This window comes from Herbidospora galbida, from assembly GCF_005233835.1.
GTDB lineage: Bacteria > Actinomycetota > Actinomycetes > Streptosporangiales > Streptosporangiaceae > Herbidospora > Herbidospora galbida.
This window is the reverse complement of sequence record NZ_SZQA01000006.1, coordinates 1-111,522: the sequence shown is the minus strand read 5'-3', so window position 1 is coordinate 111,522 and position 111,522 is coordinate 1. Positions and strand designations below refer to the sequence as shown.

Sequence of the window (111,522 nt, the reverse complement as noted above, 5' to 3'; positions counted from 1 at the left end):
GGCACCTCCGCACTCCGGGTCCCCGCCGCCGATCCGCCCGAGCTCCCGGCGATCGTCGACGGGCACCAGCCGCCCTCGCCGTCACTCGATCCGACTCTGGTCGTCCGCCGTTACGGCCTGACTCCGCTGCCCTATCGCGAGCGGGAATGGGGCGACGGCAGCCATCCGCCGCTCTACGTCCCCGAGACGGTGCGGGTGAACGACGCCCTCGGCGAAGAGGTCAACCGCCGCCTGGTCGCGTGGGCCGAGAGCGTCGGCCTCCACGAGGGCCGCATCGAGACCTTCCGCGACACCGGGTTCGGCCGGCTCGCCACTCTGGCCCACGCCGACACCGACGAACCCGACCTGATCCTGATCGCCGCCCAGATGAACGCCGCCTGGTGGGCCGCCGACGACTACTACGCCGACGAGACCGATCTGGGCGCCACCCCGACCGAACTGCCGCCCAGGCTGGCCCTGGTCACCTCGGCGATGGACCCGCCGCCCCCGGCCGGCGCCTACACCGTCCAGCTCGAAGAGGCGATCGCCGCCGACCCGGTGCTGCGCGCGCTGCGCTCGGCCACCGCCCACCTGAGCCGCCACGCCACCCCGTCGCAGGTGATGCGGGCGTGCAACATCACCTCGCAGATGTTCGTGAGCTGGACCGCCTACGCCGCCTGGCGCTACTTCGAGGCGCCGCCGCCGGTGTGGCGCTACCTGGCCGCCCGGCAGCACGACAGCTTCTACACCTCGATGGTCCTCATCGACGTCGTGGGCGAATATGCCCTCCCCGCCGACCTCTTCGCCGACCGGCGGTTTCACACGGCGCTCATGCAGGCCGGGACCGCCAGCGTCATCGTCAACGACCTCTACTCGGCGGAGAAGGAGGCCGCCGACGAACTGCCCGACTCCAACGTGGTGCTGCTCATCGCCGCCGAGGAGAAATGCTCCATCCGCGAGGCCACCGAACGCGCCGTTGCCCTCCACAACGACTTCGTCCGGGGTTTCGAAGCCAGCCAGAAATCATTGGCCGCCGTTCCCTCCACGGAACTCCAGCGTTTCCTGCGCGGCGCCCAGGCGTGGATGGCCGGCTGTCTCGAATGGCACGGATCCAGCGACAGGTACAGATAGCGAAAGGAAATTCCTTCGGTGACCATCACCCAAAGCGATTACCAGCGCTCCGTGGCTGATTATTGGAACACCGAGAAGAACCCAGTGAATCTCCGCCTGGGTGAGGTCGACGGCATCTACCACCACCACTACGGCATCGGCGACGTCGACTGGTCGGTCTTGGAGGGACCGAAGGAGACCCGCGAAGAGCGCATGACCAGGGAGCTCCACCGCCTGGAGTCGGCCCAGTCCGACTTCCTGCTGAGCCACCTCGGCGACGTCAAACCCCACCACCGCCTCCTTGACGCCGGCTCGGGCCGCGGCGGCTCGTCGCTGGTCGCCAATCTGCGCTACGGCTCCCACGTCGACGGCATCTCCATCTCCGAGTCCCAGGTCGAGTTCGCCAACGAACAGGCGAAACTGCGCGGCGTCGACGACCGGGTGCGCTTCCACCTGCGCAACATGCTCGACACCGGCTTCGAGACGGGGTCGTACCAGGCGATCTGGAACAACGAGAGCACCATGTACGTCGAACTCGCCCTCCTGTTCAAGGAGCACTCGCGCCTGCTGGCGCGCGGGGGGCGCTACGTGACCATCACCGGCTGCTACAACGACGCCTACGGCCTTCCGTCGAAGGCGATCAGCCAGATCAACGCCCACTACATCTGCGACATCCATCCGCGCAGCAACTACTTCAGGGAGATGGCCAACAACCGGCTGGTCCCCGTGAGCGTCGTCGACCTGACGGCGGCCACCATCCCCTACTGGGAGCTGCGGGCCAAGTCGCACCTGGTGACGGGGATCGAGGAGGCGTTCCTGAACGCGTACAAGAACGGCAGCTTCCAATACCTGCTGATCGCCGCCGACCGCGTCTGACCTGACGACCGAGGGCTCCGGATCCCCCTGCCGGAGCCCTTAGTGTTGCCCGGATGAACTCCTGGCGCGAGGTCCGCCGCCACCTCAACGCGAACCGCCACGCCCTCGCCCGGCGGGCCGACCTGCTCTACCCCGATCAGCCCCGGGTGGGCTCCACCCGCCTGTTGACCCGCCTCGCCTGGTCGCTGCCCGAGCCTCTCGACCTGCACGAGGTCGTGCTGCGCTGGACCGACGAGACGCCGCCGGTGCCGGCGCCGAGCGGGATGACCTACGCGGAGGCCATGGAGACCTTCGACAAGCCGAAGCTCTTCGAGAACCGCACCTGCTACCGCCTCCTCGACGTGACCTGGCCGGAACTCACCTTCACCCGGGGGATGTACTTCGACGCGGTCAACGTGGGCGAAGCCATCGCCCACGAGTTCGCCGCCGCATCCCTGAGTCCGGGCGAGATGCCGTTGCGGCGGATGGTTCCCGATCCGACCGATCTGCGGGCCCGGCCCGCGCATCCCGCGATCTCGATGCTGACCCTGCGGCACGACCGCGAGACCGGCGAGGTCACCTTCGTGCTGCACTGGCGGGACCCGGCGCTGGTCGCCCACGGGGGAGGGCTGTTCCAGGTCATGCCCGTCGGGGTGTTCCAGCCGTCGGAGGAGAGCCCGCGGGCCGAGCGGGCCGACTTCGACCTGTGGAAGTGCGTGGTCCGCGAATACGCCGAGGAGTTCCTCGGGCGGTCGGAGCACTACGGCCCGGAGTTCGACTACGAGACCTGGCCGCTCTACCGGCGGCTGACCGACGCCCGTGAGAGCGGCGACCTGCGTTCGCTGGTGCTCGGCGTCGGCGTGGATCCGCTCACCTTCGCCACCGACATCCTCGCCGTCACCGTCATCGAGGCGCGCACCTTCGACGCCCTCTTCGGCGCGATGACCGGCGCGAACGACGAGGGGCGCGCGACGAAGGGGGTCCCGTTCGACGCGGAGTCGGTCGGCCGCCACGTCACCCGCGAGCCCATGCAGGCGGCCGGTGCGGCCGTCCTCGAACTCGCCTGGAATCATCTCCGAGGCAGCGTAGGAGATTAACAGGCATTCCCATTGACATCCAGTCCTTGCGTGAATCCGTCACACTGTTACGTTCATCACGTCAGTAGTTTTCGGCATCACGCCAAGAAAGGGACAATCTTGCTGCGCAAGCGCATCGCCGCCGCGATGGGGGCGGTCGCGGCGGCCGCCGCCATCCCGCTCATCCTTTTCGCCGGGCCGGCTCAGGCGAACCCGACCACCCCCTACATGTGTCCGTGGACGATCGTCGACGACACCAACACCACCCGCTGGATCCACTCGTGGGTCCAGGGCTACGGCCAGATCATCTGCCACTACAACGCCACCGCGACCATCAGCTGCCGCTGGAACGCCTACAACGGCGACCAGTGGTGGGGCTGGACCAACCCGTCGTTCTGCCCGCCCCGCGCCATCCCGACCACGCCGTAGCAACCGCACCTGAGTGACGCTCCGGACCGAGAGCGTCCCCGCCGCAATGCCGGCGGCCGGTCCGGACCCGGCGGTATCACGGCCCCCGCATGATGATTGTCATATCCGGCTGGTGTTACTTGTTTCTGGTCGTAAAAGGCTGATCCGGCGAATCTGAATACATGACGAACGGCAGCGAGCAGTCCAGATGCCCGCTGCCACTCCCGCCGAATCTCCGAAAAGGAGAAGTGCCCCCATGGCTGAAAGCATTTACGTTCTCGGTGACGAAGACCGCCAGAAGTTCGCCCGCCTGATCGCTGCCGCCTGGTCCGACGAGGACGTCAAGACCCGCTTCGAGGCCGAGCCCCGCGCGGTGCTCGCCGAGTACGGCGTCGTCATTCCCGAGGGCATCCCGACCCCGCCGCTGCCCGCCCGCCCCGAGGGCGAGTTCAGCGTCGAGGAGCTGGAGATGGCGGCCGGTGCGCAGGCCGAGGGCACGGCCGGCACCGCAGGCACGCTGGGCACCATCGGCGGCTGCTTCGGCACCGCCGGGACCTACGGCTCGGCCGCCGCCGCGATGTAGTCACGCCGACCTGATCTGCCCCGGAGGCGCGGTTTCCGCGCGCCTCCGGGGCATTTTTCATTTCGTGTCATCGAATTCATATGACGCTCATCACATGCGGAAAGTGTTAATCGTTTCTGGCGGCGCCGGCCCGTTCTTGCGAATCTGGACACATGACAGAAGCGCAGCGAGCAGTCCAGATGCCCGCTGCCACTCCCGTCGAATCTCGGCGCGTGCCGAGGCGAATAAGGAGAGTGCCCCGATGGCCGAAAGCATCTACATTCTCGGTGACGAGGACCGCGCGAAGTTCGCCCGCCTGATCGCCGCCGCGTGGGCGGACGAGGACGTCAAGGCCCGCTTCGAGGCCGAGCCCCGCGAGCTGCTCGCCGAGTACGGCGTCGTGATCCCCGAGGGCGTGCCCACCCCGCTGCTGCCCGCCCGCCCGGAGGGCGAGTTCAGCGTCGAAGACCTGCAGGTGGCGGCCGGCGCCCAGGTCGAGGGCTGTGTCGGCACCGCCGGCACGCTCGGCACCATCGGCGGCTGCGCCGGCACCGCCGGCACCTACGGCTGCGCCTGACCCCTTCGATGTGATCGTCCCGGCGGCGCGGTTCCGCCTGCGCGCCCCGGGACGTTCACCGACTGACCCGTTGCCTAAGTGGCAGCGGAGGGTCATGATCCGGTTGTGAGCAGACCGGGAGATTCCGGGCAGCGGACGTCCGTTCGCGCACCCCTTGAGGTGCGGGTCGGGCGGGCCGCCGTTGTCGCGTTCGCACTGTTCCTCATCAGCCAGACCTTCGCCCACTACATCCAGAACGACCCCGGCCGGGCCGTCCCCGCCGTGATCCTGGGCGCCGCCGTGGTCGCCCTCTACGCCTGGGCCGCCATGGGCGCGCGCGGCCGTAGACGCTGGTGGATCGCCGGGGCGATGTCCGTGCTCGTCTACGCGCCGCTGCCGCTGCTGGGCGAGTGGTGGGCCATCTCGGGCGTCTTCCTCGCCGCGACGGCGCTGGGGTTCCTCTCGCGCAGGTGGGCCCTGCCCGCGTTCGCGCTGGTGCTCGTCGTGGAGCTGCCCAAGTCGCTGGCCCTCGGCGACACCCCCGCGATGGCCATGTCGTGGATTCTGATCGTCGCGGTGGCGTCGATCCTGCTCGCGGCGCTCACCCGGTTCGCGGAGACGGCGCGGGTCCTCTACGAGACCAGGGCCGAACTCGTCGCCGCCGAGGTGGCCGCGCAGCGGGTGCGGGCCATGGGGGAGCTGGAGGGCATCCTCGGCAGCCGGCTCGACACCATCGCCCGGCAGGGCTTCGCGGTGCTCGGCAACGCCGACGGCGACGCCGAGACGGTCCGGAAGCAGCTGCGCGGCATGCTCGACGTGGCGCTGGAGGCCCAGCGCGAGATGCGCGAGTTCGCGCACCGGGGTCAGCACCTCACGTAGCGCGCCCCGTACATGATGAATATCACTTGATGTCCGTGATGGTCGTTTCTGGTTCGTGCCCAGGCCGATAGCAAAACTGATGGCACAGGCGGTCCCCTTCCCCACCTCCGGAGAAAGCGCGAAGCGCCGGAACCGGAGCCGCCGAATGAGGTGACATCAATGCCGGAAGACTCGACGCTGCCCCCCGAACTCCGCACCCGGTTCGCAAGGTTCTCCGCCCGCGCCTGGTCAGACGAGGCGCTCAGGGAGGACTTCGAACGGGACCCCCGCGCCGCACTCGCGGCGGCGGGCATCGACTGGCCGGGCGACCTCGCCGTGCCCCCGTTGCCCGAACGGCCCGAGCACGCCATCGACCTGGAGAGCCTGGAGGCGTCGGCCGGCGCCGCCCTCAGCACGATCGGCACCGTGAGCTGCCCCACCGGGTGTTTCTCCCGCCAGAACAGCTGAACCACCAGTCATTCCGGCGCTGGGTGGTGGGCAGTCCAGATGCCCACCACCCCGCCATTGAAGCATCTCATACCACGCTGAGGGGAGACCTGTGATGACCCTAGACACCAACGGCCTGGACACCGCCCAGCGCAGAGTGTTCGGCGAGCTGACCGCGCACGCATGGTCCGACGCCGGCCTCCGGCTCCGCTACGAACGCGAGCCCGCCGCGGTCCTGGCCGAATACGACATCCACCTCGCCGAGGGGATCGTCGCGCCGGCGCTGCCTCCCCGGCCGCTCGCCGAGGTCGTCGTCGAGACCCTCAGCGCCCCGGTGGCCGTCGTGCCGCCCTGCCTGGACTTCTGCTTCTGCTTCCTGCAGGTCTCCCGATGACGACCACCGCCGTCGAGACGTCCGGGGGCGAGCGGATCGAGCAGCTCGTCTCCACGGTGCGGACCAAGGCGTGGCTGGCCGCGGTCGCGCTCGTCGTGGTGGCCGGCAGCGGAGCCGGCTGGGCCTGGCTCGGGCAGGTGCGCGACGTCGTCCTCGCCTCCGGCGTGCTGGTGACGGGCAGCGGTCCGGCTCCGGTCGCGGCCCCCGTCGCGGGCAGCCTGGCCGAGGTGTTCGTCCGGGCCGGGCAGGAGGTGACGCCGGGCACGCCGCTGGCCGTGCTCGCCGACGCCGACGGCAGCCGGCGCGTCGTCACGGGCACGTCGGCCGGCCGGGTGATCCGCACCGCCGTGCCGGGCACGGCCCTGGCGGCCGGCGCCCCCGTCGTGGTCGTCGATCCCGCCACCGGGCCGCTGAAGGCCGTGCTCCTGGTCGGCCACGACCGGATCGGTGCGCTCACCGCAGGTCAGAGCGTCGCCGTCAGCGGCGCGGGCCTCGGCAGGGTCAGCGCCGTCGACCCCTACCCCGCCTCGAACGACCAGCTGCGCCCCGTCTACGGCGACGCGCTCAAGGCCGACGGCCGCTACCTGGTGACCGTCGACCTCGACCGCCCGGCCTGGCCGGGGGCCACGCTGACCCCCGTCGCCGGGGAGATCACGGTCGCCACCGTCCGTCCCGTCGACGCGCTGTTCCACGGGGGTCCCCGTGGCTAGGACCGCGACGCGGCCGGTCCGCACCGAGCGCCGCCCGCAGATGGAGGACGCCGACTGCGGGCCCGCCTGCCTCAGCATGGTCTTCGCCTACCACGGCCTGCGCGTCCCCCTCCACGAGATCAGGGAGCGGTCGGGCGTCGGGCGCGACGGCCTGTCGGGGGCGGGGCTCAAGAAGGCGGCCGAGGAGTACGGCTTCGACATCACCGGCTTCCGCCTCGACGCCGACGAGCTGGCGGACTACCCCGTCCCCTCGATGATCTTCGTCGACCAGCGCCACTTCGTGGTGCTGGAGGGGATGCGGAAGAAGTGGGCGTACATCAACGACCCCGCAGTCGGCCGGATCAGGCTCACCCGGCCGGACTTCCGCAAGCGGTTCAGCGGGATCGTTTTGGTGCCGCGTCCCGGCGAGGGCTTCAAGGCCGGGGGGAAGCGCTTCCCGCTGGTCCGCTCCGCGCTGACGAAGGTGCGGCCCTACCTCTCCACCCTGCTCGCCATCGCCGTGATGGCCTTCATGCTCGCGCTGCCCGCCGTGGCGACCGCGCTGCTCACCCGGCTGCTGCTGGGCGAGGTGCTCATCGCCGGGGAGACCACGTGGTCGGCGCCCGTGCTGCTCGGGCTGCTGGCCTGCGCCGCCTTCACCCTGGTCGGGACCTGGCTGCAGCAGCGGCTGCTCGGCGCGGTGCAGACCGCGATGTCGGCCGACCTGTCGGGCCGGTACATGTGGCGACTGCTCCGGCTGCCGGGCGACTTCTTCCACCGGCGGATGACCGGCGGCCTGGTCATGAAGACCTCCTTCGGCGCGGGCCTGGCCATCCTGCTGTCCGACCGGGCCGCCGCCGCGGTGGCGGCGATCCTGACGATGCTGCTGCACTCGGCGATCCTGTACGCCTTCCACCCGGCCTTCGCCCTGGTCGCCGGCGCCCTGGCGGCGATCAACCTGCTGGCGATGCGCGCGGTCAGCCGCGCCGCCGCCCCGCACCAGCAGAAGCTGCTCTTCGACGAGCACCGCCGCGACGGCATGGCCTTCAACGGCATCTCGATGGCCGAGTCGCTGAAGGCCGACGGCGCCGAGGGCTGGTTCTTCCAGAAGTGGGCCGGCCTGTCGGCCAAGGCGCTGGCGACCACCCAGGACCTCATGCGGACCACCCAGGCGCTCCTGGCGGTCCCCGCCGCGCTCGGCTCGCTCGCCGGCGCGACCATGGTGATCACCGGCGCGGTGCTGATGGCCAACGGCGAGGTCACCCTGGCCACGGTCATCGCCGCCCAGCTCCTCGTCGGCGCCTTCCTGGTGCCGGTCACCGCCCTGGTCGGCATCGGCGCCGAGGCCCAGATCGCGGTCGCCCAGACCAGCATGTACGACGACGCGATCAGCGCCGAACCCGACCCCCAGTACGCCGCCCTCCCCGGCGCCCCCGAGACCGACGGCGGCCTGCGCGGCGCGGTCGAGTTCCACGACGTCAGCTTCGGCTACGACCGCCAGCGCGGCCCGGTCATCAGCGGCCTGTCGTTCCGCGTCGAACCCGGTCAGCGGGTCTCCGTCGTGGGGCGTACCGGCAGCGGGAAGTCGACCGTGGCCCGGCTGCTCACCGGCGCGGTCAAGCCGTGGTCGGGCCAGATCCTCCTCGACGGCATCCCCCGGGAGCACTGGCCCCGCGAGACGCTCACCACGTCGATCGGCTACGTCGAGCAGAACCTCCAGGTCTTCGAGGGCACCGTGGCCGACAACCTGACGCTCTGGGACCCGACGATCCCGCAGTACCGGCTGCACCGGGCGCTGTCGGACGCCGGCCTCGCCGACGTCGTCGCCCGCCGCGGCGGCCTGTCGGGCGGCTGGATCCAGGAGCGGGGCCGCAACCTGTCGGGCGGCGAGCGGCAGCGGCTGGAGATCGCGCGGGCGCTCGTGCTGTCGCCCTCGGTGCTGGTGCTCGACGAGGCGACCAGCGCCCTCGACGCCGAGACCGAGGCGTTCGTGGACGCCAACGTGAAGTCACGCGGCTGCACCAGCGTGGTGATCGCCCACCGGCTCAGCACCGTGCGCGAGAGCGACCTGATCCTCGTGCTCGACCGGGGCAAGGTCGTCCAGCGCGGCACCCACGCCGAGCTCATCGCCGTCCCCGGCCACTACCGCACGCTCGTCGAGGAAGCGTCATGAGCGGATACCCCGTCAGCGAGATCGAGCTGATCGATCCCTACGCCTGCTGGACCGTCGTCAGCGGTTCCGTCGACGTGATGCTGTCGCCCGTCGACGGCTCGGGCCCCCGCCACCGCGTGGTCCGGGTGGAGAGCGGCGAGCTCATGCACGGGTTCGCGGCCACCGACCTGCCCGGCGGCTACACCGTCGTGGCCTCGCCCGCCGAGGGCGCCTCGGTCCGCCGCGTCCGGCGCGACGCCGACGCCGTCTCCTCGTGGGTACGCCGCCTCAACGGCCCCACCGCCGCCGACGCCCAGCCCAGCCTGCGCGACCTCCACCGGGGCACCCTCACACGGGTGCTCATGCTGGCCGAGGCGGAGGAGGCCGACCGCGACCACTGGCGGGCGGCCCGTGCCCAGGCCTCCGACGACATGCTGCGCCGGTCGTTCGCCGACATCGCGGCCGCCGCCGGGGTCGCGCCGGTGCCCGGAAGCCCGCGTACGGCCGCCGACCGGGCCGTGGAGGTCGTCAAGGCGCTCGGCGACCACTGCGGGTTCGCCACGCACCCCATCGACCCCGCCTCCACCGACCCGCTCGGCGCGGCGCTGGACCTGGCCAGGGCCCGGCACCGGAAGGTGCTCCTGGACGACGGCTGGTGGCGCGAGGCGACCGTCCCGCTGGTCGGCTTCCTCAAGGCCGGCGGCCGGCCGGTCGCGCTGTTGCCGCACAAGGGCGGCTACCTGATCTCCGACCCCTCGGAGGAGCGGCGCCGGGTCACCGACGAGGTGGCCGCCACCCTCGACGGGCACGCCTGGCAGATCTACCCGCCGCTCGACGAGGGCATCACCTCGCCGCTCGCCCTGCTCAAGTACGGCCTGCGCGGCGCGGGCCGCGAACTGGCCGGGCTGCTGGCGGCCGGCGCCGGGGCGGCGCTGCTCGCGCTCGGCGTGCCGATGCTCACCTTCGTCCTGCTGACCGCCGCGCAGAACCCGGCCGACCAACCGGCCATGATCTGGATCGCGGTCGTCATCGCGGGCGCGGTGGCCGCGAGCACCCTGCTCCTGGCCGTGCGCAACGCGGTGCTCGTGCGGGTGCAGGGCCGTCTCCAGGAACGGCTCGAACCGGCCATCTGGAGCCATCTCGTCTCGCTCGACCTGCCGTTCTACTCCCAATACAGCACCGGCAACCTGGTCCACCGGGCCAACGCCGTGGCCGACATGCGCAAGGCGCTCGGCGAGGCGGCGGTCAACTCGCTGCTCGGCGGCGTGTTCTCGCTGCTCGGCCTGCTGATCCTGGTGACCGTCGACTGGCGGCTGGCGCTGGTCGTGCTCGGCGGGGTGCTGGTGCTGCTGGCCGTCCTGGCCGTGCTCGCCGTACGCCAGCAGAAGCACGAGCTGGTCATGCACGAGGAGTACGGCCGGATCTACTCGCTCCTGTACGCGTGCCTCAGCGCCATCGACAAGATCCACGTCGCCGGCCGGGAGGCGCAGGTCTTCGGCCTGTGGTCGCGGGCGTTCTCCGCGCAGCAGGGCGCCGCTTCGGCGGCCCGGCGGGAACGGGCGGTGTCGGCGGCGATCGGCGCGGCGGCCCAGCCGCTGCTGCTGCTCCTGCTCGCCTTCACGGGGTTGTCGCTGGGTGTGCCGGCGGCCTCGTTCGTGGTCGCGGCCGTGGCGCTGGGCCAGTTCGTGCTGGCGCTCGGCCAGGTCAGCCGGGCGGTGGAGGCGGCCTTCGCGCTGCTGCCCCGGTTCGAGCGGCTGAAGCCGCTGCTGGAGCGGGCGCCGGAGACGCCGCCGGGGGCCAAGGACCCGGGCGAGCTGGTCGGGCTGGTCCGGCTGCACGACGTGTCGTTCGCCTACCCGGGCACCGCCAAGCAGATCCTCGAAGAGGTCTCCATGGTGTTCCGGCCCGGCGAGTTCGTCGCCGTCACCGGCCACTCCGGCGCGGGCAAGTCGACGCTCGTGCGCCTGCTGCTGGGCTTCGAGCCGCCGCGTACCGGACAGGTCCTCTACGACGGCGGTGACCTGCGCGACCTCGACCTGCGGCGGGTCCGCACCCAGGTGGGCGTGGTGATGCAGCAGGCCCGGGTGCTGCGCGGCTCGGTGCTGGAGAACATCATCGGCGACGTGCCCGGCGCCCGCGAGGAGGACGCCTGGCGGGCGGCCCGGCTCGCCGACCTCGACGGCGACATCGCCCGGCTGCCCATGGGGATGCACACCATCATCAGCGAGGACAACGCCTCCTTCTCCGGCGGCGAGCTGCAACGGCTGCTCATCGCCAGGGCGCTGGTCAAGCGGCCCCGGGTGCTCATCCTCGACGAGGCGACCAGCGCCCTCGACAACGTCACGCAGGCGCTGGTCAGCCGCCGGATCGCCGAACTCGACATCACCCGGATCGTGATCGCGCACCGGCTGAGCACCATCAGATCGGCCGATCGGATCTACGTACTCGACCAGGGCAGGGTCGTCGCCAACGGCACCTTCGAGGAGCTGATGGAGGACAACGAGCTGTTCGCCCGGATGGTCCGCCGACAGGAGGTCTGAAATGCCGGTCACGATCCCGCAGCACGAGGGACTGCTCTCGGTACCCGGCGGGGACGCCCGGCTGATGGCGGTGATCGCCTCGGCCGCGCCGTTCCACGAGCGGGTGGCGGGCGACCATTTCGTCCCGGTCGTGGGGCGGTCACGACGGCAGGCCTCCGAGCGGACCCAGCGCTGGCTCAAGGCGGCGGTCGGCGACGACGAGGACGCCAAGCGCGCGGTGCTGCACCACCGCAACCGGTCGGGCCGCGACCTCGGCGCCGGGCTCGTCGACGTCCAGCTCGCCGACCCCCGACGGCTGCCCGACTGGGGATACGCCCTGGTGGACTTCCTGCTCGCGCAGCCCCCCACGGCCGCGGCCGACCCGGCGACCGGACGCCCCGGGGCCCCGTTCGTGGCGTTTCGGCGCGCCATGAACCGGCTCGTGGACGTCAAGGACGGGTCGGTCCGCGGCGTCCCCGTCACGGCGGAGGCCCGGGAGGACATCGCGGGCCAGCTCATCGAGCGGCTGACGCAGGCGTGCTGGGCCGGGTTCGCGTTCGAGGCCCAGCTCGCCGGGACTTCGAACGACCTGTCGTCGTGGCTGCAGAGCCCCGGCCTGGACGTCAGCCAGTCGGGCTGGCTCGACCGGCTGGAGACGCTGCCCGGTCTCGCCTACGTCATGGGCATGACGTGCCTCCAGTGGCGGCGGGTCGTCCACGAGCTGTTCGACCGGCTCCGCGCCGACCTGCCCCGGCTGCGCCGGACCCTGTGGGGCTGGGCCGCGCCCGGCCCGGTGACCGGCTACTCCGGCGACTCGGGCGACCTGCACAACCACGGCCGGGTGGTCACCCTGCTCACCTTCGCCTCGGGGGAGCGGGTGGTCTACAAGCCGAAGGACCTGCGTTCGGTCGCCGGGCTGATGGACGTCTGCACCCTGCTCAACAACCACGGCCTGCCGCTGGCCCTCCATACCCGCGAGGTCGTGCTGCGCGACGGCTACGGCTGGGAGGAGTACGTCGTCGCCGAGCCCGGCACCGACGAGGAGAGCGTGCGCCGGTTCTACACCCGGCTCGGCATGTTCGCCCGGCTCGCCCAGTTCCTCGAATGCCGCGACCTGTGGGCCGACAACCTCGTCGCGATCGGCGAGACCCCGGCCTTCATCGACCTGGAGAACGTCCTGCAGGGACGCATCAGCCAGCCGGCCGTCATCGGCGAGCGGATCGAGGCGCTGTGGGGGAAGGTCGAGGACACGGTGGTCAAGACCGCCGTGGTCTCCTTCCCCCGGCCGATCGCGGGGGGCGTGCAGGCGCAGGACGTCGGCTGCCTGGCCGCGCTGCGGGAGCAGATCGCGGAGAACTCCGCCGGGTTCCCGGCCGGGTGGGAGGAGCCGCCCTACCGGCCGACCTGGGGTGACGGCGAGCTGGCCGACCCGCGCCACTACGCCGACGAGGTGGCCGAGGGCTACCGGCAGATGCAGGCGTGCCTGGAGCGCAACCAGGAGCTGCTCGCCGACGACTACGGCCCCCTGGCCCTGCTGGAGGAGGCGCCGGTCCGCTACATCTGGCGCAGCACCTTCGACTGCGGCGACATGCTGCGCATGAGCGTCAGCCCCGGGGCGCTGGTCGACGGCGTGGCCAGGGAGGTGTGCCTGGCCCACCTGTTCCGCAGCGCCATGGGGACGCTCCGGGTGGACCCGGGCCGCACCGACATCCTGGAGATCATCGAGCAGGAGATCGACGCGTTCCGCCGCATGGACATCCCGCTCTTCCTGTCCAAACCCGCCTCCGACTCGGCCTTCACGCCCGACGGCGTCGAGATCCCCGGCCACTTCAGCGGCACCGCCTGGCAGCGGCTCCAGGACCGGGTCGCCGACCTCGCGGGGTTCCCGCTGGAGGAGCACCTCGGGGTGCTGCAGACCTGCCTCGACATCACCGGCGCCGCCGAGGTGCCCGTGTCGTTCCCGGTCGCGGCCCCCCGGCCCCGCACGATCCGCGAGATCGGCCTGCACGCCTACGAGCAGTCGGCCAGGGGCGACGAGCCGCCGGTCGAGGAACTGCTCGCCCGCGCGGGCGACCTCGCGAACGAGATCCTGGCGGCCGCCGTCCCGGTCGGGGGCGACCGGTCGGCCTGGCTCGGCGTGGTCAGCTACCCCGCCCACGGCCTCGACCAGGTCGAACCCCTGCACGGCGACCTGCTGACCGGCACCGCCGGCCTGGCCGTCTTCCTCTCCGAGCTGTACGCCAACACCGGCGCCCCCGGCCACTGGACCGCCGCCCAGGAGGCCCTCGACGCCTCGGTCGAGTTCGCCACGCTGTCGGCGCAGTCGGCCGTCTACCGCCGGATGTGCGGCGGCCTGGCACCGGTCGGCGCCTTCGTCGGCATCGGCTCGGCCGTCTACGCGCTGAGCCGCTGCGGCGACGCGCTGGGCGACACCCGGCTGGTCGAGCGGGCAGCCGAGCTGCTTCCGCTGGCCGAGGCGCAACTCGACGGGACGACGTCGGCCGAACCCGTGCTCGGGCGGGCCGGCCTGCTGCTGGCCGTCCACCGACTGCGGGAGGCGTCGGCCACGGCGGTGCCGGCGGCCGACGCGCTGGCCGAGCGGCTGCATCGGGACCTGCTGGCCGGGAACACGGCCCGGCTGCCCTACCCGCCCCGCGTGCCCGCCCTCGCCGGGCTGCCCACCGGCGCCGACGGGCTCGCGTGGGCGCTCGCCAGCAGCACCGCCGCGCTCGGCGAGACCCCCGCCGAGTCGCTGACGGCGCACCGGTTCGCCCTCGACACCCCCGGCTCGCTGCTCGCCGCGGTCGCCACCGCCCACGCCCTCACCGGCGAGGTCCCGGCCGACCTGCGCGACCACGTCGCACGTCACTGCGCCCCCACCCCCGCCCGCTCCTGCGCCGCCCTCGTGGTGGACGCGGAGATGGCCATACACACCGCCCGCCTGACCGGAGACCAGGGGCTCGCGCGCACCGCCCGGGACCTGGCCGCCGAACTGCTCCTCCGCCGCGACCACACCGGCCGCTGGTTCGCCGACCGGCGGCGGGCCGACCGGCTCTCCCTGTCGGCCGTCAACGGCCTGGCCGCCGCGGGGCTCACCCTTCTCCGGCTGGCCGACGACGAGGTCGCCTCCCTCCGGCTCGTGCGCTGACTCGTGCACTGAAAGGAACACCATGGACGCCAGGCCTGGATTTCGCCGGCACTTCCGCGTGGAGGTCATCGAGGGCGAAGGGGTCTTCCTCGTATCCGAGCGTGACCTGCACCTGCTCACCGGACGCTCCATCGAGGCGGTGGCGGGCCTGCTCGACGGCAAGCACACCGTCTCCGACATCCTGACCGCCGTCGAGGCCGACATCCCGCCGGAGCACGTCTTCTTCGCGCTCCACCAGCTGAAGGAGCGCCGCCTCCTGGTCGACGTCACCCAGGACCTCGACCGGGCGACCGCCGCCTACTGGGAGATGGCCGGGCTGCAGGGCGAGAAGGCGGCCGAGGGCGTGCGGACCGGGCGGGCCGAAGTGGTCACCGTGGGCGACGTCTCGGGCGAGGAGCTCACGGGCCTGCTGGCCGCCGAGGGCGTCCACCCCGGCGAGGGCGCGCTGACCGTCGTGCTGACCGACGACTACCTGCGCGAGGAGCTCGCCGAGATCAACCGGGCGCACCTGAAGGAGGGCCGGCCCTGGCTGCTGGCCCGGCCGGTCGGGCCGGTGCTCTGGGTCGGGCCCGTCTTCCAGCCCGGCGAGGGCGGCTGCTGGCGCTGCCTGACGCAGCGGCTCGAAGGGCACCGGCAGTCGGTCTCCTACCTGGAGAACCGGCTGCGCAGCAACCGGCCGCTGGCCATGCCCACCGCCGACCTGCCGCTCACCCGCGACGCGGGCCTGCGCCTGGTCGCCGCCGAAGTGGTGAAGTGGCTGGCCGGGGCGCGCTCCCCGCAGCAGGGCGACGTGATCACCCTCGACACCCAGCGGCTCGGCACCGACCGCCACAAGCTCCGCGCCCGCCCGCAGTGCCCCGAGTGCGGCGATCCCGGGATGATGGCCGCCCAGGCCGAGCGGCCGCTGGCGCTGGAGTCGCGGCCCAAGTCGTTCACCGCCGACGGCGGCCACCGCTCCCGCCACCCGGAGGACACCTTCGAGCGGTACGGCCACCTCATCAGCCCCGTCACCGGCGTCGTCAAGGAGCTCACCAAGATCGAGACGGGCACCCCGTTCGTCAAGACCTACGCCGCCGGGCACAACTTCTCCCGGCAGATCCGCGACCTGAGCGGCCTGCGGGCCGGGCTGCGCAGCCAGAGCGCCGGGAAGGGCACGACCGACCTGCAGGCCAAGGTCAGCGCCATGTGCGAGGCGATGGAGCGCTACTCGGGCATGTTCCAGGGCGACGAGTCGCGTCGCGCGGCGAGCCTGCGCGAACTCGGCGCCGACGCCCTGCACCCGAACGCCTGCTCGCTCTACAGCGACGAGCAGTACCGCGTGCGGAAGGAACGGAAGGCCGTGGCCGGCTACGACTTCGTCAACGACCCTCTCGACGAGGACGCCGTGATCGACTGGACCCCGGTCTGGTCGCTCACCGAGCAGCGGCACAAGTACCTGCCGACCGGCTACCTGTACTACTACCACCAGGAGAAGGACCCCTCCGGGCCGAACTACGCCTGGGCCGACTCCAACGGCAACGCCGCGGGCTCCTCGCTGGAGGACGCCGTCGTCCAGGGCTTCATGGAGCTCGTCGAACGCGACGCGGTGGCCGTGTGGTGGTACAACCGCCTCCGGCGGCCCGCCTTCGACCTCGACAGCTTCAACGACCCGTGGATGAGCGAGTTCCAGGAGGTGTACGCAAGCCTCGGCCGCGACATCCAGGTCCTCGACCTCACCAACGACCTGGGCGTGCCGGTCGCCGTCTCGGTCAGCCGCCGCCTCAACGGGCCGACGGAGGACATCGTGATGGCCTTCGGCGCCCACTTCGACGCGCGCATCGCCGTCCAGCGGGCCCTCACCGAGATGAACCAGTTCATCCCCGCCGTCATCGACGTCGGCGCCGACGGCCGCACCCGCTACCGCTTCCATGAGGGCGACCAGATCAACTGGTGGAAGAACGCGCGGATCGCCGACCACCCCTACCTCGCTCCGTCCGGTACGCCCGTCGCCGCCTCGGCGTACGACCGGCCGGCCACCGGCGACCTGCTCGACGACGTCGCCTCGGCCCGCGCCCTGGTCGAGGAGCGCGGGATGGAGATGCTCGTCCTCGACCAGACCCGGCCCGACATCGGGCTGCCCGTGGTCAAGGTCGTGGTGCCGGGGATGCGGCACTTCTGGCGGCGGCTGGCGCCCGGCCGCCTCTACGACGTGCCCGTCCAGCTCGGCTGGCTGTCCGAACCGACCCCGGAGGACCAGATGAACCCCATCACGATGTTCCTGTGATCGGCCTGCGCCCGGACGCCGTCGTCACCTGGCAGTACGGCGTGCTGACCATCTCCCACACCTTCGGCACGCAGGCCGCGCGCGGCCTGACCCCGCGCATCGCGGCGCTGCTCGGCGAGCTCCCCGGCGCCCTCGTCCACGAGGACGACCTCGCCGAACGCCTGCTGACGGCGGGCGGGACGAGCGAGGAGGTGGCGCTGCTCTACCTGGTGCTCGACCGGCTGCACCAGGTGCTCGTGCGCACGGTCGAGCCGGTGCTGCGGGTCACCCCGATCGCCCGCGACGCGACGTTCCGGCTGCCGCGCCTGGCGCCCGACGACACCGTGCGGCTGTCGCGGTTCGCGCTGGTCCGCCGGTCGGACGACGGCCTGATCCTGGAGTCGCCGCTGTCGCGGCACCGGGTCACCCTGACCGAGGAGGCCATGCCCCTGATCGCGGCGCTGGCCCGGGGCGTCATGGTGAAGGAGGCGCCCGAGGCGCTGGCCCACCTGGTCGCGACGGGGATGGCGGGCGACGACCTGGTCGAGGACGACCACCCCGCGCTGCGCGCCTGGGAGTTCCACGACCTGCTCTTCCACAACAGGTCCCGGGTGGGCAGGCACGACCAGCCCGTCGGGGCCACCTTCCGCTTCCGCGACGAGACGCCGCCGGAACCGGCGCTCAAACCGCTGCCGGAGGGCCCGATCACCGAACTGTTCCGGCCCTCGCTCGACGAGCCCGGCCCGGCGTTCACGACGGTGCTCGAAGGCCGCCGGTCCGTCCGCTCCTACGCCTCGGTCCTCACGGCCCGCCAGCTCGGCGAGCTGCTCTACCGGACCGCCCGGGTCAGGGCCGTCTTCGGCCCGACCGAAGGGGCGCCGTACGAGACCAGCAGCCGCCCCTACCCCGGCGGCGGCGCCTGCCACGAACTGGAGCTCTACCTGACCGTCCGGGAGTGCGAAGGGCTGGCGGGCGGCGTCTACTACTACGACCCGCTCGGCCACCGCCTCGTCGGGCTGGCGGCCAGGGACGAGGACCAGCGGGCGATGCTGGCCGTCGCGAGCATGTCGACCGGTTACATGGCGCAGCCCGACGTCCTGATCACCATCACCTCGCGCTTCCAGCGCATGTCGTGGAAGTACGCCGGCCTGGCCTACGCCGCGTCGCTGAAGAACGTCGGCGTGCTCTACCAGACCTTCTATCTCGTGGCCACCGCGATGGGCCTGTCTCCCTGCGGCCTCGGCGCGGGCGACGCCGAGCTGGCGGCCCGCACCTTCGGGCTCGACTGGGCCACCGAGTCGTCGGTCGGCGAGTTCCTCATCGGCGGTACGCCCGGCTTGTGATGTCCGTCATGGGAGACAAATGTCGTCTGCATCTGCCGACCGCCCCCCGAATTCCGGATCGTTGCAGGTGAGAGAGCCACGTACCGACAGAATGAGGAGCGTCCGATGGCCGAGAGCATGTACGTGCTCGGAGAAGACGACCGCAAGAAGCTGGCCCGCCTGATCGCCGCGGCGTGGTCCGACGGCGACCTGCAGGCGCGCTACGCGTCCGAGCCCCGGGTCGTCCTGCGTGAGTTCGGCATCGTCTACCCGGCCGGTGTGCCCACCCCGCCCCTGCCCGCCAAACCCGAGGGCGAGTTCGAGATCGCCGACCTGGAGAGCGCGGCCGGGGCCGCCGGCCTCACGACCGGCACCGTGGGCGAGCCGTGCGCGTCGTGCTACTCACAGGGCGCGACCTGGATCACCGGTAACCACTGACCGGTTTGTGATGTCCGTCATGGGCGGCCGGTGTCGTCTGCATCTGCCCTCCGCCGCCCGAATTCCGGATCGTTGCACGTATCGAAGGAATGAGAGTGCCCGATGGCCGAGTACCTGTACATCTTCGGAGATGAGGACCGCAAGAAGTTCGCCCGGTTGATCGCGGTCTCCTGGTCGGACGGCGAGCTCCTGGCCCGCTACGAGGCCGAACCCCGGGTCGTGCTCGGCGAGTACGGCATCACCTACCCCGAGGGCCTGGCCACGCCGCCGCTGCCCGCCCGGCCGCGTGGTGAGTTCGACATCGCCGAGATGGAGTTCGCGGCCGGCGCCGAGAACGGCGCGCTCGCCACCATCAGCACGGTCGGCTGCATCGCGCTGTGCCACTCGGATCCGCGATGACCGACCCGGTGATCGAGGTCGTCGACCTCAGGAAACGGTACGGCGACTTCACCGCGGTCGACGGGATCTCCTTCGAGGTCCGCCAGGGCGAGGTGTTCGCCCTGCTCGGCACCAACGGAGCCGGCAAGACCACCACGATCGAGATCCTGGAGGGCTACCTCAGGCCCTCCGGCGGCACCGCCCGGGTCTTCGGCCACGACCCCGCCGAACGCGGCCCGTTCCGGTCGAGGATCGGGCTGGTCCTCCAGGAGTCCGGCCTGTTCGGCGACCTGTCGGTGGCCGAGACCGTGACCGCCTGGCGCCGGTTCACCACGAACTCCAGGTCACTCGACGAGGCCCTCGACCTGGTCGGCCTCTCGGGCCAGGCCGGCACGCGGGTCAAGCAGCTGTCCGGCGGCGAGCGGCGCAAACTCGACCTCGCCCTGGCCACGCTCGGCCGTCCGGACCTGCTGTTCCTCGACGAGCCGACGACGGGCCTGGACCCCGAGGCCCGCCGCCGGATCCGCGACCTGGTCGCGGACCTGTCCGGTCACGGCACGACGGTGCTGCTCACCACCCACTACCTGGAGGAGGCCCAGGAACTCGCCTCCCGGGTGGCCATCATGGACAAGGGCCGCGTCGTGGTGCACGGCACGATGGCCGAGGTGCTCGGCCGGGGCGCCGGACGGGTCGCTTTCGACCTGCCCGAGGGCGCGACCGTCGACGGGCTGGAGGTCGCCGCCTCGGACGTGCTGACCGTGACGGGCCGCAGCTGCCTGATCGTCACGCCCGAGCCCGAGTCGGCCGCGCACGCGGTCCTCGGCTGGTCGGTCCGGCGCGGGGTGCGGATCAGCGGCCTCGACGTCCGCCAGGCCACGCTCGAAGAGATCTTCCTGGACGTCGCCCAGACGGGCGCGCGGGAGGTGCGGGCGTGACGGCCTACACGATCGCGCACTTCCGGCTGACCCAGCGGCTCTTCTGGCGCACCCCCGTGTCGATCTGGGTCGCTCTCGGCTTCCCCGTGCTGTTCGCCTGGCTGCTGCCGCTGGCGGTGCCCAACCCCGAGCGGCTGATCGTCGGCATCATCGTGATGGGGGCCGGGCTGCTGGGGTTCGCGACGCTGCTGGAGTCGTTCGTCGTGAAGCGCCAGCAGCTGATCCTCAAGCGGCTGCGCGGCACCGAGCTGCCCGAGATGGCGATCTTCGGCGGCGAGATCCTGACCGTGGTCTCGATCGGGCTGGTCCAGCTCGTGGCCATCGTCGCCGTGGCGAACGGCGTCCACGGGCTCGCCCTGCCGGCCAACCCGGCGCTGCTGCTGGTGACCACGCTGCTCGCCCTCGCGGTGTTCGGCGCGATGGGCGTCGCGGTCAGCGGCCGGGTGCCCTCGACGGGGGCCATCATCGCGGTGAGCCTGCCGTTCCACCTGCTCACGCTCGGCCTGTCGGGGTTCGCCGTCCCGTTCTCGGCGTTCCCCGCGTGGGCCCTGACCGTCAACGGCTTCCTGCCCTTCGGGCGGGTGGCCGAGGGCGTCACCCTGGCCTACTTCGACCCCGATGCCGGACTCCCGGCCCTGGGGGCGGGGTGGCTCGTCCTGATCGGCTGGCTGGTCCTGTCGCTGTTGGCGGCGAGGAGGTGGTTCAGGTGGGAACCGCGCAGAGGCTGACCGGCGTCGGCCCCGGCACGGTGCGGCTCGCCCGCATCGCGGCGGCGGTCTTCACCGTGGGCATGGCGATCTTCGCCGTGCTCCCGCTCGCGGAGGTCCTCGGGAGGTTCCCCGGCGTCCGGGGCGCTCTCGCGGTGCTGCTCCTCACGGGTCTGACCGCGGGCTACCTGTGGCTCGGGGTGCGGGCCGTGCTCGGCCGGGGAGGCCGGCCCGACCTGGTGGTGCTGGGCGCGATGACGGCGGTGGCCGTGGCGCTGCCGTTCGCCGCCGGGCCGTCCTGGCTGAGCCTCGGGTTCATGCTCCCGTACGCCTATGCGGTGACCCTGCGCGGCAGGGCGGCGTGGGCGGGGTTCTTCGCCGCGCTGATCCTGGAGCTCGTCCTGTCGGCCGGCCAGAACCTCAGCTGGGTGCTGTTCAGCGGGCTGCAGAGCATGCTCACCGCGGCCGCGCTCGCCGGCCTGACCATCTTCGCGACGCTGCTGAGCGAACTTCAGCGCACCAGGGAGGAACTGGCCCGGCTCGCCATCACCGAGGAGCGGCTGCGGTTCGCCCGCGAGCTCCACGACGTGCTCGGGCACAACCTGTCGGTGATCGCGATGCGAACCGAACTGTCCATGCGCATCCCCGCCGACCAGCGGCCCAAGCTGAACCGCGAACTGACGGAGATCCACGACATCGCCCGGCGCTCCCTCCACGACGTGCGCGCCGTGGTCAAGGGCTACCGGGAGATGTCACTGGAGAAGGAGCTGAGCGGGGTCCGGAAGGTCCTGGAGAGCGCCGGGGTCAAGTGCGACTTCGCCGCGCTGCCGGTCACGCTGTCGGCGGAGGTCCGGGTGGCGCTGGCGTGGGCGGTCCGCGAGGCCGCCACCAACCTGCTGCGGCACAGCGACGCCACCGTCTGCCTGCTCGACGTCGAGGAGGAGGGCGACCGGATCAGGGTCACCGTCTCCAACGACGGTGTACGCCCGTCGGCGCCCCCGGCCGCCGACGCCGCCGACGCCGCCGTGGGCGGGAGCGGCCTGGCCGGGCTCGACGAACGACTCGCGCAGGTCGGCGGGAACTGCGACCGGCACCTCGAAGACGGCTGGTTCACGCTGTCGCTGGACGTTCCCGGCCGCCCGACGGCGGCGGCCGCTCTCACCTCTGCCACAGGAGACCGGAAATGATCAAAGTTCTGATCGCCGAGGACCACGATCTCATCAGAGGAGCCCTGATCGCCCTGCTGTCGGAGGAGCGGGACATCCGGGTCATCGAGGAGGTCTCCCGGGGCGACGAGATCCTGCCCGCCGTCGTCGACAGCAAGCCCGACGTCGCCCTCCTGGACATCGGTCTCCCCGGCATCGACGGCCTGGAGGCGGCCGGCCTGATCAAGGAGCTGGAGCAGCCCCCGCCGGTGCTGATCCTCACCAGCGTCGGGTCGCCGGGCAACTTCGACCGGGCGATGGCCGCAGGCGTGCGGGGCTTCCTCGTCAAGGACGCGCCCGCCCACCGGCTCACCGACGCGATCCGCGCGGTGGCCAGGGGCGAGCGCTACATCGATCTCGACCTGGCCGACGACGACGGCGGCGGCCGGGAGCCGGAGATCACCACCAACCCGCTGACCGCGCGGGAGATCACCGTCCTGTCGGCCCTGGCCGCCGGTGGGCGCAGCAGCGACCTGCGCGGCAGCCTCGGCCTGTCGGCCCACACGATCCGCAACTACCTCGCCGCCGCCCGCCTGAAGACCGGCGCGCGCAGCGACGAGGAGGCCGTCCGCATCGCTCGTGCTAACGGGTGGTTAAACGACAATGCCGACTGTTGATCGCGAACCTCTTAAGCGTCACGATCAGTAGGAAACTTGACGCCTCGGACACGTAGCGGAGACCACTTGTGGCGCAGCAGAGCGAAGCGCAGGTCAGGGGGCTGTCAATAGGCGTCGTCGTGCCGACGGGCGCGCTCGGGGGTCTCACCCCCATCGCGTTCGTGGTCAGCGGCGACCCGGTCCGGGCAGTGCTGTCGAGCGTCCTGCTCGCCGGCCTCCTCGTCGTGTACTGGAAGATCGTCGTCGGCCACATCGCCGGCACGGGCCCCGGGCCCCGCGCGGGCCGGACCTTCGCCCTGTTCGCCGTCGTCGTCTACGGCTCGTTCCCGCTGCTGGGCCTGGCCTGGGCGTACACGCCCCTCATCGTCGGCGCCGCGGCCCTGCTGCTGCTCCGCTTCCGCCTCGCCGTGGCCGTCCTGACGGTGGTGGCCGTCGCCGAGGTCCCGCTGACGCTGGCCCTGGGCGAACCCTCCCGCGCCGCCGCCCTGCAGGCCGGCGCCGCCGTCCTGGTCGCCTCCGTGGTCGCCGCCGGGATCGTCCACTACGCCAGGTTCATCAGGGAACTGCGCGAACTGCGGGCCGTCCTGGCCGAGATGGCCGTGGACGAGGACCGCGTCCGGATGGCCGGCGAACTCCACGACCTGCTCGGCCAGACCTTGGCGTCCATCCGACTGAAGACCGAGGTCGCTCTGGCGCTGTTCGACCGCGACCCCGTCCGCGCCATGGACGAGATCGAGGCCACCATCCTCATCGCCAGCGAGGCCCGCGAGGAGATCGGCGACGTCGTCGCCGCCCGCCGCTCCCTCGATCTGGGCGCCGAACTGTCGGCCGCCGTGGCCTTGATCGAACTGACCGGCGCCCGCTGCGACCTGCGCCTGGGCATCACCGAGATCGACGAGGTCACCGGCGACGCCCTCGCCTGGATCGTCAGAGAGGCCGCCACGAACGTCGTCAGGCACAGCACCGCCCGCACCTGCGTGATCGAACTCGACGACAAGGACGGCCAGATCCACCTGCTGATCGCCAACGACGGCGCCCGCCGCGTGAACAGGGGCGACGGCTCGGGCCTCATCAGCCTCACCCAGCGCGTCGACCGGCTGGGCGGAGACCTGCGAGCGGAAGAGACAGGCACGGACGGGTTCGAACTGCGGGTGTGGCTGCCCGCCGTACACGATCAGGAGAGAGTGATCACCGTTGATTCGCGTTCTGCTGGCTGAAGACCACGGTGTCGTACGGGGCGCCCTCACCGTCCTGCTGAACCTGACGGGCGACATCGAGGTCGTCGCGGAGACCGACCGGGGCGACAAGGTCGTCGCCCAGGCCCTCGCCGCCCGCCCCGACGTGGCCGTGGTGGACATCGAGATGCCCGGGGCGGACGGAATCGAGGCGACCTGCCGCCTGCGCCAGGCACTGCCGACGTGCCGGGTGCTCATCCTGACGGCCCTGGCCCAGACGACCCTGCTGAAGCGGGCCATGGACGCGGGGGCCAGCGGCTTCCTCCTGAAAGACGCCCCGACCGAGAGACTGGCCGAGAGCATCCGGCGGATCGCGGCCGGGGAACGGGTCATCGACGCCTCTCTGGCGGTGGCGGCGATGACCGCGTCCGCGTCCCTGCTGACGGAGCGGGAGGCGGACGTGCTGCGGCTGGTGGGGCTGGGGGCGACGACGGGGGAGATCGCGGCCGAACTGCACCTGTCGGCGGCGACGGTGCGGAACTACATCTCCAACATCATCACCAAGACGGGGGCCCGGAACCGGACGGACGCGGTGCGGATCGCGGTGGACTCGGGCTGGATCGAACGACCCCGGCCGAACGCGGCGGCCCCGGCGGCCCGCCGCTGATCAGCGCGTTCGGGGTTCAGTTGCCGTGGACGACGATGTCGCCGTACGAGGTGACCGCGCGGATGTCGACGGTGAGGTCGCCGTCGAACTTCTTGCGGAGGTCGCGCAGGGTGCCGTGACCGGTGGTCGCCTGCAGGCCCGCCGAGACCCCCGCCGCGACCCCGACCTCGATCGAGCCGGCGCTGGTCTTCAGGTCGAGCAGGCCGCTGACGGCCTCGGCGACGCGGATGTCGCCCTGGGCGGTGTCGGCGATGACCGGTCCGTCGACGGTGCCGAGGGAGATGTCGCCCTTGGCGGTCTGGACGCGGCTGCCGCCGAAGCGGCCTTCGGTCGTGAAGCCGGTGGCCATGCCGCTGCCCTCGATCGCCGAGCCGGCGGGCAGTTCGACGGTCACCTCGATCGAGCCGCTCTTGCCGAAGCGGGGGCTCTCGGGAGCCTTGACGTCCAGGACGCCGCCGGCGAACTCGACGGTGGTCTGCTCGGCCGCCTTGACGTCGACCGCGCCGCCGGGGTTGCTCGGCCGGACGGAGACGACGGTGTCCGCGCGGTCGCCGGCGACGATCCGGACGAGGCCCATCGGGACGGAGATCTTGGCGGTGATGGCCTGGGGGGTGTCGAACTTCTGCATGGGGTGCTCCGTGGCGTTCGCTGTGTTTCTGACATTCGAAAGGCTATGTTGCGTTCGCGAATCCTTCAACTATCTCGTTGCTTAGAAAGTGCGTCACTGCAGCTCATAGCCATGAAATCATTGCAATGGATCTGAGAGCGAATGCAATGCGATAGTGACCTGTGTTGCAATGGACTGAGGGTGAAGGCCATAATCGGCAACGTCGAGGCAGTCGAGGGAAGGGGCACGGCCCGATGCCGGGAGGAAGACTCAGCCAGCAGGAGCGCCAGCAGATCGCCGCGGGGCTGGCCGACGGGCTCGCCTACGCCGAGATCGCCCGTGGGCTGGGCCGGCCCACGTCGACCGTCACCCGTGAGGTCATGCGCAACGGCGGGCCGACCGCCTACCGCGCCGAGATGGCCCACCGGGCCACCGAACGCCGGGCCCATCGCCGCAAGCGCTCACCGGCGGGGGCTCCGGCGGCGACGCCCGACGCCTACGGGCGCGACCCCGAAGCGGTCCGCGAGTTCGAGGAGTCGTTCACGACCTCGTTCATCGAGTCGGGGCTGCCGCGCACGATGTCGCGGATCCTGGCCTGCCTCTACGTCAGCGACAGCGGCGGGATGACCGCCGCCGAGCTCGTGCGGCGGCTGCAGGTCAGTCCGGCGTCCGTGTCCAAGTCCATCGCGTTCCTCGAAAGCCGGGCTCTGGTCCGGCGTGAACGCCAGGACAACCGCAGGGAGCGGTACGTCGTCGACCTCGACCTCTGGTATCAGTCGATGCTGGCCAGCGCCCGCGCCAACGACCGCGTCGTCGCGGTCGCGCGGGAGGGCGTCGAGGTGATGGGGGTGGACACCCCGGCGGGGCAGCGGCTGGAATCGGTGGCCCGGTTCATGGACCACGTGACCCACGACCTCATCCGGTCGACGCTGCAGTGGCGGTCCGTCCTGTTCCTGACGGAGCCGGAGTCCTGACAGCAGAGCCCCAAGTTCGGCCCCCTGCCCACCACCCCGTGCCTTGACGGATGTTGGGCTACAGGCGCTTCCGGAAGGGGCTCGAACGTGAGGACGTCAACGACCGATGAGATTCTCGATGAAACGCCGCGACGGCGCGGTGTCCAGAGCGCGGGCCCTGACCTGCTCGAACGCCGCCAGATAGCGGCCGACTTCGCCGGCGTTCTCGATCACGTGTCCACGTTCGAGCATCTCGATGTAGACCACCCTCGGATCTTCACCCTCGAACTCGAAGATGCTGAAGGGAAAGCCCATCGCCTGATGCGGGCCGGCGCTGAAGGGCAGCACGAGCAGGGTGATGTCGTCGCGGTCGGCATCCGACAAGAGTCGCCGGACCTGCTCGTCCATGACGTCGGGGCCTCCGACGGTCCGGCGCAGCGCGGCCTCGTCGAGGACGACGGTCAGTTGAGGGCCGGTCGGATCGTCGAGGATGCGTTGCCGCTCCATCCGCAGGTCGACATACCGCTGAACGATTTCCAGCGTCGCGTCGGTCCGGGTCAACAGGCAGTGGCGGGCGTAGCCGGGTGTCTGCAGCAGCGGGGTCACCAGGCTGTTCTCGTAGATGAGGACTCGGGCCGCCTCTTCCTCCAGGCTGAGCCTGGTCTCGGCCCCTTCCTCGAGAAGATCGGAGTAGCGGGACCACCACCCCTTCTTCCGGGCCTCGCGGACGACCTCCAGCAGTTCTTCGCGCCGAGAGCCTTGGACTCCGTAGAGATCGAGCAGTTCCCTGGCGTCCTGGATGCGGACGGCGACCTGGTTGTTCTCAATCCGGCTGATCTTCGCCGATGAGCATTCGAGATGCTCGGCCACCTCTTCGATGGTCCGGTGGGAGGCAGTACGGAGCCGGTGCAGTTCCGCGGCGAGCCGACGGCGTTGCGTCACCGGACTCCTACCTCTGGCCATCGTCATCTCCCGCTCTCAAGATTCCGCGTGGTGCCCATCCATACATAATGCAACTTGCATTCGGCAAGCTCTGCAGCACATGCAAGATCTACTCAGAGTAATGGAGAGCCATGCCTGCCCTGCAACGCCCGCCGTCCTGGGACTCCGACCAGATCATGGAACGCTTGTTCGCATTGAGTGCGGGCCTCTGCCTCGCGTTGGGGTGGCCGGCGGGGGCGGTTCTCTGCTCAGTCGCCGCACTGGCCAGCGTCGTCGTTGCGGCGATCGGTCGATCCCGCCGACGCGGTCCTACTTCGGGACAGCTCCGGAGTCAGGATGACGAAGGGGGTGGAGAGCAGGAAAGCCCCTAAACAGCTGCATGTCAGACATTCCCCGAACCGGTTGCAAGTTGCTGTTTGCAAACCACATACTGCAACTCTCTTACGGCAACAAGGGACGGCGATGAGGCAGACCCCGGACAGTCGGCATCACCACCGCGTCACGATCGGAGGGACCCTCCGAAGGCACCGCATCGCGGCCGCCGTCTCGGTCGCGGAAGCGGCCGAGTCTCTGGGCCGCTCGCCGAGATGGGTCGGCCAGATGGAGGAGGGCCGGGCGTTCGTCAGGACCCAGGAGGTCAAGGTCCTCCTCGAGGTCTACGGCGCCGCCGATCGGCACCTGCTCGAGCTGGTGGACCGTACCGGCTCCTGGTGGGGAGAGCACTCCGACCTCGTGAACGAGGAGATGGAGTCGCTGCTCCTGCTCGAGGACGGGGCGACGCGGGTGCGCGTCTGCCAGATCAGTCTCGTTCCCGGGCTGCTCCAGACCGAGTCGTACGCACGGGAGCTCATGACCACGGTGAGCGACCGCCCTTTGGAGGTGATCGAGCGCCAAGCGGGCCTCCGTACCGCCAGACGAACGGTGCTCGACCGTGAGCAACCCCTCGAACTCGATGTCGTACTCGACGAGGCCGTGCTGCGGCGGTCAGTGGGCGGCCCGGTGGTCATGCGCGAGCAGTTCCAGCGGCTCGTCGAGGCCGCCGATCTGCCGAACGTCCGGATACGGGTCCGTCTGTTCGCGGCGGGGCCGCACCTCGCCGTGGACTCCACGTTTCACGTCTTCAGCTTCGACAACGGAGATCCACCTGTGGTGCTGCTGGAATGGCTGGATCGGATGGTCCGTGTCGAGCAGACCTCTGAGGTGGACCGGTACCAGCGCGCCTTCGACCTCGCGGTGGAAGGGGCGCTCGACCCGGAGCCGTCCCGTGCCTTCTTGGCCGAGCTCGCACGTGGCTGACGGCGCCGGGCCCAGGGCCACGGCGCCGTCTCGACCGGCATCAGCTCAGGTCGAACTCACCCGCCTTCACACCCGCCACGAACGCCGCCCACTCGTCCCGGGTGTACCGGAGGACCGCCCCGAGCCTGTCTTTGGAGTCCCTGACGAGGACTCCGTCACAGATGAAAGCCACCTCCACGCAGTTGGGGTTGGCCGCACCGGAGTACGTGCTCTTCCCGAAAACCGCACCGTTCATCTCGCCCATCTCCCTGAACTCGGGGGCGCCAGCGCCCTGTCACAAGCAGGCTGCGGGGAGCCGGTGGGGGAACCGCGGGGGCGGGATCGGGGGGAGCGACTGGGGTCTCAACGAACAAGGAGAAGAGATGGACGAGAACACCCTCCCCGCCCTTCCGACGCCGGACGTGTCCTTCCGCTTGTTCGGGCCCGTCGAGGTGATCGCCGACGGGAGGCGAGTGGACGACCTCGGTGAGCGAAAGGAGCGGGCACTGCTGGCCGCTCTGCTCCTGGCAAGGTCGAAGCGGCAACGGCAGGACCAGCTCATGGGGTGGCTCTGGGACGAGCCATTCCCGGAGAGCGCGCACGAGGAGTTCTACAGGGCGGTCAGCAGGACCAGGAAGAGGCTCGGCAATCTCGGCTTCGACCTGCGTCGCGACGGAAAGTCCTACGAACTCCAAGTCTCGGACGAGCGCGTGGACGTGCACGTGTTCTCGGCGCTGGTGAAGCAGGCTCAAGATCTTCTTAACAACGACGACAGACAGGCCGTCGCTGTGTTCCGGAAAGCCTTCGACCTGACAAGCGAAGTGCTTCTGGCCGACCTCGATGGACACCGGGTCGACGGGTTGCGCCAGCAGTGGGCAGCGACCCGGCGGCAGGCCATGCTCCAGATGACCCAGGCGTCTCTCAGGCTGGGCCGGCACCACGAACTGATCGCGGGATTGATCGTTGAGCACCTTGACAATCCCTACGACCAGGCGGTCCTCGAACTGCTGATGATCGCGTCGTACCGGGCAGGTCAGCAGGTGCAGGCGCAGCAGCTCTACCTGGACCTGAAAGCCCGTCTGGCGGACATCTACACGATCGACACCAGGCGTCTGGACGATCTGTACACGCGGATGATGAATCAGGACCCCAGCCTCGATTCCCCGGCTGAGGAGACGCCCACCACCGAGGCCGACCCCGGCCCTGAGAAGCGGCCCGAGAACGAGGCCTCCGCCGCTGCGGGAACGCACTTCGAGTTCCACGGGAAGGTCGTGGCACCCCGTGCGGTCTTCGGTGTGTCGAACACCTTCCGGAGTAGGTGAGCCGGTGACCGAGGAGCAGAACAGAGGGCCCATCCCTCAAGAGGACCTCGTGGACGGGGATCCGGAGCCGGCGCCCGTTCAGCAGGTCAACAACTTCATCGCTGCGATGAAGTACTCCTTCAAGGATCTGGACGCCCGCGACGCGGTGTTCGGCGTGTCCAGCACCGCCGACGGCCCCCGTCAGCCACCGAAGGCTCTCACCGGGGCGCTCTCCGCAGCCGAGATCGCAGCGAGCACCGCCTGCTACGTCCAGCCGTCCCCCTTTTCGCTCGCCAAGTCGCGGCTGAGGGCCGAAGGCCTGGTCATCCTGGTCAGCGAAGCCGGTACGGGAAAGTACAGCGGGGCCGTCAACCTTCTCCGTGATTTCGTCGGCGGAGGAGGACTGTACGTCCTCACCCCGTACAGCGGCCCGGACAAGCTGGCCAGCCGGAAATACAACAAGGGCTGTGGATACATCGTCGAGGGCGCCAAGGAGGACCTGGACAAGAAGCAGGCCGATTTCGAGTGGCGGCGCGTTCGGGCCAGGGTCGCGGAATGCAACGCGTACCTCGTCGTGACGGTCAACGCGTCACCGGCCGAGGAGTCTGGGCGGACCGACTCGGTGGCGCGGGTTCCTTGGAGCCGGCCCGATCTGGTGGAACTGGTGGCGACCCGCATCACCGGCGGAGAGACGGATCACCGCCTGGCCGGCGCCATGGTGGCCGTACCGAGAGAACCGTCGCTCGACAGCGTCGTCCGGGTCGCGGACCTCATAAACGGCGGCACGGCGCCCGAAAGCGCGGTGCAACAGGCCTTCGGCCTGGCCGCCCAAGAAGAGCTGCGGAAATGGTTCGACCAGGGCTACTCCTACACGGATTGGGCCGAAGTGATGGTCCTCGCGTTGACTCCGGGTATCAGCGAACCGGCCTATGAGAGGATCTTGGGTCGGTTCGAGGGCCTGCTGCATGAGCGGTTTCCCCGCGAGATTCCCACCCCCACCGAAGGAAGCGAGTCCCTCTCACCGGTGCCCGGCCTCAGGCCTCGACGGGCCGAACGCGGCCGGGGGCTCATCACCGTCGAAACGCAGACGGTCAACACGGTGAGCCGCAGGTATCCCGTCTTCAGGAACGCCGCCTGCCAGGACAACGCGCTCAGTGTGATGTGGAGCCTGTTCCCAGGCGACTTCTGGGTCATGGTCCGCCACTGGGTCAAGGGGGTTATCGCTGAGCCGGCCACCAGGTTCGCGGTGTCGAAAGGGCTGGCGCGGCTCGCCTTCGACGCCTACGACACAGAAGTGTCACAGGCATACCTGACCCCGTGGTCCCAAGGGGCATGCGGACGGGACGGACAGGAGGCCGCCATCTGGGTTCTGTCGCACATGTGCCAGGACCCGGTGCTGGCCCATCGAGCCCTGGAGACCGCCATCCGCTGGATCAGCTATGGCACGACGGAGCAGCGGTGGACCGGCGCCCTCGCGTTCACCGGCCAGCTGGGAATTCTCTTTCCAGAGGCCGCCATCGAGCGCATGTGGCAACTCGTCCGGCAGAACAACGGGATCAGTCCGGACGTCGCCACCGGCATGGCGGAGTTGTTCGCCACCCTCACCGCACACGGGGAGGGGGCCGGAAAGATGCTGCGATATCTGAAGACGAGGCTCGACGACTTCCAGCCGGTGGGACCTGATCGGGCCCTCTACGCGCTGACCATGGAGGCGCTCGTGACGACGTTGTCGGTACGGGACGCCCTCTCCAAGGAGCCGGCGATCGCCCTCTATCTCCTTGATCGCCCTGATCGCCGGGATCTGGTGGCGGAGATTTGGGCAGCGGCGATCGGCTATCGTCCCGTCCGCCAGCAGGCGCTCCAGTCCCTCATGATCGCGCTGAAGGCGCTGCGCCGCCTCAGCAGAAGCGCCGAGGACGAGGTGGTGGCTCTCGGTCTGGCATTCGCGAACGTCCTCGGCCCTGCTGGGTTCGAGAGCCTGCGCGCCGGACTGACCGCGGCGATGCGGCGGCTCCATCGGTCGGACGACGGCAACAGAAATCTGGTCAAGATCCTGCTCAGCGCGATGGAACTCGCCTTCGCTCTCAAGAATGGAGAAACATCGTGACAGAGCACACCTACCCGGTCGTGGATGAGAAGGTTCTCGGCCCGGCCTCGACGCGCTGGCTGCGGACGCGAAGCCGGCGAGCCGGCGACATCCCCGAGCGACGGTCGAGCGACGCGCTGGTCTACCGGTCCCGGGGGCACTACCACGTCGATCTCGGCAACCTCGGCCTCACCGACGGGATCGTGGTTAACGCCACGCATGTGAGCGTCGTCGACCTCAGCCGCAACCGGCTGGTCTCGGTCGATCTGGCGGTTCCGACGGCCGATTCGCGGGAGTTCCAGCTGGTGGTGACCTTCGCCTGTACGGTGTTCGATCCGGTCGAAGTGATCGAGTCGGGGCAGCGGAACGCGGCGGTGGCGCTCGCCGGTTATCTACGTGGACACACCCGGATCTTCGAACTGGGGCTGCGGCATCTGCTTGACGAGGTCAACGGCTTCCGGTTGGACGTCGTGGCGCAGATCCAGGCGTACGTCCATCACGTCTCGCCCAGACTTCCCGGTATATCGGTCACTTTCATGAGCGTGGAAGTACGGACCCCTGCCGACCTCACCCAATTGAGCACCGCCCTCTTCGAAGGCCGGAAGGAACACGAGATCGCAGCCGCCGCTCAGAAGCACGGCACCGAACTCGAGACCGACCGCGTCAGGGGGCGGCAGGCGGTAGACATCCTCCACGCTGACTTCCAGCGGCAACTGGCGAAGCAGGAAGAGAAATCCCGCCAGGAACTGGTGGAATCGAAGGCGCAGTTCGCCCGGAAGGAAGCCGAGCTCGACCACGACACGATCGGCGGCGATCCGACCCGGGCGTTGGGCCGCGCGCTCCAGGCAGGCGAGATCACTACCAAGGACTTCGCCGTACGGCTCCAGGCACTGCAGGACGAGGAGCGTGCCCGCGCGGACGCCAGAGAGCAGCGAGAGCGCGAGGACCGCATTCGCCGGGAGGCCGATGAGCGGGACCGGGCGAGCAAGGAGTTCGAGGCCCGGCGGGAGCTTTACCGGGAGATGATCGCGCAGGGCTATTTCGACGAGAACGACCCCGGCCTCACCAAGATGATCAGCGAGTTGGTCCTTGGCGATCGGCGACGCCCGCCGCTGGACTCGGCCGGGAAGCCGGCGCTGCAGTCGTCCGCCGTCACCGAAGACATGCGAGAAGAAGATGACGACTGACACCCGTGCGACCGTTCAGCCGGAGGCCCTGGACCTGCTGTCGGTGCCCATCCGCCCCGCCCCGCCCGTGACCGGATGGTCCAGGAAGGTCCGGCGGTTCGCCGGCGTACTCGATGAAGTGCTCGACTGGGTGCCGGAGGAGCGCTCCCGTTACACCTGGCAGGCGATCGTCCTTTTGAACGCCGGGATGCTGGCGACCCTCTCCATGTGGATATTCCTCGGCAGGGCGTTCTCCGTCTCTTGGTGGCTGCTGCTGCCTCCTGCGGTCTTATGGGGCTGGCTGGTCATCTCTTTCGACGCCTGGCTCATCTCCAGCACGCACGGCATGAAACGAGGCCGTCACTTCACCCTGTTGTCACGGCTGATCCTCGCCGCCCTGGTGGGTTTCGTCATCGCCGAACCACTGGTGCTCCGCCTGTTCGAGCCGACCATTCACAAACAGGTTCAAGAAACGCGTCAGCGTGAGGTCGTCGCATATGCGAGCCTGCTGAATCGATGTAACCCGCCAGACGGTGGCACGGTGACGGACCCCGCGTGTGCCGATCAACGGGTCGAGGTCCGTAGGACCGCCCCCGACATCGAGAAGGAACTCGCGGATACGAGAGAGGAACGCCGCATACTGGCCAAGACAGTACGGGAAAGTGACTCAAGGCATAACCGGCTCGTTGACAACACGAACGGCGAGTGTGATGGAACGAGCGGAACCGGTCAGCCCGGCAACAAAGAAGTCTGTAAATTGAAAGGTCGCGCTGCAGCGGATTTCCAGGCTTCGCGACAGGGCGACCTGGACCTTCTGAAGGAACTTAAGGGGAAGGTCAAAGACCTGATCGAGAAGCGGCGGATCGCGGAGAACGCCGACAAGGCGCTCCTCAGCATCCGGCTCGACGAGTTGGTCAAGGAGCGGAGGGAGAACCAAGGCGGCATCGGCGTCCTGGAGGAGCTGCACGCCTTGCACGCGCTGGCCAAGTCTGACTCTGTCGTCAATGCCGCCCAATGGCTGATCCGCGCGTTGCTGATCACCTTGGAGTGTTGGCCGGTGATGACCAAACTCTTGGGAGGGCGCAGCACGTACGACCGGCTGATCGCAGACCGGCTGACGCTGGCGTACGCGTTGCATGAGAGGGAGACCGAACTGCACACCCACATCAAGACGGGTCACCTGCGGGTCGTCGAGGCGACGGAGCAGGAGCACATCGACTCCTCGCTGAACGAAGTCGCGAAACGGAAGCGGGCGCGTCTCGAGGAGATGGACAACACCCAACGGGCCGAGGACGCCCAGCAGCAGGAGAACCTGATCAAGAGCATCGACGAACTCGCCGCCCGCTACCGCGGCCAATCGGTGTGAAGCAATCGGCTCGTTCGATGACGAATGGCCAGGGACGCGTGCTCGCGACTGCTACCCCAATTGAGATCGGGGCCGGACGGTATGTCAGACGGTGTTGAGCGTCAGCCCGATCACGTCGAGCAGGTGGGCGACCCGCTCGCTCGGCTCCTCGAAGACGAGCTCGTGGCCCCGGTCGCGGACGGCCGCGCGGGCGCGCATCAACCCGAAGATCCCCGTCGAGTCCATGAAGCCGACGTCGGAGAGGTTCACGGTCAGGCTGCTGCGGCCTTCCGCCATGAGCAGGAGGAAGTCGTGCAGATCGAAGATCGACGCGATGTCGATGTCGCCGCCCACGTGGACGACGATCGAGGTGTCGCGTTTTCGTACGGTGAGCCGGAGGTTCATCTCACGGTCCCAGGTCATGACGGAGCGCTGGTAAAGGCCGCATACCCGTCCAAACCACCCCATAAACCGGCGTGGAAGGGGTACGGCGGACCCATGACCAAAAAGGACGAACCCTCCAAGGGTGACGACGTCACGTGGAAGAGCCACGGCCAGACCGTTCACGGCAAGGTGGAGAAGAAGATCACCAAGCGGACCGAGGAGTCGGGCCGCACGGTCGACGCCTCGCCGGACGAGCCGCAGTACCGCGTGCGCAGCGACAAGAGCGGGCGGACCGCCGTACACAAGCCGGAGGCCCTCGATGACGACGGGTGACAAGGACTTCGACGGCGCGGTCAACATGACGGCCGCCGAACTGGAGAAGTGGCTCGGGACCGACGAGTCCAAGAGGGTCGGGCAGAAGGCCCAGGGCGGCGAGTCGACCGGCCACGAGTCGGGGCGCAAGATCGTCGCGATCCTGCGCAGCGCCAGGGCGAGCTCACCGACGCCGACCGGGCGCACATGCGCAAGGTGACCGGCTATGTACGCCGGCACCTGGCCCAGCGCCCGAAGGGCGACGTCAGCGGCACGCCGTGGCGCTATTCGCTCATGAACTGGGGCCACGACCCGGAGAAAGCAGGATCTTGATCGCCCCGTCGCGCTTCTTCTGGAACATCTCGTACGCCTGCGGCGCCTGGTCCAGTGGAAGGGTGTGGGTGGTGAGGTCCATCACGCCGAGCGGGTCGGCGTCGTCGGTGACCAGGGGCATCAGGTCGTCGATCCAGCGTTTGACGTGGGCCTGGCCCATGCGCAGCGTGATGCCCTTGTCGAACAGCTTGAGCATGGGCATCGGGTCGCTCATGCCGGCGTACACGCCGGAGATCGAGACGGTGCCGCCGCGGCGGACCGCGTCGAAGGCGGTGTAGAGGGCGCTCAGACGGTCGACCCCGGCCGCCGACATGAGCGGGGCGGCCAGCTTGTCGGGCAGGAAGCCGGTCATGGCCTGCGCGGCCTTGGCCATGGGCGACCCGTGCGCCTCCATGCCGACCGCGTCGATCACCGAGTCGGCGCCGCGCCCACCGGTCAGGTCGAGAATCTGGGCCGGTACGTTGTCGACCTCGGAGGCGTCGACGGTCTCGATGCCGTGGCGGCGGGCCATCTCCAGCCGCTCCTTGACTCCGTCGACGCCGATCACGCGATGGCCGAGATGGCGGGCGATGCGGGCCGACATCTGGCCGATCGGGCCGAGGCCGATCACCGCCACCGAGCCGCCCTCGGGCACGTCGGCGAAGGCGACCGCCTGCCAGGCCGTGGGCAGCACGTCCGACAGGAACACGAACCGCTCGTCGGGCGGTCCCTCGGGCACCTTGATCGGGCCGAACTGGGCCTGCGGCACGCGCAGGTACTCGGCCTGGCCGCCGGGGACCTGGCCGTAGAGCTTGGTGTAGCCGAACAGGGCGGCGCCCTTGCCCTGGTCGCGGACCTGGGTGGTCTCGCACTGGGCGTACAGCTGCTGGTCGCAGGTGTGGCAGTGGCCGCAGGAGATGTTGAACGGGATCACCACCCGGTCGCCCGGCTTGATGTGGGTGACCTCCGGGCCGACCTCCTCCACGATGCCCATGGGCTCGTGGCCGAGGATGTCGCCCTCGTCCATGAACGGGCCGAAGAGTTCGTACAGGTGCAGGTCGGACCCGCAGATCGCGGTCGAGGTGACCTTGATGATCGCGTCGTTCGGCTCCTTGATCGCCGGGTCGGCGACCTCGTCGACGCGGACGTCGCGCTTGCCGTGCCAGGTGACTGCCTTCATGAGCTGCTCCTTCGGGTCGGTCCCCCAGTCATAGCCATGCCCCCTTACCTGGACCGCAGGCTTCCTGGAGTCGACTCCAAATATGGAGTTCGCTTAAAGTTCTCGGTATGACCGGAGGGCTGCGGGACCGCAAGAAGCAGGAGACCCGGCGGCGCGTCTCCGACACGGCCATCGGCCTGTTCGTCGAGCGGGGCTTCGACCACGTGACGATCGCGGAGGTCGCAGAGGCGGCCGGGGTGTCGGCCAACACCGTCTACAACTACTTCGAGACCAAAGAGAACCTGGTCCTGCCACCCGACGAGGCCTCACCCGACCGGCTCGCCGCCATGGTGCGCGACCGGGAACCCGGCGAGGCCGCGGTGTGCGCCGTGCTGCGGGTCCTGCGCGCGGAGGTGGCCCGCCGCGACCGCAGCCTCGGCCTGACCGAGGGTTTCGGCCGCGTCTTCGAGATGATGCGCGCGGCTCCCACCCTGAGCGCCCGGCTGGAGGAACTCGGACGTCAGATGAGGGCGAGGCTGGCCGCTGTCCTGGCCGAGGAGACCGGCGCCTCTCCCGGCGACCCGCTGCCCAGGGTGGTCGCCTGGCAGATCGGCGCCCTGCACGAACTCGTCTACACCGAGATCGGCGCCCGCACGGCCGCCGGCCACGACCCCGACGCCATCGCCGCGGCCGTTTTGGCCGTCCTCGACGCCGCCGAACACGCGCTCGGCGGCCCCATCCTCACCTACGCCACCAAAGAGGCAGCCCAGTGTTCAGAGTGATCATCTCCGGCCGGTTCGGCACCCTAGGCGAGTCCGGCCGCGCCTCGATCCTGGCGGCGACCGCTCTCGGTTTCACCGAACGAGGCGCCTTCACCCACGACGGCACCCTGTCGTCGTTCACCTTCCGCTGCCAGGTCCGGGCCGACCCCGGCGACGGCGAACACGAGGCCACGCAGCGGGCCATGGCGGCGCTGGACGCCTACGGGCAGCCGTATGACGTGCTGAGGGTGGCGGTGACCGACATGCGCGACATCAAGATCCGCCGCTGAGGAACCGGCCTGAAATACGTGCTACCGTCAATTTCACTTTTGTATTTCTGGAGATTTCCAGACGGGGGTATTCATCGTGGCGACGCGATTTACGCCCCAAAGGAGATGCGCAATGGCTCACCCCAATCCGTGAAGGTCGCCCTGCTCGGGCCGATCGCCTGGCGTACGCCGCCGCTGCACTACGGGCCGTGGGAGCAGGTGACGAGCCTGCTCGCCGAAGGGCTCGTCGCCCGCGGGGTCGAGGTGACGCTGTTCGCCACCCTCGACTCGGTCACGTCGGGTTCGCTCGACGGAGTGTGCCCGCGCGGCTATGCCGACGACCGGTCCCTCGACGGACGCGTGTGGGAGGCGATGCATGTCGCCCACGCGCTGCGGCGGTCGGCCGAGTTCGACCTCGTCCACAGCCATCTCGACTGGCTGCCGCTGGCCTTCGCCGATCACTGCCGGGCCCCGCTGCTCACCACCGTCCACGGCTTCTCCGGGGCGGGGATCCTGCCCGCCTACGCGCGGGCGCGATCGGCCTACGTCTCCATCTCGGACGCCGACCGCGCGCCGGAACTCGACTACGTCGCCACCGTCCACCACGGCATCGACGTCGACGCCCTCCCCTTCTCCGCCGAGGGCGGCGCCCGGCTGATCAGCTTCGGCCGCGTCCATCCCGATAAGGGCACGCACACCGCGATCGAGATCGCCCGGCGGGCGGGCAGGCCGCTGACCATCTGCGGAATCGTCCAGGACGAACGCTATTTCGAGGAGCGGGTCGCGCCGATGGTCGACGGCGATCAGGTGACGTTCCTCGGATCGGTCGGCCCGGAGCGGCGGGGCGAGATCCTCGGCGGCGGGGCCGCCCTCCTGCATCCCATCGACTTCGACGAACCGTTCGGCCTGTCGGTGGTCGAGGCGATGGCCTGCGGCACGCCCGTGATCGCCTACCGCCGGGGCTCCATGGCCGAGGTCGTGGACGAGGGCGTGACCGGTTTTCTGGTGGATTCGCTCGACGAGGCCGTCGCCGCGGTGGCGCGCGTGGAGACGATCGACCGCGCGGCTTGCCGGGCGCGGGCGGAACGCCGATTCAGCGTGCACAAAATGGTGAGTAATTATCTGCGTGTATATTATGAATTCCTAGGACGTCGATAACGTCTCGCAATGTCGTTTCCGTCGCAGATCCGGCCATCGCCGACGATCGCGGCGACCGGGCCCCCGCACGAGGGCGGGCCCCCGGTGGCAGGCTCGCGAACTCATCGCCCAGGCAACGTACAGCCCTCTTCATCGAGCGAGCCCGCACGGCATCCATTCTGGTGTGGGCGCTACTGGAAGGCATGACAGTTGGCCTGCACATATGGCTTTCTCAGCACCCATCCGCCCACCCGCTGCGGGCTGGCGACCTTCAACTCCGCGCTGGCCGCCCATCTCGGCGGCGGGATAGTCAGGGTCACCGCCGACGGCGACGACGCCCGGCCCCGGCCCGGGGTCGTGCACACCTGGACCGCCGACGCGCCCGACGGGTGGAGCGCGGCGGCCACCGCCCTCGACGACTTCGACGTGGCCGTCGTCCAGCACGAATACGGCATCTACCCGGGACCTGACGGCCAGGACGTCCTGCCGCTGCTGCGGTCGCTGGCGGTCCCCAGCGTGGTGGTCCTGCACACGGTTCTGACCATGCCGACGTACCGGCAGAAGCTTCTGCTAGAGGAGATCGTGGCCGCCGCCGGCGCGGTCGTGACGATGACCGGCACCGCCCGGTCCCGGTTGCTGTCGGGCTATCGCGTCGACCCGGACAAGGTCCATCTCATCCCGCACGGCACCGCCGACCACAAGCGGGTGCCCGCCCGGCGGCTGGCCCGGCCGCACCTGCTGACCTGGGGGCTGCTGGGTCCCGGCAAGGGCATCGAGTGGGCCCTGCGCGCGCTGGCGCTCCTCGACGACGTCTCGCCGATCTACACGATCGCCGGCCGGACCCACCCCAAGGTGCTGGAGGCCGAGGGCGAGTCCTACCGCGACGGCCTGTACGAGATCGCCGACCTCCTCGGCGTGTCCGCCTCCGTCCGGCACGACCCCGTCTACCGCGACCAGGACGCGCTGAGCCGGCTCCTGCGCTCGGCCGACGTCGTCGTGCTGCCCTACGACTCGGCCGAACAGGTCACCTCGGGGGTGCTGATCGAGGCCGTCGCCGCAGGGGTGCCCGTAGTGGCCACCGCGTTCCCGCACGCCGTGGAGCTGCTCACGGGTGGTCCGGGGTTGCTGGTTCCGCACCGCGACCCGGCCGCGCTCGCCGCCGCCGTACGCCGGGTCCTCACCGAACCCGGGCTGGCCGCCGAGCTCGCCGGGCGGACGCCCGCCCTCGCCCCGACCCTGCTGTGGCCCGCCGTCGCCGCCCGGTACGCCGGCCTCGCCGGTTCGCTGCTGGCCGAGCGATCGGCCGCGATGTCGCCATGACCTCCTTCACCCCGGATTTCCGGCACCTGATCCGGCTGAGCGACGACACGGGCCTGTTCGAGCACGCGCGGCACGCCGTCGCCCGCCGCCAGCACGGCTACTGCACCGACGACGTCGCCCGGGGCCTGGTCGTCGTCAGCCGGGAACCGACCCCGTCCCCCCGGCTGATCCGGCTGTCGGAGTGCTATCTGACCTTCCTCACCCACGCCCAGGATCGCTACGGCGCCTTCCACAACCGGCTCGGGTTCGACCGGCGCTGGCGCGACCCGCCGGGGCTCGGCGACTGGTGGGGCCGGGCCATGTGGGGCCTGGGCACCGCCGCCGCCCGCCACGCCTCTCCGTGGATCCGGGAGGAGGCCCTGGCCGCCTTCGTGGCGGGGGCCGGGCAACGCTCTTCGCACCCTCGTGCCATGGCCTTCGCGGGACTCGGCGCGGCGGAGGTCCTGCGGGCCGCCCCGGACAGCGCCGTGGCCGCCGCCCTGCTGACCCACGCCGCCGACTCCGTCGGCCCGTCCGCCGAGGATCCCTTCTGGCCGTGGCCGGAGCCGTCCCTGACGTACGCCAACGCCGCGCTCGCCGAGGTGCTCGTCGCGGCCGGCGAACTCAGCGGCGACCGGCCCCTGCTCGACAGAGGCATCCGGTTGCTGACCTGGCTGTGCGACGTCCAGACGAGACTCGACCGGTTCTCGGTCGTGGCCACCGCGGGGTGGCGCCGGGACGAACCGCGCGACCGCTACGACCAGCAGCCGATCGAGGTGGCCGCGCTGACCGACGCCTGCGCCACGGCCGCTCTCGCGACCGGCGACCCCGCCTGGCTGGACGAGGTGCGCCGGGCCGCCGACTGGTTCCAGGGCGCCAACGACGCCAGCGCCCCGATGTGGGACCCGGCCACCGGCGGCGGCTACGACGGCCTGACCGAGCACGGCCCCAACCTCAACCAGGGCGCGGAGTCCACCCTCGCCCTGATCTCGACCATGCAGCACGCCCGGGCGCTGCCGTGACCGGCGGCGACCTGGCCACCCGGCTCGCTCCGGCCATCGCCCCCGACCCGGGCAGGGTGATCGTCAAGCTCTTCGTGCCGGGCGAGGACGCCGCGATCACCCGGACGCGGGCCGCCGCGCTCATCTCGCGGATCATGCGCCTCGACGAGGCCACGGCCAAGGCCCTGCTCCGCGACACCCTGCTCCGGTTCGGCGGCCGCCACCACGACCTGGAGGCGATCTTCGCCCACCACCACGACCTGGTCCGCCATCGGATCCCCCGGCACGCCGAGCTGTCGCCGCCCGCCCGCCTCCTGGTGGGCGCCTACTTCAGCCACGAGTACGCCGTGGAGGGCGCCGCGCTGTGCAACCCGTCGATGGTGCCCCACCCCGACCAGACCGGCCTCGACCCGGGCCGGCTCCGGGTGGCGATCAGCCTGCGGCAGATCGGCGAGGGGCACCTGTCGTCCATCGGCTTCGCCACGGCCGTGCTCGGCCCTGGGTCCGAGCTGGTCCTCACCGACCGGGGCGGCCCGCTGTCGGCCGGGCACCGGAGCCCGACGCGGCATCGGCGCGACCTGCTCGCCGGCGGGCTCTCCGACGACGCCAGAGACAACGAGGTCTCGGCCGCCATGCTGGAGTCCCTGCCCGACCGCTTCACCGACGACGACTTCGAGCGGGCGATCGCCCGGCTGCCCGCCGACCTGCTCACCCGCACCACGACGGGGCGGACCCTGGAGGAGCTGCGCCGGGCGACCAGCTCCGACTACGCGGTGACCTTCTCCGACGACCTCCCTCTGCACCGGCGGGTGCTCTGGCCGGCGACCGCCGCCGAGAGCAACGGCATGGAGGACGCGCGCTTCGTCCAGGTGGTCGACGAGGCGGGCCGGCCGTCGTACCGGGCCACCTACACCGCCTACGACGGGCGGCACATCCACTCGCACCTGATCGCCAGCGATGACCTGCGCCGTTTCGAGATCACCCCGATGCGCGGCCCGGCCTCGGCCAACAAGGGCATGGCGCTGTTCCCCCGGCCGGTGGGAGGGCGGGAACTGGCGCTGTGCCGCTCCGACGGCGAGACCATCGGCCTGTCCACGCTCGGCCCCGACCACACGTGGGGGGCGCCGGTCCCGCTCCACCGTCCCCGCCGTGGCTGGGAGCTGGTCCAGGTCGGCAACTGCGGATCACCCATCGAGACGGAGTCCGGCTGGCTCGTGCTGACCCACGGCGTCGGCCCCATGCGCGACTACGCCGTCGGGGCCCTGCTGCTCGACCTCCACGAGCCGCACCGCGTGCTCGCCGAACTGCCCGGCCCGCTCCTCACCGCCGACGCGACCGAGCGCGAGGGCTACGTCCCCAACGTCGTGTACTCCTGCGGGGGACTGCTGCACGCCGGCGCCGTCTGGCTGCCCTACGGAGCGAGCGACACCCGGGTCGGGTTCGCCCGGGTGCCGCTGGACGTCCTGATCGAGGCCATGAGCCCACCCCGCTAGGGCAGTGCCAGCCGCAGGACGCGCTTCCACACCGAGCCCACCTGACGGGTCAGGGACGCCGAGGTGTACGCCAGGCCGTACCGGTCGCACAGGGCCCGGACCCGGGGGGCGATCTCGGCGTAGCGGTTGCTGGGCAGGTCGGGGAACAGATGGTGCTCGATCTGGTGCCCCAGGTTGCCGCTCATGACGTGGAACAGAGGGCCGCCGTCGATGTTGCAGGAGCCGAGCAGCTGGCGGACGTACCACTCGCCGCGCGTCTCGCCGTCGAGGCGGTCTTCGGTGAAGAACTCGGCGCCGGCCGGGAAGTGGCCGCAGAAGATGATCGCGTGCGCCCACACGTTGCGGGTCAGGTTCGCGGTCAGGTTGGCCAGCAGGGCGGGCAGGAAGGCCGGTCCGGCCAGCAGCGGGAAGGCGACGTAGTCCTTGACGATCTGGCGTCGCACCTTGCGGGCGAGCACGCCCAGCTGGGCCAGGACGTCGGCCGGGGTCTTCTCCCCGGACGGGACGCGTTCGAGTTCGAGGTCGTAGACCGCGATGCCGTACTCGAAGAACAGCGCGAGCAGCACGTTGTAGAAGGGCTGGGCGAGGTAGACCGGATGCCACTCCTGCTCGGGGGTGATCCGCATCGCCGAGTAGCCGATGTCCCGGTCCTTGCCGAGCACGTTCGTCCAGGTGTGGTGGACGAAGTTGTGCGAGTGCTTCCACATCTCGGCCGGGCAGACGATGTCCCATTCCCAGGTGGTGGAGTGGATCTTCGGGTCGCGCATCCAGTCCCACTGGCCGTGCAGGACGTTGTGCCCGATCTCCATGTTCTCCAGGATCTTCGCGGTGGCCAGCGCCGCCGTCCCGGCGATCCAGGCGGGCGGCAGCCAGGAGGCCAGCAGCAGCACCCGGCCGCCCAGCTCCAGCTTGCGCTGGACGGCGATGACGTCGCGGATGTAGCGGGCGTCCCGGTCGCCGAGGTCGGCCAGTACCTCCTCCCGGATCTTGTCCAGCTCGCGGCCGAACTCCTCGATGTCGCCTGGGGCGAGATGTGCGGTGCTGGTCATGCGGGTTCCTCTCAGAGCTCCAGTTCGACGGGGCCGGCGGCGGCCGACACACAGGTCTGGATCAGGTCGCCCGCTTCGCCGTGGACCAGCCCGGAGCGCAGGTCGCGTACCCGGCCGGAGCGCAGCGGGGCCACGCAGGTGTGGCAGACGCCCATGCGGCAGCCGCTGGGCATCAGGACTCCCGCGTCCTCCCCGGCCGTCAGCAGGGGCGTCGCGCCGTCGGCGTCGGTCTCCCGGCCGGTGGTGGCGAAGCGCACGCGGCCTCCCGCCGTGCCGCCGGCCGGGTGGAGGTCCTCGGTGAACCGTTCCGTGCGCAGCCGCTCCGCCGGGCCGGGCCACTCGGCCGCGAGGTCGTCGAGCATTTGGGGCGGGCCGCAGGCCCAGACGGCGCGCTGCGTCCAATCGGGGCAGAGCACGGCCAGGTCCGCCGGTCTCAGCCGGCCCGCGCTCCGCGTGTGCCGTTCGTACAGCCGCAGGTACGGCGACCGCGCGGCCAGCCGCCGCAGCCGGTCACCGAAGATGACCTCCTGCGGTGTGGGCGCCGAGTGGATCAGCACCACGTCGGCCGCGATCCCGCCGGACAGCATGGCCATCACCGGGGTGATGCCGCTGCCGGCGGTCAGGAACAGCAGACGCGGCGGCACGGGCTCGGGGAGCACGAACGCGCCGTCCGGTCCGGCCAGCCGGACGATCGTCCCGGGGGTGAGGCTCCTCACGAGGTGCCGGGAGACGAACCCGTCCGGGGCCGCCTTCACCGTGATCGTGATGCGGCCGTCCGGCCGGTGCGGGGGCGACGACAGCGAGTAGGTCCGCCAGTGGCGCCGCCCCTCGACGTCGACCCCGATCCGGGCCCACTGACCCGGGCGGTGCGCCCGCCAGCCGCGCCCGGGGCGGATCACCAGGGTGGTCGCGTCGGCCGTCTCCGGATGGAGCTCCTCGACCCGGCCCCGCAGCTCGCCGGCCGGCCAGAGCGGATCCAGCAGGCTCAGGTAGTCCTCGGGCGACAACGGCGTCGACAACCACCGCCCGGCCTCGGCCAGCGACCGCAGCACCCACGGCAACGTGACGGTCATGACGGGGTGATCGCCTCTCTCGGCACGGCAGGGTCCTGGATGATCGTCTCGGTTATTCCCGCAGGTCGATCAAGGGGTCGTCACCGTCTGTCCCCTAACGCGTACATTCGCCCGAACCCGTCATCTCCACAGGTGATGAGCCCAGCTCAGATCGCCTGTTTCCCTCGGGAGGCCGGGCGCCTTGACTGGTGAGTGACCAGTCGGCGCAGCTCGCGTCGCTGTCACCGTGAGGGGGTCGTCGTGACCCTGGACGCGCACAAGACGCACGTGACCGATCGCGTCGGCCTGAACGGTCAGATCCCGCGCTGCGCGCACGTCGACGGGCTGCCGGCCGCGCAGCCCGAGCCACCCATATGTGAGGAATGCCTGGCCCTGGGCCGGCCGTGGGGGCGCCTGCTCGTGTGCCTGACCTGCGGGTGGGTGGCCTGCTCCGACGACGCGCAGGGCGGTCACGCCCGCGCCCACTACCAGGAGACCGACCATCCGGTGGCCGGCGACCTGGAACCAGGTTCGACATGGCGGTGGTGCTTCGTGCACCGCCGGACGGTATAGACGAGACGGAAGTTGACACATGAGCATCGACAACCTGGCGGCCGAACGCCGTCAGGACTATGACGGCACCTCACCCTTCCCCGGCGCGGAAGAGCACGTTCCGGCCGGGCGGCTCCAGATAGGCCTGACGGGCGCGATCGTGATCGTGCCGTTCGCCGCCCTCGCCGTGGCGATCTTCCTGGCCTGGGGACGGGGGATCTCGCTCACCGATCTGGCGCTCGCCGCGGGCCTCTACGTGTTCACCGGGCTCGGCGTGACGGTCGGCTTCCACCGCCTGCTCACCCACGGCTCCTTCACCGCCAAGCCCTGGCTGCGCGTGGCGCTGGCGGTCGCCGGATCGATGGGCTTCCAGGGGAACGTGATCGACTGGGTGGCGGTGCACCGCCGCCATCACGCCTTCACCGACCGCCCCGGCGACCCGCACTCTCCCTACCGCTACGGCACCGACCTTCGCGGCCAGCTCCGCGGGCTCGCCCACGCTCACCTCGGCTGGCTGTTCGACAAGGACACCACCCCGGTCGAGCGCTACGCCCCCGACCTGGCGGCCGATCCGGCCATGAACCGGGTCGCCCGCGCCTTTCCCGCGCTGTGCGCGCTGTCCCTGGCGCTGCCCTTCGCGGCCGGATGGGCGATCACCGGCTCCCTGTACGGCGGCCTCACGGCCTTCCTGTGGGCCGGTCTGATCCGGGTCGCGCTGCTGCAGCACGTCACCTGGAGCGTCAACTCCCTGTGCCACGTGATCGGCGAGAGGCCGTTCAAGACCCGCCGCCACGACCGCTCGACCAACCTGTGGCCGCTGGCCCTGCTGTCCTTCGGCGAAAGCTGGCACAACGGCCACCACAGTGAGCCCGCCTGCGCCCGGCACGGCGTCGACCGCCTCCAGATCGACCCGTCCGCCGGCCTGATCCGCCTGTTCGAGCGGTTCGGCTGGGTGAGCAACGTGCACTGGCCCGAACGCGACCGCCTCCAGCGCCGCCGCGCAGGTTGAACCGCATGAGTACAGCCCGGGCGGGAAGTAGTGCCGTTATGGAGCTACGGCAGCTGCGCTACTTCGTGACGCTGGCCGAAGAGCTGCATTTCGGCCGGGCGGCCGCCCGCGAGCACATCGTCCAGTCCGCGCTGAGCCAGCAGATCCAGAGGCTGGAGCGCGAGCTGGGCGTACGGCTGCTCGATCGCACCACGCACCACGTCGGCCTGACCCCGGCGGGCGACGCCTTCCTCGTGGAGGCGCGGCAGATCCTCGATCACGTGGGCCGGGCCGGGCAGGCCGCGCGCGGGGCCGTCGCCCCCGCCCCCACGCTGCGGGCCGGCATCATCGACGCCGGCTACGACTCCATGCCGCAGATCCTGCGCGAACTCCAGCATGGCCATCCCGGCATCACGATCCACCAGGTCGAGGCGGGCACCCCCGAGCAATACCGGCAACTGGCCGACGGCCGCCTCGACATCGCCATCGGGCACACCTCCCACACCCCGCCCGGGGTGCGGTCCGAGCTCGTCAGGCTCGATCCGCTCGGCGTGCTGGTACCCGACGATCACCGCTTCGCCGGCCTCGACGCCGTGCCCGTCGCCGCCCTCGCCGGGGAGCTCCTGCTGATCGGTGAGGAGACGCAGACCCCGGAGCTCAACCAGTTCGTGGTCGCGCTGTGCCAATCGGCCGGGTTCACGCCCACCATCTACGAGGGCACCGTCGAGAGCTCGCGCGCCGCCGCCGACCTCGTCCTCCAGCGCCGCTGCCTCTACTGCGTGCCCTCCTCCTTCCGCACCTCCAACCGGCCGGGCACCAGCTGGCGGCCCCTGACCGAGCCCGTCACCCACTATTCGTGGTCACTGCTGTGGCACGAGGCGAACCTCTCGCCCCACGTCGCCGACGTCGTCGGCACCGCCCGGCGGCTGGCCGAACGGCTCGGCTGGCTCCAGGAGAGGCGGGCGTACGATGAGCGCTCCTTTCAGGGCCCGCCGCTCGCGACGCGTGGCCGGGAGAATCAGCCGTGATCTGACTAGGCTGCGTTCATCCACGCGACCTGTCCGAGGGCGGCGCTTCGTCGAGATCAGCGGCACGGCAGGCAGCGGAGGCTGATGGAACAGCAGCGGACGTCGAGAGTGTGGGGACTGGTCTTCGCCCATGCCCGCGCTGACGGTCAGCCGATCTCCATCGACACCATCTGCCACGCGTGCGCCGACGCCTTCGGCGCCACCGCGGTGACGATCGCCCTCACCGGAGACCTGGCGGCCTACGACCCCGTCTCCGCGACGGGTCCCGCCGCCCAGCTGTTCGCCGATCTCCAGGTCACCTTCGGCGAGGGCCCCGGCCTGGCCGCACTGGCCGACCGGCGCACGGTGCTGGTCCCCGATCTGGACGCGACCGAGACCGCCGCGCGATGGCCCGTGTTCGCCCCGGCGGCCGTCAAGGCCGGCATCCGGTCGGTGCACGTCTTCCCGCTGCTGCTCGGCGCGATCACGGTCGGCGTGCTGGAGATCGGCCATGCCCAGCCCCGGCTGCTGACCCCCGACGAGATCGGCGACGCGCTGGTCTTCGCCGACGCCGCGCTGCTCATCCAGACCCATCAGCTCGTCAACCCCGGCGGCGGGCCGACCGCGCTGGAACTGGGGCGGGTGGAACGGTGGGCCGAGGTACACCAGGCGACCGGCATGGTCGCCGCCCAGATCGACGCCGATCTGACCACCGCCTTCGTCCGGCTCCGCGCCCACGCCTACGTCGCGGGCCGCAGCCTTCGTGAGGTGGCGCACGACGTGGTGGCGCGGACACTGCGGCTGGAACCGTGGAGCGACAATCGAGAGAGTGAGGACTGAGGCAGGTGACAGAGATGCTCTACCGAAGAACGGCACAGGTTTTCGTCGAACTGGCCGACACCCTGGTGGCCGGATTCGACGTCATCGACTTCCTGCAGTCGCTGGCCGAACGCGCCGTCGAGATCTTCGATGTGGACGCCGCCGGAATCGTCCTGGCCGATCCGCGGGGAACCCTCACCTTGGTCGCGGCCTCCAGCGAGGAGGTGCGGTTGCTCGAACTCTTCCAGTTGCAGGAAGAGGAGGGCGCCTGCCTCGACTGCTATCGCAGCGGCACCCTGGTGACCTGCGCCGACCTGTCGGCCGCCCCGCCGAAGTGGCCCATGTTCGCGGCCGCGGCGCGCGAGCTCGGCTTCTCGGCCGTGCACGCCTTCCCACTGCGGCTGCGTGATCAGGTGCTCGGCGCGATCGGCCTGTTCAACGCCGCTCCCGGCGGGCTGTCACAGGACACCGTCACGGTGGCGCAGGCGCTGGCCGACGTGGCCACGATCGGCATCCTGAACGAACGCACGCTGCGCGAACACCAGATGGTCACCGAGCAGCTCCACTTCGCGCTCAACAGCCGGGTGCTTCTCGAACAGGCCAAGGGCATGCTCGCCGAACGGGCCCAGATCGAGGTCGGCGAGGCCTTCGCCGCCCTCCGCAAGTACGCCCGAGACCACAACAGGACGCTGTCGTCGGTCGCCAGGGAACTGATCGACAACCGGAGCGGAATGACCGACCTCATCACCGCGGCGAGGAGACCCGCTGGGTGACCGTCTCGGGGACGTCGTCGTATGACCGCACACCGATGTCGACGGCGTAGGGGCCGAGCGTGGGCCAGCCGGTGCGAAGGAGGAGCCGGTGCAGCCACCTCGACACCGAGACGACCCGCACGAGGTTGTTCTTCTGCGCGACGTCGAGGGTGCGCAGGCTCTCCACGTCGATGAAACTGAGCCCGCCCAGATCGAGGCAGGGAGGTCCGTCGTCGCGCCGGACGGCGGCCAGCGCCGCCATCACCGCGACCATGCTCCGGTAGTCGAGCTCGCCGTCCACCCGCACACCCGGCACGGTGGTCAGCGGCGTGATGCGCATGGTGTCGTCGTTGTAGTCGAGGAGAAGCGCCCTGATGTCCATGTCCCGTCCTTCGCATGCTCCGGATATCAAGCCGCAGGGACCGGACGGCGGGAAGAGCGGCGCGGAGCCACTCCGCTCGCCGCATTTCTAGAATGAGCTTACGCCCCGAAGGGTCAAATAGCTCCGGGTAATCTTAATAACCTGCAAAATGAGGCGTATTCGATTGTGGACGCGAAAAGCCCGCACCCGCGGCCGGTGGAACCCCTGTGACCGGCGACGGATGCGGGCTGCTTCGGGTTGATCTCTTCCCGGGCGGGGGACGGCAAACGTCCTGACCGTGCCGCCCTTACGACAGGCGTGAATCGCCTGACGCAAGGGCAGGCCCCTGTCGGTCCCCGCCGGTCTCGATGATCCTTTTCAGCTGACGCAGCCGCTCTGTGGACGCGTTGCCGGCCGCTCTCATGGCGACCTCCGCGCCCCGCCCGCCGGGGGCGGGGGAGACCCGGATCAGATGCTTTCCGGCGAGCCGGACGAGCGCCGCCGGTCTGTCGGGCCCGGTCAGCATCTCGGGATCACACGCGATGGTGAGCGTGAACCACTTGCTGGAAGCGGGCCCTTTCGCGGAACTCAGAATCCGGCGCGCGATGAGCGCGACGCCGACCCCCGCCGCCGCAGCTGCCAGCCCTTTCACGCCCGCGCCCGGTTCGGGTGGCGAGACAGCAGGACGCCCAGCGCGATCATGACGACGCCCAGGAAGAAGTGCAGCCAGTTGTCGGCGGTGTTGAGAGGCACGAAGTTGGCGGTGCTCTCGTGGCCGACGAGGAGGCCGTACACCCACAGGATGAGGTAGATGACGCCGCCGCCGATGAGGAAGTAGCGGGCGGTGTCCCAGGCCCGCGCCATCGCGATGCCGGCCACGCCGAAGATCAGGTGGACGATGTTGTGCAGCACCGACACCTGGAAGATGCCGAGCAGCAGGGCCCCGGACTCGTGGCCGGCCGCCTCCATGGAGCTGTACTGGGTGGTGATCCCCGGGATGAAGCCGAGGACGCCGACGATCAGGAAGACTATGCCGACCGCGAGGGAGGCCTGCTGTAGGCGGGTGCGGGTGACTTCCGCGCGTGTGCTGCTCATGATCTGCTCCTTTGAGAGTTCAGCCGCGTGAATGCCGCTATGGCCCTGCCGAGAGCGACGTCGAAGGGTTGGGCGCAGTGGCGGCCCTGAGACCGGGAGCTTCGTAAAGCTCTACCGTTGTCAATGAGAAGAATTGTCGTGGCGTCCATGGATTTCCTTTGCGCGCTTGATGGACAAGCCGCTGGGTCTGGACGGCGCGAATATTTCCGTCTGGAGATCAGGCCGACGGACTTCGTATTACGACACTACGTTGATTTTCCTGTCTGAACCACCCCATGGAGCCGGATGGCCACGCGTTTCCATTGACCGGCTCCTGGCGCGGGGTGTGTGCCGTGAATCAGCTCCGCGCTCTCCCCGCCGCTCAGTGGAGACGGGGCCGAGCCGGGCGGAACGGGTTCACGGTCGCCGCCTGGCCTGGGTCACCTCTAGTGCCGGTCGCCTACCCGGGAGGCCTGATCCTGAGCGTGCTCCCTGGTGGACTGCGCCGCGTCGGCCGCCGAGTCCTTGACGTGCTGGACGGCGTCCTGCGCCGTCGACTTGGCCTCCTGGCCGAGCGTCTGCGCCGACTCCTTGAGCGAGTCGACCATCGGCTCGACGTACTCGCCGACCTGACGGGCGGCGCGGCGCTCGGCGATGGTCTGCGGGATGAGCGCGGCGGCCAGGGCGCCCGCGCCGAACGCGATCAGCCCTGCGGCCATCGGGTTGCCCCGCACCGTGCGCATGGCCGCGTCGGGCGCGGCCTTGACGGTGCCGACCTTGTCAGTGCTTCCCATGACGCGCTCCGTAAGATCGCGGGTTCTGTCGCGGATACCCTCGGCACGTCGCCTGATGATCTGCCGGGGGCTGGTCTTCTCGGTGAGCCGGTCGACGTCCTCGCTCAGTTCGGCGCGGGTCTCCTCGATCTCGGCCTTCAGTTCTTCAGATCTCGCGCCCATCGAGCGTCCTCCTTGAGGGTCTGTACGGTCTGCTCGGGCACGGGATTGACCTCGCGCATCTTGTTCCGGCCGACGACGAACATCGCGGCGGCCGCCACCCCCCACAGCACGGCGACGATGAACGCCGCCCACCCGGCGTCGATGACGCTGTCCAGCGCCCACACCAGGGCGAGGCTCAGGAACAGGGCGGTCATCCACCCGGCGAACCCGGCGCCGCCGAACATCCCGGCGGCCTTGCCGGCCTTCGAGGCCTCTTCGCGGATCTCCGTCTTGGCCAGCTCCACCTCTTGGCGGAACAGCTTCGACAGGTCACCCCCGAGCTCCCCGACCAACTCGCCGAGAGATCGGTCCTCCCGGCGCGGAACGGTCATCGCGGTTCACCGGTCGTATACCCGGTGGACCGGTAAGGCTCGTCGGAGGCCGGCCTGACCGGCGGCTCCGGATACGTGGTGACCGTCTCCGCCGGACGGAACCGATACCCGTGCACGTCGGCAGGGGTGTCGTCGGCGACCTGCGGGGAGTCCCCCGCTCCGGCCTTGGCGATCCGCGCGGCCACGAACCCCGCCGCGAGCGCCCCGACCAGAAACAGCCCGGGCCGCCGACGCGCGAAGCTCTGCACATCGGAGGCGGCGCCGCCGATCCCCCGGTTCTCCAGGTAGTCGGCCGCCTTGTGCCCCGTGCCCGCGACCTGCTGCAGCACGCCGTACACCGGGCTGTCCGGCTTGCCGCTGTCGGTCATCGTGGTCAGATCGTCGGCCCAGGTACGAACACCCTGCGCCGCCCGCCTGCTCTGCGCCTCGGCCTGCTCCCGGATGCGCCCGCGCAGCTGACCGACCGCCTGGCCGGTCTGGGCACGCACCTCGCCGCCGACGTTGCGAACCTGCTCCTTCGCCTCGGACGCGGTGTCGGCGACCGCTCCCTTGGTACGTTCCCCTAAGCCTGACTCATGGCCCGTCGTGCCGGATCTCGGATACTCGCTCACTACCGGCTCCTCTGCCGTTGCGGCTGGTAACCGTCCGTCTGCCCGTCGATCCCTCCTCCAACCTGATGTGAGCACGTGGATGACCGGACGGTGATCGAATGAGCGGAGTATGCGCGGGGGGATTTTCGCTGGTAAACGCCCCCAACTGCACCGATGGAGATCGCATCGGCTGAGTGACGGCTCAGCCGAGCGCCGATATCTCTTCTGGCCCTCATGGCCGCAGGCTTGTCCGCTCGGACGCCAGGATGGTGGTCACCGTTCCGAGGCGTCTCGGCCAGGCGGGTGCAGATGCGGAGGGGGTTCCGCACTGCAGGCCAGGTTTCGGAGCGAGCCGGGCGATCACAGGTCGAGCGGCGCCTGGTTAAGCGCCGATCATGGGCGACGGCTCACCCCTGGATCACGCCGGGAAGTCCTTCGGGTTGACGCCGCTCGTGCGGGCGTTGCCACCCTTGACGGGGTTGAGGGTGAGCGTCCAGATGGTCGACTGGGTCGCGGTCGTGTTGAACTTCAGCCGGTCGTTGAAGCGCTGGTAGACGGCACTCTTGGTGAACTTGCGCTTCGAGCTGTTGAACCTGTACCCGGTGGTGAAGTAGACGGTGTAAGTGCCGTCGTCGACCCTTTTGAAACTCGCAGTAGATTTCGCGCGGACGTAGAGGCTGAACGCCTTGGTCTTGCCCCGGACAAGGGTGACGACCCCGTCCTTGCCGGTGCCATTCTTGATCTTCAGAATGCCCTCCCCGCCGCTGATGCGGTCATAGAGGACCTTGCCGTTGCCCGGCCGCGCCGCGAGCGCGGCCTGGGAGACCGCAGCGGACTCCCGCACAGAGGCGGCAGCCGGACCGGCAGCGTAGCCGGTCAGAAGAACGGACGTGAGGAGAGCTCCCGCGAGGGGGCGTAATGCGAACATTGTGCCAATATGGCGAATGCCAGTTGGTCGGTCAACGCACCTCGCCTCCGCAGAAAACCCGTCGCCTTAACGCGAAGAACCGATCACAGCACTAACGGGTCCGAGGCGAAGCGAGCAGTTCCCGAGCGAAGCGAGGCCCGTTCAGGGAGCGCGAGGGGCGGAGCCCTTCGCCAGGAGCGAGAGCGACCCGGAGCGAAGCGACGCCGGGTGCGCGACGCCAAGTTCACGGCGGTCTTCGACGAGGTGTTCACCTCACTCGGCGCCCGCGTCATCAAGACGCCGGTGCGCGCCCCGCGGGCCAACGCGATAGCCGAGCGTTGGGTCGGCACCGTTCGAAGGGAATGCACCGACCAACTGCTGATCTACGACGAAGGCCATCTCCGCCGAGTCCTGCAGAGATACCAACGGCACTACAACCAGCACCGTCCCCATCGCTCACGAGACCATCGGCCACCTCAACCACCACATGACCGGGCTACACCCACCGATCTCGATCAGGTACGCCTGCAACGCCGACAGGTACTCGACGGCCTGATCAACCAGTACCGGCGGGCCGCATAGACGAAGTAGAGATAATCACAGGTCAGAGGCCATCTCCGGGTTTTCGCACCCCACAGGCTCAGCGAAGGTGATGCGAACAGAAGGGAGCCGTGCCGAGCGGGAGCATTGGATTTCCGCCGTTACCACGGGGCCCGAAAGCAGTCCGCTCATGAGAAGAGGTGTGGTCGATGGGCGAGCGTCGAGGCCACCACTTCCACCACCGTTTCGGGGACGTCCGGGCCGGCCGTGATCGCCACTGTCGCGTCCAGGCGTTCCACGATTCGGCCTTCCAAGCCGCCGAAGCTGACGGGACGGATTGTCACCTCGATCATCGCCTCGGGTGCGAAGCCGGTGGACGGAAGCAGCCGGTATCGCACCACCCCAGGTCCCACCTCCATCACCGCGAGCCGATACCCCTCCACGTCAGGAGCCAAAAACGGCACCCCCGTCTCCGAGCGCCGCCACGTCGCCCTCCCCCACAGGCCGGGTGTGGTCACCGCCGCCGCCACCCCGTAGGCCGCGACCACGACCGCCGCCACCAGCAGGTTCGACGCATACTCGGACTGGCGGACCAGATAGATCCCAGCCAGGGACAGGGCGCATCCCAGCAGGGCCGCCGGCCACGCGGGCCGCACCTGGAACGCACGGAGAAGAAGCCCGGCCACGATCACCCCGGCGGGGACCGCGAGGGCGACCGTCAAGAACAGTGTGGGCAGCGGAAGCGGAAGCCAGAACGGGGCGAGGGCGACCAGCAGGACCACGATGCAGACGAGACTCCCGGCCGCGGCCCCGCCGGCCAATCGCTTGACGATTACCATGTTCGTGAGCATGACCGGGCCTGATCACGGTTTCCTACGCCTCTTACGTCTGGCAGATGATTGACATGCCTTACGTGAGGGCGATCCGAGCTCTACCAGTATCACCGCGCAGGAACCCTCCTGACCGCTATGGACATATGCCTATTCTGCGAGTGATTGACGAGTCAAGACGGGCTCGTTAATCGTCGTGAAGCGGTCCGGGTCTGATGGAGGCTCTGAAGTCCTGGCCTGCGCCGGAGGTGACGTGCGGTTTGGGGCACCCACGCCCGGTTCGCGTCTCGGTTCCACCTTGCGGGGTATCTCGCTGGTCTTGGGGAATCTATCGATTCTTTGACGGCCGCAGGTGCTGCGCTTGCCCAGTTCGTCCGTCGTACTGATGGGGCGATTGTGATGCGCAATGAGGATCATTGCGTGGCGTACAAGCGGTGTAGCTGCGCTGACAAGACGACGGGCAAGCGGCTGGGTGGGCGCTGTGGGCGGCTGGCCGAACCAGGCCACGGGAGCTGGTATTTCGCGGTCCAGGTGATGGATGTGTCCGGGTGCCGGCGCAGGGTCCGCCAGGGAGGCTTCTCGGACGAAGCTGCAGCTCGGCAGGCGGCAAGTGATCTGATCGCGTCAGGTCTGGTTGCTCCGGTGAGTGCCCAGTGCACGGTCGGGCGGTGGCTCACGTATTGGTTGTCCATCGTGGAGCAGCGGCTGCGACCGCCGACAGTGAAAGCGTACCAAGACCATGTCCGGCTGTTCCTGTCCCCGCATCTCGGCCCTATTCCGCTGAATCGGCTGACGCGCCGGCACCTCGTCCGGATGTTCGTCATGATCTCCCGGCGTCGGACCCGGTACGGTACCCCGATCGCCGCGGCCACGCTGCAGCGGATCCGCGCGACGTTGCGAGCCGCGCTGAACGAGGCGGTCCAGGAAGACCTGATCGCCGACAACCCGGCTCGCGGGCCGCGCCTGCCGACACCACGGCACGTCCACCCGGTCGTGTGGACTACGCGGCAGGTGGCGCTGTGGAAGTGCACCGGCGAACGGCCCTCCGTCGCGGTGTGGACGCCCGAGCAACTGGCGCAGTTCCTGGCGTTCGTCCGGAACGACTCGCTGTTCGCCTTGTGGTGGCTGATCGCGCTGCGTGGTCTTCGGCGCGGCGAGGCGGCGGGGCTGCGATGGGTGGATCTCGATATTGAGCGCCGCGAACTGGCCATCACTCGGCAGGTGGTGCGCACCCCGGCGGGCTTGAGGGCGTGCCGGCCCAAGAGCGAGACCAGCGTGCGCAACATCGCTCTGGAGCAGCGAGACGCTGCGGATCCTCGGCCACCACGAACGGGTCCAGCAGTGCGAGCTTGGCCCGTCCTGGTCGTCGGCGAGCCCGATGTTCACCGGCCGCGGGGGTAGGGGAGTCGACCCGAACTTCCTCACGCACCGTTTTCACACGCTGGTGGTCGCCAGTGGTCTGCCGCCGATTCGGCTGCACGACCTGGGCACGGCGCGGCCACGCTGGCCCTGGCCGCCGGGGACGATCTGCGGGTGGTTCAGGGCCTGCTCGGGCACGCCAGCATCGTGGTGACCGCCGACATCTACACCCCGGTCCTGCCGCAGCTCTATCACGACAGCACCCGGAAGACCGCCCAGCTGGTGATGTCCGCCGCCCGCAAAACGGCCCGAACCACCAAAGACCCGGCGCAAATGTGACTCACATGTGCCCCACAGTGACTCACGCCGTCATCCGGCGACTACTAAAATAGGTAAAGTCGCAGGTCAGATGGGTGGGGCGCCAGGGATTCGAACCCTGAACCTACGGATTAAAAGTCCGGAGCTCTGCCGTTGAGCTAGCACCCCTCGTCAGCAGGGTACAGCGATCGTCTCACCGGAGCGAAGCAGTTCCCTGTGATCAGCCTACCGGCCGACTCACCGATATGCCGCCACCCCGGTCAGCGCCTCCCCGAGCACCAGCGTGTGAATCTCCTGCGTCCCCTCGTACGTCAGCACCGACTCCAGGTTGTTCATGTGCCGGATGACCGGATACTCCAGCGTCACCCCATTGGCCCCCAGCACCGACCGAGCCTCCCGCGCCACGTCGAGCGCCGCCCGTACGTTGGCCAGCTTCCCGAACGACACCTGCTGCGGCCGAAGCACCCCGGCATCCTTGAGCGCCCCCAGATGCAACGCGGTCAGCCCGGCCTGCCCGAGGGCCACCGCCATCCACGCCAGCTTCTCCTGCGTGAGCTGGAACCCGGCGATCGGCTTCCCGAACTGCACCCGGGTCTTCGCGTACTCGAGCGCCGCCTCGAAGCAGGCCCGCCCAGCCCCGACAACCCCCCAGAGGATCCCGAACCGAGCCTCGGACAGGCAGGACAGCGGCCCCTTCAGCCCCACAACGTCCAGAACAGAAGAAGCAGGCACCCGGACGTCGTCGAAGTACAGCGACGACGTCACCGAGGCCCGGAGCGACAGCTTCCGGTGGATCAGGGGAGCCGAGAACCCGGGGGAGGACGTCGGCACCACGAACCCGCGGATGCCGCCGTCGGTCTGGGCCCACACCACGGCCACGTCGGCCACCGACCCGTTGGTGATCCACATCTTCGACCCGTTCAGGATCCAGTCTCCGGAAGGGTCCTGCTTGGCGAAGGTCTTCATGTTGGCCGGGTCAGACCCGTGATCGGGCTCGGTCAGCCCGAAGCACCCGATGGCCGTCCCGGCGGCCAGCGCGGGAAGCCACTCCTCTTTCAGCTCGGCGGACCCGTACTTCCAGATCGGGAACATCGCCAGCGACCCCTGGACCGACACGAACGACCGCAGCCCCGAGTCGCCGGCCTCCAGTTCCCGGCACGCCACCCCGTAGGAGGTCGCGTCGAGGCCGGCGCACCCGTATCCGCTCAGGTGCATGCCCAGCATGCCGAGAGAGCCCAGTACGGGCCCCAGTTCGCGGGCCGGGAAGGTCCCTTCTTCGAACCACGTCGCCACATCGGGGAGCACGTGGTCCCTGACGAACCCCTGAGCCGTGTCCCTGACCAGTCGCTGGTCTTCGGTCAGTCGGTCGTCGAGGTTCAGAAGGTCCATGATTGCAGCGTATCCGGGCGGGGTCGGGGTAGGGCCAGGGGGAATCCCGATGTGCCATAGACGACAAAAGGGGCACGCTATGGACATGAACGAGATACAGCCCAGTGGCCACGTCAAGCAGCTTCGCCGGACTCGCAACGGCCGGATCGTCGCCGGGGTCTGCTCCGGTGTCGGCCAGTACGTCGGCGTCGACCCGAACATCCTGCGGATCGTCCTCGCGGTCGCGTCGTTCTTCGGCGGCCTCGGCATCGGCGTCTACGCCGTCGCCTGGCTCCTGATCCCGAGCGAGGAGAAGAACGCCTCGATCGTCCAGGACCTGATCGAGAAGAACAAGGACAACCCGGTCTGGCTCGACGTCAAGACCAAGACGCAGGAAGGGTGGACCAAGGCGACCAAGTCGCACAACGGTCACCAGGCGGCGACCACGCCGGTCGACCCCTACACCACCCACCCCTACGCCCAGACGAAGCAGCCGAACGACTGATCACGAGGTGTGCACCTTGGCGATGATCTCCGTTCGGGATTCCGTCCACGCGATGGCCAGGATGGCCGCGGCGCTCAGCCCGGCCACCCCGGCCAGCGCCACGACGGGCTCCGGGCCGAGGATCTGCGCGAGCGCGCCGCCGATGAGGATGCCGACACCCTGTGAGGCCAGCAGGCCTGACTGGACCAGGCCGAACGCCTGACCCCGTCGTTCGGGGGGCACGCACTGGACGAAAGCGGCGTTGGCCGCGAGCTGGTATGCGCCTCCCACGCCGGACAGGACCCACAGCACCAGCACGACCTCCAACGGCGGGCGCATGGCGCAGACGACCAGCGGAGCGCAGGTCAGCATGGCCATCCAGCCCATCGTCTTGAGACGGGTGCTGGGATTGACGAACCTGCTGAACAGGAACGCCCCGAGGACCGTGCCGGTCGGCATGGCGGCCATGAGCAGGCCCGTGATCACGGGCACCGGGAGACCGCCGTCGTCGAGCTCCGCCGCGTAGGGCACCGCGATCCCCTCGGGCAGCACGTAGAAGCCGCACAGCCACGCGAACAGCACGAGAGTGCGCAGCCGCCGGTCGCCGAAGACCAGGCGGGCGCCCGCGGCGGTCATCGTCCACATCGACGGTTTGCCCCCGTCTGCGGACACCGTGGCCGACCTGCGGCTCACCCCGGCGACGATGATGAGCGCCGAGGCCAGGAACGTGGCGCAGTCGAGCGCCAGCGCCCTATAGGGGCCCAGCCCCGCGATGACGGCCCCGCCCGCCGCGAATCCGAGCATCTGGACGGCCTGGTTCGTCATGTTCTGCAGGGCGCTGCCGGCGACGTACCGATCGCCTTCGAGGATCTCGGGCAGCAGCGCGGCCCGCGCGGCCGAGAACGGCGCGCTGAGCAGCACCACCAGGAAGACCAGCACGCACAGCACCGGGAACGGGGTGCCGGGGATCGCCATGATCGCGACCATCAGGGCCCGCAGGACGTCGCAGACGAGCATGACCTGGCGGCGTGGGTAGCGGTCGGCGAGGCCGGCCAGCAGGGGGCCGCCGAGGATCGGCGGCAGATAGGTCAGCGCGTAGACGGCCGCCGTGGCGAGCGCCGACTGGGTGCGGTTGAATACGAGCACCGCCAGGGCGACCTGCGCGAGCTGGTCGCCGAGCAGAGACAACCCCTGGCCGAGCCACAGGGCCCGGAACTCCTTGATCGCGATGACTTCGCCGTATGTCGCTTGGCGCTCCGCTGGTCGGCGGTGTCTCCCCGGCAGTTTTCCGGGCTTCGTGGCCGCCATTTCTCTCCGCTGAGCTCAGGCCGTAGCTGACAGAATGTGTTCAGTATGTCACCTACAGTGCCTATGGCGCTCGCGAATCGCAACCCCGCGACTACCATCCGAGTTCGTGGAGGCGGTCGTCGTCGATGCCGAAGTGATGGGCGATCTCGTGGACGACCGTGATCTGAACCTCTTCGACGACGTCAGCCTCGGTTTCACAGATTGCCAAGGTGGGATTTCGGTAGATCTCGATGCGGTCGGGAAGCACTCCTGAGTACCACTCACCCCGCTCCGTGAGCGGAATGCCGGTATAGAGACCGAGGAGGCCTGCTTCGGGCGGATCGTCCACGACGACGACCACGACGTTGTCCATGACTTTGGCCAGATCGGGCGGGATCAGGTCGAGTGCCTCGGCCACGAGCTCCTCGAACTTGCTCCTCGAGACGTCGATCACACGTCAAATCTACTTCCCCGTGGTTTTGGGGTAGACAGGAAGGAACGTGGATTTGCCGAAGTGGGGGGAATCCGTGGTCCGGTTTCTCAGAGGCCGGTTCATGCGGTTTCTGACAGTCGTCGTGGTCGCCCTGGCCGGAGCTTGGCTGGGGCTTTTGTTCGGCGCGTCCGTGCAGACGCCGATCGGCCCCGCCGACATCAACATGGCTTTGCGGCCCTCCTTCGACGGGGGCACGGTCGTCGACGTGCGGCCTCTGGGGACGCTCCGGTTCGACACCCACTCGGGGCCGGTGCAGCTCAACCTGAGCATCGAGGCGGTCCATCCCGAGGCCGCCGAGGAGATCCTGCAGAACCCGCGATGGGCCGACCGGCTGCCCGAGACCATCGAGACCGACCTCATGGGCGGCGTACAGGACCTGCTGATCAGGGCCGCGGTCGGCGCGGTGATCGCCGGCTTCCTGGGCGGGCTGATCGTCTTCCGCGACGTCTTCCGCGGCCTGTGGAGCGCCCTGGGCTCGATCCTGCTGGTCGGCGTGATGGCCGTCACGGCCGCGCTGAGCTTCAACCCCCAGGCGATCGCCGAACCCCGCTACACGGGCCTGCTGACGGGCGTGCCGTCGCTGGTGGGCAACGCCCAGTCGATCGTCACCAAGTTCTCCGAATACCGGGGCCAGCTGGCCAAGCTCGTCACGAACATCAGCCGCCTGTACGAAGCCGGCTCGACCCTCCCCATCTACGATCCCGACCCCGACACGATCAGGGTGCTGCACATCTCCGACCTGCACATCTACCCGCCGGGCTGGAACGTGGTCCGCTCCCTGATCGACCAGTTCAAGATCAACCTGGTCATCGACACCGGCGACATCAGCGACCACGGCACCAAGATCGAGAACTCCTTCGTCGAGGAGATCGGCGACCTGGGCATCCCCTACGTGTTCGTACGGGGCAACCACGACTCCATGGAGACCCAGAAGGCGGTCGCGAGGCAGAAGAACGCGATCGTCCTCGACGACCGGGTCGCCGAGGTCGAGGGCCTGCGCATCTACGGCATCGGAGACCCCCGCTTCACCCCCGACAAGTCGGTCGAGGTCGACGAGAACCCCGAGTCCCTGGCCGCCCTGGGGCGCGAGAAGGCCGCCGGCGTCGCGCCGCCCGAATGGCCGCGCTCGTCGTCCACCACGGCGCCGCAGCGGTCTCCGGTCGACCTGGTGGCCGTGCACGACCCGACCATCGGGAAGGCCTTCTACGGGTCGGTCTCGCTGGTGCTGGCGGGGCACGTCCACGCGCGTTCGACCGAGCTGTCACCGACCGGGACCCGGCTGATGGTCCAGGGGTCGACCGGCGGAGCGGGCCTGCGGGGCCTCGAACACGACGAGCCCACGCCTCTCCAGGCCTCGGTTCTCTACTTCAGCAAGGACACTCACAGGCTTCAGGCCTGGGACGACGTCACCGTCGGCGGGCTCGGGGAGCAACGTATCGCCGTGGAGCGTCAAATCGAGGCCGCGCCAGGTCGTACAATTTTCCCAGTGCCAGGGAACGCCCCGTCTCCGACGGGAACGATCACTGACACACCGTCGCCGGTCGCTTTGGCACAGAGGGCAAACGTCCCCTATGCTTCAGAGGTCCCCGACGGAGCGCGGTAAGGACAGAGAGAAATCTCTGCGCCCCCATCGTCTAGCGGCCTAGGACACCGCCCTTTCAAGGCGGCGGCACGGGTTCGAATCCCGTTGGGGGCACGGAAGGGCCAGGAAAACGGCAGGTCGAAGACCTCCGAAGAACTGGTAAGCTACAAAAGCCGAAAGCGAAACGCCGGAGGCGAAAGTAGCAAAGCAAGGTCCTGTAGAGCAGTTTGGAGTGCTCGCCACCCTGTCAAGGTGGAGGTCGCGGGTTCAAGTCCCGTCAGGACCGCTTGGGTCAGGTAGCTCAGTTGGTACGAGCGACCGCCTGAAAAGCGGTAGGTCGGCGGTTCGACCCCGCCCCTGACCACATCTCTTAAGCAGCAGCAACGCCCAATCCAAGATCACTGGATTGGGCGTTTGTCATTGCCGCGTGACCAAGGGTCTTGGGACTGGCCCGGCGCCGTCCACCATGACGGGGCCGCCGGCGCCCGCGCCCAGGCCCCAGCGTAGTCGTCGGCGGCGCCGTTCTCCGTGACGGGCCGGATCTGGTGCCGGTAGACCGACTCGATGACCGCCGTTCCGTGGCGGCATGCGGGCCTGGCGATGTTCTCCAGAGGCATCCCGGAGCCGGAGCTCGCGGGGAGTCCACCCGTCTCCGCGGAGTCCGGCTCTCTCGCAGATGACGCCCACGTCCCGCTCGACGTTCTGCACGTCCAAGGGCGTGCCGGTCGAGTGCAGAACACCGGGTCGTTGGTGCGATCTGCGGCGGCTCCAGCGGAATGCCGCACATGATCACGTCATGTGCGGCATTCTTCGCAGCTCTCGCTCACACGATATTGATGTACGTGTCGCCCTTCTTCTTGTCCTTCTTCTTGTCGTACTTATCCCACTTGCCCTTCTTCTTGTTCTTGTTCTTCTTCTTATCCTTTTTCTTATCCTTCTTCTTGTCGTACTTGTTCCACTTGCCCTTCTTCTTGTCCTTCTTTTTGTCCTTCTTCTTGTCGTGCCCGTTGTGGGGCGGATCCTTGGTGGTCGACGGGCTCATCGGCGTCGTCGCCGAGGTGCTCGCCGCATTCTGCGCGGTCGAGGCAGGGGGCGACGAGACGCCGGCCGTGTGCTGAGCGGCCGTGGCCGTCGACACCGGCGCGAGCAAAATGGCCGACCCTCCGAGGACTCCCGCACTCCACCGCGCGATTCTCTTACCGTCCATATGCGTCTCCTCCTTCGTTCGCCTGACGCTTGCGACACACCTCCATCGTTCGCAGCGCCGAGGAACAGCGTCCAGGCACTGCGGCGGGGATTTGCCCAAGCGGGGCGCACGCTAGGCGCGGGCGTGTGGGCGGGCATTCGAAGTGCCGACCAGGCATACCGCCGTTTGGAGCACCCAGTGCCCCGCCCTCAGGAAAACGGCCGGGAATTGCCGCACGTCGTGCTCTTGCGGACATGCCGACGGCCGGCGTTGGTAAAGGACGGTCGCTTCCCGAAGAGGGCATGCGTCTCGGCGCGCTCAGCGGCCGGTGAGGGGCGGCAGATCAGCCGACTCTCGGCTCGTTCGCGCTGAAGGTGTTGCACGACTTGGCGTCCCGCGACTCGAAGCCGCGCGTGAACCACGCCTCCCGGTTGCGCGGCGAGCCGTGGCTGCCGTTGATGCCGCCCCCGTCGTCGTCGACCAGCATCATGCGCCGCAGGTCCCGCAGATCGGAGGCGGGCCGGTTCAGCGACTTCCAGGCGCTGCCCATGAACACCCCGGCCAGGCACTCCGACTGCAGCTCGATCCGCCGGGAGCGCTCCAGTTCCTCGGCCTGGCCGGAGGTCGGCAGGTTGACCTCGGCCCACAGGATCCCCGTCATGTGCTGGACGTGATGGCCGTATTCGTGGGCGGCCAGCAGGAAGGTGCTGAGATCGTGCGGCGTGGCCAGCAGGCGCTGGTCGAGCAGGACGTCGAAGCGGCGGTCGGCGGGGCAGTACTGGCCCTGGATGCCCTGCCGCCAGGTCACCCCGCACCGGACCTCGGGCCGGTTGAGGAAGCCGGCGGTCGCCGGGGGCATCGGCACCCCGATCCCGCCCATGAGGCCGGACCAGGCGGTGTTCATGCAGTCGACGAGCGACCGGACGTATTTCCTGGTCAGCTCGCGGTTCCCGACGGCGACGGGCTTCTCCGGGCAGTCGACCTCGGCCATCGGGCCGGTCCGGTAGAGCAGGTTGCCGGTCAGGACGGGGTCGTCGACGGGGTAGGCGGTGCCACCGACCAGGAGCAGGGAGAGTAAGAGCGCGCGCATCTCATCCAGTTCGTCAGGCGACTTTGGCGGTTTTGGCGGTCCAGGTGTTGCAGGCCCCCGGCTTGCGGGTCGCGAAGCCCCTGTCGAGCCAGGCCAGCACGTTCTTACCCCGGCCGTGGGTGCGGCTGTGGCCGGTGCCGTCGAGTTCGCGCAGATACTGCCAGTCGGCGTCGCTGCGGCCGAGCGTCGGCCAGACCGCGCCGAAGAAGACGCCCGCGAGGCATTCGGCCTGGAGCTCGTTGCGGCGGATCTGCTGGTAGAGCTCGGCTTTGGAGCGGTAGGGGTGGGTACGGTACGCGTCGGCCATGCCCGTCAGGTTCTGCAGGTGGTGGCCGAACTCGTGGGCGATCACGAGGTAGAGGTAGAGGTTCGACGCATCGACCAGGGCGTCGCGGTCGAGCAGCACCATGAAGCGCCGCTGGGTGTCGCAGTAGCGGCCGGCGGCGTCGTCCCACTTGCGGCCGCAGAACGGCTTCGGCCTGGCCTGGAAGCTGATCTTGACCGGGGTGAAGGGCAGGCCGTTCGCGCGGAAGTGCGCACCCCATGCCTCGTTGAGGCAGGTCGTCACCGCTGTCGCGTAGCGGCGGGCCGAGCTGGCGTCGCCGTCGCGTAACGGGGGTTCCGGGCAGTCGACCGGTGCGAGCCGGCCCGTTCGGTAGAGCGCGTTCTGGGTGAGGGCGCGGTCGTCGATCGGGTAGGCGTTCGCGGGGGCCGCTCCCACGACCAGCAGCGAGGCGAGGACGGTGACGAATGGGGTTAAACGCACACAGGCGATCCTAGGTGGGGCAAGGGTGGTTATGTCTGGTTGATGAAGTCGGCGACCTCCTTCGGGTGGCTGAGCATCGGCATGTGACCCGCCGGGACGTCGGCCGTCTCGGCGTGGGGCAGCCGCTCGTCGACCACGCGGCGCATGAAGTCGATGGGGAAGAAGCGGTCTTCCGTACAGAACAGGAAACGCACGTGGACGTTGGGCCAGGGCTGACCCACGGCTTCGAACGGGGTGAACGACTGGTCGCGGGTGGCGGCGTCGCCGATCGCGATGCCCTCGGGGTCGACGCCGTTGTAGAAGACGGCCCTCTCGTCGGAGGAGTCGATGCCGAGCGCGCTGTGGCCGGTGGCCTCCCACCATTCGAGGCCCGACTCGCCGGGCTTGGTGACGATCGCGGTGATGAGCACGATCGCGCGCGCCCGGACGCGGGCGGCGACCAGGGGAGCGGTCAGGCCGCCCAGCGAGTGGGCCACCACGACGACGTCCTGCCGGTCGCCGACGGCCTCCACCGCGATGTCGGCGTATTCGGGCACGCCCGCCGCCGGGTCGGCGGTCGGCAGGTCGAGGGCGATCACCTCGCCGTCGAGCAGAGGGACGAGTCGGCTCCAGTAGCCCGGGCCGGCGCCGCCGCCGGGAATTAGAACGTAAGTGCGCATGCCTCTACCCTAGGGTGGAGCGCATGCTCTCGCGGCGTGCCTTCCTGGCCGGAGCCCTGCTGCCGGCGACCGCGGGCCGAGACGACGCCTGGCCGACGCTGGAGCGCAACTGGGTGGCCGTCTCGTCACGGCGCGAGCCGCAGTCGCCGGAGCACGCGACGGCCCGGGAGTTCCGCCAGACGGGTGATCCGGCGCTGAAACGAAAGATCGCCGACGAGGTCGGCCGCCTGGTCCGCGAGGCCTACCACGCGGGGGCGGTCAAGACCGGGAACTGGTGGAACTGGGAGATCGGGGCGCCCAAGCGGCTGCTCGACCTCGCGATCCTCGTCGGCCACCGCGACGACGACCTGATCGCGGCGGTCGACCACTTCGTCCGGCCGTGGCGGCTGCAGTTCTACCGGGGCACCAGCACCGCCGCCAACCGCACCGACCTGTGCCTGGTCACGCTGCTCAACGGCATCCTGTCGCGCGACCCGCGAAAGATCTCCCGCGCCGCCGCGGCGCTCTCTCCGGTCTTCCGGTACGTCACCGACGGCGACGGCCTCTATCGCGACGGCTCGTTCATCCAGCACTCGACCGTCCCCTACCAGGGCACCTATGGGGCCTCGATGCTCCACGGGATCGGCGCGATCCTCATGACGCTGCGCGGCACCCCGTGGGAGATCACCGACCCGGCCCTCCGGAACGTCTTCGACTCCGTCGAACACGGCTTCCTGCCTTTTCTGCACGAGGGCCGGATGATGGACCTGGTCAGCGGGCGGGCGATCGCGCGCCGGCCGTACGGAGACCGGAGAAGGGCCCGCGCCCTCACCGACGCGCTCGACCTGCTCGGCGAGTCGGCCCCGGCGGCGCGGCGGGCGCGCTGGCGCGAGCTGATCGAGAGGCCGCCCGCCGGCCACCGGCTGATGCCGGCGAGCGCCCGCGCCGTCCACCGCCGCGACAGTTGGGTGGCCGCGCTCAGCATGGCCTCCCACCGGGTCGCCCACTACGAGCACGGCAACGGCGAGAATCTGCGCGGCTGGCACACCGGGGCCGGAATGCTCTATTGGTGGGGCGAGGGCCACGGCGACCACTACTCGGGCGACTTCTGGCACACCGTCGACCCCTACCGGCTGCCCGGCACGACGGTCTCCACCAAGCGCCTGCCCGACGGCGCGGGCGGCGCCTGGGGCGAGAACTGCCCGCCCGCGCGGTGGGTCGGCGGGGCCTCCGACGGCGTCCACGCCGCCGTTGGTCAGCACCTCTTCGGCCTCGGGAGCACCCTGCAGGCCCGCAAGTCGTGGATCTTCCTCGACGACATGGTTGTCTGCCTGGGCGCCGGGATCACCTGCCGTGACGGGGTGCCGGTCGAGACGATCGTCGACAACCGCCGCACCCGCGCGAAGCTGACCCTCGGCAAGGGCTGGGCCCACCTGGAGGGCCACGGCGGCTACGTCTTCGACGGCTCACTCCGCGTCGACCAGGGCGAGTACACCACGCTCTGGTTCGACCACGGCACCGACCCGACCGACGCCCGCTACTTCTACGCGCTGCTCCCCAACGCCGATCTCGCCACCACCCGGGCGGCCCGCGTCACCGTCGTGGCCAACACCCCCGCCCACCAGGCGGTCACCGCGGGCGGCCTCACCGCCGTGAACTTCTGGCGGCCCGGCACGGTCGCCGGCATCACCGTCAACGAGCCGTCGGCCGTCCTCTACCGGCCCGGACACGCCCTGGTGGCCGAGCCGCAGAACTCGTGAAGAAATCTTCGGAGCCGATGTCGATTCCGCGCACCTTCAGGCGACGCGTCAGTGAAAGGTCCGCTGAGAAGGAGAAGGACATGCTTCAGGACAAGAACGCGATCATCTACGGCGCCGGCGGCATGATCGGTTCGGCGGTGGCCGAGGAGTTCGCCCGCCAGGGCGCCCGGGTGTTCCTCACCGGCCGCACCCGCGAGCCCCTCGACGCCCTGGCCAAGACCATCGGCGACCGGGCCGAGGTCGCGGTGGTCGACGCGTTCGACGAGGCGGCGGTCGACGCCCACGCCGCCGAGGTGGCCGCGCGGGGCGGCATCGACGTCTCGCTGAACCTGGTGCCGCGCGGCGACGTCCAGGGCACGCCGTTGATCGGCATGTCCGTCGACGACCTGCTCAGGCCGGTGGAAAACGGGCTGCGCACCACCTTCATCACCGCGCGGGCCGCCGCCCGCCACATGACCGCCCGCAAGCGCGGCGTGATCCTCACCCTCGACAGCGGCAGCGGTTCGGGCGTGAACAGCCCGATGATGGGCGGCACCGGCCCGGCCGACGCCGCGATCGACACCTTCGTCCGCAACCTGGCCTACGAGATCGGCGCCGACGGGGTGCGGGTGCTGGGCATCTGGGTGGCCGGCATCCCCGAGACGTTCACGCCCGAGAAGCTGGCCGCCGTCAACGCCGACATGGCCCTCGACCAGGCGGGCCTCGACGGCCTGCTCGCCGGGATGGCCCAGATGCGGATGCTGAAGCGGTCGCCGAGGCTCGCCGAGGTCGCCTCGACGATCGCCTTCCTCGCCTCCGACCACGCGGCCGGGATCACCGCGTCCTTCGTGAACGTGACCGGCGGAATGTTCCCCAGCTGACCAGCGCGATCAGGCCCGCCACGCCGATCACGCCGATGACCAGGACCGGCGGGAGCCGCCGGGACACGACGGCCGGCTCGGGCGGGCTGACGGCCACCTGCCGGGCCGGGCCGAGCGCCGCGATCAGCGCGGCGCTCTCCCCGGTAGGCAGGTCGTTCGCGGTGAGCGGCTTCCCGCCTTTGGCGATCGGCACGTTCCCGCTGCACAGCCCGCTCTCCAGTTCGCCGTTCTCGGACCGCGCGAAGATCAGCCAGCGCGAGCCGGGCTCGAACCGCATCCCGCAGGCGGGCCCCTGGGTGTGCGAGGCCACCTCGAGCGCGGCGGTCGGCGCCCCCTTGTACGCGTGGTCCACATGGAAGGTGAAGACGTTCGGGACGTCAGGCGAGAAGGGCTCGAAGGGCGCGTCGAGCCGGGTGACCGTGCCGGTGAACACGACCGCCGCGTGTTCCATCCGCTCGGCGGAGGTCAGCGGGGCGCAACTGCAGGCGTGGGCGGGGGCGTTCCCCAGCACCAGGCCGCCGGTGAGCAGTGCGAGAACGATCAGGATTCGACGCAGCATGCCCCTGAAACGCATGCCGATGCCGAACGGTTCGGGCGAAAAACCTGGGTTGGGCTAGTCGCGATCAAGAGAGCCCACTAGTCTTGGCCAGCAGTGAATCCGCCGTGTGTCCGCGGGCCTTTTCTCATTTCATTGGGGTGGCTACGTGTCGGGGCCCGGCGTTGAGTTCCTGCTCGCCAATGTGCTGCAAGGTGTCGCCGACCTGTCCGGGGTCGACGGGGCCGCCCTTCGCCTGCTCGACGACACCGATCGGCTCCGCATGATCGGAGCGACCGACGAAGACGGCTGGGTCCTCGAACGCGCGGGCTGCTCGGCCCTGTCCGTTCCCCTCGTCGAGGGCCGCGAAGTCATCGGGGAGCTCACTCTCTACACGCACGAGCGTCACGAGTGGAGCCGTTCCGAGGTGGAAAAAGGCGCGCGTCTGGGCGAGCTCGTCGTCGTCGCTCTGGAAGCCATGGCCGGGGGCAGGACTGAGTCCTCCGCCTCTGGGCAGGTGAGATGACCACGAAGCTACCTCTCCACGACCGCGCCGGCGCACAGGTGAGGTTCACGGGAGGATACGGAATGACCCATATCGATCCAGAAGCGCTCGTCGCTAGCTTGCGGCGAATGCAGAAGGCCGCTCCGGCGACCGGGATCGTGTACCACCTTGAGCGGATTGTCCAGGTCGTCGACCGGATCTTCGGATATTCCGGGGCCGGCCTGATGTTCGCCGACCCCGATCGCATCCTGCGATACCTGTTCGCCACCGACGAGGCGGGACGCAGCCTCGAACACGCCCAGGCGACCGTCCAGGCGGGGCCCTGTGTGGCCGCGTACACGACCGACGACGCCGTGACCACGTATGACGTCCGGAAAGACGACCGCTGGCCCGATCTCGCGGCGCTCCTGCACCCCGACGTGCGGGCCGTCGCGGGCGTGCCGGTACGACTCGGCGGGGTGCCCGTGGGCACGCTCAACGTCTACCAGGACACCACCCACGACTGGGAGGAGTCCGACACCGAGGCGCTGCACGCCTACGCCCACGTGATCGAGCAGGTCATCGCCGCCGCCGTGGAGGCGGAGGAGAAGTCACAGCTCGCCGACCAGCTCCAATACGCGCTCGACTACCGCGTGGTCATCGAAAGGGCCATCGGCTACCTGATGGGGAAGCACGACCTGACCGCCAGTCAGGCCTTCACGGGCCTGCGCAAACAGGCCAGGGACAGTCGCCGGAGGGTTGCCGATCTGGCCGCCGAACTGCTCGGGGAACAGGGTCGTGGAGATCCGGACCACGCGATCTGATCTCATGACCACGATCATCCTGCAAGGTGATCTCGACGTCTTCGGCGCCGTGGAGCTCCGCCGCGCCGTCTGGAGGGCCGGGCGGGCCGCGCATCTGCGGCTCGACCTGGCCAAGGTGACGTTCATCGACGTCGCGGGCGCCCGGACCCTGCTCTGGGCGCACCGCAGGGCCCGGGGGCGGGTCTCCATCGCGAACCCGCCCGACGGGGTGATCCGGTTGCTGCGGCTGCTCGACTTCGACCGGTACCTCGAAGTGGATACGCTGGCCGGTGATGTCGTACCGAATGCTCTTCACGTGGGTCCTGCGCCGCACCGACGCGGAGAAGATCCACCATCTGACGATCCGACTGCTCGCGACCCTGTCGGTCCTGCCGGTCGTGAAGCGGATCCTCCATGCCCTCCTGGCGCCCCGTGACGAGTCCCTGCGGGTCCAGGCGTTCGGGGTGCACTTCCCGACGCCGTTCGGGCTCGCGGCGGGGTTCGACAAGAACGCCGAGTGCGTCCCGGCGCTGAGCGCGCTCGGCTTCGGTCACGTCGAGGTCGGCACGATCACGGCCCACGCCCAGCCCGGCAACGCCCGCCCGCGCCTGTTCCGGCTGATCCCCGAGAAGGCGATCATCAACCGGATGGGCTTCAACAACGAGGGCGCCAAGATGGCCGCCCGCCGGTTGAAGCGGGTCCGCGGGGTGCCCGCCGTGGTCGGGGTGAACATCGGCAAGACCAAGGTCGTCCCCGAAGAGGAGGCGACCCGCGACTACGTCGCCAGCGCCAGGGTACTCGCCGGGCTGGCCGACTACCTGGTCGTCAACGTCTCCTCGCCGAACACGCCCGGCCTGCGCAACCTCCAGGCGGTCGACCTGCTGCGCCCGCTGCTGACCGAGGTCAAGGCGGTCGCGGGCCGCACCCCGCTGCTGGTGAAGATCGCCCCCGACCTGGCCGACGAGGACATCGACGAGGTCGCCGAACTGGCCGCCGAACTCGGCCTGGCCGGCATCATCGCGACCAACACCACGATCAGCCGCGCGGGCGTCTCCAGCACCGAGACGGGCGGCCTGTCGGGCCGTCCGCTGAAAGACCGGTCGCTGGAGGTCCTGCGCCGCCTCCACGCCAAGGTCGGCGACCGCCTGGTGCTGGTCTCCGTCGGCGGCGTGGAAGACGTCGACGACGTCTGGGAGCGCCTGCTGGCCGGTGCCACGCTCGTCCAGGGCTACACCGGCCTGATCTACGGCGGCCCGCTGTGGGCCTGGGACATCAACCGGCAGCTGTCCCGCCGGCTGCGTCGCCACGGTCTCTCCTCGGTACGCGACCTACATGCTCGGGCGGGTCGAGTCGGCTGACAGCGTCAGCTCGTCGAGATGGCGCATGACGGCGGCGACGTCGAACCGGCCCGGCGTGTGGGGGCGTGAGCGCTGCCAGGGCCTCGGCCCGTCGAGCGGGCGGTAGTTGACGCCCGCCGCGTCCAGCCGGCCCAGATGGCGTTCCAGGCGGCCCCGGAAGTCCGGCGCCGCCGGCCGGCCCGTCCAGGCGATCTCGGCCATCGCACAGCCCCGGGGCCAGGCCTTGTAGTCGAGGGTGCGGCTGTCGGGGATGTACTCCGACCACAGCTGGAACTGCACGCCCATGTGGCCGGAGACGTCGAAGGCGGCCACGTCGGCCATGGTGATCGTCTCGCCCAGCGCGGCCGGTTCGTCGGCCGATGCCGCCTCGGCGTAGTCGAAGTAGAGCGGGAACACCGGCGTGAGCACCACGTCGTGACCCGCGGCGGCGGCCCGCCGGGCGACGTTCATGCCGCGCCAGGGCATCACGATCGTGTCCTCGCGCAGCATGCCGCTGACGAACGCCTCGTCCCACACGACCGCCCGGCTGCCCCGCTCGGCCAGCAGGTCGGCCAGCCGCCGCAGGAACCAGGCGTGCAGGTCTCCTGGAGTGGCCAGGTCCTGCGCCCGCTGGAAGGCCGTGATCTCGGTGGACGCGGACCAGGCGTCGAGCACGCACTCGTCGCCGCCGATGTGGAAGAACGGGGTCTCGCCGAGCGCGCCGAGGATCTCGTCGAAGATCGTGGCCAGGAAGTCGATCGTCTTGGGCAGCGGGGCGAGGATGGCGGGGGAGATGCCCCACCGTTCCAAAACCTTGTGCCGCTGCGACGGGTCGGCGCCGAACTCGGGGTAGGCCGCCAGGATCGCCGACGCGTGGCCCGGAACGTCGATCTCCGGCACGACCGTGACCGCCCGCTGCCGGGCATAGGCCGCGATCTCCCGCAGATCGTCGAGCGTGTAGAAGCCGCCGTGGGGGGTTCCGTCGTAGGTCTCCGGCTCGCCCTTGCGCGAGGTGATCGTCTGGGCGCGGTGGGAACCGATCTCGTGCAGGCGCGGATAGGCCCGCGACTCGACCCGCCAGCCCTGGTCGTCGGCCAGGTGGAGGTGCAGCCGGTTCAGCTTGTGCATCGCCAGCAGGTCGATCATCCGCAGCACGTCGTGCTTGGGCAGGAAGTGCCGGGAGACGTCCAGATGCGCGCCGCGCCACGACAGCGCGGGGGCGTCGGTGATCCGGACGCAGGGCACCTCGTATCGCTCGAACCCGGGAGCCGCCCGGAAGGCGCCGGGAGGCAGCAGCTGCCGCAGCGTCTGGGCCGCGTAGAAGGCTCCCGAGGTGTCACCCGCGATGATCTCGACCCCGTCGGCCCGCACGGTGAGCGTGTAGGCCTCGGGGGCGACGTGATGGCGTACCGAGACCGGTTCCTCCCCGAAGCCGGGCGTGAGCGTGCAGACGCCCGGGAGGGGTTCGACGGACCGGGGGGCAGGCAGGAAGTGGTGCATGCCCTCGATCATGGATTACTTCAGGTAGGTCTGGAAGCTGCCCGCCAAGGCCTCGGCGAGGTCCTGCCGCCACGCGGCGCTCTTCAGCTTGGCCGCGTCGCCGGCGTTGCGCATGTTGCCCGACTCGATGAAGACCTTCGGCACCGTCGACAGGTTCAGCCCGCCCAGGTCGGAGCGGTAGTCGAGGGCGTTCTTGCCGATGTAGTTGGCGTAGGGCATGCCGGTCTGCTTCTTCACGGCGTTGCGTACGGCGAGGCCGAGCTTGGCCGACTTGGCGACCACCGGGTCGACCGGGCCGTTGATCTTCTTCGGCATGATGACGTGGAAGCCGTGACTGCCCGAGCCGGCGCCGTCGGCGTGGATCGAGATGGCGAGGTCGGCCTTGGCCTTGTTGCCGATCGCGGCGCGCTGGGTGATGCACGGCCCGACGCCGGTGTTGTCGTCGCGGGTCAGCTTGACCGTGGCGCCCTCGGCCCGCAGCAGCTTGGCGAGGCGGACCGAGACGTCCCAGGTGAACGCGGCCTCGGAGTAGCCGTCGTTGGTCGCGGTGCCGGTGGTGTCGCAGGCCTTCTTCTGGGTCAGGACGTCGACCTGCTTGTTGATGACGTCGGGGCGCTTGTAGTTGCCGCCGTTGTGACCGGGGTCGATCACGATGACCTTGCCCGCGAGCGGTTTCGCGGGAGCCTGCGCGGGCGCGGCGACCGCTTCAGCGGTGCTCTTCTGCACGACGGCCGGGGCAGACTCGGCACCCGCGGCCACCCCGCCACCGCACGCGGCGGTTCCCAGACCGATCACGGCCAGAGCGGCGGCGGTGAGCGCCGGACGAGTCTTCATCACGGTGGTTCCTCTCGCAGGCGGGCAGTACAAGCACCCAACCTACGCGTTCCCTGGCCGTGACCTGGCCGTTATGTGAGTAAAGGATGCAAATCACCCAGAGCTCAGGTTCTGGATCTGCAGCAGGGCCGCCAGTTCGCGGGCCTCCTCGGCGTCGAGACCGAGGACGACCCGGGGACGGCCCCACGGGTGGTCGATCGAATGCGCCACATAGCTGGCCACGGACTCGTCGCCCGTCTCGGTCCGGCCCCGGGAATGGCGCCAGTGGCCCCAGGCCCGTTCGAGTTCGGCCGCCGCGCGCTGGGCACAGGAGACCAACTCTGGATCACGCATTGAATTCCCCCAGATCTTCACCGTCCGGCGTCGTGGCCCGAGTCAACACGGACCGTGACCCGACGCCGGACCGGTTGACCTAGCTTTGGGAATCCTTTGGCGCGGGCCCAGTGCTGCGGCGGGTGATCAGCTGCGGCGTCACCTGGCGCAGGCGCGAGTTCTTGCCGGGCTCGGAGATCCGGTCGCTGAGCAGCGCGGCGGCCGAGCGGCCCATCGCGCGGCGCGGCTGGTCGACCGAGGTCAGCGAGATGTGGTGGACGGCGGCCAGGTGCGTGTTGTCGTAACCGACGACCGACAGGTCTTCGGGGACCCGCAGCCCGAGCTCGCTGGCGGCGGTGAGCACCCCGAGGGCGACGACGTCGTTGGCGGCGAAGATGGCGGTCGGCCGAGGGTCGCGCTCGAGCAGGGCCAGCGCCGCGCGGCGGCCGCCCTCCTCGGTGAAGTCACCGTGCTCGACCATGATGTACGGCGCCAGCGCGTGACGGCGCATGGCCACCAGATAGCCCTCGCACCGGCAACGGGCCGCGGATGAGGGGGTGCCCTCGATATGGGCGATCCGGCGGTGTCCGAGCTCGACGAGATGGTCGACCGCGAGACGCGCGCCGAGCTGGTCGTCGTCGACGACGATGTCGACGCTCTCGAGGTCGACGTCACGTTCTCCGACGACGACGGTCGGCGTGTAGGCGGCGGCCTCGGCCAGCGTGTCGCTGGAGGGGGCGACGCCCAGCAGCACCAGGCCGTCGACGCGCAGTTCGAGGAAGGCCTCGACGGCTTCGTCCTCGAACGCCGGGTCGAACCGGCCGGAGCCGATGAGCAGCCGCAGGCCCTCACCGTGGAGGCTCTCCTGGAGGCCGTCGAGGAACTCGGCGTAGAACGGGTTGTGCAGGTCGGCGACGAGGGCCCCGACCAGATGAGTGCGGCCTTCGACGAGACTGCGGGCGACGGCGTTGGGCCGGTATCCCAGCTCCCTGGCCGCCTGCAGAACCGCCTCCCGGCGATGTTCGCTCACATGAGGTGAGCCGCGAAGGACCAGCGAGACCAGGGACTTAGAGACGCCCGCGCGCTCGGCTACGTTGCGAATCGTCGGCCGTGGCCGTGGACTGAATCCGTCGAGTCCGGTAGGTCCGGGTACCGCGATGTCGCGCCGGGCAGTGGTCTGCATGGACGGTCCTGACATGGTTCTCCCCACGATGCGCGGATGTGCACCTGCCAAGAAGAACGATCGAGAGCCGAATAAGGTACGGCCGACTTGTCTCGATCCTTGAGAAAGCTGTCAGGACGAAGCGGGAGGGGCCACGGAACCGGTGGGGGTTGGCGCCGGGCGGGCGGCGCCTTTCCACACCCCTACTGCAGGTGTGCGGCTGTTGGACGCGCTCACTCACGCGAGCGCGCCATCCCCCTCGTGGTTGCGACCCCCCGCTGCGTTACTCCGAACGCTGCTGCGGAATCCCCGCCAGCAGCGCCCTCACCTCGGTCTCCCGGTAACGCCGGTGCCCACCGAGCGTGCGGATGGACGTCAACTTGCCGGCCTTCGCCCACCGCGTGACGGTCTTGGGGTCGACCCGGAACATCGTTGCGACCTCCGCCGGGGTGAGCAGTGGCTCTGCCTCGGGTGTACGAGCTGACATTTGTGCGGCCTCTCCTCCGTGTGGACCGGCGACAGCGATCCTGCGACTTATATCTGCGCTTGTCACGGGATGTCCCTCAATGATCCATAACGTGCGGTTTCACGGACCATTTGCGGCATCACCCGATGTGACCATACAGCCACGTAGCGCGATTGGCGAGCCCTCTGGGCACAACGTCTCGACCACGTGTTGATGTCACGCTCGGTGATTCTAGCGACACGTTTCGTGGTATCGCAGTGAAAACGGCAAACTACTCAGTTCGCAGTTGTTAGATCGCGCATCTCCTGACCCAACGTTGCAGGTCAGCGTCGGGTGATTACGGTCAGTTAGCCGATTCGAGGCTCTGCACTGACCGCCAGCGGAGGATCACCCGTTGGTACATGGCGAAGGCAAGTTCTTCCTGACCGTTGTCCAAACCCGTGAGAGCGGCGGCCAGCTCGGCCACCGACTGATCGGCCTGGAGGGTCTCGTCGTCCATGAGGTGGACGATGCCGCCGTAATCGAGCTCCACCAGCGAGTGGGGGTGGAACTCCTCCAGCCAGCGGCCCACTTCCTCGACGTCGGTCAGCGTGTCGACGTCGCCCACGTGACGGCGGATGACCACCAGGGCGCGGGCCACCCGCTTCCTGGCCTGGGCCATCGAGGTGACGTAGAGCATGTTCCTGGCCGGGGCCATGGTCACGCCGGTCGACGACTCGGGCTCCTGCTCGCCGCGCAGGACCAGCCAGCGCTCGGCGGAGTCGAACGGCACGAACCAGGGCGTCGGCACGTGCCAGGTGCTGGTCATGATGTGCATGCGCAGCGAGGGCTCACCGCGCTTGAAGGCGTCGAACTCCTCGGCCGTGCGCTCCGCGACCGGCGGGGGGACGAAGCGGTTGGCCAGCTTGGTCGGGAGGCTGCCGCGCCACGAGGCGAAGGCCAGCCACGACCGCAGCCGGGTCTGCCACGGGCAGACGTAGAGGACGCCGTCGACCCGGCGCAGATAGGCGTTGTGACTCTCCGCCGCCGGCGCCGGGGCGGGTGGGACCCGCAACAGCCGGCGTAGCGACTCCTCGTGCTCCACCGCGAGGGCGCCCGCGCGGCGGGGCCGCCGCGGGTTCTGGGCATAGGCGTTCCACCGAAGGCGATCCTGCTCGGAGAAGGCGCTCAGCGGCTCATAGACGCGGAGATACGCGGCGTAGGGCAGCACAACGGCATCGTGCCATGCCACGCCGCGTCACGCATTGGGCGGCGTTCCGTAATCCATGATCGTCGCTACGCTGGGAGGTGGAACCGCCGCAACGGGGCGGCGGACACAGACGATCAGGAGTCACCAAAGTGACCGACGTCTTCGGGCTTTCCCACAAGGATCAGACCCGTCACGAACAGGTCGTGTTCTGCGCCGACGACAAGTCCGGCCTCTACGCGATCATCGCCATCCACAACACCGCCCTCGGCCCCGGCCTGGGTGGAACACGTTTCTATCCCTACCCGGACGAATCCGCCGCGCTGGCCGACGTGCTGAACCTGTCGCGGGCGATGGCGTACAAGAACGCGCTCGCCGGCCTCGACCACGGCGGCGGCAAAGCGGTGATCATCGGGGATCCCGCGACCGACAAGTCCGAGGCCCTGCTGCGCGCCTACGGCAAGTTCGTCCAGTCGCTCGGCGGGCGCTACTACACCGCCTGTGACGTGGGCACCTACAGCGAGGACATGGACCTCATCGCCCGCGAGTGCTCCTACGTCACCGGCCGCACCCCCGCCAACGGCGGCGCCGGCGACAGCTCGATCCTCACCGCCTACGGCGTCTACCAGGGCATGCGGGCCGCCGCCCGGCACGCCTTCGGCGAGACCTCCCTGCGCGGCCGCCGGGTCGGCATCGAGGGGGTCGGCAAGGTGGGCCACCGGCTGGTGGAACACATTCTCGAAGAGGGCGGCGAGGTGGTCGTCTGCGACGTCGACGAACTCGCGGTCGGCCGGATCCGCCAGCGGCATCCCCAGATCGAGGTCGTCCCCGACGCCGCGACCCTGAAGCGGAGCGACATCGACGTGTACGCCCCCTGCGCCCTCGGCGGCGCGCTCGACGACACGGCCGTGGCCGAACTCCGGGCGAAGATCGTCTGCGGCGGGGCCAACAACCAGCTCGCCCACCCCGGGGTCGAGAAGCAACTCGCCGACCGCGGCATCCTGTACGCCCCCGACTACGTGGTGAATTCGGGGGGAGTGATCCAGGTCGCTGATGAGATCGCCGGATTCGACATGGACAGGGCGAGGGCGCGGGCGGGTCAGATCTTCGACACGACCCTGAAAATCTTCGCCATCGCCGACGACGAAGGCGTTCCACCGGCCGTCGCAGCAGATAGGCTGGCGGAGCGCAGAATGTCGGAAGTCGGGCGGCTTAGGGGTATTTGGCTGGGCCGGTGACCGCCGACGCGCATACGGCGTACCGAGCGGGGCGCAAAACAGGTACGGTTGTAGGCGAACGAATTGGCTGACGTCCAAAGTCAGGTGGCGTCAGTGCGTGGTGCGTTAGCGACGAGGGGTCGGGCACGACCCCGCATGAGGGGGTCGAGCCAATGGGGCGCGGCCGAGCCAAGGCCAAGCAGGTCAAGGTTGCCCGCCAGCTGAAGTACAACAGCGGCGGCACCGATCTTGAGCGCCTGCGCGCGGAGCTCGGAGTCGAGGAGCATGTCGATTCCGACCGCACAGACGAGCACGACCCTTATGACGAGTTGGCCGAGCGGTACGCCGACTACGCCAACGTCGATGACGAGGACGATGAGGACGACTCCTCATCCGGGGGCCGTCGTTGAGCGGCACCTGACCCAGCGTTGATCACGCCCGGCGCGGTTCGCCACGCCGGGTGTTTTCCGCGCGACCTCGTGAGGGTCCCGCGCTCCGGGTGACCGGAGTGCATACAGCCATTTTCATACGAGACCGAAAGCGCCGCCCGGGGGCAACCACCACCAGGCGGCCTTTCGTGTTTCCTCAGTGCCCGGCGGCCTTTCGCCGGGCACTGAGGATCGTTCTCGATCAGCGGTATCGCGCTTCGCCCGTGCCCGGCACGATCTCGCCGAGGACCCACGACGGCACGCCGCGGGTGGCGAGGAGTTCCAGCGCCTTGTCGGCGTCTTCCGCCGGGACGATCGCGGCCATGCCGACGCCCAGGTTGAAGGTTTTGTCGAGCTCGGCCTGCGGGACCTTCCCGGCCTCGCCGAGGACCGTGAAGACCGGCGGGACCGTCCACGACGAGCGGTCGAGGACCGCGTCGACACTCCCAGGGAGCGAGCGGGCCAGGTTGGCGGTCAGGCCGCCCCCGGTGATGTGGGCGTAGGCCCGCACCGGCACGTGGGCGGTCAGGGCCAGGCAGTCGAGCGAGTAGATCCGGGTGGGTTCGAGGAGTTCCTCGCCCAGCGTCCGGCCGAACTCGGGGATCTGTGACTCCAGGCCGAGGCCCGCCGTCTTGATGATGTGGCGGACCAGCGAGTAGCCGTTGGAGTGGACCCCCGACGACGCCATGGCCACCACGACGTCGCCCGCGCGGACCCGGTCGGGACCGAGCAGCTCGTCGGCCTCGACGACGCCCGTTCCGGCGCCCGCGAGGTCGTATTCGTCGGGGCCCATCGCGCCCGGGTGTTCGGCGGTCTCGCCGCCGACCAGGGCGCAGCCGGCCTGGCGGCAGCCCTCGGCGACGCCTCCGACGATCTCGGCGATGCGCTCGGGGACCACCTTGCCGCAGGCGATGTAGTCGGTCATGAACAGCGGCTCGGCGCCGCAGACCACCAGGTCGTCGACGACCATGCCGACCAGGTCGATGCCGATAGTGTCGTGCTTGCCGAGCTTGGAGGCCAGCATGACCTTGGTGCCGACCCCGTCGGTCGAGGTCGCCAGCAGCGGCCGGCGGAACTTCAGCAGGGCCGACACGTCGAACAGGCCCGCGAACCCGCTGGCGTCGTCGACGACCTCGGGGCGCCGCGACCGGGCCACCTTCGACTTCATCAGCTCGACGGCGCGGTCACCGGCCTCGATGTCGACACCGGCGGCGGCGTACGAGGTCATGCGCGGGCCTCCAGGACGTACTTGCCGACCTTGTCCTGGTCGATCGGGATGGGGTAGCTGCCGTCGAAGCAGGCCCGGCACAGCTTCTGGGCCGGAATGGTGGTGGCCTCGGTGAGGCCCTCCATCGAGATGTAGCCGAGGGAGTCGGCGCCCAGGTGCTCGCGGATCTCCTCGACGTCCATCGAACCGGCCAGCAGCTCGGCGCGGGTGGCGAAGTCGATGCCGTAGAAGCAGGGCCAGGCCACCGGCGGGGCCGAGATGCGCACGTGGACCTCGGTCGCCCCGGCCTCGCGCAGCATCTTCACGATCGCCCGCTGGGTGTTGCCGCGCACGATCGTGTCGTCGACCACGATCAGCCGCTTGCCCTGGACGATCTCCTTCAGCGGGTTCAGCTTCAGCCGGATGCCGAGCTGGCGGATCGTCTGGGACGGCTGGATGAAGGTGCGCCCCACGTAGGAGTTCTTCACCAGGCCCTGGCCGTAGGGGATGCCGCTCTGCTCGGCGTAGCCGATCGCGGCCGGGGTGCCCGACTCGGGGGTCGGGATCACCAGGTCGGCGTCGACGGGGTGCTCGCGGGCCAGCCGGCGGCCGACCTCGACCCGGGTCGCCTGGACGCCGCGCCCGGCGATCGTGGTGTCGGGGCGGGCCAGGTAGACGTATTCGAACAGGCAGCCCTTGGGGTCGGCCGGGGCGAACCGCTGCGACTTGACCCCGCGCTCGTCGATGGTGAGGAGCTCACCGGGCTCGACCTCGCGCTGGAACGTCGCGCCGACGATGTCGAGGGCGGCCGTCTCGGAGGCCACCACCCAGCCGCGCTCCAGACGGCCCAGGACGAGCGGACGGATGCCCTGGGGGTCTCGGGCCGCGTAGAGCGTCTTCTCGTCCATGAAGACGAGTGAGTAGGCGCCGCGGACCATCGGGAGGAGCCGGGCGGCCGCCTCGTCGATCGGCTCGGAGCGGTCTTTGGCCAGGATCGCGGTGAGGATCTCGCTGTCGGTGGTGGCCCTGGTGGTGCCGGGGGCCACCCGCTCGGCGAGCTCGCCGGTGTTGATCAGGTTGCCGTTGTGGGCCAGCGCGAGGCCGCCCACGTCGGTCGAGCTCAGTGTGGGCTGCGCGTTCTCCCACACACTCGAGCCGGTGGTCGAGTAGCGGCAGTGGCCGATGGCCAGGTGTCCCTTGAGGGTGCCGAGAATCGACTCGTCGAAGACCTGGGCCACCAGGCCCATGTCTTTGTAGACGAGGATGCGGCTGCCCTCGCTGACCGCGATGCCCGCGGACTCCTGGCCGCGGTGCTGCAACGCGTACAGCCCGTAGTAGGTGAGTTTGGAGACATCCTCCCCTGGAGCCCAGACGCCGAAGACGCCACAGGCGTCTTTCGGGCCTTGGTCGAGAGGGTCAAGGTCATGGCTCAGATGGCCGTCGCCCTTCAGCACATGCTTGAGTCTATTTCGGCCTCTTGGCTGCTCGGACCCCCGGGTGGGCTGAACCCGGCGAAATGATCACCAGTGCTTTGCCGTGTCGGCCGCCGTACCCCCGGCCCCGCAGGGGAAGTGACAGGAACATGACCACTCCTGACGAGCCGAGGGACGACCAGCCCAAGCGGCGCATGCCCTGGGACGTTCCGCCCGAACAGGCCCCGGGCAGGCCGTCGCCGGACGCCGAGGACACCGCCGTCTTCAGCGCCCAGCAGCACCCGGGCGGCTCCCTCGGACCCGACCCGGGCCGGCCGGAGAACCGGCCCGAGAACCGGCCTGAGAATCGACCGGAGAACCAGCCGGGATACCGGGCGGAGACGCCGCCCGAAGGCGCACCGCAGGGCCGGCCCGACTATCCGCCGCCCTACGGGACGTCGCCGACTCAGCCCGCCCCCACCGGGCCGAGCGCCTACCAGCCGACCTCCTACCCGCAGGCGCCCTACCCGTCGGCGCCCTACGCCGACAAGCCGCCCGCCAAGGGCGGGCTGGGCACGGCGGCGCTGGTGCTGGGCATCGTGGCCATCGTGCTGCTGCTGGTCTGCGGCCTCGGGCTGCTGGTGGCGGTGGCCGGTGTGATCGTCGGCATCATCGCGATCTCGAAGCGGTCGAACAAGGGACGTGCCGTCGTCGGCCTGATCCTGAGCATCCTGACGCTGGTGATAGGCGCGATCATCATCGGCGTGGTGGTCAACTGGGCCAACAAGAACAACATCGCGGAGTGCTTCGACACCCGGCTGCACCCCACGCAGGAGTCGTCGCAGCAGTGCGTCCAGCGGAAGATCAACGCGCCGGTCTCGGAGGGCGGCTACTAGGCGAGCGGGAGGTAGGGCGACAGGTCGGCCCGGCCGCCGCTCGCCCTGACCCGCCCGTCGGCCAGCGCCGCCGGCCAGTCCTCCCGGCCGGTGGCGAGCCCGATCCACGTGCGGGGATCGGTCTCGACCACGTTCGGCGGGGTGCCCCGGGTGTGCCGGGGCCCCTCGACGCACTGCACGGCGGCGAACGGCGGCACCCGCACCTCGACGGTCCGGCCGGGCGCCCTCGCCACGAGTTCGTCGAGCAGGAACCGCACGGCCGCGCGCAGCGCCTCGCGCTGGGGCGCCGTCTCCCGGCCGTACGCCGACAGCACCGCCGAGACCACGGCGGGACCCGCTGCGCTGTCGGGGCCGTCGAACGGCGGCAGGCCCAGATCTGCCAGCTGGACGTCGAGAGCTGCGCGGACGCGCGAAGGGTCTTGGCGGCGGGGCGGCATGTGCCCATTGTGGCCCGTGGGGATCGTTCACCGATGAGGCGACCGATGTTCACCGTCACTTCGGTCGCCAACAATACGGTCCGGGCGGGGACCTGCGCCGTCTGGGCCGTTCCCCCGATCCCGCGCGACCCCTTTGGAGGAGCTGTGACGAACCCGTCACCGCGTCGATCCCTGCCGCTGCTGACGCCGGCCCACCCGGGCGGCCGCAGCGCCATGACGTGCAAGTACCGCTGTGGCGACGCCTGTTTCCACGAAGTCCCCAACACGAGTGAGAACACCTATTTCGGTGACGTCGTCGCCGACATGTCCCGCCGTGGCGCGCTGCGCGCGGGCGCGCTGGGCGCGCTGGTCCTGTCGGCCGGCGTCGTCGGCGCCGCCGCGACCCCCGCCGCCGCCGACGACAAGTTCACCCTCGACTGGTGGAACAAGGGCGGCAACTGGCACAGCGGCGGCTCCCACCCCTACAAGGGCGGCCTGACCTTCACGCCGGTCGCGCCGAACACCAACGACCAGATCACCGTGCCCAACGGCTACCAGTCGGCGGTCGTGGTCCGGTGGGGCGACCCGGTCGTCCCGGGCGCCCCGGCCTTCGACTTCGAGGCGCAGACGCCCGACGCGCAGGCCAAGCAGTTCGGCTACAACTGCGACTTCGTGACGCTGTTCCAGCTGGGCCGGGACCGCGGCCTGCTGTGGGTGAACCACGAGTACACCAACGAAGAGCTGATGTTCCGCGGCTACACCAACGGCGACAACGCCACCGCCGAGCAGATCGCCATCGCGATGAACGCCCACGGCGGTTCGGTCGTCGAGATCAGGCGCAGCGGCGGCACCGGCCGCTGGGAGCTCGTCACCTCCGGCCCGCGCCGCTACAACCGCCGCATCACGGCCCACACCGAGATGAGGTTCACCGGCCCGGCCGCCGGTTCCAGCCTGCTGAAGACCGCCGCCGACCCGAGCGGCCGCGTCGTCAAGGGCATGCTGAACAACTGCGCCGGCGGCACCACCCCGTGGGGCACCGTGCTGACCGCCGAGGAGAACTTCAACCAGTACTTCGTGAACGCCGGCAAGGCTCCGGCGGACGCCCAGGCCGGGCTGACCCGCTACGCATTCCCCGCCGCCCTCGGCGGCCGCCGCTGGGACCGCGTCGACGAGCGCTTCGACCTGTCGAAGAACCCCAACGAGGCCAACCGCTTCGGCTGGATCGTCGAGATCGACCCGACCGACCCCGACTCGACCCCGATCAAGCGCACCGCGCTCGGCCGGATGGCCCACGAGGCGGCCACCACGACGATCAGCCGTGACGGCCGCCTGGTGGCGTACATGGGCGACGACTCGCGGTTCGAGTACATCTACAAGTTCGTCTCGAAGGACCGCTACGTCCCGGGCAACGACCGCCACAACCGGACGCTGCTCGACAACGGCACCCTCTACGTCGCGCAGTTCACCGGCGACAGCCCGGCCGCCGAGATCGACGGCACCGGCAAGCTGCCCGCCGACAAGGCGTTCGACGGCGTCGGCAAGTGGATCCCGCTGGTCAGCGGCACCAAGTCGTACGTCGCGGGGATGACCGCCGAGCAGGTTCTGGTCTTCACCCGCCTGGCCGCCGACAAGGTCGGCGCGACCAAGATGGACCGTCCGGAGGACATGGAGCGCAACCCGGTCACCGGCACCGTGTTCGTCGCCCTGACCAACAACACCGCGCGCAGCTCCGGCCCCGACGAGGCCAACCCGCGCCTCAACAACAAGCACGGCCACATCCTGGAGATCGCCGAGAACCGCGACGACGCCGCGGCGCTGACCTTCGCATGGACGCTGCCGCTGGTCTGCGGCGACCCCAACGACCCGGGCACCTACTTCGGCGGCTTCGACAAGACCAAGGTCTCGCCGATCTCCTGCCCCGACAACGTGACCTTCGACAAGGACGGCAACCTCTGGATCTCCACGGACGGCAACGCCCTGGGGACCCACGACGGCCTGTTCGCCGTGCCGGTCCGCGGCAAGGACAAGGGCCACGTCCGCCAGTTCCTCACGATGCCCAAGGGCGCCGAGTGCTGCGGTCCGCTGGTGTCGGAGGACCAGAAGTCGGTCTTCGTCGCCGTGCAGCACCCGGGTGAGGGCACCGGCGCCTCGCCGGCCGCCCCGATCTCCCACTTCCCCGACGGCGGGACCTCGCAGCCCCGTCCGTCGGTCGTGGTCGCCTGGCACAAGCAGGGCAAGAAGATCGGCAGCTAGACCAGCGCGGGGTCCCGTTCGTCCTGGGTGACCGTCTCGACGGTCCGGTCCTTGCGGAGGGCGTACAGGGCGACCGGGACCCCGACCAGCACGATCGCCGCGGCGATGAGCAGCGTGAACTGGTAGGCGTCCAGGAACGCCGCCATCGTCGGGGCGGTCTGCCGGGCGTTCAGGATCGCGCCCAGGATGGTGATCCCGAGCAGTCCGAAGACCTCGCGGGAGACGTTGAGCGTTCCGGAGGCGACCCCGGCCCGGTCGGCGGGCACCGCGCCGATGATCACGTCGGTCAGCGGCACGAGCATGCCGCCGCCCGCGCCGAAGATCAGGAACCAGGGCAGCAGGTCGAGATAGGTCGAGCCGACGCCGGTGTTCGACAGGCCCGCCATCGCGACGACCATCAGGGCCAGCCCGGCGGCGACCGACGGGCCGGTGCCGATGCGGCGGGCCAGCTGCGGCGAGAAGACCGCGACGGCCGCCATGAGCAGCGCCATCGGCACGAAGCCCGCCCCGGCCTCGGTGGGGCTGAAGCCGAGCGCGCTCTGCAGGTAGATCGCGGTGAAGAAGTAGATCCCGAACACGCCGAACGCCCACATGCCCATCGACAGCAGGCCGCCGCTGAACACCCGTGAGCGGAACAGGCGCAGGTCGATCATCGGCTGACGGCTGCGCGACTCGATCACCAGGAAGGTCGCGAACGCGACGGCGGCCAGCGCGAACGAGCCCAGGATGAGCCCGGAGGTCCAGCCCTCGCCCTCGCCCTCGATGAGCGCGAAGGTCAGCGCGAACAGCGCGAGCGACGAGCTGAGCACGCCGGGCACGTCGATCCGGACCCCTCGGGTGCGCACGCTCGCCGGCAGGGCGACCGCGGCGATCACCGCCACCACCACGCCGATGGGCAGGTTGATCAGGAAGATCCAGCCCCAGCTGATGTTCTCGCTGAGCAGGCCGCCGGTCAGCGGCCCGACGGCCAGCGCCAAGGCGGAGACGGCCCCCCAGATGCCCACGGCCGTGGCGCGTTCGCGCGCGTCGACGAACGTGGCCCGGATCAGCGCCAGCGACGTCGGCGTCACCAGGGCGGCGCCCACGCCCTGCACGACCCGCGCCGCGATCAGCGTCTCCTGCGACCCGGCCAGCCCTGCCGCCACCGAGGAGGCGGTGAAGACGGCCAGGCCGATGAAGAACATGACGCGAAGCCCGAAGACGTCGGCCAGCCGCCCGCCGGCGAGCAGCAGCCCGGCGAAGGCCAGGATGTAGCCGCTCACGATCCATTCGAGCCCGGCGAGCGTCAGCCCCAGGTCCTGCTCGATCGTCGGCAGGGCGACGTTGACCACGTTGTTGTCGAGGTAGGTCATGAACGTCGCCAGCGACACGGCCGCCAGCACCCACCATCTTGATCGCATTGCTCAGGCCCCCTATACGGAGTACTTGTACGGCGTACATGTACAGTGCATAGCTCAGCTTGTACGTCGTATAGTTGTCAAGTGGCACCTGAGAAGCTGAGCCGGGAATCAGTCGTCGAACGGGCCATCGACCTGATCGACGCCGAAGGGCTCGAGACCGTCACCGTGCGGCGGCTCGCCCAGGAGCTCGGCGTCACGCCGATGGCCCTCTACTGGCACTTCAAGAACAAGGACGAACTGCTCGCGGGCGTGACCGACCACCTGCTGGCGCGGATCCTCGCCGAGGTCACCGACGAGCCCGAGTGGCACGTGCAGGTCCGGGGCGTGGTCGAGCGCCTGGTCGCGCTGCTCGACCGGCATCCGGCGCTGGCGACCCTGCTCCACCTCGTCGACAAGCACCGCGTCGACAGCTTCAACGTCGCCACCAACATGGCTCTCGAACTGCTCCGCCGGGGCGGGTTCACCGTCCAAGAAGGCTTCCTGGTGTCGTCCTACCTGCTGTCGGGCGTGATCGGCCTGGTGGGCGGCGCGCCGGTGTGCCCCACCCCGCTCAGCCCCGCCGAGGCGCGCGAATGGCGCCGGCGCAAGCGCCTGGAGCTGGAGAACCTGTCGGCCGAGCGCTTCCCGCTGCTGATGGAGTTCGCCAAGACCTACGAAGACGAGGCCGACGTGGCCGAGTACTACGCGTACGGCGTCGACCTGCTCATGGCCGGGGTCGAGACGATGGCCGCGCGAGCGCGGCGCACAGCGCCCCGAGAAGGCTGACGCAGAACAGCGTCGCGTACGTCACCCGGAAGCCCCCCATCAGCTGCTCCACCGCAGCGGGGGAGAGCAGCGACAGCGTCGCCTGGTAGACCTGCGCCCGGATCTCCGGCGTGACCGCCCCGGTCAGCAGGGTCAGCGTGGTCGCCACGCTGAGCGACATGCCGAAGTTCTGGATCGTCAGCCGGAACCCGTTGACCACCCCGAGACTCCCCGCCGGGAGCACGTTCATGATCTGCGTGGTGTTACCGGTCAGGAAGGTCCCGTTCCCGCAGCCGGCCAGGAACAGCCCGGCCGCGATCACCGGATAGGACGCCTCGGTCGACAGCGCCAGCACCGCCAGCCCGCACGCCGCGAGCACCGCCCCGCCCACCGACACCGCGTAGGCCCCCAGCCGCCGCGCCAGGGCCCCGGCGAGGGGCGAGGCGAGCGCCATCCCGGCCGGCACCGGCAGGATCGCCAGCCCGGCCTGGAGCGCGTCGACCCCGCGTGCCGCCTGGAAGTAGAGCCCGGCCAGCAGGATCAGCGACGACCGCGCCAGCGCCGCGCAGAACGAGGCCAGGTTGGAGAACACCAGCAGCGGCGCCCCGAACAGGGCGCCGTTCAGAATGGGGTTGGCCGCCCGCCGCTCCACCGCGAACAGGACCGGCGCCAGCGCCGCCGCGACCGCCAGGCCGGCGAGCGATCCCTCGGTCACCGCGTAGAGCGCGGCCGACAGCAGCGCGAAGATCACCAGGTTCCCGGCGGCGTCGACCGGGGCTCGTCGTCCCGGGCTCCCGGGCCGCAGGATGAGGAGCCCGGCGACCAGCGCCAGCAGCCCGGCCGGCACGTTCACCCAGAAGATCCACCGCCACCCGAGCGTGTCGGCGATCAGCCCGCCCAGCGTCGGCCCGGCCAGCTGCGCGATCGACAGGGTGCCGATGTAGACGCCCATGCCCTGGCCCAGCCGGTCGGGCGGGAAGGCGTCGGTGATGATGACGGTCCCGTTGGCCAGGATCATCGAGGCCCCGATCGCCTGCAGCGCCCGCATCGCGATCAGCACGCCCACGTTCGGGGCCAGTCCCGCCAGCGCCGAAGCGGCGGTGAAGAGGGCGAACCCGGCCAGGTAGACCCCGCGCCGCCCCAGCAGGTCGGCCACCCGCCCGAAGAACACCAGGGTCGCCGTGTTCACCAGCATGAACGACAGCAGGATCCAGTTCGACGCGAACGGCGAGGCGTGGAAGTGCCGGACGACCACGGGTAACGCGACGTTCAATGTGCTGCCCGACATGCCGATGAGAATCAGCCCCAGGCCGGTGACGAAGCAGACCCGCCAGGCGTAGCTCACCGGGCTCTCTTGCGCAGCCCGTCCAGGTCGTAGATGATCACGCGGCGTCGGCCGGTCTCGATCAGGCCCCGGTCGCGCAGGCTCCTGAGGGCCTTGCTGACGGCCTCGCGGGACGCGCCGGTCCACCCTGCCAGTTCGTCTTGCGAGAGCGGCAGCATCACTCTCACGCCGCCCGGGGTCTGCTCGCCGTAGCGTTCGGCCAGCTCGACCAGGCGGGTGGCGACCCGGCCGGTGGTGTCGAACGCGCCGTATTCGACCCGCTTGCGGTCGGCGTCGCGCAGCCGGCCGGTGATGAGCTGCAGGAGCAGCACGGCGATGCGGCCGTGCTCGCGCAGGAACGCCGCGAAGTCGCGGACCACGATGGCCTCGATGGGCTCCAGCGCGGTCACGGTGCCCGAGCGGGGGCCCCCGTCGACGGCCGACATATCGCCCAGCAGGGCGCCAGGCCCGCGTACCGCGAGGACGACCTCGGTGCCGCCCGCCGTGTGGGACGACACCTTCACCCGGCCCGAGGTCAGCACGATCACCCAGTCGTTGGTGTCGCCCTCGGTCATGACGGTCTCGCCGCGCTCCCACTGCCGGGGTCGCCCGGCGGCCCGGAGGTCGGCGATCTCCTCGGCGGTGAGGAGGGCCAGGAACTCTCCTGGCTCCGGTGATTTCATGTCGCCAAGTCTTGGGTCAAGCATGGTCGTTCGTAAAATCGATCTCCATGCCGCGCAGCACGTACGCGTGCACGGTGTTGTCCTTGCCCTTCAGCGACAGGTCGCCCAGCGAGACGACGTCGGCCGGGCCGAGCAGGTCGTAGGTCGACTGGCCGATCACGACCGACCCGGGCTCGGCCAGCGCCTGGAGCCGGGCCGCGACGTTGACCGCGTCGCCCATCGCGTTGAAGCCGCGGAACTCGGGGCTGCCGATGTTGCCGACCAGCGCCGGGCCGGTGTTCACGCCCACCCGGAACTTGGGCCACTCGACCTCCGACAGCAGCCCGGCCTCCTGCTCGCGCAGTACCTCGGCCGACACCCGGGCCGCCGCCCGCTGCATCTCCAGACCCGCCTGCGCGGCCCGCCGCGCGTGGTCGGCCTGCGGGGCGGGGGCGTTGAACAGGGCCAGCAGGGCGTCGCCGACGAACTGCACGATCGTGCCGCCGTTGCCGAGGATGCACGGCACCGCCGCGGTGTGGAAGCGGTTCAGCATGTCGACGATCTCGCCGGGCGAGACCTTCTCCGAGAACGTGGTGAAGCCGCGCAGGTCGGCGAACAGGGCGGTGACCTCGGTCAGCGAACCGCCGAGCGCGGCCTTGTTGGGGTCGGCGAGCAGGCTCTTGGCGACGTCGGGGGACATGTAGGCGCGGAAGAGGGTCTCCAGCTCGGCGTACAGCCGGGCGTTCTCCAGGCTGATGGACAGCTGGGTGGCCAGCGTGGCGGCCAGGGCGGCGTCTTGGGAGGTCTGGCCGACCGGCACGGCCAGCGCGCCCGCCAGGTGGCCCTTCACGGTCAGCGGGTGGACCACCGAACCGGACATCTCGACCGGCGACCCGCCGGTCAGGGCGGCCATCTCCTGGGTGGTCAGCGTGGGGGCGCCGCGAGCGCCGAGCGGGGTCAGCGCGCCATCGCTCATGACGCTCACCCGCACGTCCCCGTACGCCTCCCGGACCCGCCGCAGCGATTCGGACAGCAGCTCCGACTCGGGCAGCCCGACCCGGGCCCGGCCGCCGACCTCGACGAGCGCGCCCAGCCGCTCCGACAGCTCCCGCTCGTTCGCCAGGGCCGCGCCGGCCCGGTCGAGCACCGCCGCCTGGCCCTCGGTCAGCTTGAACCGCCCGGCCAGCCGCGTGGCGACCGGCACCCCCGACTCGGTCCGGCGGCGCAGGTGGGAGACGAGCTCCTCCAGGGCCTCCTCGTACTGGGCCTGAATGCGCCGGGCGGTCGCCGACAGGGTGACCGCGTCGAACAGGCCGCTGCTGGAGCCCTCGCGCCGGAACTGGATGTAGGCCGAGTAGGCCACGAAGAAGAACGCCAGCGTCAGCAGCACGTGCCAGAGCCACCAGGAGAGCGCCCAGTTGCGGTGCTCGATCCCGGCGATCATCACCTCGGCCAGCAGCGCGTAGGCGGTGATCAGGGAGATCAGCACGGCGGCCGGTCGCTTGCGGTGCAGGCGGAACATCATGACGGCGGCGGCGACGTACAGGAAGACCCCGATCAGCCCCCAGTAACCGAGGCCGATGCCGCCGGGCGGGAGCTTGTCGGTCAGCGGCGTCAGGCCCGGCACCAGCGACGCGACGCCCCAGGCGACCAGCAGCACGCCCACCGCGATGCGCAGCGGAAGCTGGAGCTTCAGCACCGTCTCGCCCTGCCGGTCGTTGAGCGGCAGGCCCGACAGGAAGGCGAACACCGAGGCGATCATCAGACCGACCGGGTGGGCCAGGTCGAAGCCGACCGTCGCGCCCGGCAGGATGACGGCCGGGGTGGTCAGCGCGTGCAGGGTGAAGAACCCGGCGCTGCTCAGGAAGACCAGCGAGACCAGGAGAAGCCGGGCGTCCCTCCGCCGCGCCGACGCCTGGCTGATCAGCACCCCGAGCACCAGGTTGATCCCGGCGACCACCAGGACCAGCCAGAAGTGGCTCGGGTTGTGCTGCCAGACGTGGTCGAGGTCGACCGTGTGCGGGTCCTCGTCCACCGGGTGGGCCAGCAGCAGCCACAGGCCCAGCATCGGCACGATCATGTGAATGAACCAGACGACCCCCCGCACCGGCTGCGTCGCCGGCGGCAGGAAGGGGTCTTGGTCGTTCGAGGTCACGGAGATCCTCCGGAGGTCAGCCTTGGGCTTGAAGTGCGGGATCCTCCCGAACGGTGCTGATTATTCCGCTGCCTGGGAGCGCGGCCAACGCGAAGAGGCCATACCAGGGATTAATACGCGTTCACCGATGCGAAGACGTGATGTTCCGCTGACATCCAACGGCACACCTTGCTCGTCTATCTCTCTGTCACCTGATGTCACAGGCGTTGGGGTCGTGGGGGCCTCGATGCTCGTACACATGACAGAGCCCCTCCGGATCGGCGCCGGAGGGGCTCTTTTCTTACTGGACGACCTGCTCAAGCTGAGGCCAGAGCGGACAGAGCCGCGCGCTGGATTTCGGCGCCGGAGGGGCTCTTTTCTCTGTACGACCTGGGGATTACCCGAACACGCCCGGAAGCGTGGCCTCGTGGGACATCCGCAGTTCGGTGACCGTGGCCTCCAGGACGCCCTCGACGACCAGGCTGTCGCCGCCGGTCTCGCCCAGGCCGTAGCAGGGCACGTCGAGGCGGGCGCACAGGTCGGTCAGCGTCTCGAAGTGCTCCGGCTTGAGGCAGACCAGCGCCCGCGCCGTCGACTCGGAGAACAGATCGACGAACGCGTCGCCGCCCGGCAGGGAGACGGTCGCGCCGACCCCCTGGGCCAGGCAGGCCTCCGCGAGCGCGATGCCGAGACCGCCGTCGGACAGGTCGTGGGATCCCTCGAGCAGACCCTGCTTGGCCGCCTCGGTCAGCACGGTCGCCAGGTCGCGTTCGGCCTCCAGGTTCACCCGGGGCGGCAGCCCGCCCAGGTGGTCGTGGGCGACGTGGGCCCACTCCGACCCGCCGAACTCGTCGTAGGTCGCGCCCAGCAGCACCACGCGCAGCCCGGCAGCCGGGAAGCCCGACCGGACGCGCTTCGCGACGTCGTCGATCACGCCCAGCACGCCCACCACGGGGGTCGGATTGATCGCGGCCGTGCCGGTCTGGTTGTAGAAGGACACGTTCCCGCCGGTCACCGGCACGCCCAGGGTCTTGCACGCGTCGGCCAGGCCGCGCACGGCCTCGGCGAACTGCCACATGACCTCGGGGTCTTCGGGCGAGCCGAAGTTGAGGCAGTTGGTCACCGCGAGCGGGGTCGCCCCGGTCACGGCCACGTTCCGGTAGGCCTCCGAGAGCGCCAGCTGCGCGCCCGCGTAGGGGTCGAGCTTGGCGTAGCGCCCGTTGCCGTCGGTCGCCAGGGCGATGCCCCGGGTGGTCTCCTCGGCGCCCGGCATGACCTCGCTGACCCGCAGCAGGCCCGCGTCGGCCGGCTGGGCGAGCACGGTGTTGCCGCGCACGTAGCGGTCGTACTGAGAGGTCACCCACTCGCGCGACGAGAGGTTCGCCGACGCGAGCAGCTGGAGCAGGGTCGTCCGCAGGTCGGACGGGCGCTCCAGCGAGTCGGGGGTGTCGAGGTTGAGGTCGTGCTGACCCAGCGGCTCGTGGAAGGGCCGCTCGTAGACCGGGCCGTCGTCGGCGGCGGTGCCCGGCGGGATGTCGACGATCACTTCGCCGTCCCACGTCATGACCAGGCGGCCGGTGTCGGTCACCTCGCCGATGACGGTCGCCGGGACGTCCCACTTCTCGCAGATCGCCAGGAACGCGTCGATGTCGCCGGGCGTGACCACGGCCATCATGCGTTCCTGCGACTCGCTCATCAGGATCTCCTCGGGCCGCAGCGTGGGGTCGCGCAGCGGGACGAGGTTGAGGTCGACGGTCATGCCGCCGGTGCCCTTGGCCGCGAGCTCGGTGGTCGCGCAGGACACCCCGGCCGCGCCGAGGTCCTGGATGCCGACGACCACGTCGGCCTGGTAGAGCTCCAGGCAGCACTCGATCAGCAGCTTCTCCATGAACGGGTCGCCGACCTGGACGGCCGGCCGCTTGGCCTGCGACTCGTCTTCGAAGGTCGCCGAGGCCAGCACCGAGGCGCCGCCGATGCCGTCGGCGCCGGTCCGGGCGCCGAACAGGATGACCTTGTTGCCCGGCCCGGGGGCGGTGGCCAGCTTGATCTGGTCTTTCCTGAGCAGGCCCACGCACAGCGCGTTCACCAGCGGGTTGCCGATGTAGCAGGGGTCGAAGACGACCTCGCCGCCGATGTTCGGCAGGCCCAGGCAGTTGCCGTAGTGGGAGATGCCCTCGACCACGCCGGGCAGCACCCGGCGGGTGTCGCCCTGGTCGAGCCCGCCGAACCGCAGCGAGTCCATCACCGCGACGGGCCGCGCGCCCATCGACATGATGTCGCGGACGATCCCGCCGACACCGGTGGCCGCGCCCTGGTGGGGCTCGACGTAGGAGGGGTGGTTGTGCGACTCGATCTTGAAGGTGGCCGCCCAGCCGTCGCCGATGTCGACGACGCCCGCGTTCTCACCCATGCCGACCAGCAGCGCCTCGGACTTGGGGGCCTTGGTGCCGAACTGCCGCAGGTGCACCTTCGACGACTTGTACGAGCAGTGCTCGCTCCACATGACCGAGTAGATGGCCAGCTCGGAGCCGGTCGGGCGGCGGCCGAGGATGGCCACCACGCGGTCGTATTCGTCCTGCTTCATGCCGAGCTCGGCGAACGGCATGCGCTCGTCGGGGGTCTGCCCGGCCCGCTTGACCGTGTCGACAGACATCGCAGAAGCGCTCACGCGTTCACCAGCTTCCGGACGATGGAGGAGAAGAAGCCGCGCCCGTCGACGCCGGGGGCGCCGGTCAGTTCCTCGACGGCGTGCTCGGGGTGGGGCATCAGGCCGACGACGTTGCCGGCCTCGTTGGTGATGCCGGCGATGTCGTTGAGCGAGCCGTTGGGGTTGGAGCCGGCGTACCGGAACACGACCCGGCCGGACGCCTCGAGCTCGGCCAGCGTCTCGGCGTCGGCGACGTAGCGGCCCTCGCCGTGCTTGACCGGGAGGGTGATCTCCTGGCCTTCGGCGAAGTCGGTCGTCCAGGCGGTCGAGGCGTTGTCGACCCTGATCCGCTGGTCGCGGCAGACGTAGTGGAGGCCCGCGTTGCGGACCAGGGCGCCCGGCAGCAAGTGGGCCTCGCAGAGGATCTGGAAGCCGTTGCAGGTGCCCAGCATCGGCAGCCCCGCCTGGGCGGCGGGGACGAGTTCGGTCATCAGGGGCGCGAATCGGGAGATGGCCCCGCACCGGAGGTAGTCGCCGTAGGAGAACCCGCCGGGGAGGAAGACCGCGTCCACCCCCTTGAGGTCGTGATCGGCGTGCCACAGGGGCACGGCCTCGGCACCGGCCAGCCGCAGCGCCCGCGCCGCGTCCTGGTCGTCGAGTGTTCCGGGAAAGGTGACGACGCCCACCCGCATGGTCCGAAATCCTCCAAGCGAGATGCGGTCGGCCGAAGGCCGAGCGTGGCTCGCGCTAGTGAATCTGCCTGAAGTAAACGCACGCGAAGCCTCCGGCTCTCATGTCCGGCGGTCTCTGGCGGTACGCCTCAGGTTATCGGACCACGTCGAGTGGGTCGTCGAGTGGGTGAAAAGGGGTCAGACGGCAGCAAGCTCGCGGTCTTTGGCCATCGCCAGCGCGATGGCGTCGTGGTCCCAGTCGAGTTCCTTGCAGAGGCGCACGGTGGTGCCGCTGCCAGGAGTGATGTCGAAGGAGATCTCGTCGACCACGGCCTGCATGATCAGGATGCCGCGTCCGTTCTCGACCTCGCCTGAGGGGTAGCGCTGCGGGATCGCGGTGAGCCCGCGACCGCCGTCTACCACACGGAGCTCGCAGCGGCCGTCGTCTATGGCCGCTTCGACCTGGTAGCGGGCCGAGGGCCCGCCGTGCCGCACAGCGTTGGCGCACGCCTCTGAGGTGGCGAGGAGGATGTCGGACACACAGTCCTCCGTCACGCCGAGCGAACGAAGGGCGTCTCCGATCACGCGACGGACCATCGGGATGCCGACCGCATCCCTTGGCAAAGCGAGCGAGAACTCGATGTCCACGGGGTTCCCTCCCCGGTCGTCGTAGGTACCTAAGCAGAGCTTCCCTGTGTGATGAGGGCTAACCGCAAAATCACGCTCTTGTTATTTAGGTTGACCTGGAAGCCGGTTTACGGATGGCAGATGAGGCCCTTGTGACGCTTTGCGTGGTTCGGGCCGACGGGAATGTGCTGTTTTACCCCTCGACGCGGACGACGAAGTCCTCGATCACCGTGTTGGCCAGCAGGGTTTCGGCCATCTTCCTGACCTCGGCGATCGCCGCGTCGTCGGCCGGTCCGTCGACCTCGACCTCGAAACGCTTGCCCTGCCGGACGTCCGAGACGCCCGAGAACCCCAGCCGGGGGAGCGCGCGGGCGATGGCCTGACCCTGGGGGTCGAGGATCTCCGGCTTGAGCATGACATCGACGATCACGCGCGCCACTTGGGGTGCCTCCTGTTTGGGGATGGAGAGTGAGCGCGACAAGCTTATCCACAGGCTGTGGATGGTGTGGCGGCAGGTCGGAGGGGAACCGGAAAGGTGTGGAGCAGGGTGTGGAGGCAGACAGTGATGTCTGCCACTATGTCCGCATGCGCGGACGTTCCACCACCAATCGGGACGAAAGCGTCTAGACCTGGCCAATGCGTGATGGAGACCCCATTCATGTACGGCCCCGAACGCAGGAGTGGCACATGACTGCCCCTACGGCACCCCCGGAACTCGTCCAGCTCCTCACACCCGAAGGTGAGCGGGTCGAGCATCCCGACTATGACATCGACCTGACGGCCGAAGAGGTCCGGTCGCTCTACCGCGACCTCGTCCTGGTGCGCCGGGTCGACCTGGAAGCGGTCGCCCTCCAGCGGCAGGGCGAACTCGGGCTGTGGGCCTCGCTGCTCGGCCAGGAGGCGGCCCAGGTCGGATCGGGCCGCGCGCTCACCGACGCCGACATGGCCTTCCCGACCTACCGCGAACACGGCGTCGCCTGGTGCCGCGGGGTCGACCCGCTCCACCTGCTCGGCCTGTTCCGCGGCGTCAACCACGGCGGTTGGGACCCGATCGAGCACAACTTCCACCTCTACACGATCGTCATCGGCTCGCAGACCCTCCACTCGGTCGGCTACGCGATGGGCATCCAGCGCGACGGCGCCGAGGCCGCCACGATCGTCTACTTCGGCGACGGCGCCACCTCCCAGGGTGACGTGAACGAGGCCTTCATCTGGGCATCCGTCTTCAACGCGCCGGTCGTGTTCTTCTGCCAGAACAACCAGTGGGCCATCTCCGAGCCCCTGGAGAAGCAGTCGAAGATCCCCCTCTACAAGCGGGCCAGCGGTTTCGGCTTCCCCGGCATCCGGGTCGACGGCAACGACGTCTTCGCCTGCCTGGCGGTCACCCGGGCGGCGCTGCGCAACGCCCGCGAGGGCAACGGCCCGACCCTGGTCGAGGCGTTCACCTACCGCATGGGCGCCCACACCACCTCCGACGACCCCACCCGCTACCGGGTCGCCGACGAGCTGGAGGCCTGGAAGCTCAAAGACCCGATCGAGCGCGTGAAGGCCTACCTGTTCAGGAATCAGCTGGCCGACCAGGAGTTCTTCGACAAGGTCGAGGCCGAGGCCGACCAGCTCGGCAAGGACCTCCGGGCCCGCTGCCTGGCCCTCCCCGACCCGGAGCCCGCCGCGCTGTTCGAGCACGTCTACGCCGAGCCCCACGCCCTCCTCGCCGAGGAGCGGGAGCAGTTCACGACCTATTTGGCCGGCTTCGAGGGGGCCCAGTGACCACTCTGACCTTGGCGAAGGCCCTCAACGAGGGGCTTCGCGCGGCGATGGACGCCGACTCGAAGGTGCTCGTCATGGGCGAGGACGTCGGCAAGCTCGGCGGCGTGTTCCGCGTCACCGACGGCCTGCAGAAGGATTTCGGCGAAGACCGGGTCATCGACACCCCGCTCGCCGAGTCGGGCATCATCGGCACCGCGATCGGCCTGGCGCTCCGGGGTTACCGGCCGGTCTGCGAGATCCAGTTCGACGGGTTCGTCTTCCCGGCCGCCGACCAGATCATCACCCAGCTCGCCAAGATGCCGCTGCGCTCCCTGGGCAAGCTCAAACTGCCGGTGGTCGTACGCATCCCCTGCGGCGGCGGCATCGGCGCGGTCGAGCACCACAGCGAGTCCCCCGAGAGCTACTTCACCCACACGGCCGGCCTGCGCGTGGTGGCCTGCTCCAACCCGGTCGACGCCTACACCATGATCCAAGACGCGGTGCGCTGCGACGACCCCGTGGTGTTCTTCGAGCCCAAGCGCCGCTACTGGGACAAGGCCGACGTCGAGTTCGGCGCCCCCGGCCTGCCGCTCGACCGGGCCCGCGTGGCCCGCGAGGGCGACGACGTCACCCTCGTCGCCTACGGCCCCATGGTGAAGACCTGCCTGGAGGCCGCCGCGGCGGCCGAAGAAGACGGGCGTTCGGTCGGCGTCATCGACCTGCGCTCCCTCAACCCGCTCGACATGCCCGTCGTCCGCGAGGCCGTCGACCGCACCGGGCGGTGCGTGGTCGTCCACGAGGCTCCGGTCTTCAGCGGCCTCGGCGGCGAGATCGCGGCGCGGGTGACCGAGCAGTGCTTCTACCGGCTCGAGGCGCCGGTCCTGCGGGTGGGCGGGTTCTCCACGCCCTATCCGCCGTCGCGGCTGGAAGACCACTACCTGCCCGACCTCGACCGCATCCTCGAAGCCGTCGACCGCGTCTTCGGCTACTAGGAGACCTTCGGATGAAACGTGACTTCAAGCTGCCCGACGTGGGCGAGGGCCTGACCGAGGCCGAGATCGTCCGGTGGCACGTCGCCGTCGGCGACACCGTGAAGGTCAACCAGATCATCGTCGAGATCGAGACCGCCAAGGCGGTCGTCGAGCTCCCCTCTCCCTTCGAGGGCGAGGTGGCCGCCATCCTGGCCGCCGAGGGCGAGACGGTCGACGTCGGGCGGGTCATCATCACCGTCGACGACGCGACCGAAGAGGCCCTGACCGAGAGCCTGGTCCCCGAGGAACCCCAGAAGCGCGAGCCGGTCCTGGTCGGCTACGGCGTCAAGCAGGGCCCCAGCAAGCGCAGGGCGCGCAAGAGCCCGGCGGCCCCGGAGGCGGTGCCCGTCTCCAACGGCTCGCCGCAGCGCGTCGCCGTGCTCGCCAAGCCGCCCGTCCGGAAGCTGGCCAGGGATCTGGGCGTCGACCTCGCCGACGTCGCGCCCAGCGGGCCCAACGGGTCGATCACCCGCGACGACGTGCTGGCCGCGCAGGTCGCGCCCGTCGTCCCGCTGGTCGTGGAGGAGCAGGAGGTCATCCCGGTACGCGGGGTCCGCAAGGCCACCGCCGCCGCGATGGTGGCCAGCGCCTTCACCGCCCCTCACGTGACCGAGTTCCTCCAGATCGACGTCACCGAGACGATGAACGCCGTGCGCCGGCTGCGGGAGCAGCCCGACTTCGCCGGGGTCAAGGTGTCGCCGCTGCTGCTGGTGGCCAAGGCGCTGGTGACCGCGATGAAGCGGCACCCCCACGCCAACTCCACCTGGACCGACGAGGCGATCCTCATCAAGAAGTCGGTCAACCTGGGCATCGCGGCGGCCACCGAGCGCGGCCTGATCGTCCCGAACATCAAAGACGCACAGGCGCTCTCGCTCCCCGAGCTCGCCAGGGCGCTCACTGACCTGACCGACCGGGCCAGGGCCGGGAAGTGCACCCCGGCCGAGATGTCCGGCGGCACCGTCACGATCACCAACATCGGCGTCTTCGGCATCGACGCGGGCACCCCGATCCTCAACCCCGGCGAGTCGGCGATCCTGGCGTTCGGCCGGATCAGAGACATGCCGTGGGTGGTCGACGGGCAGCTCGCGGTGCGCAAGGTCACCACGCTCGCGCTGTCGTTCGACCACCGGGTGATCGACGGCGAACTGGGCTCCTACGTGCTCCGCGACGTCGGCGCGATGCTGGAGGACCCGCTCCGGATGTTGACCTGGGCGTAAGCACAAGAGTCCTGCAAGTCGGCACCAGTGATCCTCAAGTGACTGCTTCTACCGTCGGAGGCGGGTTCCCGTCGGGGGTGTGCCGCACATCCCCGGTGCCCCGGGAGCCCTCTGATCGTCGCGCGGCGAGGCGGCGCCGGGCCCCCTCGGAAAGGGCCTCGCCGCGCGGCACGGTTCGCCGAGAGGAGCGGAAGTCAGTGATCACGGGATCCACAGCGGGATCCACGGCGGGCGCCGACTGCCTGGTCCGGGTCGACGCGGTTCACCTGCCGATCGCGGAAGCCGTCACGATGGTCCGCCAGTTCTCCCATCGTGACCGCGCGGTCCACGACGAGATCGTCGACTACTGCCTGATCAGGGCCGAGATGCTCGCCGACGTCGAGCCGCTCACCGAAGACGACCTCCGCGCCGCCGCCGACGAGTTCCGCGACGGCGTGCCCCTGCGCGACCGGGCCGAGACCCTGGCGTGGGTGGCCGAGATGGGCATGTCCGGTGGCCAGTTCGAGGGCTTCATCACGCTGATCGCGCGTCGCCGCCGGTTCCGCCGCCGCAAGGAGGAGGAGCTGGCCCCCGCCTACCTGGCCCACCACCAGGACGACTTCGATTTGGTCCGGGCCATGTGGGTGACCAGCACCCAGCCGGTCAACGGAGAGATCCTGCGCGGCCTGGGCGGGCTGCTCGGTTGCCCGGAGGCCGCCGTCGTGGTCGGCACCCGCCGGGCCCGCGCGCTGCCCGCCCCGCTGCGGCACGCGCCGCGCGACACGCTGATCGGCCCGGTGGCCTTCGAGAACGGTTATCTGACCGGCCTGGTGCTGGAGCGCCGTCCGGCCGCGAACGACGCCGACACCCTGGCCCTGGCCGGGCGGCTGGCGTTCACCGAGTGGCTGGCGGCCCGCCGGGAGCGGGCCTCCATCGAGTGGCACTGGACGACGTCCTAGGCTGACGGCCATGTTCCGTCACATTGTGCTGCTGCGCTGGGTCGAAGAGGCCACCGAAGATCAGAGGGCCGCCGTCGTCGCCGGGCTGGAGACGCTCCCGGGCGCCATTCCGGAGATCAAGAAGTACGTGATCGGCACCGACGCCAAGGTCAACGAGGGCAACTTCGACCTTGGCGTGGTCGCCGACTTCGAGTCGGTGGACGACTACCTCGTCTACCGTGACCACCCGGTCCATCTGAAGGTGGTCGCCGACTTCATCAAGCCGATCGCGGCGGGCCGGGCGGCGGTGCAGTTCCCGCTGGGTTAAAAAGCGCTCTCCGGCAGGTCCATCAGCTCCTGCGTGGTCGCCGTGAGCATGCGCCGCTCCGACTCGATGCGGGGCAGCACGTTGCCGGCGAAGAAGGTCGCCGCGGCGACCTTGCCGGCGTAGAAGTCGTCGTCCTTGCCCGCCAGGGCCGTGAGGGCGATCTCGGCCTGCCGGAGCAGCAGCCACCCGATGAGCAGGTCGCCGAGGGCCATCAGGAACCGGGTGGTGTTGAGGCCGACCTTGTAGACCTCCTTCGGCGACTCCAGCGACGAGATCGCCCAGCCGGCCATGGTGTCGGCCATCGCCCTGACCTCGCCGACGGCGTCGCCGAGCAGGCCGCGCTCGACCTTGAGGCGGCCGTTGCCGGCGTCGGAGTCGGCGAACGTCTTGATCTGGCCGAGGATCTCGCCCAGCGCGGCGCCCTGGTTGCGCAGGATCTTGCGGAAGAACAGGTCCATGCCCTGGATCGCCGTGGTGCCCTCGTAGAGAGAGTCGATCTTGGCGTCGCGGATGTACTGCTCGATCGGGTAGTCCTGCAGGAAGCCCGACCCGCCCAGGGTCTGCAGCGACCGGGCCAGCATCTCGTAGGAGCGCTCGGAGCCGACGCCCTTGACCACCGGGAGCAGCAGGTCGTTGATCGCCTCGGCCATCTCGTCGCGGCGGCCCTCGGCCGTGGCGACCTGGATGGAGTCCTGGAAGGTGGCCGTGTAGAGCACCAGCGCCCGCATGCCCTCGGCGTACGCCTTCTGGAGCATCAGCTCGCGGCGGACGTCGGGGTGGGCGGTGATCGGGACGCGGGGGGCCGTCTTGTCGGCCATCTTGGTCAGGTCGGCGCCCTGGAGGCGGTTCTTGGCGTAGTCGAGGGCGTTGAGGTAGCCGGTGGAGAGCGTGGCGATGGCCTTGGTGCCGACCATCATGCGGGCGTTCTCGATCACCGTGAACATCTGCTTGATGCCCTCGTGGCTGTCGCCGACCAGGTAGCCGATCGCGGGGTGCTTGTCGCCGAAGGTGAGCTCGCAGGTCGTGGAGACCTTGAGGCCCATCTTCTTCTCGACGTTGGTGACGTAGACGCCGTTGCGCTCCTTGAGCTCGCCCGTCTCCAGGTCGACCAGGAACTTGGGCACCAGGAACAGCGACAGGCCCTTGGTGCCGGGACCGTGGCCCTCGGGGCGGGCCAGCACCAGGTGGAAGATGTTCTCCGCCATGTCGTGCTCGGCGCTGGTGATGAAGCGCTTGACGCCCTCGATGTGCCAGGTGCCGTCGGGCTGCTCGATCGCCTTGCTGCGGCCGGCGCCGACATCGGAGCCCGCGTCGGGTTCGGTGAGGACCATGGTGGAACCCCAGCGGCGGTCGACCGCGAGCTGGGCGAACCTCTTCTGGTCGTCGTTGCCCAGTTCGTGGAGGACGTGGGCGAACTGCGGCCCGCAGGCGAACATCCACACGGCCGGGTTGGCGCCCAGCACCATCTCGGCGACGGCCCAGCTCAGCGAGCGCGGACCAGGGGTGCCCCCCAGCTCGGGCTGGAGCTCCAGACGCCACCACTCGGCGTCGACCCAGGCGTTGTACGACTCCACGAAGCTCTTGGGCATCGTCACGGTGCCCGTGGCGGGGTCGAAGACCGGCGGGTTGCGGTCGGCGTCGGTGAACGAGGCGGCGATCGGCCCCTCGGCAAGCCGGACGACCTCGTCGAGGATCGCGTGGGCGGTCTCCTCGTCGATCTCCGCGAACGGCCCGGTGCCGAAGAGTTCACCCCGGTTGAAGACCTCGAAGAGGTTGAACTCCAGATCGCGGATGTTGCTCTTGTAGTGGCCCATCACCGCTCCTCCGATATGAGTGCTACTGATGAGTAACTCTACCGGAATGCTACCCGCCAGTAACCCCCCAAAGCGGTTATTTCGCACTCTGAGACAACCGTGCGCCGGGCCGCGGACGCGACCCGGCGCACAATCCGCCACCAGCTAGTTCTTCGCGGCCCGCCCCCGCATGACGGTGGCCACGATCGCGGTCAGCAGGTAGATCCACGCGCCGCCCCAGACCGCGTCCCACGCCGCGCCGAAGACCCCGTCGCCGTCGAGCACGAGCTCGATCGGGTACATCAGGATCGCGGCGCCGGCCGCCGGGTAGAGCGCGAACCGCCACGGGTGGCGCAGCGACCAGTTACGGGCCTGCCGGGTGACCCGGTCGCCGGTGTCGGGCTTGGAGATCGCGCCGATGGCCGCGACCAGAGTGAACAGGGTGACCCCCACGCCCAGCGCCCAGGCCAGGTCGGCCGTTCCGGTGATGAGTCCGAGGAGCAGGCTGGCCGTCGCGACCGCACCGCCGGTGACGGCCGCGGCCTTCCAGGGCGCGCCACGCAGGGCCGCGCCGGCGAGCGACATCTCGTCGCGTCGAGTCAGTTCGTTCATGTATCCAGAGTGCCTAATCGGGCGCTTTGCCCACATCGGGGAAGCCCCTGACCGCCCCCTGAGGCATCCTGGACCTCATGTCTCCGATGTTCCGCCCGGCCACCCGCGACGACGTGCCCCGCATCGTCGAGTTGCTGGCCGACGACGCGATCTCCCGCTCCCGGGGCCACGTCGCGCCCGTCGGCCCGGGGCACTGGGCCGCCTACGACGCCATCGAGGCCGACCCGCGCAACGAGATCGTGGTCGCCGAGGTCGACGGCGAGGTGGTGGGGACGATGCAGCTCACGTACATCCCCGGGCTGTCGCGCGATGGCGCCGAGCGGGCCCAGGTCGAGGCGGTCCGGGTCGCCTCCGCCCATCGGGGCCAGGGGCTCGGCCGGGCCTTCATGACCTGGGCGGTGGCCAGGGCGCGCGACCGGGGGTGCCGGATCGTGCAGCTGACCACCGACAAGCGGCGGCCCGACGCCCACCGGTTCTACGCCTCGCTCGGGTTCACCCCGAGCCACGAGGGGTTCAAGCTACTGGGCTGATCTCCACCAGGTTGTCGTGGTAGACGGGCCCGTTGCCGAGGTCGGCATCGCGCTCCTCGACCACGGCGTTGGCGTTGGCGCCCCCGCTGAGCTTGGGCCAGTGGCCCTTCGGCGAGGCGGCCACCCCGGGACGGACCTTGTCGGAGACCTCCACGTACGCCTCGAAGGCGCCGAACCTGTTGGAGATCCTGGCCCGCGACCCCGAGACCAGGCCCCGGGGTTCGGCGTCCTGCGGGTGGACCACCACGGTCGGGCCCTTCGAGCGTCTGAGCAGCTCAGGGTTGTTGGCGAAGATCGTGTTCAGGAACGTGTGGGAGGCCGGGGTGATCAGGGTCAGCCGCCCGTCCTTGGGGGTGCGGGCGCTCAGGGACGGCACGTAGGTGGCGACCCGGGGCAGGCCCGCCTGCTCGGCCAGGTCCGAGACGAACTCCAGCCGGCCGCTCGGGGTGGGGAAGCCGCCGGTGAACGCGACGAAGGGCTCGGCCACGTCGAGCCGGGCCCAGCCGCGCTTGCGCAGTTCGTCGAGCTGGATCGTGGGGGTGCCCTCCAGCAGTTCGGCCGCGATCTCCAGGTCGGTGGCGTAGAGGGCCGGTTCGGTCAGGCCCATCCGGTGGGCCAGGCGGCGGAAGGTCTCCGTGGTCGACAGGGCCTCGCCCGCCGGGGGGACGGCGGGCTCGTTCCACATCAGGTACATGTGGCCGTAGCCCTCGTGCAGGTCGAGGTGCTCGATCTGCATGGTCGCCGGGAGCACGATGTCCGCGTAGTCGACGGTGTCGGTGGGGAACTGCTCCATGACCACGGTGAACAGGTCCTCGCGCAGGAGCCGCTCCCTGATCCGGTTCTGGTCGGAGGTGGAGCCCATCGGGTTGGCGCCGTACACCCACAGGCACTTGACCGACTCGTCGAGGCCGTCGGCGAGGCGGGTCATCGTGAGGCTCCGCACCGGATGGGGGAGCAGTTCGGGGCAGTGGTCGACCCTGAGCGGGACGTGGGCCGAGGTCGAGAAGGCCAGCCCGCCGCCCGGGTGGCGCCAGTCGCCGGTCACGCCGGGGATGCAGGCGATCAGCCGCATCGCCGAACCGCCGCCCTCGTGGCGCTGCAGGCCCATCGTGGCGCGGATGCCGGTCGGGCGGGTGTGGGCGAGACGACGGCCGAGGGCGCGGATGTCGTCTTCGGCCAGGCCGGTGATCTCGGCCACCCGCGACGGCGGGTACTGCAGGATCTCGGCGCGGAACTCGTCCCAGCCGAACGTGTGGTTCTCCAGGTAGTCGCGGTCTTCTGCGCCTTCTTCGAGGACGACGTACAGGAGACCGAGCGCCAGCGCCCCGTCGGTGCCCGGGGCGATGGCGAGGTGTTCGTCGGCCTGCTCGGCGGTCCTCGTGCGGATCGGGTCGATCGCGACGACGTGGGCGCCGTTCGCGCGGGCGTCCTGGATGAACTTCCACAGGTGGTGGCCCGAGGTCAGGGTGTTGGTGCCCCAGAGCAGGATCAGCTTGGAGAGCGCGAAGGTCTCCGGGTCCATGCCCGCCGGGGTGCCCATGGTCAGCCGCAGGCCCTCGTTCCCGGCCCGCGAGCAGATGTTCATGTTGTGGAAGGAGGCCCCGAGGGCGTTCCAGAACCGCCGCCCGGCCATCCCCGACTCGCCCTGGACGAACCCGAGGGTGCCGGTGCCCTGGTAGGGCCAGATGGCCTCGCCGCCGTGGGTGTCGACGATCTCCCGCAGCTTCGTGGCGAGGATGTCGAGCGCCTCGTCCCAGCCGATGCGCTCGAACTGCCCGGACCCCTTCGGCCCCACCCGCTTCATCGGATGCAGGATCCGCTCAGGCGAGGCCGCGTGCTCCAGGTAGCGGTTCACCTTCACGCAGAGCGCGCCCCGCGTGTAGGGCTGCTCCTTGTTGCCCCGCAACGAGGTGGCTTTTCCGTCCTGTACGGTCACCACCCACGAGCACGTATCCGGACAATCAAGGGGACATGCCCCCAGAACCCGCAATTCCATTTCGTCATCGTACGGGGCGCCCGGTGAAGGCGAGCTGCTCCACGATGTAGGCGACCGCGTCGGCGCTCACGTCCAGGACCTGCCGGTTCACGTTCTCGATCGTGTCGCAGGCCTTGTGGTAGCAGGGGTCGAACGACTGGTCGGCCCGGCCGCCGTACATCACGGCCTGGTCGGCGGTCTTGATGTCGTCGGCGCCCGTGAAGATCCCCCCGGCCGGGATCCCGGCCTTCACGAAGGGCCCGTAGTCCGACCGGCCGTCGAACGCGACCTCCTCCGAGGGCAGCCCGCGCAGCCGGTAGAACTCGTGGCCGGCCTCCTCGATCGCGTTGTCGCTGTCGTAGACGCCGTTGCCGTGGTTCTCGGTGGCGACCATGTCGAGGTTGACGTACCCGGCGATCTTCGCCTTCTCCTCCGGCGAGAGGTTCTTCACATAGTGCGAAGAACCGACCAGCCCGACCTCCTCGGCCCCCCAGAAGGCGAACCTGACCGCCCGCTCGGGCCGCATCCGGGCCATCTGCTCGGCGATCTCCAGCACCACCCCGACGCCCGAGCCGTTGTCGTTGATCCCGGGCCCGGCCTCGACCGAGTCGAGATGGGCCCCCAGGATCAGCACGTCGTCGGGGTCTCCCTGGGCGGTCTGCGCGATCACGTTCCGGCTGACCTTCGTGGCCGAGGTGGTGTTGGTCTCCACCGTCACCGGGCTCTCGATCTCCGCGTCGGGCGCCACGCCCACGACCGGCAGCGGCAGACCCGGCTCACCCAGCGATCCGCGCAGTTCACCGGGCTTGTCGTTGATCACGATGAGGGCGCCGGCCCCGGCCCGGACGGCCTGCTGAGCCTTCACCCTGAACGAGCAGCCGCCCCGGTCGGCCACCGCGATCGAGCCCCGCCGGAACCCGGTCCAGTCGGTGGACGAGCAGCCGAAGCCGATCTCCTGGGCAGGCCCCGAGGCCCGGCCCGAGGGGGAGAAGGCGAAGGTCGCCGCCGTGACCGGGCCGGCGGCCGTGGTCAGCACCGCCGGGCTCACCTCGCGGTAGTGCGGCAGCGTGAAGGTCTGGGAGGTCACCTGGTAGCCCGCGGCGGCCAGGGCGCGCTCGACGTACTGCGCGGAGGCCTCGTAACCGGCGGTGCCGACCGCCCGGTTGCCGTGCTGGTTGCCTATTTCGGCCAGGACTTGGACGTGGGCGAAGACGTTGGGCTCGGTGACCGCTTCGTCCAACCCCGGATCGGCCGACATACCCGTAGTTGTCAGCACCAGAGCCGCAGATACCACAATGCGCACAGTTTCCCCCTTGATGAACGGGCCGGGGGAAGGCGGCACCAGACTGGCAGCCACACGAGGTTTCAGGCCAGGTTCGAGGGTTACGGCGCGTCGGCGCGAAACGGGCCGCGATCCATAGACTCGACCAGGAGGGGGACTCGGGGGTCAGGCCGCGGTGCCGTGACTTTCGATTGTGGACACTGGCAACAAAGATCGCAGACAATCACGGTGGTGAGGGGCATCAAGGAAAAGGACGACTCGGCGACGTCCCCGGACTCCGGGGTCGTCCTCGTCGTGGAGCCCCTGCTGCCGCAGCGCATCCGGCGTCCGTCCGACCTGCTCCGGCTGCTGATGACGCTGCTGGCGGTGACGGCGGTCGTATTGCTGGCCCTCGTCGCCCGGAGCACCCTGAACGGCCTGGAGACCGACGTCCAGGCGGGGACCGGCCGGGCGCCCGAGTGGCTGTCGTCGATCGCCGGGCTGCTCGGCGGCGTCGCGGTGCTGGCCGTGCCCGTGGCGTTCGCGGTCGAGCGGGTGTTCCACCGCGACGGCATGCGGGTCGCCCAAGGGCTGATCGCGGCGATCCTGGCCCTGCTGCTGTCGTACACCCTGGGCGAGTGGCTGGTCAGCGCCGGCCCGGTCGAATTGCGCCAGCTCCTCACCGGCAACCGCGACGTCGAGCCCCTCAACACGGTGCTCACCCCGGCCATCGCCTATGCCACGGCGGTCCGGATGTCCCGCCGGCCACGCTGGCGGGCGCTGCTCTGGTTCGCGCTCACCCTCGACTTCTTCGCGCTCTTCACCGCCACCAAGATCACCGCGCTGGGCGCGATCGTGACCTACCTGGTGGGCCTCGCCGTCGGCTTCGCCACGCTCTACGGCGTCGGCAGCGCCAACACCCGGCCGCCGGGCAGCGCCGTCGTGGCCGCGCTGCGGCGTCTCGGCTTCTCGATCGTCAGCGCCCGCCGGATCGAAGACGACAGCTCGGGCAGCCGCCGCTACATCATCGGCCTGGCCGACACCACCCGGCTGTCGGTGACCGTGCTCGACCGCGACCGCCAGGTCGCCGGGGTCGTCTACCGCCTCTGGCGCCGCCTGCGGCTCAACAGCGAGACCCGCCGCCGGGCCATCCGCTCGCTGCGGGCCGAACTCGAACGCGAGGCCCTGATGGCCTACGCCGCCGAGGCCGCCGGGGCCAGCACCCCCCGCCTGCTGGGCACCAGCGAGGTCGGCACCGAGGCGGCGCTGCTGGCGTACGAGCACGTCGAGAGCCGCCCCATCGAAGACCTGTCCGACGACGAGCTCGGCGACGAACTGCTGGCCCAGACCTGGGAGCAGATCCGCCTGCTGCACGCCCGGCGGCTGGCCCACCGCCACCTGACCGGCGAGTCGATCCACCTGTCGCCCGACGGCCGGATCGTGCTCGTCGACGCCCGGTCGGGCGAGATCGCCGCCGGCGACCTGCTGATGCGCCTCGACGTCGCGCAGCTGCTGGCCTACCTCGGCCTGCGCGTCGGCCCCGAACGCGCGGTGAAGACCGGCGCGGCCGTGCTCGGCGCCGACACCATCGCCTCGGCGCTGCCGCTGCTCCAGCGCATCGCGCTGGCCCGCGAGACCCGGTCGGCGGCCCGGAAGGACAAGGCGCTGCTGCCCGCGCTCCGCGAGCAGATCGTCGCGCTGAAGCCGCAGGCCACCGTCGAGGAGGTCCGGCTCGAACGGTTCCGGCCGCGCACCCTGGTGACGATCATCGCCAGTGCCCTGGCCGCCTACTTCCTGCTCTCCCAGCTCAGCCAGGTCAACCTGGTGACGGTGATCACCAGCGCCCACTGGGGCTGGGGCGGCATCGCCCTGGTCGCCGCGGCGGTCAGCTACATCGCCGCCTCCTCGATGCTGCGCGGGTTCGTGCCCGAGCAACTGCCCTACGGCCGCACGATCCTGGTCCAGCTCGCCTCGTCGTTCGTCAAGCTGGTCGCCCCCGCAGCCGTCGGCGGCGTCGCGATCAACACGCGCTACCTGCAGAAACAGGGAATCCCGCCAGGCCAGGCGGTGGCCAGTGTGGGCGCCTCCCAGCTCGTCGGGCTGGTCTCGCACATCATGCTGCTGCTGCTGGCCGGCTACCTCACCGGCACCCAGGCCGCGCCGTCGCTCACCCCGTCACGGGGGCTGCTGATCACTCTGCTCGCGATCGCCGTCGTGATGGTGGGCATCCTGGCCGTGCCGCCGCTGCGGCGGATGCTCTCGACCCGGGTGCGGTCGCTGTTCAGCGGGGTCGTGCCCCGGCTGCTCGACGTGCTTCAATCGCCGGCCAAGATCATCGAGGCCGTGACCGGGACGATGATGGTCACGGTCTCTTTTGTCATCTGCCTGGCGGCCTGCGTGAAGGCGTTCGGCGGTGAGCTCGGCATCACCGCCGTCGCCGTCGTCTTCCTCGCCGGGAACGCCATCGGCTCGGCCGCGCCGACGCCGGGCGGCCTCGGCGCGGTCGAACTGTCGCTCACGGCCGGGCTGACCGTGGCCGGGCTGAACCCGACCATGGCCACCTCGGCCGTGCTGCTGTTCCGCCTGATGACCTTCTGGCTGCCGGTGCTCCCCGGCTGGGCCTCGTTCACCTGGCTGCAGCGCAACGACCAGCTCTAGTGGTCGCTGCTGGTCTTCCACAGGTTGATGCCGGCCTCGACCGCGTCCTTGTCGATCGCGTCGAGCTCGTCGGCCGAGAACCCCAGGTTCTTGACCGAGTCGAGGCTGTCGTCGAGCTGCCTGACGCTGCTCGCCCCGATCAGCACCGAGGTCACCCTCGCGTCGCGCTGCGCCCACGCGAGGGCCAGCTGCGCCAGCGTCTGACCCCTGCTCTTGGCCAGCTCGTTGAGGGTGCGGATGTGCCGCAGGGTCTCCTCGGTGAGCAGGTCGGGGCTGAGCGACTTGCCCTGCGAGGCCCGCGACCCTTCGGGCACGCCGTTGAGGTAGCGGTCGGTCAGCATGCCCTGCGCCAGCGGGGAGAACGCGATGCACCCGACGCCCAGGTCGCCCAGGGTGTCGAGCAGCCCGCCCTCGATCCACCGGTTGAGCATCGAGTAGGACGGCTGGTGGATCAGCAGCGGCGTGCCGAGGCTCTTCAGGATCTCGTACGCCTCCACGGTCCGCTCCGGCGAGTACGAGGAGATGCCCGCGTACAGCGCGCGACCCGACCTGACCGCCGTGTCGAGCGCCCCCATCGTCTCCTCGAGCGGGGTCTCCGGGTCGAAGCGGTGGCTGTAGAAGATGTCGACGTAGTCGACGCCCATCCGCTTCAGCGACTGGTCGAGGCTGGCCAGCACGTACTTGCGCGACCCCCACTCGCCATAGGGCCCCGGCCACATGTCGTAGCCGGCCTTGGTCGACAGGATCAGCTCGTCACGGTATGGCCGGAAGTCCTGGGCGAAGATCGTCCCGAAGTTCTTCTCCGCCGAGCCGTAGGGCGGCCCGTAGTTGTTGGCCAGGTCGAAGTGGGTCACCCCGCGATCGAACGCGCGGCGCAGGATCGCCCGCTGCGACTCGATCGGCTTGTCGTCACCGAAGTTGTGCCAGAGCCCCAGCGAGACCGCCGGCAGCTTCAGCCCACTCCGCCCGGTCCGGTTGTACGGCATCGGCCCATAGCGGTCGGCGGCGGCGACATACGTCATTCGGTCACTCCCAGTCGGTCGAGAATCCAGGACAGCGTGAACGCCTCCTCGTGCCACGCGTCGTAGCGCCCGCTGCGACCCCCGTGCCCGGCGCCCATCTCGGTCTTCAGCAGGAACGGCCCGCCCTTGGCGGTGTCGCGCAGCCGCGCGATCCACTTGGCCGGCTCGTGGTAGAAGACCCGGGTGTCGTTGAACGAGGTGATCGCGAGTATCGGGGGATACGTCACGTCACGCACATTCTCGTAGGGCGAGTACGACTTCATGTACTCGTACACCTCCGGGTTGTGCAACGGATCGCCCCACTCGTCCCATTCGATCACCGTCAGCGGCAGCGACGGGTCGAGGATGGTGTTCAGCGCGTCGACGAACGGCACCTCGGCGACGACGCCGGCGAACTCGTCGGGGGCGAGGTTCGCCACCGCGCCCATCAGCAGGCCGCCGGCGCTGCCGCCCCGGGCCACGACGGCGCTCGACCAGGTCTCCCGCAGGTGCTTCGCCACGGCGACGAAGTCGGTGAAGGTGTTCTTCTTCTGGAAGAACTTGCCGTCCTCGTACCACCGGCGGCCCATCTCCCCGCCGCCCCTGACGTGGGCGACCGCGAAGACCAGGCCCCGGTCGAGCAGCGAGAGCCGGGCCACCGAGAAGTAGGGGTCGATGGAGGTCTCGTAGCTGCCGTAGCCGTAGAGGAGGGTGGGGGCCTTCTTTGGGGTGCCCTTCTTGACCACGATCGAGATGGGGATCCTGGTGCCGTCGTCGGCGGTGGCCCACTCGCGGAACTGCTCGTAGTCGCCGGCGTCGTAGCCGCCCAGCACCGGCCGCCGCCGCAGCAGGATCAGTTCGCGGGACCGGAGGTCGTAGTCGTACACCGAAGGCGGCGTGACCATCGAGGTGTAGCCGAGCCTGAGCCGGTTGGTGACGTATTCGGCGTTCCCGCTGGGAGCCACGTCGTAGAGCGGCTCGGGCCACTCGATCTCGTAGGCGTCCTGACCCTCCGGCAGGATCCGGATGCCGGTGAGGCCGTCGCGCCGGAAGTGGACGACCAGGTGCGACTCGAAGGCGTCGACGTCGAGCAGGCGCGTGGTGTCGAGGTGGGGGATGAGCGGGGTCCACGCCGCGGGGTCGGCGACGGGGGCGCTGGCGAGCTCGAAGTTCTCGGCGTTCTCGTTGTGCAGGATCAGGAACCGCTCGCCCTGGTGGTCGAGGTGGTATTCGAGCCCGGTCTCCCGCGCCCTGACCACCTGGAACTCGCCGGCCGGGTTGAGCGCGTCGAGGAACCAGACCTCACTGGTGATCTTGCTGTGCGCGTTGAGGAGCAGGTAGCGCTCGCTGCGCGACAGCCCGATGCCGACCCAGAACCGCTCGTCCTGCTCGTGGTAGACCTCGACGTCGTCGGCCTGCCCGAGCGTGTGGCGGTGGACCTTGTCGGGCCGCCAGGCGTCGTCGACCGTTGTGTAGAAGAAGGTGCTGCCGTCCTTCGACCAGGCGCCGCCGTAGAAGATGCCCGTGATCTCGTCGGCCAGCAGCTCACCCGTGCCGAGGTCCTTGAACCGCAGGGTGAACCGCTCGTCCCCCGCGAAGTCGGTCGAGTACGCCAGCATCGTGCCGTCGGGGCTGACCCTGCTCACCCCGAGGGCGAAGTGGGGACTGTCGCCGGCCAGCTCGTTCCCGTCGAGGATGACCTGCTCGTTCTCGAGCTTCGCGCCGGGCTCGACCGTCGGGGGATCCTCTCCTTCCGCCGGTACGCGGCACTGGATGCCGTACTGCTTTCCTTCCTCGGTACGGGAGTAGTACCACCAGGCCCCGAGCCGCGCCGGGACCGAGAGGTCGGTCTCCTGCGTCCGGCCCTTGATCTCCTGGAAGATGCTGTCGGCCAAGGGCTTGAGGCGCCCGGTGACCTGCTGGGTGAAGACGTTCTCCGCCTCCAGGTAAGCGACGACGTCGGGGTCGTCCTTCTTCGCGAGCCAGGCGTACTCGTCGATCACGGTGTCGCCGTGATGCGTACGCTCAACAGGGGCTTTTTTCGCCGTAGGTGGCTGCTCACTACTCACCCGGTCGAGTCTAGGCATCCGGGTCCGTGGATCTCCGGGGCTCATTGATCTTCGGGAATGAACGGAGTGGTGTCGTCGTTGAATCTGGTCCGAAGGCCCTTGAGGGGCTGCTAATCTTGAGGAGTCGGGGACGCCCCCGGCAGACCCCCTCCAACATCCACCCGGGGAACCGGGCGATTTGACATCGCCGGGGATGCGGGTAAGTTAGAGGGGTTGCTCTTCAGCAGGAACCGGGAAAAACGTCGAATTTGACACTAACCGGAAACGCTGAAAAGATAAAGGCACAACAGCAAGAAAAAAGAAAAACAAAGCAAGTCCGTTTCTTGAGAACTCAACAGTGTGCTAAAAGCCAGTGCATGATGCACAACCCCGTCTATTAGACGGATTCCTTTGGTTGACATTATGTCAGCCGGGAAAATTCTCTGAAGACATCTTTTGGAGAGT

General features: G+C 69.8%; 109 protein-coding genes, 4 tRNA genes and 2 pseudogenes (1 of these 115 only partly in view). 68 read left to right on the top strand and 47 right to left on the bottom strand.

Annotated elements, in window-relative coordinates:
• The 23 genes from FDA94_RS09150 to FDA94_RS09040 all read left to right on the top strand — a co-directional run.
• A protein-coding gene (locus FDA94_RS09150; RefSeq protein ID WP_137246607.1) for a family 2 encapsulin nanocompartment cargo protein terpene cyclase crosses the window boundary here: on the top strand, positions 1 to 1,110 show its 3' portion. It extends 54 nt beyond the left edge of the window; only the last 1,110 of its 1,164 coding nucleotides appear in the window; its start codon lies off the left edge, out of view; the stop codon is at positions 1,108 to 1,110.
• A 9-nt stretch (positions 1,111 to 1,119) separates the two neighbouring features.
• Complete coding sequence (locus FDA94_RS09145; RefSeq protein WP_137246606.1) at positions 1,120 to 1,965, top strand: geranyl diphosphate 2-C-methyltransferase; 846 nt, start codon at positions 1,120 to 1,122, stop codon at positions 1,963 to 1,965.
• Positions 1,966 to 2,018: 53 nt separating this feature from the next.
• Complete coding sequence (locus FDA94_RS09140; protein ID WP_137246605.1) at positions 2,019 to 3,041, top strand: transcriptional regulator; 1,023 nt, start codon at positions 2,019 to 2,021, stop codon at positions 3,039 to 3,041.
• Between the two features lie 99 nt (positions 3,042 to 3,140).
• Positions 3,141 to 3,449: a hypothetical protein gene (locus tag FDA94_RS09135; RefSeq protein WP_137246604.1), complete on the top strand. Its 309-nt coding sequence runs from the start codon at positions 3,141 to 3,143 to the stop codon at positions 3,447 to 3,449.
• 235 nt (positions 3,450 to 3,684) lie between these two features.
• Positions 3,685 to 4,011, top strand: a complete 327-nt coding sequence (locus tag FDA94_RS09130) for a thiocillin family RiPP (RefSeq protein WP_170990853.1) — start codon at positions 3,685 to 3,687, stop codon at positions 4,009 to 4,011.
• A gap of 241 nt (positions 4,012 to 4,252) precedes the next feature.
• Entirely contained in the window at positions 4,253 to 4,567 is a 315-nt protein-coding gene (locus FDA94_RS09125; RefSeq protein WP_137246602.1) for a thiocillin family RiPP, read from the top strand.
• 105 nt (positions 4,568 to 4,672) lie between these two features.
• Complete coding sequence (locus tag FDA94_RS09120) at positions 4,673 to 5,425, top strand: hypothetical protein (protein WP_137246601.1); 753 nt, start codon at positions 4,673 to 4,675, stop codon at positions 5,423 to 5,425.
• A gap of 159 nt (positions 5,426 to 5,584) precedes the next feature.
• Entirely contained in the window at positions 5,585 to 5,872 is a 288-nt protein-coding gene (locus tag FDA94_RS09115; protein ID WP_137246600.1) for a hypothetical protein, read from the top strand.
• Between the two features lie 94 nt (positions 5,873 to 5,966).
• Positions 5,967 to 6,245 carry a putative TOMM peptide gene (locus FDA94_RS09110; protein ID WP_137246599.1) on the top strand — a complete coding sequence of 93 codons (279 nt, stop codon included), beginning with the start codon at positions 5,967 to 5,969 and terminating at the stop codon, positions 6,243 to 6,245.
• Positions 6,242 to 6,955 carry a biotin/lipoyl-binding protein gene (locus tag FDA94_RS09105; protein ID WP_137246598.1) on the top strand — a complete coding sequence of 238 codons (714 nt, stop codon included), beginning with the start codon at positions 6,242 to 6,244 and terminating at the stop codon, positions 6,953 to 6,955. The genes FDA94_RS09110 and FDA94_RS09105 overlap by 4 nt, the downstream gene beginning before the upstream one ends.
• The gene (locus FDA94_RS09100; RefSeq protein WP_137246597.1) at positions 6,948 to 9,107 is read left to right on the top strand and encodes a cysteine peptidase family C39 domain-containing protein; all 2,160 of its coding nucleotides are present in this window, start codon (positions 6,948 to 6,950) and stop codon (positions 9,105 to 9,107) included. Before FDA94_RS09105 ends, FDA94_RS09100 begins: the two co-directional genes overlap by 8 nt.
• Complete coding sequence (locus FDA94_RS09095; RefSeq protein ID WP_137246596.1) at positions 9,104 to 11,626, top strand: ATP-binding cassette domain-containing protein; 2,523 nt, start codon at positions 9,104 to 9,106, stop codon at positions 11,624 to 11,626. The genes FDA94_RS09100 and FDA94_RS09095 overlap by 4 nt, the downstream gene beginning before the upstream one ends.
• 1 nt (position 11,627) lies before the next feature.
• On the top strand, positions 11,628 to 14,753 hold the full coding sequence (gene lanM / locus FDA94_RS09090) for a type 2 lanthipeptide synthetase LanM (RefSeq protein ID WP_137246595.1): 3,126 nt from the start codon (positions 11,628 to 11,630) through the stop codon (positions 14,751 to 14,753).
• A 22-nt stretch (positions 14,754 to 14,775) separates the two neighbouring features.
• Positions 14,776 to 17,016 carry a TOMM precursor leader peptide-binding protein gene (locus FDA94_RS09085; protein WP_137246594.1) on the top strand — a complete coding sequence of 747 codons (2,241 nt, stop codon included), beginning with the start codon at positions 14,776 to 14,778 and terminating at the stop codon, positions 17,014 to 17,016.
• Entirely contained in the window at positions 17,013 to 18,338 is a 1,326-nt protein-coding gene (locus FDA94_RS09080; RefSeq protein ID WP_137246593.1) for a SagB/ThcOx family dehydrogenase, read from the top strand. Before FDA94_RS09085 ends, FDA94_RS09080 begins: the two co-directional genes overlap by 4 nt.
• 105 nt (positions 18,339 to 18,443) lie before the next feature.
• On the top strand, positions 18,444 to 18,755 hold the full coding sequence (locus FDA94_RS09075; RefSeq protein WP_137246592.1) for a hypothetical protein: 312 nt from the start codon (positions 18,444 to 18,446) through the stop codon (positions 18,753 to 18,755).
• Between the two features lie 102 nt (positions 18,756 to 18,857).
• Complete coding sequence (locus FDA94_RS09070) at positions 18,858 to 19,154, top strand: hypothetical protein (protein ID WP_137246591.1); 297 nt, start codon at positions 18,858 to 18,860, stop codon at positions 19,152 to 19,154.
• Positions 19,151 to 20,068 (top strand): ABC transporter ATP-binding protein, encoded by a 918-nt coding sequence (locus FDA94_RS09065; protein ID WP_137246590.1) that lies wholly within the window; start codon positions 19,151 to 19,153, stop codon positions 20,066 to 20,068. The genes FDA94_RS09070 and FDA94_RS09065 overlap by 4 nt, the downstream gene beginning before the upstream one ends.
• Positions 20,065 to 20,796: an ABC transporter permease gene (locus FDA94_RS09060; RefSeq protein ID WP_137246589.1), complete on the top strand. Its 732-nt coding sequence runs from the start codon at positions 20,065 to 20,067 to the stop codon at positions 20,794 to 20,796. Before FDA94_RS09065 ends, FDA94_RS09060 begins: the two co-directional genes overlap by 4 nt.
• Positions 20,775 to 21,962: a sensor histidine kinase gene (locus FDA94_RS09055; protein ID WP_137246588.1), complete on the top strand. Its 1,188-nt coding sequence runs from the start codon at positions 20,775 to 20,777 to the stop codon at positions 21,960 to 21,962. Before FDA94_RS09060 ends, FDA94_RS09055 begins: the two co-directional genes overlap by 22 nt.
• Positions 21,959 to 22,597 carry a response regulator transcription factor gene (locus FDA94_RS09050; protein WP_137246587.1) on the top strand — a complete coding sequence of 213 codons (639 nt, stop codon included), beginning with the start codon at positions 21,959 to 21,961 and terminating at the stop codon, positions 22,595 to 22,597. Before FDA94_RS09055 ends, FDA94_RS09050 begins: the two co-directional genes overlap by 4 nt.
• A gap of 68 nt (positions 22,598 to 22,665) precedes the next feature.
• Positions 22,666 to 23,814: a sensor histidine kinase gene (locus FDA94_RS09045; protein ID WP_137246586.1), complete on the top strand. Its 1,149-nt coding sequence runs from the start codon at positions 22,666 to 22,668 to the stop codon at positions 23,812 to 23,814.
• Positions 23,792 to 24,439 carry a response regulator transcription factor gene (locus FDA94_RS09040; RefSeq protein WP_137246585.1) on the top strand — a complete coding sequence of 216 codons (648 nt, stop codon included), beginning with the start codon at positions 23,792 to 23,794 and terminating at the stop codon, positions 24,437 to 24,439. Before FDA94_RS09045 ends, FDA94_RS09040 begins: the two co-directional genes overlap by 23 nt.
• A gap of 16 nt (positions 24,440 to 24,455) precedes the next feature.
• Here FDA94_RS09040 and FDA94_RS09035 read toward each other — a convergent pair whose 3' ends face one another.
• Positions 24,456 to 25,067, bottom strand: coding sequence for a DUF4097 family beta strand repeat-containing protein (locus FDA94_RS09035; protein WP_137246584.1), 612 nt, complete (start codon positions 25,065 to 25,067; stop codon positions 24,456 to 24,458).
• 233 nt (positions 25,068 to 25,300) lie between these two features.
• Between FDA94_RS09035 and FDA94_RS09030 the strand changes: the two genes are divergently transcribed.
• Positions 25,301 to 26,020, top strand: coding sequence for a GbsR/MarR family transcriptional regulator (locus FDA94_RS09030; RefSeq protein ID WP_137246583.1), 720 nt, complete (start codon positions 25,301 to 25,303; stop codon positions 26,018 to 26,020).
• A gap of 96 nt (positions 26,021 to 26,116) precedes the next feature.
• On the opposite strand, the gene FDA94_RS09025 is transcribed toward FDA94_RS09030, so the two are convergent.
• The gene (locus tag FDA94_RS09025; RefSeq protein WP_281286549.1) at positions 26,117 to 26,962 is read right to left on the bottom strand and encodes a helix-turn-helix domain-containing protein; all 846 of its coding nucleotides are present in this window, start codon (positions 26,960 to 26,962) and stop codon (positions 26,117 to 26,119) included.
• Positions 26,963 to 27,403: 441 nt separating this feature from the next.
• On the opposite strand from FDA94_RS09025, the gene FDA94_RS09020 reads away from it, so the two are divergent.
• Positions 27,404 to 28,237, top strand: coding sequence for a DUF5753 domain-containing protein (locus FDA94_RS09020; RefSeq protein WP_170990851.1), 834 nt, complete (start codon positions 27,404 to 27,406; stop codon positions 28,235 to 28,237).
• 40 nt (positions 28,238 to 28,277) lie between these two features.
• Here FDA94_RS09020 and FDA94_RS09015 read toward each other — a convergent pair whose 3' ends face one another.
• A complete protein-coding gene (locus FDA94_RS09015; protein WP_137246580.1) occupies positions 28,278 to 28,481 on the bottom strand; it encodes a DUF397 domain-containing protein in 204 nt (67 codons plus the stop codon).
• Between the two features lie 118 nt (positions 28,482 to 28,599).
• On the opposite strand from FDA94_RS09015, the gene FDA94_RS09010 reads away from it, so the two are divergent.
• Genes FDA94_RS09010 through FDA94_RS08995 form a run of 4 tightly spaced genes read left to right on the top strand, consistent with a single transcriptional unit; the run spans position 28,600 to position 34,135 of the window.
• On the top strand, positions 28,600 to 29,538 hold the full coding sequence (locus tag FDA94_RS09010; RefSeq protein WP_170990850.1) for an AfsR/SARP family transcriptional regulator: 939 nt from the start codon (positions 28,600 to 28,602) through the stop codon (positions 29,536 to 29,538).
• 4 nt (positions 29,539 to 29,542) lie between these two features.
• Positions 29,543 to 31,624, top strand: coding sequence for a hypothetical protein (locus tag FDA94_RS09005; RefSeq protein ID WP_137246578.1), 2,082 nt, complete (start codon positions 29,543 to 29,545; stop codon positions 31,622 to 31,624).
• On the top strand, positions 31,621 to 32,790 hold the full coding sequence (locus FDA94_RS09000) for a hypothetical protein (protein ID WP_137246577.1): 1,170 nt from the start codon (positions 31,621 to 31,623) through the stop codon (positions 32,788 to 32,790). The genes FDA94_RS09005 and FDA94_RS09000 overlap by 4 nt, the downstream gene beginning before the upstream one ends.
• The gene (locus tag FDA94_RS08995; protein ID WP_137246576.1) at positions 32,780 to 34,135 is read left to right on the top strand and encodes a DUF4407 domain-containing protein; all 1,356 of its coding nucleotides are present in this window, start codon (positions 32,780 to 32,782) and stop codon (positions 34,133 to 34,135) included. The genes FDA94_RS09000 and FDA94_RS08995 overlap by 11 nt, the downstream gene beginning before the upstream one ends.
• Positions 34,136 to 34,219: 84 nt before the next feature.
• Here FDA94_RS08995 and FDA94_RS08990 read toward each other — a convergent pair whose 3' ends face one another.
• A complete protein-coding gene (locus FDA94_RS08990) occupies positions 34,220 to 34,537 on the bottom strand; it encodes an anti-sigma factor antagonist (RefSeq protein WP_170990849.1) in 318 nt (105 codons plus the stop codon).
• A 75-nt stretch (positions 34,538 to 34,612) separates the two neighbouring features.
• Here FDA94_RS08990 and FDA94_RS08985 point away from each other — a divergent pair, with 75 nt between their 5' ends.
• Both FDA94_RS08985 and FDA94_RS08980 read left to right on the top strand, forming a co-directional pair.
• Positions 34,613 to 34,831: a hypervirulence associated TUDOR domain-containing protein gene (locus FDA94_RS08985; protein ID WP_137246574.1), complete on the top strand. Its 219-nt coding sequence runs from the start codon at positions 34,613 to 34,615 to the stop codon at positions 34,829 to 34,831.
• Positions 34,818 to 35,143, top strand: a pseudogene (locus FDA94_RS08980) (DUF3140 domain-containing protein). The gene FDA94_RS08985 and the pseudogene FDA94_RS08980 overlap by 14 nt, the downstream one beginning before the upstream one ends.
• Here the strand turns inward: FDA94_RS08980 and FDA94_RS08975 are convergent.
• Complete coding sequence (locus FDA94_RS08975) at positions 35,103 to 36,302, bottom strand: zinc-dependent alcohol dehydrogenase (RefSeq protein ID WP_137246573.1); 1,200 nt, start codon at positions 36,300 to 36,302, stop codon at positions 35,103 to 35,105. The pseudogene FDA94_RS08980 and the gene FDA94_RS08975 overlap by 41 nt on opposite strands.
• A 107-nt stretch (positions 36,303 to 36,409) precedes the next feature.
• Here FDA94_RS08975 and FDA94_RS08970 point away from each other — a divergent pair, with 107 nt between their 5' ends.
• From FDA94_RS08970 to FDA94_RS08945, 6 genes are all read left to right on the top strand, one after another.
• Positions 36,410 to 37,063 carry a TetR/AcrR family transcriptional regulator gene (locus tag FDA94_RS08970; protein ID WP_137246572.1) on the top strand — a complete coding sequence of 218 codons (654 nt, stop codon included), beginning with the start codon at positions 36,410 to 36,412 and terminating at the stop codon, positions 37,061 to 37,063.
• Positions 37,051 to 37,332, top strand: a complete 282-nt coding sequence (locus FDA94_RS08965) for a DUF6204 family protein (RefSeq protein ID WP_137246571.1) — start codon at positions 37,051 to 37,053, stop codon at positions 37,330 to 37,332. Before FDA94_RS08970 ends, FDA94_RS08965 begins: the two co-directional genes overlap by 13 nt.
• A gap of 105 nt (positions 37,333 to 37,437) precedes the next feature.
• Positions 37,438 to 38,469, top strand: coding sequence for a glycosyltransferase family 4 protein (locus FDA94_RS08960; RefSeq protein ID WP_212735240.1), 1,032 nt, complete (start codon positions 37,438 to 37,440; stop codon positions 38,467 to 38,469).
• Between the two features lie 189 nt (positions 38,470 to 38,658).
• On the top strand, positions 38,659 to 39,768 hold the full coding sequence (locus FDA94_RS41025) for a glycosyltransferase (protein ID WP_137246569.1): 1,110 nt from the start codon (positions 38,659 to 38,661) through the stop codon (positions 39,766 to 39,768).
• Positions 39,765 to 40,769 carry a glycosyltransferase gene (locus FDA94_RS08950; protein WP_137246568.1) on the top strand — a complete coding sequence of 335 codons (1,005 nt, stop codon included), beginning with the start codon at positions 39,765 to 39,767 and terminating at the stop codon, positions 40,767 to 40,769. Before FDA94_RS41025 ends, FDA94_RS08950 begins: the two co-directional genes overlap by 4 nt.
• On the top strand, positions 40,766 to 42,241 hold the full coding sequence (locus FDA94_RS08945; RefSeq protein WP_137246567.1) for a glycoside hydrolase family 130 protein: 1,476 nt from the start codon (positions 40,766 to 40,768) through the stop codon (positions 42,239 to 42,241). The genes FDA94_RS08950 and FDA94_RS08945 overlap by 4 nt, the downstream gene beginning before the upstream one ends.
• On the opposite strand, the gene FDA94_RS08940 is transcribed toward FDA94_RS08945, so the two are convergent.
• The gene (locus tag FDA94_RS08940) at positions 42,238 to 43,290 is read right to left on the bottom strand and encodes a fatty acid desaturase family protein (RefSeq protein WP_137246566.1); all 1,053 of its coding nucleotides are present in this window, start codon (positions 43,288 to 43,290) and stop codon (positions 42,238 to 42,240) included. The two genes, FDA94_RS08945 and FDA94_RS08940, sit on opposite strands and share 4 nt — an antisense overlap.
• A gap of 11 nt (positions 43,291 to 43,301) precedes the next feature.
• The gene (locus tag FDA94_RS08935) at positions 43,302 to 44,363 is read right to left on the bottom strand and encodes a ferredoxin reductase (RefSeq protein ID WP_137246565.1); all 1,062 of its coding nucleotides are present in this window, start codon (positions 44,361 to 44,363) and stop codon (positions 43,302 to 43,304) included.
• Between the two features lie 240 nt (positions 44,364 to 44,603).
• Here FDA94_RS08935 and FDA94_RS08930 point away from each other — a divergent pair, with 240 nt between their 5' ends.
• The 5 genes from FDA94_RS08930 (at position 44,604) to FDA94_RS08910 (ending at position 48,481) form a co-directional block, all read left to right on the top strand.
• Positions 44,604 to 44,915 carry a UBP-type zinc finger domain-containing protein gene (locus FDA94_RS08930; protein ID WP_246059673.1) on the top strand — a complete coding sequence of 104 codons (312 nt, stop codon included), beginning with the start codon at positions 44,604 to 44,606 and terminating at the stop codon, positions 44,913 to 44,915.
• Positions 44,916 to 44,934: 19 nt separating this feature from the next.
• Positions 44,935 to 45,903: an acyl-CoA desaturase gene (locus tag FDA94_RS08925; RefSeq protein ID WP_137246564.1), complete on the top strand. Its 969-nt coding sequence runs from the start codon at positions 44,935 to 44,937 to the stop codon at positions 45,901 to 45,903.
• Between the two features lie 38 nt (positions 45,904 to 45,941).
• Positions 45,942 to 46,910, top strand: coding sequence for a LysR family transcriptional regulator (locus tag FDA94_RS08920; RefSeq protein WP_212735239.1), 969 nt, complete (start codon positions 45,942 to 45,944; stop codon positions 46,908 to 46,910).
• An 84-nt stretch (positions 46,911 to 46,994) separates the two neighbouring features.
• Entirely contained in the window at positions 46,995 to 47,729 is a 735-nt protein-coding gene (locus FDA94_RS08915) for a GAF and ANTAR domain-containing protein (RefSeq protein WP_137246562.1), read from the top strand.
• Between the two features lie 14 nt (positions 47,730 to 47,743).
• Positions 47,744 to 48,481, top strand: coding sequence for a GAF and ANTAR domain-containing protein (locus tag FDA94_RS08910; protein ID WP_137246561.1), 738 nt, complete (start codon positions 47,744 to 47,746; stop codon positions 48,479 to 48,481).
• Here the strand turns inward: FDA94_RS08910 and FDA94_RS08905 are convergent.
• The 7 genes from FDA94_RS08905 to FDA94_RS08875 form a co-directional block, all read right to left on the bottom strand.
• Positions 48,453 to 48,842 carry a hypothetical protein gene (locus tag FDA94_RS08905; protein WP_137246560.1) on the bottom strand — a complete coding sequence of 130 codons (390 nt, stop codon included), beginning with the start codon at positions 48,840 to 48,842 and terminating at the stop codon, positions 48,453 to 48,455. The two genes, FDA94_RS08910 and FDA94_RS08905, sit on opposite strands and share 29 nt — an antisense overlap.
• A gap of 286 nt (positions 48,843 to 49,128) precedes the next feature.
• On the bottom strand, positions 49,129 to 49,473 hold the full coding sequence (locus FDA94_RS08900; protein WP_137246559.1) for a hypothetical protein: 345 nt from the start codon (positions 49,471 to 49,473) through the stop codon (positions 49,129 to 49,131).
• On the bottom strand, positions 49,470 to 49,916 hold the full coding sequence (locus FDA94_RS08895) for a DUF4383 domain-containing protein (protein WP_137246558.1): 447 nt from the start codon (positions 49,914 to 49,916) through the stop codon (positions 49,470 to 49,472). The genes FDA94_RS08900 and FDA94_RS08895 overlap by 4 nt, the downstream gene beginning before the upstream one ends.
• A 425-nt stretch (positions 49,917 to 50,341) precedes the next feature.
• Positions 50,342 to 50,851: a DUF3618 domain-containing protein gene (locus FDA94_RS08890; protein WP_137246557.1), complete on the bottom strand. Its 510-nt coding sequence runs from the start codon at positions 50,849 to 50,851 to the stop codon at positions 50,342 to 50,344.
• Complete coding sequence (locus FDA94_RS08885; RefSeq protein WP_137246556.1) at positions 50,827 to 51,222, bottom strand: phage holin family protein; 396 nt, start codon at positions 51,220 to 51,222, stop codon at positions 50,827 to 50,829. Before FDA94_RS08885 ends, FDA94_RS08890 begins: the two co-directional genes overlap by 25 nt.
• Positions 51,219 to 51,833 (bottom strand): hypothetical protein, encoded by a 615-nt coding sequence (locus FDA94_RS08880; protein WP_137246555.1) that lies wholly within the window; start codon positions 51,831 to 51,833, stop codon positions 51,219 to 51,221. Before FDA94_RS08880 ends, FDA94_RS08885 begins: the two co-directional genes overlap by 4 nt.
• Positions 51,834 to 52,230: 397 nt before the next feature.
• Positions 52,231 to 52,656 (bottom strand): hypothetical protein, encoded by a 426-nt coding sequence (locus tag FDA94_RS08875; protein WP_137246554.1) that lies wholly within the window; start codon positions 52,654 to 52,656, stop codon positions 52,231 to 52,233.
• Positions 52,657 to 52,947: 291 nt separating this feature from the next.
• On the opposite strand from FDA94_RS08875, the gene FDA94_RS39050 reads away from it, so the two are divergent.
• Complete coding sequence (locus tag FDA94_RS39050; RefSeq protein WP_170990848.1) at positions 52,948 to 53,301, top strand: integrase core domain-containing protein; 354 nt, start codon at positions 52,948 to 52,950, stop codon at positions 53,299 to 53,301.
• Between the two features lie 146 nt (positions 53,302 to 53,447).
• Here FDA94_RS39050 and FDA94_RS08865 read toward each other — a convergent pair whose 3' ends face one another.
• Complete coding sequence (locus FDA94_RS08865) at positions 53,448 to 54,041, bottom strand: hypothetical protein (protein ID WP_137246552.1); 594 nt, start codon at positions 54,039 to 54,041, stop codon at positions 53,448 to 53,450.
• A gap of 468 nt (positions 54,042 to 54,509) precedes the next feature.
• Here FDA94_RS08865 and FDA94_RS08860 point away from each other — a divergent pair, with 468 nt between their 5' ends.
• Both FDA94_RS08860 and FDA94_RS39045 read left to right on the top strand, forming a co-directional pair.
• Positions 54,510 to 55,490 (top strand): site-specific integrase, encoded by a 981-nt coding sequence (locus FDA94_RS08860; RefSeq protein WP_170990847.1) that lies wholly within the window; start codon positions 54,510 to 54,512, stop codon positions 55,488 to 55,490.
• A gap of 132 nt (positions 55,491 to 55,622) precedes the next feature.
• On the top strand, positions 55,623 to 55,787 hold the full coding sequence (locus FDA94_RS39045) for a hypothetical protein (protein WP_170990846.1): 165 nt from the start codon (positions 55,623 to 55,625) through the stop codon (positions 55,785 to 55,787).
• A gap of 75 nt (positions 55,788 to 55,862) precedes the next feature.
• Here FDA94_RS39045 and FDA94_RS08855 read toward each other — a convergent pair.
• Together FDA94_RS08855 and FDA94_RS08850 are read right to left on the bottom strand one after the other, a co-directional pair.
• A tRNA-Lys gene (locus FDA94_RS08855) sits at positions 55,863 to 55,934 on the bottom strand.
• Positions 55,935 to 56,003: 69 nt separating this feature from the next.
• Positions 56,004 to 57,155 (bottom strand): acyl-CoA dehydrogenase family protein, encoded by a 1,152-nt coding sequence (locus FDA94_RS08850; protein ID WP_137246550.1) that lies wholly within the window; start codon positions 57,153 to 57,155, stop codon positions 56,004 to 56,006.
• An 85-nt stretch (positions 57,156 to 57,240) separates the two neighbouring features.
• Here FDA94_RS08850 and FDA94_RS08845 point away from each other — a divergent pair, with 85 nt between their 5' ends.
• Complete coding sequence (locus FDA94_RS08845; protein ID WP_246059670.1) at positions 57,241 to 57,639, top strand: PspC domain-containing protein; 399 nt, start codon at positions 57,241 to 57,243, stop codon at positions 57,637 to 57,639.
• Here FDA94_RS08845 and FDA94_RS08840 read toward each other — a convergent pair whose 3' ends face one another.
• Both FDA94_RS08840 and FDA94_RS08835 read right to left on the bottom strand, forming a co-directional pair.
• Complete coding sequence (locus FDA94_RS08840; protein WP_137246548.1) at positions 57,640 to 58,926, bottom strand: MFS transporter; 1,287 nt, start codon at positions 58,924 to 58,926, stop codon at positions 57,640 to 57,642. It lies immediately after the preceding gene.
• Between the two features lie 91 nt (positions 58,927 to 59,017).
• Positions 59,018 to 59,359 (bottom strand): metallopeptidase family protein, encoded by a 342-nt coding sequence (locus FDA94_RS08835; protein WP_030455058.1) that lies wholly within the window; start codon positions 59,357 to 59,359, stop codon positions 59,018 to 59,020.
• A 100-nt stretch (positions 59,360 to 59,459) separates the two neighbouring features.
• On the opposite strand from FDA94_RS08835, the gene FDA94_RS08830 reads away from it, so the two are divergent.
• The 4 genes from FDA94_RS08830 to FDA94_RS08815 all read left to right on the top strand — a co-directional run bounded on the left by FDA94_RS08830 (position 59,460) and on the right by FDA94_RS08815 (position 61,344).
• On the top strand, positions 59,460 to 61,001 hold the full coding sequence (locus tag FDA94_RS08830) for a metallophosphoesterase family protein (protein ID WP_137246547.1): 1,542 nt from the start codon (positions 59,460 to 59,462) through the stop codon (positions 60,999 to 61,001).
• Between the two features lie 20 nt (positions 61,002 to 61,021).
• A tRNA-Glu gene (locus FDA94_RS08825) sits at positions 61,022 to 61,094 on the top strand.
• 97 nt (positions 61,095 to 61,191) lie between these two features.
• Positions 61,192 to 61,266 (top strand) — tRNA-Asp (locus FDA94_RS08820).
• A 4-nt stretch (positions 61,267 to 61,270) separates the two neighbouring features.
• A tRNA-Phe gene (locus FDA94_RS08815) sits at positions 61,271 to 61,344 on the top strand.
• 459 nt (positions 61,345 to 61,803) lie between these two features.
• Here the strand turns inward: FDA94_RS08815 and FDA94_RS08805 are convergent.
• The 4 genes from FDA94_RS08805 to FDA94_RS08790 form a co-directional block, all read right to left on the bottom strand.
• Complete coding sequence (locus tag FDA94_RS08805; protein ID WP_137246545.1) at positions 61,804 to 62,187, bottom strand: hypothetical protein; 384 nt, start codon at positions 62,185 to 62,187, stop codon at positions 61,804 to 61,806.
• A gap of 322 nt (positions 62,188 to 62,509) precedes the next feature.
• Positions 62,510 to 63,256 (bottom strand): neutral zinc metallopeptidase, encoded by a 747-nt coding sequence (locus FDA94_RS08800; protein ID WP_137246544.1) that lies wholly within the window; start codon positions 63,254 to 63,256, stop codon positions 62,510 to 62,512.
• A gap of 13 nt (positions 63,257 to 63,269) precedes the next feature.
• Complete coding sequence (locus FDA94_RS08795) at positions 63,270 to 64,022, bottom strand: neutral zinc metallopeptidase (RefSeq protein ID WP_170990845.1); 753 nt, start codon at positions 64,020 to 64,022, stop codon at positions 63,270 to 63,272.
• A gap of 29 nt (positions 64,023 to 64,051) precedes the next feature.
• A complete protein-coding gene (locus FDA94_RS08790) occupies positions 64,052 to 64,681 on the bottom strand; it encodes an alpha/beta fold hydrolase (RefSeq protein ID WP_137246542.1) in 630 nt (209 codons plus the stop codon).
• 23 nt (positions 64,682 to 64,704) lie between these two features.
• Here FDA94_RS08790 and FDA94_RS08785 point away from each other — a divergent pair, with 23 nt between their 5' ends.
• Both FDA94_RS08785 and FDA94_RS08780 read left to right on the top strand, forming a co-directional pair.
• Complete coding sequence (locus FDA94_RS08785; RefSeq protein WP_137246541.1) at positions 64,705 to 66,420, top strand: polysaccharide lyase 8 family protein; 1,716 nt, start codon at positions 64,705 to 64,707, stop codon at positions 66,418 to 66,420.
• Between the two features lie 80 nt (positions 66,421 to 66,500).
• Positions 66,501 to 67,280 (top strand): SDR family NAD(P)-dependent oxidoreductase, encoded by a 780-nt coding sequence (locus tag FDA94_RS08780; protein ID WP_137246540.1) that lies wholly within the window; start codon positions 66,501 to 66,503, stop codon positions 67,278 to 67,280.
• Here FDA94_RS08780 and FDA94_RS08775 read toward each other — a convergent pair.
• Positions 67,234 to 67,839: a hypothetical protein gene (locus tag FDA94_RS08775; RefSeq protein WP_137246539.1), complete on the bottom strand. Its 606-nt coding sequence runs from the start codon at positions 67,837 to 67,839 to the stop codon at positions 67,234 to 67,236. The genes FDA94_RS08780 and FDA94_RS08775 overlap by 47 nt on opposite strands.
• Before the next feature lie 145 nt (positions 67,840 to 67,984).
• On the opposite strand from FDA94_RS08775, the gene FDA94_RS08770 reads away from it, so the two are divergent.
• The 4 genes and pseudogenes from FDA94_RS08770 (at position 67,985) to FDA94_RS08755 (ending at position 70,460) form a co-directional block, all read left to right on the top strand.
• A complete protein-coding gene (locus FDA94_RS08770) occupies positions 67,985 to 68,341 on the top strand; it encodes a GAF domain-containing protein (protein ID WP_137246538.1) in 357 nt (118 codons plus the stop codon).
• A gap of 107 nt (positions 68,342 to 68,448) precedes the next feature.
• Positions 68,449 to 69,123 (top strand): GAF and ANTAR domain-containing protein, encoded by a 675-nt coding sequence (locus tag FDA94_RS08765; protein ID WP_170990844.1) that lies wholly within the window; start codon positions 68,449 to 68,451, stop codon positions 69,121 to 69,123.
• A gap of 4 nt (positions 69,124 to 69,127) precedes the next feature.
• Positions 69,128 to 69,352: pseudogene (locus FDA94_RS41490) on the top strand (STAS domain-containing protein); the annotation flags it as partial.
• Between the two features lie 43 nt (positions 69,353 to 69,395).
• Entirely contained in the window at positions 69,396 to 70,460 is a 1,065-nt protein-coding gene (locus tag FDA94_RS08755) for a quinone-dependent dihydroorotate dehydrogenase (RefSeq protein WP_137246535.1), read from the top strand.
• On the opposite strand, the gene FDA94_RS08750 is transcribed toward FDA94_RS08755, so the two are convergent.
• The 6 genes from FDA94_RS08750 to FDA94_RS08725 all read right to left on the bottom strand — a co-directional run bounded on the left by FDA94_RS08750 (position 70,431) and on the right by FDA94_RS08725 (position 75,923).
• On the bottom strand, positions 70,431 to 71,939 hold the full coding sequence (locus tag FDA94_RS08750) for a beta-N-acetylhexosaminidase (RefSeq protein WP_246059668.1): 1,509 nt from the start codon (positions 71,937 to 71,939) through the stop codon (positions 70,431 to 70,433). The genes FDA94_RS08755 and FDA94_RS08750 overlap by 30 nt on opposite strands.
• A 15-nt stretch (positions 71,940 to 71,954) precedes the next feature.
• Entirely contained in the window at positions 71,955 to 72,773 is an 819-nt protein-coding gene (locus FDA94_RS08745) for an N-acetylmuramoyl-L-alanine amidase (protein WP_137246533.1), read from the bottom strand.
• Positions 72,774 to 72,866: 93 nt separating this feature from the next.
• Complete coding sequence (locus FDA94_RS08740) at positions 72,867 to 73,106, bottom strand: hypothetical protein (protein WP_137246532.1); 240 nt, start codon at positions 73,104 to 73,106, stop codon at positions 72,867 to 72,869.
• 79 nt (positions 73,107 to 73,185) lie between these two features.
• Entirely contained in the window at positions 73,186 to 74,283 is a 1,098-nt protein-coding gene (locus tag FDA94_RS08735; protein ID WP_062356307.1) for a LacI family DNA-binding transcriptional regulator, read from the bottom strand.
• A 247-nt stretch (positions 74,284 to 74,530) separates the two neighbouring features.
• Complete coding sequence (gene bldC / locus FDA94_RS08730) at positions 74,531 to 74,734, bottom strand: developmental transcriptional regulator BldC (protein ID WP_013133571.1); 204 nt, start codon at positions 74,732 to 74,734, stop codon at positions 74,531 to 74,533.
• A gap of 322 nt (positions 74,735 to 75,056) precedes the next feature.
• Positions 75,057 to 75,923, bottom strand: coding sequence for a DUF8083 family protein (locus FDA94_RS08725; RefSeq protein WP_137246531.1), 867 nt, complete (start codon positions 75,921 to 75,923; stop codon positions 75,057 to 75,059).
• A gap of 128 nt (positions 75,924 to 76,051) precedes the next feature.
• Here FDA94_RS08725 and FDA94_RS08720 point away from each other — a divergent pair, with 128 nt between their 5' ends.
• A complete protein-coding gene (locus tag FDA94_RS08720; RefSeq protein ID WP_137246530.1) occupies positions 76,052 to 77,137 on the top strand; it encodes a Leu/Phe/Val dehydrogenase in 1,086 nt (361 codons plus the stop codon).
• Between the two features lie 152 nt (positions 77,138 to 77,289).
• A complete protein-coding gene (locus FDA94_RS08715) occupies positions 77,290 to 77,526 on the top strand; it encodes a DUF3073 domain-containing protein (RefSeq protein ID WP_062356318.1) in 237 nt (78 codons plus the stop codon).
• 220 nt (positions 77,527 to 77,746) lie between these two features.
• Here FDA94_RS08715 and purM read toward each other — a convergent pair whose 3' ends face one another.
• Together purM and purF are read right to left on the bottom strand one after the other, a co-directional pair.
• The gene (gene purM, locus FDA94_RS08710; RefSeq protein ID WP_137246529.1) at positions 77,747 to 78,772 is read right to left on the bottom strand and encodes a phosphoribosylformylglycinamidine cyclo-ligase; all 1,026 of its coding nucleotides are present in this window, start codon (positions 78,770 to 78,772) and stop codon (positions 77,747 to 77,749) included.
• Entirely contained in the window at positions 78,769 to 80,205 is a 1,437-nt protein-coding gene (purF, locus tag FDA94_RS08705; RefSeq protein ID WP_137246528.1) for an amidophosphoribosyltransferase, read from the bottom strand. Before purF ends, purM begins: the two co-directional genes overlap by 4 nt.
• Before the next feature lie 128 nt (positions 80,206 to 80,333).
• Between purF and FDA94_RS08700 the strand changes: the two genes are divergently transcribed.
• Positions 80,334 to 81,059, top strand: coding sequence for a DUF4190 domain-containing protein (locus FDA94_RS08700; RefSeq protein ID WP_137246527.1), 726 nt, complete (start codon positions 80,334 to 80,336; stop codon positions 81,057 to 81,059).
• Here the strand turns inward: FDA94_RS08700 and FDA94_RS08695 are convergent.
• Positions 81,056 to 81,496 (bottom strand): sterol carrier family protein, encoded by a 441-nt coding sequence (locus tag FDA94_RS08695; protein WP_137246526.1) that lies wholly within the window; start codon positions 81,494 to 81,496, stop codon positions 81,056 to 81,058. The genes FDA94_RS08700 and FDA94_RS08695 overlap by 4 nt on opposite strands.
• A gap of 144 nt (positions 81,497 to 81,640) precedes the next feature.
• On the opposite strand from FDA94_RS08695, the gene FDA94_RS08690 reads away from it, so the two are divergent.
• Positions 81,641 to 83,728, top strand: a complete 2,088-nt coding sequence (locus tag FDA94_RS08690) for a PhoX family protein (RefSeq protein ID WP_137246697.1) — start codon at positions 81,641 to 81,643, stop codon at positions 83,726 to 83,728.
• Here FDA94_RS08690 and FDA94_RS08685 read toward each other — a convergent pair.
• The gene (locus tag FDA94_RS08685) at positions 83,725 to 85,128 is read right to left on the bottom strand and encodes an MFS transporter (protein WP_137246525.1); all 1,404 of its coding nucleotides are present in this window, start codon (positions 85,126 to 85,128) and stop codon (positions 83,725 to 83,727) included. The two genes, FDA94_RS08690 and FDA94_RS08685, sit on opposite strands and share 4 nt — an antisense overlap.
• Positions 85,129 to 85,209: 81 nt before the next feature.
• Here FDA94_RS08685 and FDA94_RS08680 point away from each other — a divergent pair, with 81 nt between their 5' ends.
• A complete protein-coding gene (locus tag FDA94_RS08680; RefSeq protein WP_212735238.1) occupies positions 85,210 to 85,893 on the top strand; it encodes a TetR/AcrR family transcriptional regulator in 684 nt (227 codons plus the stop codon).
• Here FDA94_RS08680 and FDA94_RS08675 read toward each other — a convergent pair.
• The 7 genes from FDA94_RS08675 to purS form a co-directional block, all read right to left on the bottom strand.
• The gene (locus FDA94_RS08675) at positions 85,832 to 87,217 is read right to left on the bottom strand and encodes an MFS transporter (protein WP_246059666.1); all 1,386 of its coding nucleotides are present in this window, start codon (positions 87,215 to 87,217) and stop codon (positions 85,832 to 85,834) included. The genes FDA94_RS08680 and FDA94_RS08675 overlap by 62 nt on opposite strands.
• Entirely contained in the window at positions 87,214 to 87,879 is a 666-nt protein-coding gene (locus FDA94_RS08670; protein WP_062337460.1) for a Crp/Fnr family transcriptional regulator, read from the bottom strand. The genes FDA94_RS08675 and FDA94_RS08670 overlap by 4 nt, the downstream gene beginning before the upstream one ends.
• Before the next feature lie 16 nt (positions 87,880 to 87,895).
• Entirely contained in the window at positions 87,896 to 90,013 is a 2,118-nt protein-coding gene (locus tag FDA94_RS08665) for an adenylate/guanylate cyclase domain-containing protein (RefSeq protein ID WP_246059664.1), read from the bottom strand.
• A gap of 376 nt (positions 90,014 to 90,389) precedes the next feature.
• Entirely contained in the window at positions 90,390 to 92,645 is a 2,256-nt protein-coding gene (purL, locus tag FDA94_RS08660) for a phosphoribosylformylglycinamidine synthase subunit PurL (protein ID WP_137246523.1), read from the bottom strand.
• A gap of 11 nt (positions 92,646 to 92,656) precedes the next feature.
• A complete protein-coding gene (gene purQ / locus FDA94_RS08655) occupies positions 92,657 to 93,331 on the bottom strand; it encodes a phosphoribosylformylglycinamidine synthase subunit PurQ (RefSeq protein ID WP_137246522.1) in 675 nt (224 codons plus the stop codon).
• Between the two features lie 177 nt (positions 93,332 to 93,508).
• Positions 93,509 to 93,958 (bottom strand): ATP-binding protein, encoded by a 450-nt coding sequence (locus FDA94_RS08650; RefSeq protein WP_137246521.1) that lies wholly within the window; start codon positions 93,956 to 93,958, stop codon positions 93,509 to 93,511.
• A 172-nt stretch (positions 93,959 to 94,130) separates the two neighbouring features.
• Positions 94,131 to 94,376, bottom strand: a complete 246-nt coding sequence (purS, locus tag FDA94_RS08645; protein WP_137246520.1) for a phosphoribosylformylglycinamidine synthase subunit PurS — start codon at positions 94,374 to 94,376, stop codon at positions 94,131 to 94,133.
• 248 nt (positions 94,377 to 94,624) lie between these two features.
• Between purS and pdhA the strand changes: the two genes are divergently transcribed.
• From pdhA to FDA94_RS08620, 5 genes are all read left to right on the top strand, one after another.
• Positions 94,625 to 95,707 carry a pyruvate dehydrogenase (acetyl-transferring) E1 component subunit alpha gene (gene pdhA, locus FDA94_RS08640; RefSeq protein ID WP_137246519.1) on the top strand — a complete coding sequence of 361 codons (1,083 nt, stop codon included), beginning with the start codon at positions 94,625 to 94,627 and terminating at the stop codon, positions 95,705 to 95,707.
• Positions 95,704 to 96,678, top strand: a complete 975-nt coding sequence (locus tag FDA94_RS08635) for an alpha-ketoacid dehydrogenase subunit beta (RefSeq protein WP_137246518.1) — start codon at positions 95,704 to 95,706, stop codon at positions 96,676 to 96,678. The genes pdhA and FDA94_RS08635 overlap by 4 nt, the downstream gene beginning before the upstream one ends.
• An 11-nt stretch (positions 96,679 to 96,689) precedes the next feature.
• On the top strand, positions 96,690 to 97,934 hold the full coding sequence (locus FDA94_RS08630) for a dihydrolipoamide acetyltransferase family protein (RefSeq protein WP_137246517.1): 1,245 nt from the start codon (positions 96,690 to 96,692) through the stop codon (positions 97,932 to 97,934).
• 197 nt (positions 97,935 to 98,131) lie between these two features.
• Positions 98,132 to 98,872, top strand: a complete 741-nt coding sequence (locus FDA94_RS08625; RefSeq protein WP_137246516.1) for a hypothetical protein — start codon at positions 98,132 to 98,134, stop codon at positions 98,870 to 98,872.
• A gap of 10 nt (positions 98,873 to 98,882) precedes the next feature.
• Complete coding sequence (locus FDA94_RS08620; RefSeq protein ID WP_137246515.1) at positions 98,883 to 99,179, top strand: Dabb family protein; 297 nt, start codon at positions 98,883 to 98,885, stop codon at positions 99,177 to 99,179.
• On the opposite strand, the gene FDA94_RS08615 is transcribed toward FDA94_RS08620, so the two are convergent.
• Together FDA94_RS08615 and FDA94_RS08610 are read right to left on the bottom strand one after the other, a co-directional pair.
• A complete protein-coding gene (locus FDA94_RS08615) occupies positions 99,176 to 100,993 on the bottom strand; it encodes an acyl-CoA dehydrogenase (RefSeq protein WP_137246514.1) in 1,818 nt (605 codons plus the stop codon). The genes FDA94_RS08620 and FDA94_RS08615 overlap by 4 nt on opposite strands.
• Before the next feature lie 144 nt (positions 100,994 to 101,137).
• Positions 101,138 to 101,584: a hypothetical protein gene (locus FDA94_RS08610; protein ID WP_137246513.1), complete on the bottom strand. Its 447-nt coding sequence runs from the start codon at positions 101,582 to 101,584 to the stop codon at positions 101,138 to 101,140.
• A 77-nt stretch (positions 101,585 to 101,661) separates the two neighbouring features.
• On the opposite strand from FDA94_RS08610, the gene FDA94_RS08605 reads away from it, so the two are divergent.
• Entirely contained in the window at positions 101,662 to 102,114 is a 453-nt protein-coding gene (locus FDA94_RS08605) for a GNAT family N-acetyltransferase (protein WP_137246512.1), read from the top strand.
• On the opposite strand, the gene FDA94_RS08600 is transcribed toward FDA94_RS08605, so the two are convergent.
• Both FDA94_RS08600 and FDA94_RS08595 read right to left on the bottom strand, forming a co-directional pair.
• A complete protein-coding gene (locus tag FDA94_RS08600) occupies positions 102,098 to 104,110 on the bottom strand; it encodes a molybdopterin-containing oxidoreductase family protein (RefSeq protein ID WP_137246511.1) in 2,013 nt (670 codons plus the stop codon). The genes FDA94_RS08605 and FDA94_RS08600 overlap by 17 nt on opposite strands.
• 4 nt (positions 104,111 to 104,114) lie before the next feature.
• A complete protein-coding gene (locus FDA94_RS08595; protein WP_137246510.1) occupies positions 104,115 to 105,347 on the bottom strand; it encodes a M28 family peptidase in 1,233 nt (410 codons plus the stop codon).
• A 255-nt stretch (positions 105,348 to 105,602) separates the two neighbouring features.
• Between FDA94_RS08595 and FDA94_RS08590 the strand changes: the two genes are divergently transcribed.
• Positions 105,603 to 108,008, top strand: a complete 2,406-nt coding sequence (locus FDA94_RS08590) for a lysylphosphatidylglycerol synthase transmembrane domain-containing protein (protein WP_246059662.1) — start codon at positions 105,603 to 105,605, stop codon at positions 108,006 to 108,008.
• Here FDA94_RS08590 and mgrA read toward each other — a convergent pair.
• Both mgrA and FDA94_RS08580 read right to left on the bottom strand, forming a co-directional pair.
• A complete protein-coding gene (gene mgrA / locus FDA94_RS08585; protein WP_137246509.1) occupies positions 108,005 to 109,030 on the bottom strand; it encodes an L-glyceraldehyde 3-phosphate reductase in 1,026 nt (341 codons plus the stop codon). The genes FDA94_RS08590 and mgrA overlap by 4 nt on opposite strands.
• A complete protein-coding gene (locus FDA94_RS08580) occupies positions 109,027 to 111,096 on the bottom strand; it encodes a S9 family peptidase (RefSeq protein ID WP_170990843.1) in 2,070 nt (689 codons plus the stop codon). Before FDA94_RS08580 ends, mgrA begins: the two co-directional genes overlap by 4 nt.
• Positions 111,097 to 111,522: the final 426 nt, after the last annotated feature.

What these genes read in the sequence shown, in the direction of transcription:
- FDA94_RS09030 (WP_137246583.1), top strand. Translation starts at nt 25,301, where the DNA reads ATGCCGGGAGGAAGACTCAGCCAGCAGGAGCGCCAGCAGATCGCCGCG.
- FDA94_RS08895 (WP_137246558.1), bottom strand. Translation starts at nt 49,916, where the DNA reads ATGAGCAGCACACGCGCGGAAGTCACCCGCACCCGCCTACAGCAGGCC.
- FDA94_RS08950 (WP_137246568.1), top strand. Translation starts at nt 39,765, where the DNA reads ATGACCTCCTTCACCCCGGATTTCCGGCACCTGATCCGGCTGAGCGAC.
- FDA94_RS08580 (WP_170990843.1), bottom strand. Translation starts at nt 111,096, where the DNA reads ATGCCTAGACTCGACCGGGTGAGTAGTGAGCAGCCACCTACGGCGAAA.
- FDA94_RS09075 (WP_137246592.1), top strand. Translation starts at nt 18,444, where the DNA reads ATGGCCGAGAGCATGTACGTGCTCGGAGAAGACGACCGCAAGAAGCTG.
- FDA94_RS08605 (WP_137246512.1), top strand. Translation starts at nt 101,662, where the DNA reads ATGTCTCCGATGTTCCGCCCGGCCACCCGCGACGACGTGCCCCGCATC.
- FDA94_RS08850 (WP_137246550.1), bottom strand. Translation starts at nt 57,155, where the DNA reads ATGGACCTTCTGAACCTCGACGACCGACTGACCGAAGACCAGCGACTG.
- FDA94_RS08695 (WP_137246526.1), bottom strand. Translation starts at nt 81,496, where the DNA reads ATGCCGCCCCGCCGCCAAGACCCTTCGCGCGTCCGCGCAGCTCTCGAC.
- FDA94_RS08630 (WP_137246517.1), top strand. Translation starts at nt 96,690, where the DNA reads ATGAAACGTGACTTCAAGCTGCCCGACGTGGGCGAGGGCCTGACCGAG.
- FDA94_RS08735 (WP_062356307.1), bottom strand. Translation starts at nt 74,283, where the DNA reads ATGTCAGGACCGTCCATGCAGACCACTGCCCGGCGCGACATCGCGGTA.
- FDA94_RS09110 (WP_137246599.1), top strand. Translation starts at nt 5,967, where the DNA reads ATGACCCTAGACACCAACGGCCTGGACACCGCCCAGCGCAGAGTGTTC.
- FDA94_RS08800 (WP_137246544.1), bottom strand. Translation starts at nt 63,256, where the DNA reads ATGCGCGCGCTCTTACTCTCCCTGCTCCTGGTCGGTGGCACCGCCTAC.
- purQ (WP_137246522.1), bottom strand. Translation starts at nt 93,331, where the DNA reads ATGCGGGTGGGCGTCGTCACCTTTCCCGGAACACTCGACGACCAGGAC.
- FDA94_RS08920 (WP_212735239.1), top strand. Translation starts at nt 45,942, where the DNA reads ATGGAGCTACGGCAGCTGCGCTACTTCGTGACGCTGGCCGAAGAGCTG.
- FDA94_RS08960 (WP_212735240.1), top strand. Translation starts at nt 37,438, where the DNA reads ATGCGCAATGGCTCACCCCAATCCGTGAAGGTCGCCCTGCTCGGGCCG.
- FDA94_RS08995 (WP_137246576.1), top strand. Translation starts at nt 32,780, where the DNA reads ATGACGACTGACACCCGTGCGACCGTTCAGCCGGAGGCCCTGGACCTG.
- FDA94_RS08785 (WP_137246541.1), top strand. Translation starts at nt 64,705, where the DNA reads ATGCTCTCGCGGCGTGCCTTCCTGGCCGGAGCCCTGCTGCCGGCGACC.
- purM (WP_137246529.1), bottom strand. Translation starts at nt 78,772, where the DNA reads ATGACCTCGTACGCCGCCGCCGGTGTCGACATCGAGGCCGGTGACCGC.
- mgrA (WP_137246509.1), bottom strand. Translation starts at nt 109,030, where the DNA reads ATGACGTATGTCGCCGCCGCCGACCGCTATGGGCCGATGCCGTACAAC.
- FDA94_RS08905 (WP_137246560.1), bottom strand. Translation starts at nt 48,842, where the DNA reads ATGGACATCAGGGCGCTTCTCCTCGACTACAACGACGACACCATGCGC.
- FDA94_RS09085 (WP_137246594.1), top strand. Translation starts at nt 14,776, where the DNA reads ATGGACGCCAGGCCTGGATTTCGCCGGCACTTCCGCGTGGAGGTCATC.
- FDA94_RS08670 (WP_062337460.1), bottom strand. Translation starts at nt 87,879, where the DNA reads ATGAAATCACCGGAGCCAGGAGAGTTCCTGGCCCTCCTCACCGCCGAG.
- FDA94_RS09115 (WP_137246600.1), top strand. Translation starts at nt 5,585, where the DNA reads ATGCCGGAAGACTCGACGCTGCCCCCCGAACTCCGCACCCGGTTCGCA.
- FDA94_RS09065 (WP_137246590.1), top strand. Translation starts at nt 19,151, where the DNA reads ATGACCGACCCGGTGATCGAGGTCGTCGACCTCAGGAAACGGTACGGC.
- FDA94_RS08740 (WP_137246532.1), bottom strand. Translation starts at nt 73,106, where the DNA reads ATGCGTGATCCAGAGTTGGTCTCCTGTGCCCAGCGCGCGGCGGCCGAA.
- FDA94_RS08940 (WP_137246566.1), bottom strand. Translation starts at nt 43,290, where the DNA reads ATGACCAGCACCGCACATCTCGCCCCAGGCGACATCGAGGAGTTCGGC.
- FDA94_RS08765 (WP_170990844.1), top strand. Translation starts at nt 68,449, where the DNA reads ATGCAGAAGGCCGCTCCGGCGACCGGGATCGTGTACCACCTTGAGCGG.
- FDA94_RS09050 (WP_137246587.1), top strand. Translation starts at nt 21,959, where the DNA reads ATGATCAAAGTTCTGATCGCCGAGGACCACGATCTCATCAGAGGAGCC.
- FDA94_RS08830 (WP_137246547.1), top strand. Translation starts at nt 59,460, where the DNA reads ATGCGGTTTCTGACAGTCGTCGTGGTCGCCCTGGCCGGAGCTTGGCTG.
- FDA94_RS08935 (WP_137246565.1), bottom strand. Translation starts at nt 44,363, where the DNA reads ATGACCGTCACGTTGCCGTGGGTGCTGCGGTCGCTGGCCGAGGCCGGG.
- FDA94_RS08700 (WP_137246527.1), top strand. Translation starts at nt 80,334, where the DNA reads ATGACCACTCCTGACGAGCCGAGGGACGACCAGCCCAAGCGGCGCATG.
- FDA94_RS09025 (WP_281286549.1), bottom strand. Translation starts at nt 26,962, where the DNA reads ATGGCCAGAGGTAGGAGTCCGGTGACGCAACGCCGTCGGCTCGCCGCG.
- FDA94_RS08985 (WP_137246574.1), top strand. Translation starts at nt 34,613, where the DNA reads ATGACCAAAAAGGACGAACCCTCCAAGGGTGACGACGTCACGTGGAAG.
- FDA94_RS08620 (WP_137246515.1), top strand. Translation starts at nt 98,883, where the DNA reads ATGTTCCGTCACATTGTGCTGCTGCGCTGGGTCGAAGAGGCCACCGAA.
- FDA94_RS08925 (WP_137246564.1), top strand. Translation starts at nt 44,935, where the DNA reads ATGAGCATCGACAACCTGGCGGCCGAACGCCGTCAGGACTATGACGGC.
- FDA94_RS08975 (WP_137246573.1), bottom strand. Translation starts at nt 36,302, where the DNA reads ATGAAGGCAGTCACCTGGCACGGCAAGCGCGACGTCCGCGTCGACGAG.
- FDA94_RS09070 (WP_137246591.1), top strand. Translation starts at nt 18,858, where the DNA reads ATGGCCGAGTACCTGTACATCTTCGGAGATGAGGACCGCAAGAAGTTC.
- FDA94_RS09140 (WP_137246605.1), top strand. Translation starts at nt 2,019, where the DNA reads ATGAACTCCTGGCGCGAGGTCCGCCGCCACCTCAACGCGAACCGCCAC.
- FDA94_RS09125 (WP_137246602.1), top strand. Translation starts at nt 4,253, where the DNA reads ATGGCCGAAAGCATCTACATTCTCGGTGACGAGGACCGCGCGAAGTTC.
- FDA94_RS08840 (WP_137246548.1), bottom strand. Translation starts at nt 58,926, where the DNA reads ATGGCGGCCACGAAGCCCGGAAAACTGCCGGGGAGACACCGCCGACCA.
- FDA94_RS09020 (WP_170990851.1), top strand. Translation starts at nt 27,404, where the DNA reads ATGAGGCAGACCCCGGACAGTCGGCATCACCACCGCGTCACGATCGGA.
- FDA94_RS09105 (WP_137246598.1), top strand. Translation starts at nt 6,242, where the DNA reads ATGACGACCACCGCCGTCGAGACGTCCGGGGGCGAGCGGATCGAGCAG.
- FDA94_RS08915 (WP_137246562.1), top strand. Translation starts at nt 46,995, where the DNA reads ATGGAACAGCAGCGGACGTCGAGAGTGTGGGGACTGGTCTTCGCCCAT.
- FDA94_RS08600 (WP_137246511.1), bottom strand. Translation starts at nt 104,110, where the DNA reads ATGGAATTGCGGGTTCTGGGGGCATGTCCCCTTGATTGTCCGGATACG.
- FDA94_RS09095 (WP_137246596.1), top strand. Translation starts at nt 9,104, where the DNA reads ATGAGCGGATACCCCGTCAGCGAGATCGAGCTGATCGATCCCTACGCC.
- pdhA (WP_137246519.1), top strand. Translation starts at nt 94,625, where the DNA reads ATGACTGCCCCTACGGCACCCCCGGAACTCGTCCAGCTCCTCACACCC.
- FDA94_RS08595 (WP_137246510.1), bottom strand. Translation starts at nt 105,347, where the DNA reads ATGTCGGCCGATCCGGGGTTGGACGAAGCGGTCACCGAGCCCAACGTC.
- FDA94_RS09015 (WP_137246580.1), bottom strand. Translation starts at nt 28,481, where the DNA reads ATGGGCGAGATGAACGGTGCGGTTTTCGGGAAGAGCACGTACTCCGGT.
- FDA94_RS08610 (WP_137246513.1), bottom strand. Translation starts at nt 101,584, where the DNA reads ATGAACGAACTGACTCGACGCGACGAGATGTCGCTCGCCGGCGCGGCC.
- FDA94_RS08775 (WP_137246539.1), bottom strand. Translation starts at nt 67,839, where the DNA reads ATGCTGCGTCGAATCCTGATCGTTCTCGCACTGCTCACCGGCGGCCTG.
- FDA94_RS08615 (WP_137246514.1), bottom strand. Translation starts at nt 100,993, where the DNA reads ATGGGCCACTACAAGAGCAACATCCGCGATCTGGAGTTCAACCTCTTC.
- FDA94_RS08845 (WP_246059670.1), top strand. Translation starts at nt 57,241, where the DNA reads ATGAACGAGATACAGCCCAGTGGCCACGTCAAGCAGCTTCGCCGGACT.
- purL (WP_137246523.1), bottom strand. Translation starts at nt 92,645, where the DNA reads ATGTCTGTCGACACGGTCAAGCGGGCCGGGCAGACCCCCGACGAGCGC.
- FDA94_RS09035 (WP_137246584.1), bottom strand. Translation starts at nt 25,067, where the DNA reads ATGCAGAAGTTCGACACCCCCCAGGCCATCACCGCCAAGATCTCCGTC.
- FDA94_RS08970 (WP_137246572.1), top strand. Translation starts at nt 36,410, where the DNA reads ATGACCGGAGGGCTGCGGGACCGCAAGAAGCAGGAGACCCGGCGGCGC.
- FDA94_RS08780 (WP_137246540.1), top strand. Translation starts at nt 66,501, where the DNA reads ATGCTTCAGGACAAGAACGCGATCATCTACGGCGCCGGCGGCATGATC.
- FDA94_RS08790 (WP_137246542.1), bottom strand. Translation starts at nt 64,681, where the DNA reads ATGCGCACTTACGTTCTAATTCCCGGCGGCGGCGCCGGCCCGGGCTAC.
- bldC (WP_013133571.1), bottom strand. Translation starts at nt 74,734, where the DNA reads ATGTCAGCTCGTACACCCGAGGCAGAGCCACTGCTCACCCCGGCGGAG.
- FDA94_RS09010 (WP_170990850.1), top strand. Translation starts at nt 28,600, where the DNA reads ATGGACGAGAACACCCTCCCCGCCCTTCCGACGCCGGACGTGTCCTTC.
- FDA94_RS08755 (WP_137246535.1), top strand. Translation starts at nt 69,396, where the DNA reads ATGTCGTACCGAATGCTCTTCACGTGGGTCCTGCGCCGCACCGACGCG.
- FDA94_RS08910 (WP_137246561.1), top strand. Translation starts at nt 47,744, where the DNA reads ATGCTCTACCGAAGAACGGCACAGGTTTTCGTCGAACTGGCCGACACC.
- FDA94_RS08805 (WP_137246545.1), bottom strand. Translation starts at nt 62,187, where the DNA reads ATGGACGGTAAGAGAATCGCGCGGTGGAGTGCGGGAGTCCTCGGAGGG.
- FDA94_RS08990 (WP_170990849.1), bottom strand. Translation starts at nt 34,537, where the DNA reads ATGACCTGGGACCGTGAGATGAACCTCCGGCTCACCGTACGAAAACGC.
- FDA94_RS09130 (WP_170990853.1), top strand. Translation starts at nt 3,685, where the DNA reads ATGGCTGAAAGCATTTACGTTCTCGGTGACGAAGACCGCCAGAAGTTC.
- FDA94_RS08715 (WP_062356318.1), top strand. Translation starts at nt 77,290, where the DNA reads ATGGGGCGCGGCCGAGCCAAGGCCAAGCAGGTCAAGGTTGCCCGCCAG.
- lanM (WP_137246595.1), top strand. Translation starts at nt 11,628, where the DNA reads ATGCCGGTCACGATCCCGCAGCACGAGGGACTGCTCTCGGTACCCGGC.
- FDA94_RS08885 (WP_137246556.1), bottom strand. Translation starts at nt 51,222, where the DNA reads ATGACCGTTCCGCGCCGGGAGGACCGATCTCTCGGCGAGTTGGTCGGG.
- FDA94_RS08750 (WP_246059668.1), bottom strand. Translation starts at nt 71,939, where the DNA reads ATGCACCACTTCCTGCCTGCCCCCCGGTCCGTCGAACCCCTCCCGGGC.
- FDA94_RS08890 (WP_137246557.1), bottom strand. Translation starts at nt 50,851, where the DNA reads ATGGGCGCGAGATCTGAAGAACTGAAGGCCGAGATCGAGGAGACCCGC.
- FDA94_RS08685 (WP_137246525.1), bottom strand. Translation starts at nt 85,128, where the DNA reads ATGCGATCAAGATGGTGGGTGCTGGCGGCCGTGTCGCTGGCGACGTTC.
- FDA94_RS08745 (WP_137246533.1), bottom strand. Translation starts at nt 72,773, where the DNA reads ATGAAGACTCGTCCGGCGCTCACCGCCGCCGCTCTGGCCGTGATCGGT.